Genomic DNA, 115,343 nt, shown 5'->3' on the forward strand with positions numbered 1-115,343 from the left:
AGAAGCGCCTCAACAACAAAGAATGCGTCTATCTTGTTGGTAAGGAGGATGGGCAGGTCGTGGGTTTTGTGTTTGCCTGGGTGTCGGAGGGTGGGGAGAATTTACACTGGATGGGTTTGGCGCCGGGATACAGGAAAAAGGGATACGGAGAAAAACTCCTGATGGAGACAATAAAGCGCTTCATGGAAAAAGGCTGCCATGAGGCAAAGCTGTTTACCTATCCTTCCGCAAAGGAGGCATATCACTTTTTCAAAAGTACGGGTTTAAAATTGAGAGGGTTACTTAAATTAGACCTATGGCCATTTTTCTGGTCAATTATGCTTTTGCTTCTGACTGTTTTCTCAACGAAAGGGAAATTCTTCTCCTCTTGAGATCCACATCCAGTACGGTAACATTCACTTTTTGATGAACCTTAACCACATCATTGGGATTTTTTATAAAGCGGTCAGAAAGTTGGCTTATATGTACCAGTCCGTCCTGATGAACCCCAATATCAACAAAGGCGCCGAATGCAGTGATGTTAGTTACGACCCCGGGGAGTTTCATACCGGGCATAACATCCTCGATCTTTTCGATCCCTTTTGTAAAACTAAACGGCTCAAACTTTTCCCGCGGGTCACGACCGGGTTTTGCTAATTCTTTCATGATATCCTGCAATGTCGGTAAACCTACTGAGTCTTTTACATATCTTGAAAGGTCTATTCTGTTCCGATGATTCTCGTCTCTCATCAAATCGACTACCGAGCAGTTTGTCTCTCTTGCCATGGCATCTACAATATGATAACTTTCAGGATGGACAGCGCTCCGGTCGAGAGGGTTTTCTCCATCACTGATGCGAAGAAAACCTGCTGCCTGCTCAAATGCCCTTGCCCCCAATTTATTTACCTTTTTCAGCTCCTCCCTGGACCGAAAGGGGCCATGTTCGTTTCGGTACTCAACGATGTTTTTGGCAAGTTGGGGTCCCAGGCCGGAGACATACATGAGCAGTTGTTTGCTGGCGGTATTGACCTCGACTCCAACAAGATTTACACAACTGATAACTATGTCATCCAGACTGCGCTTCAGTATTCCCTGATCCACGTCGTGCTGGTATTGTCCCACACCAATGGATTTAGGATCTATCTTTACCAGCTCTGCCAGGGGGTCCATAAGCCTTCTCCCGATAGATACTGCCCCCCGTACCGTTACATCCTGGTCAGGAAATTCTTCGCGGGCAACGTCTGAAGCGGAATAGACGGATGCTCCACTTTCATTCACCATCACAATCTGAATCTTTCCCGGGAGGTCGAGTTTTCTCATAAACGACTCGGTTTCCCTTCCTGCGGTACCGTTTCCTATTGCAATGATCTCTACCTCGAATCTTTTACAGAGATTTAGAATCTTTGCAGCAGCTTCAGATGCGCCTGCCTCAGACTGATGAGGATATACGGTGTCCGTATGGATCAGTTTTCCCTGTCTGTCCATACATACCACCTTACATCCCGTACGAAATCCGGGATCGATGGCAAGGACGTTTTTTTGTCCCAGTGGTGGAGCAAGCAAAAGCTGCCGAAGATTTTCAGCGAAGACTTTAATTGCCCCTTCATCCGCCCTTTTCTTTGTATCTAAACGTATCTCTGTTTCCATTGATATTGACAGGAGTCTTTTGTAGCAATCGTGCACTGCCATCTTGACTTGCAGGGAAGCAGCCCCGTTTCCTTTCACAAACAATGATTCAAGTATGGCGAGGGCATCTTCTTCAGGAGGAGTTACCCGCAGTCCCAAAAATCCCTCCTTTTCCCCGCGCCTCATCGCTAAAATTCTGTGGGATGGGGCCGTCGAAACGGGCTCTTCCCAATCGAAATAATCCTTGTACTTAATCCCGTCCTCTTCCTTACCGGTAATTACCTTCGTCCTGAAGACACCTTTTGTCAGAAAAAGTTCACGGATTTTTGCCCGGGCATTTTGATCTTCATTAACCCATTCGGCAATAATATCCCGCGCCCCTCCAAGTGCATCCTCACCGGAATTAACCCCCTTCTCCGCATCCACGTAGGCCTCTGCTACTGCAAACGGATCGGTATCATCCTGTGTGAAGATGCGCTGAGCCAGTGGTTCTAACCCCTTTTCTCTGGCAATAATTGCCCTGGTACGGCGTTTGGGACGATACGGCAGATATATATCCTCCAGTACCGTCATAGTCTCTGCTATAAGGATTTTTCCCTTGAGTTCGTCTGTGAGTTGCCCCCTCTCCTCTAAAGACTTAAGAATAGCTTCGCGCCGTTTATCCAGTTCCCTGAGCTGGTCGAGACGGTCACGAATTGTCATAATGGCGATTTCATCCAGAGAACCAGTGGCTTCCTTTCTGTAGCGTGCAATAAAAGGAACTGTAGCGCCTTCCTCAAGGAGTAGGGCGGTACCCTGTACTTGCTTTGTTGTCAGATTGAGTTCTTTGGTAATCTGAGAAATGTATTCATTATTCATAATAATCCTTTCCTTATGCTGCGCCAACGTACTTTCATTGAATCATTGAAGATGATAATACAGATTTTCCCTAAATCGCTTCAACGATCCTTTTGTTTCCCTGTCATTTCCTTTCATCTTGTATGAGAAAGTGTATCATGGCACACTTGTGTGACGTCACACTTCTGTAACATGACACAGTTTTACATAGCCATCTATACAATCACATTTTTATCTTTTTGTATTCATCCATCGTCACAATTGTAATAAAGAGCAGGTTTTATAACAAAACAATTCTTTGATATTTTCCCTCCATATTTTCTGGCATCTACCTTGCGCATCCGAAACGAACCAATCAAATTTCATAATATATTGACAAAATGAAAATGCATGAATGAAGTGAAAAAATTTGATCTGACGACACGGTTAAAAAATGTACCTCTGTTTAGTCCTTTTAGTGATAAACAGTTGGACATGCTTTCTAAAGTTGGGATAATCAAGAGTCTCAGGAAGGATTGTACAATTGTATATCAGAACGGACCCGGAGATTCATTTTACATTGTTTTATCCGGTCGTGTAAAAGTAACCATCTTAAATGAAAACGGTAAAGAAATCGTCCTTTCCATTTTACAAGCAGGCGATTTTTTCGGCGAGTTATCCCTCCTGGACAATGCACCTCGATCAGCAAGCGTAATTGCCGTAGAAGACACCTCGTTGTTTTTACTTACCCGGAACCGATTTTGTCAATTGATAACGGACCACACTGATATAGTAAAAATAATCCTCAGGGAAATTTGCATCCGTTTAAGGAACGCCAACGGAAAAATTGAAAGTTTTGCCTTTTTAGATGTTTATGGAAGAACGATCAGGGTGCTTCAACAACTGGCCCATAATCAGGGAATAAAGACAGGCAATAGCATAACGATTCTAAACGCCCCCAGTCATCAAGAGCTTTCCTCTATGGTTGGCACATCGCGAGAGACGATTACAAGAATTATCAAGATATTAAAGAAAAACAAAACCCTTATTTCTTATAAGGGAAGAAAAATTGTTCTGAGTGGAATTACGTAATGTAATTTGGCTAATCTGTCTTTTACGATTTTAAAAATATTTTTTAAAATTGTGATATACATCACATACAGCATTGAAAGAATTTCATATCATGTTGTCCAAATGAAACGGAGAAGTAATGTCTTTGTCAATTTTACCTTAAGAGAAAGGATGGACACATGAGCGCTTTTTTTGTTTTTATAATAATCAGTACCCTGATTTCTTTGGTAATGGTAATACTCCTGTAAGAGTTCAGGATTTTTACAAAAGGGAGAAATTCCCCATGTCCGACAGATGCGATGTGACAGAGAATATCCAGCTTGCTCTTGAATTGTTTGCCAGGAAAGGGCTGCTGGAGAAGATTGTCAGAGGCAGGCGAGGCAGGCGCTGAAATGTATCGGGACTAACCGCTGTTATCATGACATTGAACACAGAGTGATTTGCTGAAGAATAAAATCCGCACATATTTTTTATTATGCTGTGTCAAAAGAAAAAGCCACTCATCACCAAGTGGCTTTTGGATTGTGATACTCCTGAATGAGCTGAACGCTGACAGCCGAGGGCTCCAAGTCTTGCTTTACTTATATCTTCCCACCCTTCTTCCCTTGCATCCCATCTTTCCATGATTTGCCCGCTTACTGCGCCATGTCAGCCTTTGTCTTCTCTTGTCTCTCATTGTTAAATTACCCCTATTTTAAAAATTGAATTTGAATCGGTCTTCTGCAATCATTCACCCAAAATGTCGACGTAGGTACACGTTGCCCCGTGTCCTATAATGTAATTCCAGAATATACATTTTACACTAGTTATTTGCTTTCCTGCTTGGTGGCGTCCTTTTCAGACTCTATCTTCTTCGCAGGTTTACTACTCGATTCCTCTACATCTTCCTCGACTCCCTTTACTCCTTTCTTAAATTCAACGATGCCCCGCCCCAGGGATTTCATAACTTCCGGAAGTCTTTTACCAAAGATCAGAAGAGCCACAATCAGGATGATAAGCCATTCCCAACCACCTGGCATACTAAACATATTCATGCCTCCTTATAAAAAATTCTCTATAATACCAAAATTATATCATTGGACTGATGAAAATCAACGAATTTGTTTTTGGGAAAAACACCAGTTCATCAGGGTCAGGAATCGATGATTCGGTATTGCAGCCAGCATAGCATTTCATGAAAGTGTCTCTATCCGTATCATCATTGTGAGCAACAGCAAAACAATCTGAAGTCTTTTAGAAACAAGAGATTGCTTCTTTGCTCCACTCCTCGCAAAAACAATTTTTTACGTATATATTTTACTGAAACGCTATACTCGTTAGCGAGGTGGAGTAACCACGACAAGATTCTGAAACAAGTTCAGAATAACAAATAACAGTGCCGTGTCATTGCCGAAATTGGTTCAGTTGCTAATTATTGCTGTTTCTGTAAGGTCTTATTTCCCTCAGCGTTTTTACAAGACGTGAAATATCTTCAGGGAGGTCTACCTGGAATTCCATTTTCTTATTCTGAATAGGATGGAAAAACCCTATCCTGTGCGCATGGAGCGCCTGTCTCTCGATAATTGGCATTTCTCCGGATTCTCTTTCCTTCTCCAGCAGGTCGGAAAGATAGCATGATTCATGGTTACTATACATAAAATCAGCAACAACCGGATGCCCAATCGACCGCATGTGTACACGGATTTGATGTGTCCGTCCCGTCTTTGGCATTATTCTTACCAGGGTATAACCACGGAACCGTTCCATTACCTCATAGATAGACACAGCCTCTTTGCCGTTATCGCGTCTTACGGCCATTTTTTGCCGGTCTGTTTTATGCCTTCCAATAGGTAAATGAATCTCGTCGGAATCAAACATAATCTCGCCTTCGACCACGGCAATATATTCCTTTTTTACATAGCGTTTTTCAAACTGCATGGCAATATGGGAATGGACGGCATCGCTCTTGATTACCAGCATAATCCCGCTTGTATCTCTATCCAGCCTATGCACAATGCCCGCTTTTAATGGCCCGTTGGCTTGGGAAAGATTCTGACAGTAAAAGGCTAATGCGTTAACAAGGGTGCCGGAAGGATGGCCGCCCGCAGGATGCACAACCATATCGTACGGTTTGTTAATGAGCATCAAATAATCATCTTCATACACAATATTTAAGGGTATCTCCTCAGGGACGATCTTGCTTTCTTCAAGAACAGGCACATGGACGGAAATACAGTCTCCCTTCTGGATATCATAGCTGCTTTTGACCGTATGTCCATTGACCAGTACAGCCCCTTCTTTTATTAACTTCTGAATAAAAGTCCTGGAATAATCGGGAAGACGCGAGGCAAGGTATTGATCAATCCTTTTGTCTTCAAATACCTTTTTTATATCAAAGGTTACCTCTTTTACTTGCGAAATTTCCTGCTCCATAGTTATTACCGGATTACAGATAAACGATACTGCGCCATTGTAGCCCAATTGCTGTTTGGAGAGAGTTCAAGTGCTTTGGTATATGAGCGGATTGCATCGGTTGTCTGACCTAACTTTTCGTAACAACGACCAGCGTCCCAGCTTCCTTGTGCGACGAGAAAATTATTACCGGCAACTACAATGTCCTCAAATTGTTTTACCGCCTCCTGGAAAAGCCCTTTTTCCTCATAGGCATACCCCAGAGATTGCTTTACAATGGGTGCCAGGGAATGGCTGCTATACTTCTCCAGAAAATCATTGTACATGCGAATAGCATCATCATAGTTCTTCAGGCGATAATAAATATTTCCCAGCTCAAATACTACCCATGGAGCAGCGCTGGAAGAAGGTATCGTATCTTTCATATATTTGTAAGCATCAGCTGCAGTGCTCAAAGCCGCAGTTTTGTCCTTTTCATCCTTTCCCTGTTGTACCGTCATTGCCAGATCGTTATTGATTTTCCACAGATTTTGCCACGCAACCTCCGTCTTTCTGGCCTTTTCTGTGGTGAAAAAAGCAGTTCCTCCACCAGCAGCAATTGCAACACCAACACCTATTCCAATATAGACCTTATATTTATTCAGCGTTTTTAAAATATTTACAGTAGCTTCTTTCATTTTTCTTCTTTCTACAATTTAAACACCCAAAATACCGCTTAAATAAAATGAAATTTCCTTGCACAATCAAGTTATAAACCAACTAAAAATTCCGCCTCTTTAAAAATTTCCTGAATATCTTTTTCTTCCAAACCCGCCCCGCGTGCAATGCATTCGGCGCGGTTCCGGTCTAACAAATCGTCAGGCGTATGTGAATCGGAACCAAAAACAAGTTTTGCCCCAACCTTCTTTGCCATTTTAACTACGTGTCCATTTGCATAAGCATGCCCTTTCCTGCCGGAGATTTCCAATCTGACCCCCTTGCTTTTAGCGAGATTCGCATCGTCTTCTGTAATAAGACCGGGATGTACCAGGATATCAGCGCCGGCCTCTATTGCTGCCCGATTTGTCCCCGGCAGCACGGGTTCGGTAATAGTCTCGCCATGCACCAGCACAATGAATGCACCTAATGTTTTTGCCCGTTTTACCATGGATTTTATATGCTCCGGACGAAGATGGGTCAATTCAACCCCGCCATACACCTTGATTTTAGAAACAGATGCTATTTCCTTACATGCCTTCAGGACGTTCGGAATTACTATATCAATATTTGAATAGTCGACATGATCCGTTATTACCAGCCCTCGAAACCCCTTGGCCTCGCAACGACGGATTAACTCAGCTGGTAAAAGTACGCCATCAGAAAATAACGTATGTGTGTGCAAGTCAATCATCTGCGAAGGCCAATCGCCGATAAAAAATTTTAATGCGCCCGAGACGATTTGAACGTCTGACCTACGGTTTAGGAAACCGTCGCTCTATCCTGCTGAGCTACGGGCGCATTGGATTATTGCAAGTCATTCCTGTCCAGGAAAACAAGGACAACCGAGCGAAAATCAGATAGTTTAAAAGAATAAATTATAGCCTTAAGTAAAAAAAAATCAACATCATTCCATCTCGTCCGGTCATTTCCACCTCACACGAAGAATTCAATTGAAGTAGAGAATGCTTCATATTACAATGCAATGACATTATAGATACGTCTTGTTTATTCTGGCAAACGAAGGAAATAAGCCGGTGTGTTTTGTTGTAACGAACGAAATGACAAGGGAGAGAAACGGTATGCTTTTTCTTATTCGATACATCCCATTATTGCTTCTTCCCGGTATATTTATAGCCGCCGGTTGTGGTGTACAGGACCCTGATTACTACAACCGCCAGGGCGTTTCCTTGGATAGTCAGGGCAAGGTTGATGATGCCATCGCTGAATACAGGAAGGCATTGAGGATAGAGCCCTATAACAGAGAGGCGCATTACAACCTCGCAGTAGCCTACCACAAAAAAGGGTTGTACACAGAAGCTATTGAGGAATACAAAACCGTATTGGGACTCTATCCAAATGACCCTGAGACCCTCTATAATCTTGGTGCGATATATGCACGAAACAACATGCAGGATGCAGCTATTTTTGCCTGGGAAAAGGCGGTGGAATTAAAGCCAAATTTTACAGAAGCACATTACGTTTTAGGATTTACCTATGCTCAGAAAAAGCAATTTGACGAAGCCATTAAAGAGTATAAGAAGGTTATTGAAAAAAAACCAGATGATGCAGTTACCCATAACAACCTGGGAGTTGCTTACACCGAAAAAGGGTTACTGGATGAGGCTATTGATGAGTTAAGGAAATCTGTCAAAATTAATCCGGCAATGGCAATGACCCACAAAAATCTTGAATTTGCCTATAGAAAGAAGGGGATGGAAAAGGAAGCTCAAAACGAACTCAAACTTTATGAGGAATTAATGAAAAGGGGGAATCAGCCGCAATAAAAGAGTTTCATTGTCTGTTGGTAAAACTCTGAGCACTACTTCACCGGGTCATACCCGGAATCACCAAAGGGATGGCATCTCAGTACACGCCATATGCCCAGGCAAATTCCCCAAATAACACCTTTTTTTTCCACTGCATCGATCATGTATTGAGAACAGGTAGGTTCAAACCGGCAGGAAGGATGAAAAAGGGGTGAAATGATACCTTGATAAATCCGGAGGAGTTTAATGACGATAAATTTCATTGGCAAAGGTTTCGTTAATTTGGAGCAATAATTTCCTAAATCCATTATCAACGTCGGACAGTTTCAGATCAGACGAAAAGGGATGTCTTGGAATGGCAACAATATCGACATGCACAGCAAGTAAGTGTTTGTTCAACCTGTAAACCTCTCTCAGCAGTCGTTTGGCGCGGTTGCGCCGAACGGCATTTCCTACCTTTTTACTCACTACCAGTCCCAAACGGGAATGTTGAAGGCCGTTAGGCATGACATAGAGAACGGTCTTTCCATTTTTCAATACCTTACCCTCATGAAAGACCTTTTCAAATTCCTTCTTTCTGGTCAAACGTTCAGCTTTTGTAAATCGAAAATTCATGAACTGAAATCGTATGATAAGTATGATAAGAATGTAGGGGATTTTATAATGCCTTTAGGTTAGCAGAAACAGATGAGGTAGTCAATGATATCCCTGCAGGATCAAACAATGCCACGCAGTCCATTGAGTTCTTCTGACAGAAGGAATGGTTTAAAGCCCAAAGCGAAAGCTTTTGAGCTATCGAGTGAAACATCAGGAGGTCTCGGTGCTGGCATGACCACATCCTTCTGTCTGCTGGGTATTAACCGGGCTTCTCGTATGTTTAAGGTTTCCATGAGCAACTTGCCAAAATCGTAGCGTGAAATGCGTTCAATGCCTCCCAAATGGAGTAATCCTCGTGCCTTTTCAAGGGCAAGAAAAATTCCGGAGACTGCGGTTTTTCCACTTACCGGAGTCCTGAATTCATCCACAAATAATCGCAATTCTCTACCCTCTCTCATTGTTTCGGTCATTGGTTGAATAAAGCTTTTGGCGCCAGGTCCGGAAATACCAAACATCAATGCCATGCGGCAAATGGCAACCAGCGGATGGTATTTAAGCATACCCTTCTCAGCCAGTACTTTCTGCTCACCGTAAAAATTGACGGGACAAACGGGATCTTCCTCACGGTACGGGGCATTTAAACCATTAAAGACTAGGTCGGTTGAGGTAAAAACACACGGGATGTTATAGTCAGCACAAAGTGCGGCAATATGAACAGAGGCAGCTACATTGATTTTCTGTGATTCAGTCCGATGGATTTGACAAAAATTCGGGTCAGAGTTTGCGGCGGTATGGATTACTGCATCCGGATTGGTTTCCTGAAATAGTTTCTTCAATTCATAAAAATCAGCCAAATTAATTTTTACGATATTTACACCTGCAATTCCCACAGGATGAGAAAAGACTGTCCCGAATGTCTTCCATTTATTCTTCGCGGCCTGACAAATATTCCAGCCCAGGAAACCACTGGCACCCGTAACGAGCAATTTTTTCATAAATTACCTCGTAGCAGTATTACCCTGTAAAAGCTTCTTTTTGCTGTTGCATGCATCGTTCATAACCTGTAGGTATTTTTTGACTACATTAAGGATGCCTTGCGATTAGTAGTCTTGTAGTTTTCTAGAAACACAGATAATTTTTCACCAGGGATACACCATTCCTTTTCACCATTTTCTTGCAGAGACTCTTTTCAATGCATCAATACATTTCATCTACTATGAGTTGTGTATTAAAAAGCATTTTCTCATATCGTGTATAAACCCCGTGTCCAAAAAGTGTATCAAAACAATTAGGATAAATGGTACTATTATCCTTGTAGTCTACTAAAATTGTTTTCCCATAATGAGGAACCCTCATTCTTGCTTTTAAATTCTCAAACAATCCAATCATATCATTGCCTTTACCCAGTATCTCATCGAGTTTCTTGTCAGACATGCGCTCTGTATCTGTTTTTGCAATGGTATCCGATCCGGCAATAGCCGATTGTTGTACATAGTCGCCATGTTTTGTGCTAAAAACCATGGTATCTATAGCTCCAGCCAAAAATTCATTTCCACGATGATTAATAATATTCAATAGATTATACTTTCCGTCCCCCCATCCGTAGCGAGGAGGTGTTCCAAAGGTAACAATGTCTAAATGAACCTGCCGGATTTTTTGTAAATACTCATCAAATTTTGAAACATCTATCCCTGCTTTCCCGCCGATAGCAAGGAGTGCACTCACACCTGGTGATTGTGCCAGAAAATTTGTCATAAGTGCAAACAATTGTCCGGCATGGCTATGACCAAGTAATAAAACCCTTTCTCCCCATGATGGCATTTTCGTATCAATGTCATTCGCAAGTGCACTAACCAACTTTATGGACTCTCTCAAACGTGCAAAATGATGATTCTCAGATGACCAGATAAACCGTTCACAACAAATATCATTGCCAATAGCCTTTTTAAATAGCGCCACATATTCTTGTGTATAATTGCCACAATCCTCCATCATTTTATCAATCATATTTTGTTTGATAAATTCTTTAACTATGGGAGTAAAGTCGTGATTTATTTGCTCAATAAGATTCGCAATGCCAAAAGGATCGTCACCGGCATAGGTACCGTGTATAAAATATATGAGACCAACTTTTGCCTGTTTCAATCGATGTCCAAGGTCACGCATTTTACTTTGCCATTCCTGAGATTGGTCGTCTAATTTCAATGATTTTTTATTAAACGAAACTCTTTCTTTGAATTCAACGTGTGTGTAAGGAGTCGTGGGAGGGGTATTGACATATTCCTGCGGCTGAAGATCTGCATTGACAATACCCATAAAGCCGAATGATAGAAAAAAACAAAAAATACCTGAAATCGTATAAAAAAGCTTCTTCATATTTATTTTACCCATAGTAGAGGATTATCGAACTTTATCACATCGGAATTAATAACTATACCATCTGAATGTTTTATTGCACACCCAGAAATCATACAAAAGACTATTCCGCTTCCGGGAATATCTTCGTGCTTCAGAGCAAAAACATCGATGCCTCTATCTTCCGGGGGCCGTTCAGTTGAGGCGTCTGATCCTGAATATCGGCAAGTTTCATGGACCGACCACACATTTTCGTGAGATTCCCGTACGTTAATTTCTTGCCCTTATTCTTATAAATTTCATGGCATATGAAATAGGTAAATGCGCCATAATTTGCACCGCCTACGGGATACTCTTTGGCAGTTTGACTATCCTTGCATGCTGAAAGTGCAATCGGAATATACTCGTCTTTCTCTCTTTTCATCTCCCGTAATAACCGCCGTTTCTTGTCCGCAAATTCCTCGCGCAATTTAAACACAGGCAAAGGACTCCCTTCAAATTTAAACTCATACACCCTGTTCAAAATATCCATGGGCGGCAAAAATCCTCGCACTTTGATACTTTCACCCCTTGTGCCTGTTCCTGAATGGCAGCAATCGAAGATGACCGTAAGCTTGACCCCGGCAGGGAGGTTTCCAAACAATTCCCTGAAATCGTTGTCTATCAACCCTGGCGCATCAGAATCAAAGTCGTAGGGGACTATGCATTCATCAAGTCCGTCCACTTCATCACCTATCCGTTCTGGTATTTGAGTTCCGTGTCCCGAATAGTGTAAAAGAAGCGTATCTCCACTTTTTGCCCCATCAAGCAACCACTCTATCTTGTTCCTGATCTTATTCGTGGTTGCGCGGTGATTATGAACCATATGGATGTCTTTGGTTGGGAATTCATGCACCTCCTGAAGCATACGGTTTACCAGGAAAGAGTCGTTTATGCAGCCGTAGAGCGGTGGAATAGGGAACGGATATTCGTTAATGGCAATCAGTAATGCCTTTTTCTTTGGTTTTCTCGGCTCTAACGCCCTCTCTGCAACCCCTGGTGGGATTGTTACCCTCAAGGATGTCAGCAGGATCCCGGTCATTTCGTCATCCCCTAGATACCCCACCGCAAGGTGACCAGTCTTACTATGGATATTCATGTTTTTAAAGCGGTCATGATCATCGTAAATATTTAAGTAACCGCCAATAGGATCGCCATTAAACCATTCCCAGAATCCGTTTCCCTCATTATCGACATTCGTCCACCGCATCGTCTTCTCCGGATATTTTCGCCGTTCAATTCTGACAACGGGTATCCACAGAGGGCTGCCAATGGTAATCAGTGACGAAATCTTTGGACATTTGTCCCACCTGCTTAAGACATCGTACGTTACTACTGTTCCCCAGCTATGACAGATAATGTGGAGTTCAGTATCCTGTTGTGACAATTCGATAAGTTTGTCCCGAAGCTGTTTTTGGACTTTATCTGCTAAAGCTGCATCAAGTAAATAATATCCAAAATCGCCAAGGTAATCGCCAATGAATCCTCGCTCCATACTTCGATCGAGAGTTTTTCCTTTCCCTTTGCACCATCGTAAGAGTTCCCGGTGAATTGTCGTATTTATTTCATCCTTGAGTTTCGATGCCTTGTCTGTTAACGAGGGCGCTTTCAATGATCTTTTTCCGGGTTCTCCTCCCCCTGAATAATCATCCATAATGCCTTCCCACCATACACCATGATAGTCACGGTTAGGGTCAAATTTGTTTGTCCCGATTGCATTAGCAACTCTCTCACGCCATTCATGCCAGTAATCAGACTTTGAATCCCCAATTCCATGGACAAAAATTATTTTTCCCATACGGTTCCCCCTTTCCTGCAAATAAAAAAGCCTTACTACAGAGATATTCATTCCGGCAGTAAGGCTGTCTTTATTCCCGCAAAAACCGGTTTTTTAAAACCCCGTCCGTACAGGCTTAAAGATCCACTACTTTGCGCCCCCCGATCACTCAGGGTTTACCCTTATCAAAATGCTTGCTAAAGAGTCATTGGCAAAATAGAAACCATTTTACAACAGGCAAAAAAAATTTTAAAAATTATTTCATTGTGATTTGTATTTTAATCACTTACGAACGAAGAACAAAACATGAATGGCAATGGATATAATGCGCAAAAAATGCAACATGCCACACAAGTGTATCGTCACATGTATGTGTCATGACACACAACCGGTATAATTCACGCGGAAGACAGTCTTTCTTTCAGATTCGATGCGGCCCAGGCTTCTTCGTGCCTTTCAGTATTTGAGAAAAAAGTCTAAACTTTATTTTTACTTTTGGTGGGAAGATAATAAACATTTGACATTAATTATAGGCTGGGTTATACTTTTTGTCAAATACTTAAATCATTTATCTAAAATGAGTTATGTGTTGAATAAATCTCTTTGTTAAATGAAGGAGCAGATATGTCTTATCTTCTGAGTCTTATGGAAACCTTTGATAACTCTATCGGAAAACTTCTCATAGCAGCCGTTTTAGGCGGGATTATTGGGTGGGAAAGGGAACGGCGAGGACGACCGGCCGGATTGAGGACCCATATTCTGGTATGCGTGGGTGTAACCCTGATGATGGTGGTATCTGAGCATATCTTTCAAAGATATAAAACTTTTGCCGCTGATTCCATCATACGGGTCGATCCTGCAAGGATTGCCGCCCAGGTGGTAACCGGGATCGGTTTCCTGGGTGCGGGCACAATTATGAGATTTAAAACAACGGTGCGGGGGTTGACGACTGCGGCATCTTTATGGGTCGTGGCGGGCATCGGTTTGGCAATAGGAAGCAGCTGTTATACTCCTGCGATGCTTACAACACTCATAACGCTTTTTGCGCTATTGTTAGGACCTCTCTTTGAACGCGGAATTAAACGTGATACCTATAGAACACTCAAGGTGTGCGCCTCAGGTTCCGAACCCAATTTCACACCTATTGTGGAAATATTAAGAAGGAATTCAATGGAATTGCAACATTACGAATTTGAACGCGACCTTGTGAAAAATGAAGTTCAGTATAACATCAATGTGAGATTTAAAGACGAGACTGCGGTCTCAAAAGTTTGCGATGAGGTTGCCAGGTCGATTAAAGAGATTCGTAAACTTGGGTGGGAGTAAGTGTTTTTGATTATCTAACTATCTACCAAATAAACATTTGACAATATATAGCCCATTTGATATATTCCCCCATAAAAGTATGGCATAGCCTGCTCTGTCTCAAAGTAAGCACAAATAAGCAGGCTTGTCGTTCGGCTGACCCTTCGGCAAGCTCAGGAGAATGAGATTATTTCGCCCGTGCATGGTGAGAGCGTGTCGAACCATCACGACGAAGTCCATGCTGCCCGTTACTCGGCAAATTCCTGAAAGGTAAAATAAGTCCGTTATAGAAAATTCATGTATCGATAAAAGTTTTCATGGGAGACCTGATAATGATAATGAATCTAGTATCGCCATTCAAAACACTAACGTTAATGGCAGTATTAGTTTCTGGCAGTATATACGGATGTTCCAAGGCTGATATGCCTGATGAGGTTATCACTGCATATCAAAAGGCCATCCGCATAAATCCCGCTCTGGCGGCGGCACACTATGATCTGGGGATGGCATATAATAACCGGACGATGGTTGATGAAGCTATCGCAGAGCTAAAAAAGGCTACAGAGATTGATCCAAACTATAAGGACGCATTTTTCCAGCTTGGTTTACTTTCCATAGAAAAAGGCCTCTGGGAAGATGCTATAACTGCATTCAAATCTGTGATACAATTAGATCCCAACCATGAGTTGGCGCATAGTAAGCTGGCTGACATCTACAAATCCAGACAGATGTTTAACGATTCCGTACATGAATACAAAAAAGCATTGGAGATCAATCCAAAAGACGGCGTATCTCAGCATAATTTAGGAGTAGTTTACGCTGAGAAAAATGCGACAGATGAGGCAATTCAGGCATTCAGGAAGGCTATCGAGATCAATCCAAATTATACAGATGCCCATTTGGGTTTAGGCAAGATATATCTGGATAAGAACCTGTTGGATGAGGCGATAACTGAATTCAAAAAAGTTACTGATATCAACCCGCACCATGCACTGGCGCATTACCATCTCGGTTTAACCCACTACGCTAAAGGAGAGAATGTCAAGGCTGCGGATGCTTACAGGAGATCAATAGAAATTGATCCCAAAAATCCCAAAGTGCATTATAACCTCGGGATCGTTTATTCGGATGAAAGGTTATTCGAAGAGGCGATTGAAGAATTCAGCGCCGTTGTGAAGCTCGATCCGAATGATGCAGACGCACATTACAGACTTGGTAAGGCTTACGCTGACAAGCGGGTGCTTGCTACTGCCATTGCCACCGTTCGTAAGGCAGCAGCAGCTCATTATAACATACAGAATCCTTATTCGGACAAAAGAGCGCTTGACGAAGCAATTGCCTCATTACAAAAGGCTATTGAGATAAATCCTTACAATCCGTCTGTATACTTTGACCTTGGGAGCGCGTATTCAGAAAGCAGGATTTTGGACGAGGCGGCAGTTGCACTTGAAGAGACCGTACGAATTGATCCCAATTTCGCAAAGGCGCACTACGGTTTAAGTATTATTTATGACCGAAAGGGTATGAAAGAAGAGGCGCAACGGGAGTATCAGGCATACCTGAATTTAACGTGCGAACGCAAGAAATAAATTTTTACCGGAATAGTAGCCGGCGGCTTTCATTTCCTGCAGAATAGAACAAAATACGCCATTCCATGAAAGAGGGATTTCGCCCTCTTTTTTTATTTCAGGATTTTTAGGATTTCCCGATACTATGCGCGATAAGATCTATACCTATCTGAAGTCTCAGAAAACAGGCGCTGCCAGTGGGGAACTGGTGGAACAGGTATTGAAGATTAAAGGCGCCTCACCCAATATCAGTGAGACACTTATACGGACTGCTACAGCCGGGGATCATAGGTTTGTTGTAGACGAAAATCATCTCTGGAGGATTATTGAAAGAGGTGGGACACCCCTTTCTGAAGCAGGATTTGTTTTCCTGAGCCTTCTGACATCAGACACCGTTGAAAGATCCAAAACAATCGTCGAAATAAGTGCACAAAAACCAGGAAATGATAAAACAACAAACCGTCTTCATCTCTTCATAAAACCTGCCTCGCTAGCCGTATCTGCTCTTTGTTTGCCTGCAGATTTAGCGCAGGAAATGGAAGAAGGTGTTCCTGAAGAAAAGGCGATGCGCTCTCTCATTGATTTCTGCGGAGAGAGCGTTTTGGTTGGTTATGATATTCGGTCCTCCCTACCTCTGCTCAATAAGATTCTGAATACCTTGAATAACCCTCTTGAAAATGCATACATATGCTTAAAGTCCTTAACAAAGAGGCTTATTCCGGACCTTCATCCAAAATCATTGCATGATATAGCCTCCTTTTTTCAACTTCCCGTAATGGATATCCGGCGTACCGAAAAGGAGATTGGTGCAATTGCCGATATCTTTTCCCGGTACATGGAACTCTTAAAAGAACGGGGATTAAATACGGTAGAAGATGTCCTGGAATTTCAATATCCCGATATCGAATATGTTGATTTTAGTAAATATGCCTTTGGCAAGGGCTTTCTATGGGCCATTCCTCAGAAGCCGGGTGTCTATACGATGAAGGATAAACAGGGAGAGATAATTTACGTGGGCAAAGCAAAGAATCTGAGGTCGCGGGTAAGCTCCTATTTCTGGAATACGGCAGACCGGCTGCAAAAAATAACCGATGTATTGCGTAACGTCCACAGCATTGAATATGAGATAACGGGTTCCGAACTTTCAGCAATGCTCCTGGAATACCGATTGATAAAACAATATCAACCAATACTGAATCAACAGCTTGAAGTACATGAAAGGGCAGCCAGATATGGAAATCTAAAAAATTTCATACTGATATTACCTTCTTTGATGGAGGAAAGCCTGGAGTTGTTTTTCGTGAAAGATGGTTTGCCATTAGAACGGTACGAAGTTTTAAGAGACGCCGTAAACTTTTCGGAAGTTGGAAAAATCTTAGACGAAATGTATTATGAAACCGCAGGAACAAGCGCCTGTTCGACCTCACATGTAAAGGGTAACGGAAATCCCCCCACCCCTTCATCCCATCCCGCGAGGAGAGAAAAAACAAAGGGAATAACAATTTCCCCTTCCTTGGACGGGAGGGGTGATGGGGAGGGAGAAAAGGTATTTTCCGATGAAAATATTCAAAACGATAATACCCTTACTGAAATTGAAACGGGAGAAATAGACCTTGTGCTGAGTTGGTTAGAAACAAAGAAAGATCATGTAAATTATATCAACATGGATACCGTTTGTGACAAAGAGGCATGCCTGAAACTGATGAAGGATTATATTCGGGATGAAGAAACACTTCAGAAAAAAATGTTTCGATTGGTATAACAGGCTCCGGAAATAATTGTTTTAGATATCCAGAGTGTAATTTTTCCACTGAAGATTTGGGTTGGTCAAGTCCTTTGATTATGCATAAGTTGTACCTCACTAAATAGTCATGCTTTGATAAGTGAGTTGTACATATCTTTTGCCAAGCAGGTTTTTTGCTCTACAAACTATACTCCCCCCAAATTTCTCTTCTCTTGCCATAGACTTATCTTTCTCCTTAACCACACTTGGGTATTTACAGTCAGATCTTTAGTCTTGTTTTAATTTCAGGATGTTATGAGATAAACCCAATGAGTCACCAGGCACCGTTTATAAAGGTTTACCTGTGGCGTTAACGAAACTTTTATCCTTATTATGTTGTTATTGTTTATACTTATATCAAAAAATTCAAATGTTGATTCAAGAACTATATAAAAACTTTTTGCACGCAAAAATTTGTAAACGTGACTTAACCAACTTAATCGGGGAAAAGAACGTCGTCAATTCAATTTTAAACACTCTGCCTTTTTAGTTGCGACTTGTCATAGTATAGTGTAAAATTTGGAGAATTGTAAAAAATTGCTATACAGTTGAAAATTTTATGCAATAAAGGAGTTTTCATTCATGCTTAAAAAGAAATTTATAAAAGAGAAATGCGTGACCTGTAAACAATGCATGATAGAGTGTGCAGTGAGGCACTCGGCATCAGGAAACCTATACGAAGCCTTTACAGAAACACCCAAGTCCCAATACCGGTTACAGGTGTCTATCAGGAAAGACAAACCACATATGACGGTATGCCAGAATTGCGCAAAACCCAAGTGTATGGCGGCCTGTGAGTACGGGGCGATCACAAAATATGAAGACGGGAATGTGATTATTGATACAAAAAAATGTGTCGGGTGCTGGGCATGTGTAACGGAGTGTCCTTTTGGCGCCATTACCAAGGACACCGAACTTAATTTTGCCTTCAATTGCGATGACTGTAAGGGGTTTGATACTATGGCCTGTGTGGAGGCTTGCAAGACAGGCGCACTGATATATACCGAGAAACACGCCAGATACCAACCTGTCTAAATAAGGATTATACAGTCCAAAGGTTATACTTTTTAAATAATAAGTATAGGGGCGAACGGCCGTTCGCCCCTATATTTTTTATATATAAATCGCAGTTATTTTACCACGATATTTACCAATTTCTTGGGTACTACAATGGTATTAATAACCTTCTTACCATTCAAAAATCCGGCGACTCGTTCGTCGCTTAATACACGCCTTTTCAATTCATCCTCACTCACATCAATGGGAACCGATAGACGGCTTCTGACTTTGCTATTGATCTGAATTACGATTTCTGCCACTTCCTCCTGAATAGCATTTTTATCATACTCAGGCCATCTCTGGTGAAAGATGCTTGGTTTATTTCCCATTATTTCCCACAGTTCCTCGCAGATATGCGGGGTAAAGGGCGCCATCAACAAGAGAATCGTTTCCATGGTGTAACGGAAGACATGAAAATTAAGCTCTTCCGCAGCATTGTTGGGTATGACAACGTTAAAGGAATCCACAGTATTTAATAACTCCATGACAGAGGCAATGGCCGTATTGAAATGCCAGGAGGTTTCCATATCTTCAGTGACCTTCTTGATCGTCTGGTTCGTCTGACGGTAGAGGGTCTTTGCTTCAGGTGAAAGACTGTTTATATCAATATCCGCACGTTGCACTTTAGCATATACATCTTCATAGTCAGCAATCTTCTGCCACAGACGATTCAAGAATCGATGTGCGCCAATCACCCCGCGGTCGTTCCACTCGGCATCTTTCTGGGGCGGACCGATAAAAAGGATATAAAGGCGCTGGGTGTCTGCTCCATATTTATCAATGAGGATATCCGGGCTTACCACATTGCCCCGTGACTTGGACATCTTAGCCCCTTCTTTAATAATCATACCCTGGGTAAAGAGATGCCGGAAGGGTTCTTTAAAACCGAGAGAGCCAAGATCGTAAAGCACCTTGGTAATAAAACGTGAGTATAGGAGGTGCAGGATGGCATGTTCCACCCCTCCGATATACTGATCTACCGGCAGCCATTTGTTGACTTTCTTTGTAACAAAAGGGTGGTTGTCATCCTTCGGCGAGAGATATCTGAGAAAATACCAGCTCGAATCCACGAATGTATCCATCGTATCGATCTCCCGCCGCGCCCTTCCGGAACACTTCGGACAGATCGTATTGAGGAAGGAATCTACCTCCGCCAGTGGACTCATACCATGCGGTTTAAATTCAACCGCTTCGGGCAGTATTACGGGGAGTTGTGATTCAGGCACCGGCAGCGTGCCACATTTTTCGCAATAGATGATGGGGATAGGCGCACCCCAATAACGCTGACGGGAAATGAGCCAATCCCTCAACCGATAGGTTACAGTCTTGGTACCAAGGACTTTGGATTCGAGATATATGGCAATTTTTTTTATTGCCTCTGTGTTCGGCATTCCATCGAAATTTCCTGAATTGACTTGTATGCCATTATCGACGTATGCATCCATCATGGTGTCGGCGTGCAGTTCATTGTCTCCGGGCTGAATAACAATTTTGATGGGAAGCTTATATTTCTTTGCAAAGAGGAAGTCCCGCTGGTCATGGGCAGGAACACCCATAACGGCCCCCGTACCATATTCCATAAGGACGTAGTTTGCTACCCAGATGGGAACTTTATCATTATTGACAGGATTAACGACATACTTGCCGGTAAATATACCCTCCTTCTCTGTCCCCTCGGCAGTTCGTTCCACCATCCCCTGGTTGCGTGCCCTTTCCACAAAGTCCGTCACGGCTTTTTCCTGAGGGGTACCGGAAATCAATTTCCCAATGACAGGATGTTCTGGCGCTAAAGAAACAAAGGTCACACCGTAAAGTGTATCAGGGCGTGTAGTAAAGCAGGATAAAGCCTTGCCGGAATCTTCTAACATAAAATCGACCCTAACTCCCTCACTGCGACCGATCCAGTTTGCCTGCATGGTCTTAACTCGTTCAGGCCATCCTTCTAACAAAGAAATATCATCTAAGAGTTTTTGGGCATACTGACTGATCCGGAAGAACCACTGTTCAAGGTCTCGCTGCCGTACCGGGGTATCGCATCGTTCACAACAACCGTCCACAACCTGTTCATTTGCCAGCACCGTAGCGCAGGAAGGGCACCAATTAACGGCGGCCTTCTTTTTATAAGCAAGGTTATTTTCGTAGAGTTTCAGGAATATCCATTGCGTCCACTTATAATAATCGGGATTACAGGAAGTAATCTCCCTGTCCCAGTCATACCCAACCCCCCACCGGTGAAGCTGCCGTTTCATGGCCTTAATATTGTTTCTCGTCCAGACAGCTGGATGGACACCCCCCTTGATGGCTGCATTCTCAGCAGGTAGCCCAAAGGCATCCCAGCCTATAGTCGAAAGCACGTTGTAACCCTTCATAATCTTGTAACGCGCAACGACGTCGCCAATGATATAGTTTCTGCCGTGACCTACATGCAGGGTACCGGATGGATACGGGAACATGACCAGGCAGTAGAATTTTTCTTTACTACTGCCCTCATCGGTACGGAATAACCCGCAACCTTCCCAAAATCCCTGCCATTTCTTTTCGATATCAGTAAAATTGTATTCTCTTTTTGCCATTCAAATTCCTTTAATTACCTGGTTACCCTACAAATTCTTCCGAATGTCCTCAGAAGAATTTGAATTCTATCAAAATTCCATTTTGAATCAATCTAAATTCAAACCGAAAAGCCTTGACAATAATTATGGATCATGTTATTTTTAACACGTAGAAATCTCAAATGACCGCAGAAAAACAGAGAAAAAATTTTCTGTGTTCTCTGTGCCCTCTGTGGTTAAGAACATTCAGGTGGGGCTGTGGCGCAGTTGGGAGCGCGTTTGAATGGCATTCAAAAGGTCAGGGGTTCGAATCCCCTCAGCTCCACCAATAAATACAAGGGTTTCAGGCATTTGCCATAATTTGGTTTTCTTTGATTATGACCGAATTATGACATATTTCTAATGCTTGGATTCCCACCCTTAAACTTTCTGGACAATGATGAGCGTACCTTTGCGTCATTCGAATATCCTTGTGACCCAACAGCTTTGAGATCGTATAAATATCAACGCCATTTTGTGCCAACCGCGTAGCAAAGGTATGTCTTAAATCGTGGAAGTGGAAATCCTCAATACCAGCCTTTTTCAATGCCTTCTTGAATGCCCTTCTGAGATTATCGCCGTCAATCCTGGTACCAACAGTGCTTGTGAAAACTAGGTCATTTTTGATATTCCGTATCTTTGACCTTTCTGTTAGAATATCAGCAGCTTTTTGAGTGAGTGGAGTCGTTCTTGGTTTTCCGTTCTTAGACTCCTGGATGACGATTGTTTTTCTGAACAGATTTACCCTATTCCATTGAAGGGAAAGCAATTCACCCATTCGCAACCCCGTGTTCAGGTCAAAAACAATTATATCCTTAAGCCATGATGGGGAATTGTCCAGGAGTCTTTTTTCTTCATCCTCAGTTAGCCAACGGTCTCTCTCATTATCTTCCTTTTCTTTTGGTACCTTTGACATGGGGTTATTTTCTACCCATTCCCATTCTTTCATAGCCAGATTAAAGGCCTTTGACATCATGGCAAGTTCCCTGTTAATGGATGCTGGCTTCGCACCTTGATTTTTCCTCAACACCTTATACTCATAAAGCATTTTGGGAGTTATTGCCGATAGCTTTGAATCGCCAAAATATGGTAAAAGATGCTTCAAAGATGCTGAATAGCTAGTTTGTGTCTTGGTTGATACTGTTGGGGCATGTTCCAGCATAAACTTATCCATCATATCTTTGAGAGTTTTGCTTTCACCAAGAGACTCATCTGCCTGGTTAGGAGACTTCCCTCCCGTGCATTGTAACATGCACGGCATACACGTGATGCCATCAGCCGCCGCGAATCAGCGGTCTGGTGCAAACGAGTATTGGGCATTTCTATGGGTTGTTGTCAGGAACGAGGCGGTAGACCTTGGCCTCCCAGGCAAAAATGGCTTCGCTTTCAGGTCTACCGTTGCTAATGGGACGGTTTTACGTTACTTTGAACCAATGATGTTCAGCGGGAGCAGGCGGCCAGTTTGGCACGAAGTACTCTGTATTGGTCCCGGTGCAAAGGGTGTCGTGAACTCTGAGAAATTGGCCACCACAACAACAGGGTTTGAGTCGCTGCCGCGCTTCCAGACTACGACACGCTTGCCTTCACTGAAATCAAAATGAATGAAATCGGTGTCATTAACCTATATGGCTATCGCCACTACGAAAATCCAGACGGCAAATTTCCGTATATTATAGAACATATACCATAGTATGAAGAATCAACGCCATAGATTTATAACCTTGAGCAAGATTGTTAGTAACGTCTCTAATATATATTTGTTGCAAAGAGAGAATTTCGTGGCTATCTGAAAAGAGATCACTTGGTCCTCCTAAAATATCGCATATAAAAAAGTTAGCACAATTATCTGATTAATGAAGTTGTTTAATCATAATGCCTATTAATGTATATTCCAAAATAATTAAGATGAAGGAGGAATAAAACTTGCTTTTTCCTTTTGAAGATTACTTAATTTAAAAATGAAAAATGTTAAAGGGAAAATTTATGGGAATAGAATTTGAAAAACCTGTCGTTCTGGTTGTAGATGATGAACGAGATATTTGTGAAATGTTTATTAAGATACTTTATGAGGATGGTTATTTAACCGACATGGCAAAAAGTGGAAAAGAGGCAATAAAAAAAGTGCTGGATGAGAGATTGGACTTCGTATTACTGGATATTATGATGCCTGAAATGAGTGGTATTGAGACACTTCGGCGGATCAAAGCAATCCGACCCGAACTTCCTGTTGTAATGATCACAGCCTTTGCTACCTTGAAGACAGCACAAGAAGCTATGAAGCTTGAAGCTTATGACTACATAACCAAGCCGTTTAACCTCGAATGTGTCAAGGAGGTTATAAAACAGGGATTAGAGGAACAATACACCAACGCGTAAACAATGGGACGCCGACTTATCTATGTGCCGATTATTCATACCGAAGTTGATATGGGATCTTTAGCTGAGTCCTTTAAAAAAGAATATATGAAAAAGTACGGCACTCACAAATGGGAGCAGCACCTGAAAAAAATAAACGATCTCTGGATGGGCATTGAAGAACGTTTAAATCAAAAAAATCTTTGCTACAATCATGTCAGGGTCTATCAGGATGGTTTGCCCGTCTGTGGAAAGGAATTACAAATTGTACGGGATATAGCAAATAGCGGGGGAAGAAATCATCAATTGTTGCTCAAACTTATCCGGAAGGGGGCAACCTTGATGGGAACAGAAGATCCGGCATTGTTAATAAAAGAATATCAACTAATCAAAGATGCAACCCTGCAAACAAGTACAGGAAAAGATAACACTGGGCATAAGAACTACATTGCAGAACGAGATGCGTTTATTGCAAACAGAATTGATAAGACCTTGATGGATGGAGAAACAGGAATTCTTTTTCTGGGCATGCTTCACAAGGTAGATGAAAAACTACCTTCCAATATTGTTATAGATTACTTAATTTACCACTTGCCATTTAAAGAAGCACTGAGAGAGAAAAAAAAACCGTAAACTATGGCAACCGATTCCAACATAAGCGTCCTCATCATAGACGACGAAGTAGATATATGCGATATACTATCGCATGTTCTCAACAAGGAAGGTTATACAATCTACACGGCACACGATGGAAATACCGGGATTGAGATTTTCAATCAGGAATTACCCCATGTAGTCATTCTGGACCTTCGTATGCCAGGTATGATGGATGGAATGGAAGTGCTGAAGCAAATCAAACATTCCGGTTGTGAAACCCCTGTAATTATCATCACTGCCTATGGTGAAATACAGTCAGCTGTCGAAGCCATCAAGCACGGTGCATACAATTATTTTAACAAGCCCTTTGATAATGAAGAGGTTGTGCTCACAGTAAAGCGGGCACTTGAAGAAAGTGCAATGCGACAGGAAATTCGCATGCTCAAAACACAAATGAGTTTTGTCATGCCCCTGTTCGAACAGATGGGTAATAGTGCTGAAATTGCTAAGGTAAACGAGCTGGTAGAGTGTGTTGCCCCAACGAATTTTACCGTTGTCATTTACGGTGAGACAGGCTCAGGTAAAGAACTGATAGCGCAGAACATTCATAAACGAAGTCCCAGGTGTGGAAAGCCGTTTGTAGTGGTGGATTGCGGATCAATTCCGGAAACCTTGATTGAGAGTGAGCTTTTTGGTTTTGAAAAGGGTACTTTTACCGGTGCAGATCAAAGAAAGGTTGGACAATTTGAAATAGCGTCAGGCGGCACAATATTTCTGGACGAAATTGGGAATCTGCCCAGGTCTATGCAGGGCAAATTGCTGCGAGTGCTTCAAGAACGGCGAATTCGACGATTAGGAAGTAACAAAGAAATTGATGTGGATGTACGTGTTGTTGTGGCGGGAAACGAGCGTCTGGAATACCTTGTAGAATCCAGGAATTTTAGAATGGATCTGTATCAGCGCCTAAATGAATTTTGCATAGAAATACCTCCGTTACGGCAACGGAAGGACGATATCGTATTCCTTTGTAAGAGGTTCCTGGATATCACCAATAAAGAACTCAATAAAAATATTCGTGGGATTACTAAGGATGCACTGGAGATGTTACTTACATACAACTGGCCAGGCAATGTGAGAGAGTTAAAGAATGTTGTCCGGCGTGCAGTCCTATTGGCAAATGACGTAATAGAGCCTAAATACCTGATGATTAAGATTCAGGAACAAAAGCAAGAGCCGATGCCGGCAACAGAGCAAATAGTAGGTATGGAAAATCAGGATACAAGCCATACCTTTTCGCTGGATTTGAATATCAATGACGATAATAATCTTTCTCTCCGTGATATGGTTGCTAAGTGCGTAGAGGATGCTGAAAAAAAATTGATTACAGAGGTATTGAAACAGACTGGCGGAAACAAGAGCCGGGCAGCCAGAATACTCAAGATCGATTACAAGACTATGCATTATAAGGTCAAGAATTACGGAATTAAAATACAGACTACAACCGAAGTTACTGACAAGGTACTGACAGAAAATACAAAAAACGAAACTTTGAGTCAGGATGTTTTTTCAAGATACTAAATTGTTATTTTTTATGAAAGGGAGGACATTATGACGACCAGAAAGACAGGAAAGAAGGAAACAGAGGGCGAATTTGATATAGGTCTGGGGGGTATCTTCAGGGGATTAGGGGATTTCGTTGACAAACTATCCGATCTTGCAGAAAAGGAAAAAGAGATTCAGAAAACAGGGGAAATCAAAAGTCTGAACAAAATGATAAGCGGTGTGTATGGCTTTTCTGTAAAGATTGGAGGTCTTGGTGGAGATAAGGTAAAAGTAGAGCCTTTTGGCAATATACATAAGGATAAAAAGGGAAAAGCTGTTGTCGATGAAGTGAGAGAACCCATGGTAGACATCTTTGAAGAATCAGATCATACGTTGATTGTTGCAGAGATGCCCGGAGTGGATGCAAAAGACATCAGCGTAGATTTAAATGACGATATATTGCAGATTTCAGCAGAAACACATGGGAAAAAATATCGAAAAGAAATCCTCCTGAAAGAGAGTTTTACAAAAGACAGGATGGTACATACGTATAAAAATGGAGTCCTTGAAATAAAGTTAATGAAATAATACCTCAAGGCTGGTTCAATCTTGCAGATTGAACGGGAGCATTCCCGATTGAACCATATATTTGAACGGTACTCTAATGAGCTTAAACTCGTGCTATGAGACGGAATTAAACCAAATGTTTCGGTTCAATCGTGAATGATTGAACCAGCAAAGTCACCGAAGGCGTTAAATTTAATGTTTAGGAATTTTAATTTTGTAGGGGCAATTCATGAATTGCCCTTACAGGCAAGCCATTGTAGGGTGCGTCCTACGCACCATCCATACGCTGGATTATTTTGGTGCGTAGGACGCACCCTACACAAGCTGTTCGCGTTGGGACAGGCATCCTTGCCTGTCATCATTGCAAAGAGAACTCTTACGATGTCAAAATTCCTCATATTCATTCGGAATGACAAGAAAGTCGTTGGGTTTTTGTCTTTTTAAAACTCAATCTAATTTATTATCTTTGTGTTTTTGTGCCTTCGTGGCGAAAAATAGGTAGAGACAATGAATGAAATAATCTTAAAAGTTGCAGAAGCCGTAAAAAAGGATGTAGGACGAGGATTGGCAAGGATTGACCCTGCCGATATCGAAAATTTACATGCCACGATTGGAGATATTATTGAAATTGTAGGCAAGAAGCGTACTGTCGCAAAGGTAATGCCTGCCTTTAAAGAGGAACGGGGCAAAGGAATTATCCAGATCGATGGTCCGACCCGTGGCAACGCACATGTAGGTCTTGACGAAAAGGTTACCATAAAAAAAATAACGTGGAATTCCGCTGATAACGTCGTCCTTACTCCCATAACCGCAGTTAACCTTGAGCGGGACAGCAGGTATATTGGAAGCCTCCTTGACGGACTTCCAGTTATTGCAGGAGACCGGATACGCGCTACGCTCTTTGGCAGCCGGTTTACCGATTTTGTTGTTGAAGCTACCATCCCCAAAGGTGTCGTGGTTATCAATCCCACGACGCTGTTAAAAATCAATGAGAAAAAGTCGGGAACTGCCGAACGTGTGAAATTTTCTTATGAAGACATCGGAGGACTTGGTCATGAAATACAACGGATACGGGAGATGATAGAACTCCCCTTAAAGCATCCGGAGATATTTGAACGGCTGGGAATCGATGCCCCCAAGGGTGTGTTGTTATATGGTCCGCCCGGCTGTGGGAAAACTCTCATTGCAAGGGCGGTGGCAAACGAAACCGATGCACATTTCATTACCATCAACGGGCCGGAAATTATTCATAAATTCTACGGAGAAAGCGAGGCCCGGCTTCGAGAAATATTTGAAGATGCAAAAAAGCATGCCCCGAGTATTATATTTCTGGATGAAATTGATGCCATTGCGCCGAAACGAGAACATGTTGTGGGAGATGTGGAGAAAAGAGTTGTGGCTCAACTCCTGGCACTTATGGACGGGCTTGACAGCCGCGGACATGTTATTGTCATTGCTGCCACAAATATACCAGGGGCGCTGGACCCTGCATTACGGCGTCCCGGGCGTTTTGACAGAGAAATATCCATACCCATTCCTGATCAAAATGCCCGGCTTCCAATTCTTGAAATTCACAGCCGCGGCATGCCACTCTCCGAAGACGTGGACCTCCATAAACTGGCGGAAATTACTCATGGCTTTGTGGGAGCAGACCTTCAGGCGCTCTGTCGTGAGGCCGCCATGCTTTGTCTGAGAAAAGTTATACCGGAGATGGATTTCGGGACATCAAATATCCCTTACGAAACCATGATGAATTTAAAAGTAAGCATGGAACACTTTGTCGAGGCACTGAAAGAGATCGAACCTTCTGCCTTGCGTGAGGTATTTGTAGAAATTCCCAATGTACGCTGGGAGGATGTTGGAGGACTCGAAACCGTCAAACAACAGATTCGGGAGGCTGTGGAATGGCCATTGAAGTATTCTGACATGTTCAAACGGGCAAAGATCAACACACCAAAGGGGATTCTCCTTTATGGTCCTCCCGGAACGGGAAAGACCCTTATAGCCAAAGCCGTTGCCAGCGAGACAAAGATTAATTTTATTTCGGTCAAGGGACCTGCCCTGATTTCAAAATATGTTGGAGAATCGGAACGTGGTATCAGGGATATCTTCAAAAAGGCAAAACAGGCCGCACCCTGCATTATCTTTTTCGACGAACTGGATGTGATTGTTCCAAGACGCGGAGAAGGAGGTGATTCGCATGTAACAGAGCGCGTTATCGGCCAGTTTCTTACCGAAATGGATGGTATAGAAGAGTTGAAGGGAGTTCTGGTGCTCGCAGCTACAAACCGTATGGATCAGATAGACCCTGCACTCCTGCGCGCAGGGCGGTTTGACTATCTCATTGAAATCCCCATTCCCGACGAGGAAACACGTTTGAAAATATTCCAGATACATACAAAGGACAAACCCCTGGAAAAGGGACTGGATCTTAGAAAATTCACCAAGGAAACCGACGGGATGACGGGTGCCGATATAGAGTTGGTTTGTAAAAGGGCTGCACTGATGACCATCCGGAATGCCATCAATAAACAGGGCGCTGAGATCGGGGAATTCGTAATCACTGCAAATGATTTTACTCATTCCATAGAAGAGGTAAAGCAACGGTAAGCATTCAACCATCAGCAATGGGAGAATTGTTACGAAATTTTCGTACCAATAATATATAATGAGTAAAATAGCTGATAGAGATCAGACGAATACTATGTTACCGGACACTTCGCCCGGGATTTATGCCTATTGCCTTACCATGACACCAGTCGCATTTCCCCATACAATGACGGGCATTGATGGTATGCATAAGGTATACTCTGTGGAACAGGACGGTATTTTCGCCGTACTCAGCAACGTATCTTTACAGGAATATAATGAAGAGACACTCGAAAAAAATATGACTGATGTGACATGGCTTGCTGCAAGGGCAAAGAAACATGAAGAAATAATCGAGTTCGTTATGACTAACAACCTGTCGAATCAGAATGAAACATCACCCTCCTCACATTCACCCTCTCTCCATATCTCCTCATCTTTTACTAAGGGAAGTATGGGAGAAAAAGAATGGGGCGGAGAAAGTGAGGTTGCAGAGAAATATTACACTCCTGTGGTTCCCTTACGTTTTTGCACGATTTATAAAAACCTTGAAGGTTTCTTTAAGGCTGTTATGCCGCACAAGGAAAAGATTATTAGTTTCATGAATTATACCTCTGATAAACTCGAATGGTCGGTAAAGGTTTTTTGTGATAAAACAGTTGTTATGAATAATTATGACAGAAATAAGGAACAGTCCCCATTTGCTAATCAGACGTCATTATTACCCGGAGAGGCTTATTTATTGAAAAAGAAGGCCCGTAAGGTACAAGAAGAAAGATTCAGGATAGACCTTCAAGCATACTTGAAGGATATCGATTATACATTATCTCTGTATACTGATCGCTACCGTTTCCTGCAATGCACCAATAAAAGCATCCATAACAGGTCACTCGATATGATTATGAATGCCGCCTTTCTGGTAGAACAGCAGGCCTTGAATGCGTTCAAAAACACCTTAGATAAGCTGGCGGAAAAGTATAGGGATGAAGGTCTGGTGTTTGGGGTATCTGGCCCGTGGCCCCCTTATAATTTCTGCCCTGCGTTATGAAAAACACAAAATCGAAAATGGAGTATACCATGTATCGATATGTATATTGCATTACGAGGACACTGCACAAGCCATGCATAGATGTGGCTGGCATTGGAAATGCTATTGTCAGCACACTGCAATACAAAGAAATCATGGCCATTTTATCGGGAGTATCGATGGCCAAAATATCCGTATCAAATGAAAATGTATTACGCCATGCGGTGGTGGTTGAAACTGTCCCAAGAGAACAAACCGTCTTGCCTATGCGGTTTTCATCAGTTTTTAACGGTGATGATGCAGTGCTCGAATTTCTCAAGAATCGTTACGCGGTATTTATTTCAGACCTGGAAAGATTACAAGACAAATTGGAAATGGGCATCCGTATTATTGCAAGAAGGAATATCACGCAAGATAATGATTATGAAAATCACTCTGAATACCCCCAGGCATCTTTTATGAAAGGAGGATTGAGGGGAATTATCCAGCGAGGACTTTTTAGACTGTCTATTGGGAGAAATGGAGATGTTGAGAAATTATTGGATAAAAAATGTAGCGTAAATCCAGGCATCGCCTATTTGCAACAGCGACGCGCACATTATACCTCTCTGGATGAGAACGATGAGAGGGTTCGGGAGATTGTGAAGATCTGTCATGCACAATTTGAAGATATCTGCGTAGAGTACAAGAGAGATACCCACACGCCTTTTCCTCAGGGGGTATCTTTAAATTATCTGATCCACAAGGATTCTGTAAATGAGTTTAAGGGCAGATTTAACGATCTTAAGTGCAGTTTGAATGAACTCCATTTCCTGTGCTCAGGTCCCTGGCCACCCTATCATTTTGTTTCTTCGGGAGGCGGGGATGGAGAACATGGCTTAATTTAAATGGCAAGGAATTTCAAAAATAGTGGTCGTAGAGCGACGAGGCTCGTCGCTCTTCCTCATTGAGAAGGTAGTCGAAGGCCTAATTTCACCCTGAAATTCTGATGTTTCGGCGTGTCCTCACGCCGAAACCGACTGCCGATGACGCCCGATTCGTTTCGGTACCGAGGATTCCTTCTTGTTTCGGTGAGAGGACTCACCGAAACATCCGGCATTATCAAGTGATTCATAAGATTATTCATCTGATGACATGCCTCTGTGTCTATTGTGAAATTCCCGGGTATGAATAATATGAGAAATAATTTGAAAACTATAAATTTTGACAAAATAGGTTTATCAGAAAAAAAATATGAGCGCCTCTGCTCTATGGTCTTTTCGTGTATTCCCTCATCTATACTGATGTTTGATCGTAATCTTCGGGTAATTATTGCCAACAAGAACTTTCTGGAAAAATCACGTCGAACCGAATACGAAACCATTGGAAAGCATGTAGACGAAATATTTCCCAGCGTTATCCTGCAATACACCCAACTGTCCGAAAGAATCCGGACAGTTTTTAAGGGAGGTGTGGGAGACCGAGGCCGCGAGATGTATTATCGATCCCCCGGTCTGCCAACCAGAGTTTATTATTATAATTTGACCCCCCTCATAGACGACCAGGGAATTGTCGAAAACGTCATGCTCATCATGGATGATATTACACAGCAGGTAAGTCTGCGTGAGAAAGTCAGGCAGACGGAGCGCCATCTGGCCAGTGTGGTCGAGAGTGCCAATGATATTGTTACCTCGTTAGACCCAAAGGGAATGATCCTGACATGGAACAATGCAGCAGAACGTATTTCAGGGTATATAGAGAGGGAATTGGTGAGTAAGCCCTTGACAACGATCTTTGTGGATGCGCAGAAAGCAACCCTGGTTTCCATCATTGAAGGTCTTTCGAAAGGAAAAATGGTAAAGCACATCGAATTGGGTCTCATAACGAAGATGGGAAAGATAATCCCCATTTCATGGAGTTTTGCATTGATGCGAGATGATGCCCAGATGGTGGTTGGTATTGTAGGTGTAGGACAAGACCTTTCTGAGAGACGCGAATTAGAAGCGCAATTATTTCATTCCGCAAAACTCGCCTCTTTGGGAGTAATGGCTGGTGGTATAGCGCATGAGATTCGAAATCCATTAGGCATCAGCTCTGCTGCTGCCCAGCTTTTACTGGAATACCCGGAAAATGAATCCCTGCGTAAGGAATGTGCGCAAAAAATTTATTCAGGCATCAAACGTGCATCACAGATAATTGAAGAATTGCTCAAGTTTTCACACCCTTCCAAAGGGCAATTTGAGCCTACAAATATCAATGATGCGGTTGTGGAGACCCTGAACCTGATTGAAAAGCAGCTGGTACTAACGAGAATCGAGATTAAAAAAAATCTGGATTCTCATATTCCCGTCATTACGGCGGAGAGAAATCTCCTGAAGCAGGCATTCCTGAATATGCTTCTTAATGCTGCGAATGCCATGCCTGATGGCGGAATCTTGACGATAACAACCGAAACTGATGGTAAGAATAGCGTGATGGTTATTTTCAAGGATACAGGCCGTGGTATTTCCGCTGAAAATATTGATAAGATATTTGATCCATTTTTTACCACGATGCCCGTTGGAAAGGGAACGGGGCTTGGGTTGTCAATTACCTACAGTATTATCAAACATCACGAGGGTACTATACACGTGGAGAGTACCGCAGGAAAAGGTACTACCTTTACAATCAAATTGCCGATAAAGAAAAAGATAAATAGCGAGGAGGGATGCAATGTCTGAAAAACAGAGCATACTTATTGTAGATGATGAGATGGATATGTGCTGGGCATTGGAAAGCATACTGGTGTTGGAAGGTTACAAGATACATACTGCAACCAGTGGAAAAGAGGGACTGAAATTAATCCAGCAATTGCAATCAAATATCAGGTTACTTTTCCTGGATGCGAAACTACCCGATATTGATGGTCTCATGTTTGCCGAATTTATTAAACAACAATATCCACAGATAAAAATAATTATCATTACTGGTTATTATTACCGGGACAGCGATGCAGTCCGCAAGGGTCTTGCCAATAGCATCTTCGATGGTTTTATTGGAAAACCCTTTAACATTTCAGAAATACGCTCTGCCATAGAGACAATTGCCCTTTCACAATAGATGGTATGTAATCAAAATCATACCTATGGCAACCCTTCCATAGAATCATTTTCTTTCAAGTCGAATCGAAGTATCACAAAAATTTATTAACTCAAAAGTCAAAACCATTAACCTTCCTTCTGTAAAGAAGATATAACTTATTAAGAAATTGTTTTTTTGGTTGGCCGATAAGGCATGATTTTGGCTTATCCATTATAACAACGAAAAGCAATCTGTGAAGAATCTTTACGTAAAATTTAAAATCAAAGAAAGGGGGTGATAAACATGGCAAAGATACAGAAATCTACCGATTCGTCAAGCCTCGCAGAGGTCGTTGACAGAATACTCGACAAGGGTATTGTGGTCGATGCATGGGTAAAGGTGTCCCTGGTAGGTATCGAGTTGCTTTCAGTAGAGGCGAGGGTGGTGGTCGCATCAGTTGAGACGTATTTAAAGTACGCAGAGGCGATTGGCTTAACAGCAACTGCCGCTTCACCGGCTTAAGCGCCTAGTATAGGATGTTTCATTTTATTTATGCGGTTTTAGGGTACTAGAAGCATAAAAATCCCCCTTAGAAAAGGGGGACAAAGGGGGTTGTAAATAATTCTCATTCGAAGAAAAACACAACCCCCTGTTTCCCCCTTTGATAAGGGGGATTAACAACATTAAACGAATAAAAGGAGAATAATAACATGGCAAAAGTACAGAAATCCACCGATTCGTCCAGTCTTGCAGAGGTCGTAGATAGGATACTTGATAAGGGTATCGTGGTTGATGCATGGGTAAAGGTGTCCCTGGTAGGTATCGAATTGCTTTCAGTAGAAGCGAGGGTTGTGATTGCATCGGTTGAAACGTATCTGAAGTACGCAGAGGCGATTGGTTTGACAGCTACTGCCGCTTCACCGGCTTAGTGTTTATGGGGAATAAGATGACCGCCACCTGAAAAGTGGCGGTCATCTTTAACTCAGTTCATGTATAGGAAATTCAAAGTTGCGATTGTAGCGCAAACTTTAATTCGCCTGTATCCCTATGCGGACTAAAGTTCTCGTTACATGGAAAAGCTGCCGAATGCCTAATTTAATGTTAAAGAGATTCAAACCAACTGTAGTGGCAAGGCGCGCCTTGCCGCTACGCTGTTATAGAAGTTGCAGAAGGCCTAATTTTAAGCCGTTCACTATAGTTTGTCAATTTTCAGGAAGGTGAAATATCGTGCTCATACTGACAAGGAAGTTAGGAGAAAGCATCACTATTGGTGATGAAATAAAAATTACTGTTGTAGACTGTCAGGGGAAACAGGTCAAACTGGGTATCATTGCGCCGGAGCATATTAAGATTCACAGAGAAGAGGTTTTTGAAAAGATTCAGGAAGAGACGAAGAAGGCCACAACGGTATCCAAACACGCCATCGTTGAAATTGTCAAACAGTGGCGAAAGGATGTAAAAAAATCGTAACAATATTTTTGAATGACAACAATAATAAGGAGATGCGTGAATGAACACAGCGGTAATGAAAACCCACCGGCAGTCTTGTGAATTGGGAGTTTCTCTGGAACCAAGTAACGGATTTGCGACTACTCCATATATAGAGGAAATTGTTGAATCCGCGCTTGCATATCTTCAAGCAGGTTATCCTGTTCACTTTTCAGGCCCTGCTGGAACAGGGAAAACGACACTGGCCTTCCATGTAGCCTCAAGGATAGGAACGTCAGTAACACTTATTCATGGAGATGATGAGTTCAAAACGTCAGACCTTATTGGTAAGCATGATGGTTACCGGAAGAAAAAGCTCTATGATAATTTCATACATTCAGTGGTGAAGTCCGAAGAGGAGATGCAAACCATCTGGGCGGATAACCGCCTTACCAGCGCATGCAGGAATGGCCATGTGCTTATCTACGATGAATTTAATCGCTCAAGGCCCGAAGCAAACAACGTCTTGCTCAGTGTTCTTCAGGAAGGGATTTTAAGTGCGCCAAAGCGAAACAGGTACGGCAGTGGCCACCTAGAAGTACATCCTGATTTCCGCGCCATTTTCACCTCGAACCCTGAAGAATACGCAGGCACCCATAAGGCACAGGATGCGCTTATCGACCGTCTCGTGACGATTCAAATTCACCACTTCGATAGAGAAACCGAGATTAAGATCGTAGAGGCAAGGTCGGGTATCGCACGGGAAGACGCAGAAATAATTATAGATATCATCAGAAAACTGAGAAATATGGGAGTCAACAATCACCGTCCCAGCATTCGGGCTGGTATCATGATTGCGCGTATACTTGCCCATCGCGGTGGCCATGTTGCGTGGAGCGACCCGATTTTCCGTCGTGTCTGTCATGATGTACTCAACACCAATACGATTAAGATCACCCGTGATGGAAAGACGATCATGCAGGAAAAAATTTCTGAGATAATTCAAAAAATATGTAATACAAGAAATGAAAAAAGTATGGAAAAAATGTCATTTATTAAAAAAACATTTTGTGGCTCATCTGAAGGAGAGTAAAGGAGCAAAGAGCAATGAAAATGCCTATGAAACGAAAAAGCATGAATGATATTAAAACCCATGCAGGTACTGTGGGTCAGACTTTTTTACCACACAAGGCGTTTATGAGAATTTCCTGCCTTGAGATGGAAAAGGCCCACCGTATCAGGGAAATGGAAAACTCGCGCCGGCGCATCGAAGCTATTAAAAAACGCCTTAGTGAGATTGAAAGTGAGACGAATAATCTCTTAAATCGTATCAAGGAAAACACCAGCATCGGGACAAACACAAATAAGAACAAAGGACTGGTGCTCAGGTACTGACGGTGCTTCACAAATAGATTTTAAAAGGAGATTGAGTGATGAAGATAAATTGTATTCTCTGTGGTCATAATTTCGACTTAAATGATACCTATGATGATTACGAGGGAGAGGTTAAATGCTGGGTCTGTGGCGGTGTCCTGGATATCAAAGTACAGGAAGGCAAGTTGAAATCTTTGAAATACTCCCATACTCCTCGCCCTGTATCGGAAGGAACCAGAACTGCATAGGGTTTTCACCTTTAACATAAACTGGCGGTTGGTCCAGTTAAGAGTTGTAGGTAGTAAGATTTGAGTTGCGCGTTCCTCCTTACAACTTGATCCAATAACTTAAATCTAAAAGGATAACACAGGAGAATAGTTATGCCTGGCAACGGAAAATATATTTACGGTTTCACAAAAAGCGATGCAATACTTAATATTGCAACACATGGTATTGATGGCAAACCTGTTTTTACAATATTCGATAACGGTGTTGCCGCCGTAGTCAGTGATAAACCAAACGGCAAACTTCGTCCGGAGCGAAAAAACTTGAGTGCCCACAATGGTGTGATCAAAGAAGTCATGAAGACATCAACGATTTTACCTGTGTCTTTTGGCGTTGTGGCAGATAACGAAGCAAGCATTAAAAAAATATTAAAGTTAAACCACGATAGTTTTGTAAGCCAGTTGAAAAGATTAGAAAGTAAGGTTGAGATGGGTCTAAAAATCGCATGGGATGTCGAGAATATCTTTGAATTTATGGTCATGAAACATCGCACACTTGAGTTATTCAGAGATAACATATTTTTAAAACCCACAGGCGCCACACAGGAAGAAAAGCTGGAATTAGGAAGAATGTTTGAGACCATTCTGAATGAAGACCGGGAAAGGCACATAGCAACAATACAAAGTATCATAAAAAATTACTGCTGTGAGATACAAGTAAACAAACCAAAAGATGAAAAAACGGTAATGAAACTGGCTTGTCTTGTGGAAAAGACAAAACTGGAACAATTTGAAAAGGGGGTCTTTGAAGCGGCAAAGCTATTTGATGACAATTATGCCTTTGATTTTAACGGCCCCTGGGCCCCTCACAATTTTGTAGATATGAAATTGAAGACGGCATAAATATGCGTTCTGGTTCATCGCAAAGTTACAAAGGACGCGAAGAAGGTAGTTAAACTGTAAGGGATTTTCATTTTGTTTAAGCGGGTTACAGGGTGGATTGGACAAACTATGTTTGCACATGCTTTGCTTTTGCTTGTTTCCAAACTTTGTTTGGGAACGAATATTGTGCAATACTTACAAAGAAAGTAACTATTCAGCGAAACTGACGGTGAGAGAGAAAATTTTCTCAGAATAGTTAGGAGCCAATAGGGAAAACGGGCAGACGAGAAAATCCCGAAGGGATGACATGATTATAGAGAGAAAAACGCACCACAATATTCAACCCCGTAGGGGTGAAATATCGAGAAAAGAATGATACCATGCCACCCCTACGGGGTTAACCATAATTGCATAACGATATGCTATAATAATAACATCCCTTCGGGATTACATAATCAATATTTTGTTCGCTCATAGTGTTTGTGAGCGAAAGTACGCTGAATCGTTACCAAAGAAAGAGGTATTTATGTTATTAATCGATGACATCCTACTTTCCCCGGCAAAGGGTTTTTTTTATATTTTTAAACAGATTCATAAGGCTGCTGAGGAAGAATTTCTCAACGAGGAGAATGTCTCTGCGGAGCTATCCGAACTCTACATGATGCTTGAAACCGGGAAAATCACTGAAGAGGAGTTTAACAAAAGGGAATCGGAACTCCTGAACCGGCTTGAACAGATAGAGGCATATAAAAAGAAACACTTTGAAGTAATAGAAGAAAGCGAAGAAAATGAAGATAGCAGGGCCGAAGATACCGTGAAGAAGGTAGCCACCAGAGCAAAGAAAAAAAGAAGTAAAAATAGTTCTTATGAACACAGTGGCAATATGAAAAAATGAGGGTAAACATATTTTGAATGAAAAGAGAGAACAAACCGCACAAGGTACTTCATTCCTTACAAACCCAGCAATATCTTTGATTTGTTTTGGAGGTAAGGGAGGTGTAGGCAAAACAACCTCGGCAGCAGCAACGGCACTCCATCTTGCAAATAAAAACCCACAAAAACGCATTCTCCTGGCTTCTATTGACCCTGCCCATTCCCTCATGGATAGCCTAAATAACCCGGTAATAGTTCGCCCGCATTCTTGCCCTCCCCCAGCCTACCCCTTTCTCTCTCTCAGGGATGGGGACAGAAGGGGGAAATATGATGGTAATAAGTGTTTCCCGCCCCTGATGAAAGAAGTTAGGGGTGATGGTGAACTGTTACAAAATCTCATGGTATGGGAAATAGATGCGCGCGCCTCATTCCAGAAATTTATGGAAAGACATAGCAATACCATCAAGAAAATTATGGAAAGAGGTACCTTCCTTGACAACACGGATATATCGGCTCTTCTCTCAGCTTCCCTGCCAGGCATAGACGAATTGATGGGAATGGTAGAACTGGTCGATCTGTTAGAAAGCGATGCCTATGATATTGTCATACTCGATACAGCACCAACAGGGCATACCATCAAATTTCTGCAAATGCCTCATCTCATAAAGAAATGGTCTCGTTTGCTTGATTTGATGATGGAAAAGCATCGATATATGTCGAAGTTATATACAAGATATTATCGGGCAGATGATACCGATGCATTTATCAAGGCATTTTCAAATAGTATAGAAAGGGTCGAGCGGGTATTGCGGAATAAGTCTTGCGAATTTGTACCGGTAATGCTACCGGAAACCCTGTGTGTCAAAGAAACACGGCGGTTTTTAGCAACATTAAGAGAGTACAAGATTCCGGTAAAAAACATTATCGTTAATCGTATCTATCCTGTTAGTAATTGCTCTTTTTGTAAGGAACAATATTTACTTCAAAGAAAGTGTGTCGATGAAATGAAACGGTATTTCGACGGGTACAACTTCCTGATGATACCTTTGTACACAGATGAGATTCACGGAAAAGAGTCGTTACTGATGTTTGCGCAGGCAATGACGGATACTATCCCCCAAAATCATGGCATGGTAAGCAGCATACCGGTATCCTCTCCCTACCGCATGGGAAAATTGATGACAGGGGAAATCGGAGATTCAAAATCTCCTCCTTTCTCCGTTTTCCCCCTTCTCCCAGCTATTGATGAAACATTGCATGTGCAAAAAAGAGAATCAATAAATCATTTTCCTCTACCCAAATCAACAGTAAAATTCCTGCTGTTTGGTGGCAAAGGAGGCGTGGGGAAGACAACTATTGCCAGTGCAACTGCGGTGTTGTTCTCAGAACTGTACCCTGAGAAGCGCATTTTGCTTTTCTCAACCGACCCAGCGCATTCCCTTGCAGATTGTCTTGGTGTTACCATAGGAAGCGATGGTCTGTTTGTGAAAAATAATCTCTCTGTATGGGAATTGGATGCTGAAGAAGAATATGAAAAATTAAAGCGCCTCTATTCAGAAGAAATGAAAGACCTTACGATGGTATTTGGAAAACGAGATACTGCAATAAATGTGATATTCGAAAAGGAAATTATAGAATCTTTCATAGATTTGACCCCACCTGGTCTAGACGAGATCATGGCCATTGCCACAATTATTGATTACATCGATAAAGAAATATTTGACTTGTTCATTCTGGATACAGCGCCAACAGGCCATCTGATACGGTTCCTGGAAATGCCAGAGTTGGTGATCGACTGGCTGAAAATCTTTTTTAATCTCTTTTTAAAATATAAAAATATCTTCCGTTTGCCAAAACTTTCAGCCTTCCTGATCGATTTGTCAAAAAAAAATCAAAAAGCTCCTGAATTTACTGCGTAATGGTGAAAACTCACTCTTTGTTCCCATCGCCATCCCCACTGAGATGGCATATCATGAGACAAGTGACCTTGTACAATCCATAAGAAATCTTAAGATTCCAACGAGTCAGATGATTCTGAATATGATACAACCCCATTCCCAAACTTATGGAATATCCGCTGAATGTGCTTTGTGCACGAATAAAATTGCATACGAAAAAAAGATATTCGATAACTTTAGCCACTTGTTTCCCAGGGAATCCATGTACATTATCAATAAACAATATGAAGAGGTGTGTGGAATAAAAGACTTGGAACATTTTGGCAGGAAATTGTATGGATACTTTTAAAAAATTGTTACGTTTGCTGGATAAAGTATACCTAATGGTAAAAGAACGCTTCTTTCTCATTCCTCCTCCGGGATCTCAGTCTCTCCAGTCATCCTCCTTTATGGAAGGTGTAGGAGAGGCTGGGTTCCAACAGGAATATCGGTTCTCGGGAAAGCAGTCATTCCAACCTTCTCCAGTGTTTGCTTCTGCTGGTGGGGAAGCACTGTTTAGGGAAAGGGCGGGTGATTTTAATGCTTCCCCCCTGTTGGCGGATCAACATATTTCACTTTGCGAGACACTCGACCGCGTACTGAATACCGGTGTGGTAATCCAGGGTGATATCACGATATCGGTAGCAAACATTGACCTCATTTATATTGGGCTGAGGGCATTATTAACATCTGTCGAAACTGCAAGGCAGGCAGGTATATACCATGCGGCAGATTTTTAAATTAGTCCTTCGGCTACTTTTATAACAGTAGTGGCAAGGCGCGCCTTGCCACTACATAGTTGGTTTGAAATTCTTGAACATTTATTTATGCTGGCTTTGGGGTGGCAGACAAAAAAATCCTCCTTAAAAAAGAGGGACTCCGGGGGTTGTCAAATACTCAGACAGAAAGAACACAACCCCCTATATCCCCCTTTGCTAAGGGGGATTAACTTGATCACAGAAAGGTGGATATAATATGGAAAGGCAACGAACAGCTATAACACAGTCGACAAACTCTGCAACACTTGCCGATGTATTGGAACGAATCCTTGACAAAGGACTTGTCATTGCGGGGGATATTAAGATCAAATTGGTTGACATTGAACTCCTGACTATTCAAATACGTCTCATGATTGCATCTGTTGAAAAGGCAAGGGAGTTAGGGATGGACTGGTGGGCGACAAATAAAGATTTCAATTCAAAATTGAACGCGCCACAAAATGTGGAAGAATTAGAAGCCCTCAAGAGGCGTATAGAAATACTCGAATCCAAAAAACAAAAGTAATATTTACACCTACTGTCCCCCGCTGGCGGGGGTGAAGGGGGTGGCCCACAGTCGTAAAAACTTGTATTTAAAAGTTGCCTTCACGGGTTCAAGTTTGTAACTTGAACCCAATATTTATAACATTAATTCAAGTTTGACCTTATCAAAATTAAGGGTTCAGGTTGTAAACCTGAACCCGCTAAATAGGGAACTTGATGAAATTCCACCTAATAAATGGGCAGGGGTTGTTCCCCCTTAACAAAATCTATTAAGATTGTAAAGGCGTATTGCAATGCACCCCTGCGACTATTATCCTTCGACATTCATTATTTCTTGTTCGATATTCGATATTGGAATCTCATAAATCGTAGGGACACGGAGCACCGTGTCCCCTACTATCTATTACAAAACGGAGGTTTTATGCCAAATATTGAAACTGATGCCCCTGATATATTCAGCCATATCATGTCTGAGAAAAAAAGCGTATTGCCAGATCATATTAATATCGACCCGGCAGATGTGGGTAAGGGGCTGGCAAAATTAGTACTAACTATTATTGAATTACTGCGAGAACTCTTAGAACGTCAGGCTATCAGGCGCATTGATAGCGGGACATTAACCAGGGAGGAGATAAATAACCTGGGAAATACTTTCATGAAGCTGGCAGAAAAAATGGAGGAACTCAAATCCCAGTTTGGCTTAAAAACAGAAGACCTGAATATAGACTTGGGTCCTATCGGCAGACTGCTTTAAGTATCTTATGTGCGATTTATAGCATCTTCCGGAAATGATTTTGACATTTTTGGCAAAAATCCAACGAAAAATGGTAGGGGCGGGGTTACCACGCCCCTACTTTGCATTTTCCACTTTCCATTTTACACATCCGGCTCGTTCGAGTTGAGAAACTATTTTTTTACCCACTTCTTCATCCTCTCCCAGGCTTACAATCGGACAATTTTTGGGGAAATCAACCATCATTAGATGAATAATCCTATGGATTACTTAATAGTACTGGATGTTTCGGTGAGTCCTCTCACCGAAACAAGAATGAATCCTCAGCACCGAAATGAATTGGGAGTCATCGGCAGTGGGTTTCGGCGTGATGACACGCCGAAACATCAGACATTTACTCCTCTAACCCGAAAGAGTCGGAAAAAGACAAAATCTGGAGCACGAAGTTCGTGAGTCAACCCTGACAGGGTTAATTCACGGTAACTTTTTATTTTCCCTCCTGAGAAAAAGGTTTCATAAAAGTCGGTTGCAGTATTTAAGTAGAATGGTAAAATGATGCGATATTCCGATGTGGGAAGAAGCTGGATTTAAATTAGGTTGGGTTTTAAAAGACAAAAACCCAACGACTGTCCCACGAGAACAGCCATGGTAGGGTGCGTCCTACGCACCATCCATACGTTGGATTGTTTTGGTGCGTAGGACGCACCCTACCATGGCTGTCTGGCAACATATTTACTTTTCATAATATATACTGACACTTTCAATATTTTCATTAGGCAAAAAACAATGAACAGAGCAAATGCAAAAAAGGTTACATATGGAAATCATTGGGATTTTCTGTCAGCATGGCTTTCGATAATTATTGGAGTCGTCCTGGTGGCTGTTTCAATTATTCTCCGGCGGACGCTTGTTGTTCAGGAACATTCTCATATTAGACAGATCATTGAATTAAGGGCTAAGGATTTAAAGACCAATACTGAGAGACTTTTGGAATCTCAGGCACAGGCGCTGACCCGCATGGCAAGACGCTGGGAAAGGCGAGGCGAGACAACGAAAGAGGAGTGGGAATCGGATGTAAGACTTTATGTGAATCAGCATTCCTTTTATCAGGCTATCGAATGGGCGGATTCTTCATTCCATGTGCGCTGGATTGTGCCACTGGAGGGGAACGAGGAAGCTCAGAATCTCAATCTTGCATTCGAGGAGCGACGGAGAATCGCACTTGAAAAGGCCAGAGACAGTCGGGAGATCACGGTAACACATGCTATCGACTTAGTGCAAGGCGAAAAAGGTTTTCTCGTGAATCTGCCAATTTACCCGGGAAAGAATTTTGATGGATTCATTCTTGGAGTTTTTCGTATCAACAAATTATTTTCCTCGATCCTGACTGATAAAGATTTATCACGATTTTCATTTGCTGTTTTTGATGATGAGGAAGAAGTCTATAGTCAAGGCAATGATAACAGGGAAAATATGGCTAAATGGTCTATTGAGAAAGAAATCAAATTTTATAATATAGCCTTACGCATACTCGTATGGCCACGCGAGGAGCTATTTGTAGAATTGCAATCTATTGTCCCAGAAATCGCATTAATTACCGGTATTTTCATGTCTCTGTTCATTGCATTAGCGGTTTATTTTTTTCAAAAAGCCTCGTTTCGTACAAAAGAGATTGAAATTTTGAATCGGAACTTGTTTCATGAAGTCATTGAGCGCAGGCATGCCGAGGCTATGCTGCAAAAAGCTCACAATGAATTAGAAGTGCGGGTGAAAGAACGTACCGCAGAGTTGACGGAAGTCAATAAAGCATTAGAACGTGAAATTACCGAGCGCAAGCAAACGGCGGATGAAATTTATTTGCTGCGAGAAATGATCCTGGATATCAGTAATTCCAAAGATTTGCATGATGCACTGGTCATTACAATGCAAAAGGTGTGTGATATTACAGGCTGGGTTTACGGGGAGGCCTGGAAGCTTAGTTCAAACGGCACACACTTATTGCGCAATAGAGCAATGTATAGTACTATCAAGGGTCTGGAGAAATTCATTGCGTCAACCGAAGGAATGAGCTTTCCCATGGGTAAGGGTCTTCCTGGCAAAGCATGGAAAACGAAGCAGCCCGTGTGGGTATATGATGTTGCCGATGACCCGGAGTATTTGCGCAGACAGATTGCCGGAGAAACAGGGATAAAGACCGGGATAGCCTTCCCTGTTATTGCAAATGATGAGGTGGTTACTGCTATCGTGTTTTATCAGGTAAAGTTGGAAGAACGAAACGAAAGACTGGTTAGACTTGTTTCGGCGGTTGTGACTCAACTGGGTCCTGTCATTAAACGTAAGCAAGCAGAGGACGCATTGCGGGAGAGTGAAGAGCGGTTGCGGGCCATCCTTGATAATGCTACGTCTCTCATCTACATGAAGGATATTCAGGGTCGATACCTTTTCATCAACAGACAATTTCAAAAGTTGTTCCCTAGTTCAACTAATGAAATAAAATACAAGACTGACAAAGACCTCTACCCAGAGAAATTGGCCGATGCATTTCAGGCAAACGACAGAAAAGTACTCGAAGCGAAAATTGCTTTCGAATTTGATGAGTTAGTACCCCAGAAAGATGGACTACACAACTATCTTTCGATCAAGTTCCCGCTTTTTGATTCCACTGGGGCTGTCTACGCAATTTGCGGTATCTCAACGGATATAACCGAACGCAAACGGATGGAAGAAATATTGTTTAATATTGCAGAAGGGGTTGTTGCAAAAATCGGTAAGGCATTTTTCCAGTCATTGGTGTTGCAAATTGCGGAGATGTTGAACATTGATTATGTAATGGTTTCTAAACTGATTCATGAAGGGAACGAACTGGAAACTATTGCCCTGTATGCCCACGGTGCGATCCTGGATAATGTTGTGTATCCTTTTGTCGGGACACCGGATGAAAAAGTCCTGGAGAAAGGTCTCTTGACGTATTATGAGAACCCCCAGCAACAATTTCCGAAAGATCATTCACTGGGAGAAATGGGTGTGAAGAGTTACATGGGTATTCCCCTGACTGACAGCAACAAACACCCACTGGGATTGCTGGTGATCATGGGGAAAAAAGAACTGAAGGAAGTCGAAATTGCAGGATCTTTACTAAAGATCTTTGCAGGGCGTGCCTCAGCAGAGCTGGAGCGCGAGCGAGCGGAAAAAACATTGCAGGAGAGTGAAGCCCGTCTCTCCGAGGCACAACAAATCGCACGTATCGGCAGCTGGGAGTGGGATATCATAAAAAATAAGATGTGCTATTCTGATGCGGTTTATTGCATATTTGGCCTGTCATCACAAGAATTTGGTGATACCTACGATGCGTTTTTAGATCGTATCCATCCTGACGACAGTGCATTCGTGAGGGAATCTATTGATAAAGCTTTATCTGAGAGAAAACCTTACGATATAAAATACCGCATAACTTTAAAAGATAATACGATACGCTTTATTCACGAAAAGGTGGTGGTCTTGTTTGATAATATGGGAATAAGACCTGTTCGCATGGTGGGGACGATTCAGGACATTTCCGAAATAAAACAAGCAGAAGAAGAGCAGTCACGACTGAGAGAACAACTTGAACGTGTATCCAAACTGGAATCTATCGGTAAACTTGCCGGGGGTATTGCCCATGACTTCAACAACATCCTTACGGTAATATCGGGATATGGACAGTTGTTAAACAAGGAGTTGAAAGGAGACGATCCATTTAAGGCTTATGTTGAAAAAATCGTTACATCCGCGGATAGGGCGGCGCAGTTAACGCAAGGTCTCCTTGCATTTGGCAGAAAACAGATATCCGATCAGAAGCCGGTAGAAATAAATGAACTCATGAAAAGTTCAGAGTGTCTTATGAGGAGGCTTCTCGGTGAGGACATAGAACTTACGATCAGCCTTACGGACAAAAAGTGTATTGTGATGGCGGACAGCGGCCAGATAGAGCAGGTCATGATGAACCTTGCCACAAATGCAAGGGATGCCATGCCTCATGGAGGGGAGATAATCATACACACAAACATAATTGAATTAGACAATGAATACAGAAAGACACATGGTTATGGTGAGACAGGGAAGTACGTCCTTTTGTCTTTTTCAGATACTGGTGAAGGTATGGATGAGGAGACGAGAAAAAGGATATTTGAGCCGTACTTTACGACCAAGGATGTCGGAAAGGGTACCGGGCTTGGCCTCTCGATTGTGTACGGAATAGTGAAACAACATAATGGTTACATAAATGCCTATAGTGAGCCGGGCAAAGGTACATCATTCAAGATATATTTACCCCTGATTGAGTCAGCGGTTGAAAAGAAAAGACGAGAAACACATACACTTACCGCCGGTGGTACGGAGACAATATTGATGGCAGAAGATGAATTAGAAGTAAGGAATCTTGTAAAGACAGTACTTGAGGGAAATGGTTATAAGGTCATAGAAGCGACAGACGGAGAGGATGCAATCAAGAAGTTTACGGAACATAAAGACGAAATCAACCTTCTTATCTTTGACGTAGTGATGCCCAAAAAAAGCGGTAAAGACGCATACGATACTATAAGGAAGGTGAAACCAGAGGTAAAAACCCTTTTTATGAGCGGTTATAGTGAGGATATTATTCATAAAAGAGGTTTCGTCATTGAAAAGGGATTAACCTATGTATCAAAGCCCATTTTACCAACGGAACTATTGAAGATTGTAAGAGAATTACTGGACAAGCCTTTTGGAAGAGATCCCTAGCCCTGCATGGCCGCAATCAAAATGACCTCCCCTTGCTCCCATTCGCAAGGACTTACATCTGGACAATTTTTTGCTGAGGTAAGTGGTCGCTATTATTCTGATGTTTCGGCGTGTCCTCACGCCGAAACCCACTGCCGATGACTTCCGATTCTTCGGTACTGAGGATTTCTTGTTTCGGTGAGAGGACTCACCGAAACATCCAACATTATTAAGTAATTCATAGGATTATTCATCTGATAATGGTTGATTTCCCACGCCAAAAATTGTTCTCAATACCCCCACTGCTTGTTCCCAAACCATGTCCTCATGAAACCTGCCCTCACGGAAGTGGGGAATGAGGAAGGAGTTTTGGAGCGAGCAGTTGAACAACCTCCTGACCCCCTTTGATAAGGGGGAATTTGCCTATTCCGTAAAGCTTATATCATATTTCTCACACCCTCCTGAAGAACAAATTTGAAAGCGCAACGAATCAGGAATAGTATTTGCTCTTAATATAAAATTAGAGATCAATTAATTTTACATAAAGAATAAATATGGAGCTAATATGCCTGATATTTATGACTTATCTTATCCGGAGACGATTTTTGCTTGATAAATAAAAAGGCGAATGGCTCATGTAATATTGAGTATTTGTCTAAAAATTCAGCACAAAAAAGGAGGTATCCAAAAAACAAACAAATTTTTGGTTTTCTTGTTTTCGTGGCGGAATAACAACGGAGGGAAGGCAATGTCTCAGTCGTTCACATTTTAATTCAATGACATTGCCACCAGGGGATTGGGAACATTTATTGATAGGTTCGTGCAGCCAGAAGTTTCCGTATTACCTCCCCTTGATGGGGGGAGATCAAGAATGAGTGTGAACTATTATAACTTTTCAAAAATAAACATGAATATGAACAATACATCTGAACACAAAATAAACGTTCTCATTATAGACGATGAAGTAGATGTGGGTTATATGATTTCACATATCTTAAATCAGGCAGGATACACCACGTATACTGCAACTGACGGGAATAAAGGGATTACCATATTTAACGAGAAATGTCCTGATGCTGTCATTTTAGATCTCCGTATGCCATGCATGAACGGCATGGATGTTTTAAGGCAAATTAAACATGTCAATGATAGTGTTCCTGTCATAATAATTACAGCCTATGGAGAAATACAGTCGGCTGTCGAGGCAATTAAATTTGGCGCTTATGATTTTTTAAAAAAACCTTTCGCTAATGATGAGCTTGTTTTGGCGGTAAAGAGGGCAGTCGAAGAAAAGGCAATGCGTAATGAGATTCAGAAGCTTAAGACACAACTGGGTGTGACCATGCCGTTAATTGAACAGATGGGTTCCAGCGCTGAAATTGCAAGATTAAACGCACAGATAGAGTGTGTTGCCCCTACAAACTTTACGGTTGTTATTTATGGTGAGACAGGTTCAGGCAAAGAATTAGTGGCACGGGGTATCCATAATAGAAGTTCCAGGAAAGACAAATCCTTTGTGGTAGTAGATTGCGGTTCGATCCCGGAAACGTTGATTGAAAGTGAACTTTTCGGATATGAGAAAGGAACCTTTACTGGTGCGGATCAAAAAAAGATCGGACAATTTGAAATGGCTTCCGGCGGTACTCTATTTCTCGATGAGATTGGAAATTTACCGAGGTCTATGCAGGGTAAATTGCTGAGAGTGCTTCAGGAACGGCGAATCCGGCGTTTAGGAAGTAGTAAGGAAATCGAGGTTGATGTACGTGTTGTTGTGGCTGGAAATGAACGCCTGGAGACTTTGGTAAACGCCGGGCATTTTCGAATGGACTTGTATCAAAGGTTGAACGAATTTTGTATTGAGATACCACCATTGCGACAACGCAAGGAAGATATCATATATCTCTCTCAGAGATTCCTGGATATAACCAACGGAGAATTAAAAAAGAATATTCAGGAAATTGCAAAAGATGCATTGGAAAAGCTGCTGACATACGATTGGCCAGGTAATGTGAGAGAACTGAAAAATGTCATCAAACGTGCAGTCTTATTAGCCTCGGATATTATTGAAACGAAACATCTTCTGATAAATGAATTGGAGCATAAAAAAAAGCCTGGTTACATGATGGAACAGACAACGAGCATAGTGCATGGGGCAACAAGACATACAATTTCCCTGGATTTTGATATAAATAATGGTAAAGATATTTCACTTCATAATAGTGTGTCCAGGTGCATTGAGAGTGCTGAAATAATAATGATTACAGATGCCTTAAAACATACCAATGGAAACAAGAGCCGGGCAGCAAAGATACTCAAGATTGACAACAAGACTTTGCACTACAAGATCAAGAAATATGGTATTACGGTACAGCCGATGATAGAAGTTGCCCATCCGATACCATCGGTATCCTGCATAGATTAAATTAGGCATTCTGCAACTTTTATAACAGCGTAGTGGCAAGGCGCGCCTTGCCACTACTGTTGGTTTGAATTTCCTTTCATTGATCCTCTAGTAAAAAGCGCCACTATATTCCGGCGCAGCAGACCTGCAATCAAATAACAAATAAATTCTTAAACAACTCGCCTGTAAAAATTTCGTAAAAATTTAGTATTTTGAAGGATTTTTCCCCTTTAATCCCCCGTAAACGGGGGAGACTCGTTTCCCTCTCTGTTTACGGAGAGGGTTAGGGTGGGGGTGGGGGTGGGGGTGGGGGTGTGGGGGGTGGTACGGGAGCATTCCCGATTTTTGTACTAGTTAACCGCAGAGGGGTGCTGAGAACGCAGAGAATAAGGCATAAGGGGCATATGCGCGTTAACTCTGACAGGGTTTAAAACCCTGTCAGAGTTTTCATGCCCCCCCTTGCTCCTTATACCCTCCCTGCCTTCTTTGCAGTAATTCGCGCATTGTCTTTTTTACTCTTGCCGGGACATGTAGCACGACATTTATGCCGATGTCCTGCGAACTGAAGTTTGCGCTACACAGGCTGTAAAACTTAATTTTTTAGCTGCTCGCTCCCAAACTCCTTCCTCATTCCCCACTTCCGTGAGGACAGGTTTCATGAGGACATGGTTTGGAAACAAGCGGTGGCGGTTTATTTAAAGACAATTTTCAAACGGCTAAATTGTTACCAAAATTTCTTATCTGGCTAAGAACGTAGATCATTTAAAGTTCTGCTGTGTATGGAATCTGTATCAAAAACTATGGCAATTGTGCTATGGAATCTTTTCATACAAAGTATGTTTACTAAATCAAGAGTTTTGCATTCAAAAATATAAAGCCTTTTAATTCTTTGCCCCCCACAAGGTTAAAACTTGTTTGATAATATTTATGGATAATGCATAACAAGGCATGGTTTTCGTAATAATGCCGTAAGAGAATAATTATTAACTGAACAGGATTAGGGTTTAAATAATAAAAAAATGTTTTAAATTACAAATCGGGAGGGTATGTATGGTTACAAAAGTAGTGAAAAGTAATCCATTTAATGAGACCGTAAGTTATTTAAGGCCAGGTGATGGGTTTGTGGTTACTCCATATATAAAGGGAGGAAAAAAATAATGTGTATGGTAAACGAATTAAAAATTAACTATACAAGAAATAATCAGAAAAAACGAGATAAATTGATTATAAAACACCTTCCACTGGTCAAGTATGTAGTGTCTAAAATTATAAATTATTTACCCTCGTTTGTAGACCAGGAAGACCTTATAGAGTACGGTATTGTTGGTTTGATAAAAGCGGCAGAAAAATATGATACAAGGAGAAACACAAAATTTAAATCATATGCTATGTATCGTATTCGTGGCTCAATTTTAGATTACCTGAGATCGCAGGAATGGATGCCTCGTACATTGCGTGAAAAAGCAAAGATGGTAAAAGATACATGCATTTCATTGGAGCAAAAACTCAGCAGGCCACCACAAACTGACGAGATTGCAAAGGCATTAAACATTGACCCTGCTGCGTTAAATAAATTGTTAGCAAACATCCATTTTAGTACATTATTTTCTTTGGAAGGGTTTTGTCAAAAAACAGAAGATACTATGGAAGAGAATAGGAATCAAGAAATAAGAGATACTAAGTCCACTGATCCGTTAAGCGAGTTACAGACAAAGGAAGAAATTTCTTTATTGGCACAGGCCATTGATGAACTACCAAAAAAAGAAAGACTGGTAATTACCTTATATTATTATGAAGGTTTATTACTGAGGGAAATAAGTCGATCACTGGGCATCTCAGAATCAAGAGTATCGCAACTCCACCATCATGCTTTATTTTTACTTCGAATGAAAATGAGGAAGTCAGCATTGAACAATTGATAAATGATGTATCATTCAGCAAAAGTCGGGTTCTAGCATTCTGCGTATGGGTAAAGAATTTATCCGCATCAAACACACCCCTTAAATCCCCAGAGGTAGGTCAACCGTCCCCGGTTGACATCATAATGACAAGCGGGGACGCTTGTCCTACCGATAGAGTGGACTTTTGCTCTTCCCTCGGAAGAGAGTGCCGGAAGTGTGTTTTCATTCAGGAAATGCTGCAATGCAAAGAATTCAAAGGTTACAGAGAATAGTTAAGACCTTCGGTGCTAAAGGTATTTTACCAGTTATGGAGTCAAAATTTAATAGATCACTTTCAAAAAAGGCATTGATCGGAATTGTCTTCATTCTCCTTCCTGTCGTGATTACATTCTTTTTGAGCTTCCATAAAAACAGATGGCATATAAAAGAACTTATCTTTAACGATATAACAGCCATTGCAGAGGCTTACGAGGGCCATGTCTATCAATTCCTGGAGATATCGAAGCGACGTGTCCAGGATTTTGCCAGTGATGGCTTTATAAGACATCAGCTTTTAAAAATAAATCGTAGCCGTGACAAAAGAATTGCAACTATGTCCCTGAATAAATACCTCGCCAAGGACAAAATCATTCTTGACAAGAGCATAAAGACTATCCATGTCCTTTCTCCGGAAGGACGGGTTGTCGCTTCTACAAACATCCCTGAAATTGGAATGGATTTATCCAACGAAGCATTTTTTATAAAAGGGAGTGACGTCATTAAGGTTGTAGAATGCTACTTTGGGTATACGAAACAGCCTGGAATTGCAATTTCAGCTCCTATTTTTAGTAAAGTGATGAGAAGACCCATCGGTGTGATTGTTAACTATATTCAACTCTCAGAGATCAATAAAGTACTGGCCGGAGAATCTATCAGGGAACTGGGGGCAATCTCCTGGAACAGAGGGAGAGCAAAAAGCATGGAGGTCTATCTGGTCAATCAAGAGAAACGTATGATTACCGAGTCCAGATTCGTGAAAAATGCTGTTTTGAAGCAGGTAGTCAACACATTGCCGGTTGAGTTAAGCTTAACATCACAGAAAGAAATGGTTGGACTTTATAAGGATTACCGGGATAGAGAGGTTGCTGGCGCATCAATGTATATTCCGTCATTAAAATGGGTACTCCTGGTTGAGGTTGACAAAAACGATGTGATGGCTCCTCTAAAATATATGCTCGTAAACGCGATGATAACTGTTTATATAGTAATTGCACTAATCTTCACATTGTTCGTTATTTTTGTAAAAAGGGTGGTGCAACCTCTTCGCATTATATCTGATGCTGCTAAGGATATTGCCAGTGGAAATTATGATGTTGTCATCCCAGTTCAAACGCGTGACGAAATCGGGATGCTTTGTAACTCCTTTAATAATATGTCCCATGATATTAAAACCAGAACATTATTGCTTACAAGGAGTGATGCCCGCCTTGCCGAGGCTCAGCGAATTGCTCATATTGGAAGCTGGGAGTGGGATATTGTAAAAAATGAATTGTGCTGGTCCGATGAGATCTATCGTATCTTTGGACTTTCACCCCGGGAATTTAATGCAACCTATGAAGCGTTTTTAGATTGCGTTCATCCTGACGATAGGGACTTTGTAAAAAAATCCATTAATGAAGCTTTGTACAAGAATACGTATTACGATATTGATCATCGGATACTTCTTAAGGATGGAACAGTCCGAATTGTTTATGCAAAAGGAGAGATTTTCATTGATGATACAGGAAGGGCTATTCGAATGGTGGGAACGGTTCAGGATATTACCGAGCGCAAACGGATGGAGGATCAGATGAGAAAATTATCTTACGCCATTGAACAAAGTACAATCGCAATTGTTATTACCGATACAAACGGCAACATTCAATATGTAAATCCAAAATTCACACAATTAACAGGTTATACCTCAGAAGAGGTAATGGGGAAAAACCCGTGTATCTTAAAATCAGGGAAAACACCACCCGAGGTATACACGCGGTTATGGAACACGATTACCGCTGGTGGTGAATGGCAGGGAGAATTTTGCAATAAGAAGAAAAACGGTGAATTTTATTGGGAGCAGGAACGTGTTTCTTCGATAAAAAACCAGGAAGAGGTTATTACCAATTTTATTGCATTTAAGGAGGACATTACCTTGGTCAAGCAGGCAGAAGAGGAGCAGACAAAATTGAGAGAACGGCTTGAACGTGCTTCCAGATTAGAATCCATTGGCAAGCTTGCCGGGGGTATTGCCCATGATTTTAACAATATCCTCACCGTAATAATAGGATATGGAAACTTATTAAACAAGGAAACAAAAAAGGGCAACCCATCAATGGAATACGTTAAAAAGATACTTACCTCAGCAGAGAGGGCAGCCCAACTAACCCAGGGTCTTCTTGCTTTTAGTAGAAAACAGATAATCAACCAAAGGCCAGTAAACGTAAACGAGTTCGTAAAAAAGTCTGAGAGCCTTTTGTCGCGGCTTATTGGCGAAGATATAGAACTCAAGACGATACTGATGAACAGAGACGGTATTGTGATGGCAGATAGCGGTCAGATGGAGCAGGTATTGATGAATCTCACCACAAATGCAAGGGATGCCATGCCTGAGGGAGGAGATATCATCATACGTACAGAAATAGTGGAATTGGGCAATGAATATATAAAGGCACATGGTTATGGTCTGATAGGGAAGTACGTTCTTTTGTCTTTTTCAGATACGGGTGTAGGTATGGATGAAGAAACGAAAAAAAGGATATTCGAGCCGTTCTTCACGACCAAGAAGGTAGGAAAGGGTACCGGGCTTGGCCTTGCGATTGTATATGGGATAGTGAAACAACACAACGGATACATAAATGTCTATAGTGAAACTGACAAAGGCACAACATTGAAGATATATTTACCACTGGTTGAGTCAATGGCTGACAAGTTAAAACCAGACACGAGTGCACCCGTTACCCTTGACGGCACAGAGACAATACTGTTGGCAGAGGATGAAGAGGAGGTAAGAACTCTTGGGAAAAAAGTGCTTGAAAGATTTGGTTACAAAGCCATAGAAGCAGCAGATGGAGAAGAGGCGATACAGAAGTTTATGGAAAATAAAGACGATATCAATCTTCTTGTCTTTGATGTGCTCATGCCGAAAAAAAGCGGCAAAGAGGCATATGATGCAATAAGGAAGATAAGACCAGATATGAAAGTCCTTTTTATGAGCGGTTATAGTGAAGATATTATCCATAAAAAAGGCATTCCTTTTAAAGGAGGATTAAACTTTGTTTCAAAACCTATTTCCCCCAAGAGGTTTTTGGTGAGGGTGAGAATGGTGCTGGATAATGCTCTTTCTGCAACATACAAATTGCCTGAAAAATACTTAGAGAATAAAGAGAAGAGCCAGGTAAATGTTATCTCCTGATATGAAACAACTGGGGTTATTGTCATTAAATACTTTATATCTGATTTGTCTTCACAAATGAGTCAAGTTTTAGATGTACGATATACGATGCATGAGAATGGCTGAGTGGTTATATGGCTGGATAGTTTTTTAACCATTTAATGTCAAAGAAATTCAAAGTCGCCGATGACTTAATTAACGACGGAAGCCTAATACAATGAACAATAATGAGAAATATATTCTTGTTGTTGACGATGATTTAATTGTACTTGACTCTATTTCAATGTTACTTCGTGACAGTGGTTTTACGGTTTTTGCAAGTGGGCATGCGGCTGATGCCATGCTCAAATTACGGGAAAACAACATTGATGTTGTATTAACGGATATTACGATGCCAGAAGTTACCGGAATAGAATTTCTTGAAAAGATTCACAATTATAGTGAGGAAATACCGGTAATTCTGATGACTGCATATGCGGAATTAGACACGGCAATTGATGCGATAAAAAAAAGCGCCTTTGATTTTATAATCAAACCATTTAAAGCCCAGGATCTCCTCCAACGCATAGAAAGGGCGGTTGAATTTGGCAGACTCAGACAACTGGAAAAGGACTATAAATATGTGCTAGAAAATATGGTATACAAAAGAACACAGGAATTAGCTGAAGCACTGGCGTCGGTTAAGAAAACGAGCAATGAGATGATACAACGTTTAGCGACAGCAGCTGAATTCAAGGATCCTGAGACAGGCGCCCATATTTTAAGGATGAGCCTTTATCCACAATTGATTGCACAGATCTTGAATATGCCGATTGATTTTATTGAAACAATAAAATTTGCAAGTCCTATGCATGATATCGGCAAGATAGGGATACCTGATAGCATCCTTTTAAAGCCGGGATCTCTTACAATTCATGAATTTGAAATCATGAAAACACATACTATTATTGGTGAGAACTTGCTCTCTGGTTCGTTACATTACAATATACAAATGTCAGCATCTATTGCCTTAAATCATCACGAGCGATGGGATGGCACAGGATATCCACGCGGTTTGAAAGGAGAAGATATACCAGTTGAAGGCAGAATAGTAATGCTCTGTGACAGGTATGACGCCTTAAGAAGTGAAAGACCATACAAACCACCTTTAAGCCACAAAGAGGTCTTCGAAATAATAACAAAAGGTGACGAAAAAACAAAACCGGAACACTTTGATCCAAAAATATTAGGGATATTTATCGAAGTCGCTCCGAAATTTGAAGAAATATACAATGTACATGAAAATCTGTATTCAAATACCATAAAAAGTAGGATCATGGCTTTTGAGGACGCATTATGAGGTGCATGGTCATAAGCAAGGTCACTGAAGGCCTGATTTAATGGTAAGGAGATTCAATTACAGTTCTCCCACTGAGAGCCTTCCCTTGTGTCCCTTCTGGGGACACAGTGGAAGGAGTGTGTAAAAATGTCTCTAACACACCCTGAAAAAGAGATTGCCCAATGAGCAGATTATGCATATTTTTTGTATTAATTATAGCCATGACAGAGGTATGGATACGTACGAAAGCTGGGTTTGGGATGGATGATACCTCTTCAGATGGTCTGGCATGGTATTTTGATAACAGCGTTAAATCGATATTTACAACAAATGGACGCGCCGTAAATATTCCGGCTCAGTCAAATCGGTTGGATGAAGGCTGTCGCTCTAAACTTGTTTGTTCAAGCGGTTCAAACGGTTTAATTACACCGGTATCCGACGCTGCGTATACCGCCTATGGTAAATTGCCTCTCTATTTCATACAGAATGACGGGCAGATGGATGAACGGGTAAAGTTCTATGAAAAGGGAAGCGGACACACTATGTATTTTACCGAAGAGGGCGTGTATGTGATGCTAATAGCAGCAAACCCCAGCATCAGCCCGGATGAACGCAGTCCGGATGAGATCTGTCCCGATTTTATTGGACAGGCAGGACGTACCCAACTATCCGGTTTAAACAGCTTAAACAGATCAAACAACAAATCTGCTTTGTCACCGCAAACCCTTGAGATGCCAGACACGTCTTGTTCAGATTCCGTCCCAAAACACGGACAAACAGAATTCGTCCGGGCCACCCAATCCCCGGCACCGAACACCGCAATTATAAGCCTCAGTTTCATCGGCGCTAATAAACACCCCAAAATCGTTGCCGAAGGATTGCAAAAGGGAAAGATCAACTATTTTATCGGCAATAATCCGGAAGAATGGCGAACCAATATCCCCACTTATAGCGCAGTCGTTTACAAGGAAATCTATGACGGCATTGACATAAAATTCTACGGCAACAACCGCCATCTCGAATACGACATTATTGTAAGACCCGGAGCAGACCCCTCACAGGTCAGGTTTGCGTATAAAGGGGGAGAAGACATGCGGGTAAACGAGAATGGGGACATGGAGATAATCGTAAGGAACAGTTCAAATGGTTTAAATGGTTTGAACTGTTTAAATGCCTTAAATACCGAAGAAAAAATCATCCAGAAACGCCCATACGTGTATCAGGAGATAGATGGAGAGAGGGTTGAAATAGAGGGAAGGTTTAGGGTTTTGAGTTTAGATGGTAAATTCATCCACGGTTTTCACGTTACCTCCTACGATACAGCCCATACCCTCATTATTGACCCCATCCTCGAATATTCTACCTACATCGGGGGGAATGTTTCTGACTTGAGCTATGCAATTGCCGTGGATAGCTCCGGCTCCGCATATATCACCGGGTATACCCAATCCAGTAATTTTCCTGTCGTGGGGACAATAACTGGTTATGCTACAAATACAGATACCTTCGTCACCAAGATTGGCACAGAGACGCCCATAACGCTTGCCTACTCCACCTACATCGGGGGAAGCAATATTGATTACGGCATTGGGATCGCTGTGGATGGCTCCGCCTCTGCTTACATCACCGGGTATACCTACTCCAGCAACTTTCCTCGTGTGGGGACATCAACGGGATTTGCAGGAGGTAGTTATGATGCCTTTGTCACCAGGCTTGGTGTATCGGGTGATACCCTCGAATACTCCTCCTTCATCGGGGGAAATGGTGATGATCTTGGCCAAGGAATCGCCGTGGATAGCTCCGGTTCTGCATATGTCGTAGGATATACCACATCCGCTAACTTTCCCCGCGTGGGGACATCAACCGCCAAAAAATCTGGTGAAGACGTCTTTGTCACCAGGCTCGGCACAGGGACTCCCCTTGCGCTTATCTACTCCACCTACATCGGGGGAAGTGGTAATGAACATGGACGAGGAATCGCCATGGACGGCTCCGGCTCTGCATATATAACCGGGTATACTGCATCCTCCGACTTTCCCGTCGTAGGGACATCAACGTCAAAAAAATCTGGAGAAGATGCCTTTGTCACCAAACTCGGCACAGGGACTCCCCTTGCGCTTATTTATTCCACTTACATCGGGGGAAGTGATAATGATTATGGACGAGGAATTGCTGTGGACGGCTCCGGCTCTGCGTATATTACCGGATATACCCAATCTAACAACTTTCCCCGCGTGGGGACAACGACTGGTTATGCTACAAATACTGATGCCTTTGTCACCAAACTCAGTACAGAGACACCCCTTGCGCTTATCTACTCTACTTACATTGGTGGAAGTAGTAGTGATGCCAGCCTTGGAATTGCCGTGGATAGCTTCAACTCTGCCTATATCACCGGGTATACCCAATCCAGCGATTTTCCCATCGTGGGGACAACTACAAGCAACGCCGGAGGTAGTTATGATGCCTTTGTCACAAAGCTCGGCACAGAGACGCCCCTTGCACTTATCTACTCCACTTACATCGGGGGAAGTGGTAGTGATGTTGTACTTGGAATCGCCGTAAACGGTTCCGGTTCTGCCTATATCACCGGATATACCGACTCCAACGACTTTCCCCGTGTGGGGACAACAACGGGACATGCCGGAGGTAGTTATGATGCCTTTATCACTAAACTTGCCTTTACGCCTGGGGTAACGACGGGAGCGGCTTCCGGTGTAACGACCGGCGATACAACGCTCTCTGGTGTGTTTAACGGCTTTGGACTGTCTACCACGGCATTCTTCCAGTATGGCATAGCGAGCGGTGTCTACACCGGCACGTCATCAACTTCCAGCCTCACGGGCAGTGAGGGTGATGTAACCGAGAAAACCGCTATCAGCGGTTTATCCGCTGGCACAACCTACTACTACCGCGCTGTTGCAAATAACGTTGCAGGGACGTCTGCCGGCAGCGAGGAGTCGTTTACCACAACCTCTTTGTCCGGCGGCGGAGGCGGAGAGACTGAAAAGCTTACCATCACTTCCACAAACCCCTCCAATGGTGCGACCGGCGTATCAGTGACGACGTCGGTATCCGCCACCTTTAACATGTACGTAAATGGCTCTACCGTTACTACAGAGACCTTCAAACTGAGCAGTGAAAGCGGAGAAGTAGGCGGTTATGTGGCAACGAACGGCAAAACGATTACCTTCATCCCGTCTGAAATCCTTTCGTATAATACAGAATATACGGCACGGGTTACCAAAAAAATCCAGGCGGCAAATTTTGCGGGCACAACGATGGAGTCGGATTATACGTGGAGCTTTACCACGGAAAGTGAATATGCCGTTACACCAACGCCCGTACCCTCGCCGGTGGTTTCACCCATGCCGTCACCGGTAGCTTCACCCGCACCGTCACCCATAGCTTCGCCAATGTTTACACCACCGCAGACCGGCAGAATTGCGGGGCAGGTAACTGACGCTATTACCGATACCGGTATCAACGGCGCTACGGTATCCCTTGATACAGGCGAACAGGCCGTCACCGGGACACGGCAGGGTCAAAATGGCGCCTATGAGTTCACGAATGTGGCCGCAGGAGAACACACAGTGACTGCCTCGTCAACGGGATATATTCAGGGTGCAAAGGCCGTTCTGGTAACTGCCGGCGGCACAGCAGATGGAAGGATTGCATTGGCGCCACTACCACCGACACCTTCACCGGTGACTTCACCAACGCCAGCACCTGAATTATGCGAGGCGACAAAATTAGATGCTGAACCGGAAGTCCTGAAGCTCAGGCAAAACAGGAAAAAGCGGAGTGGCGTTGTAACGGTAACGGTGACAGGTGAAGAAGATTGCCCGTCTGCTAAGGTGGAAATAACGGCAGTGATCGCGAAGGGTAAGCAGCGTGTATCAGTCTCACCGTCAAAGGCTTTTACGGATGCCAACGGTCGAGCAAAGTTTACCATCAAAGCGAAAAAGGGAACCACTGGTAAAGCAAAGGTCAGATTTGAGGCGGGCGGCTTGAAGGATACGGTGACCGTGGTGGTAAGAAAGTAGAAAGGCCGTGCAGTGTGATAATGGTTACTATTGGGATATAGCATAGTGGCAAGTTTGAAATTAACCCTGTCAGGGTTGACTCACAAATTTCGTGCTATAGTAAAAATTTGTAATCTTTCGCTGGTTCAGTCGTCCCCGATCGAACCAAAACGTTTGGTATTGTTTATTGTTTGCGGTCTGTAACAGATTAACGCCAATCAATCGGTTCAAACTATCTGGTCCAATCTGCAAGATTGAACCGGCCTGTAGAGCGAAGCGATGCTTCGCTCTACATATATTGCATTGCTGTTGCGCACAGAAAGACTTTTTGAACAGCCCCCGCCCTGTGAAATTTACACCCTAACCCGTGGAAATGATACCATAGAATCATTTCCTTCCGGGATATATTAAACATCCGGTATTTTTACATAGCCGGAAGAAGATTGATTTCAACATCCTGTTTTTTCAAGAGATATAACTTATTCAAAAAAATCTTTTTATTAAATGTACGAGGCATAACTTTTGTTATCACATATGATTTAAATTAATCCTTCGTTGGTTCAATCGTTCCCGATTGGCGTGCCCAGCGAAAGGTAGCGCCTTCTAATGGGTAAGAGTACCGTCATGGACATAAGACAGAACTAGATCGTTGGCTATAAGTCATTATTACGTATGGTGGGTAACAAAGGAGAACTAATCAGTCCTATCACCTTTCTTGGCATTGCCGAGCACTGCAGTTTCATCAGGGAAATTGACCGTTGGATAGCACGCCGGGCTATCCACTTCGCTACAGAGCAACGACTTACCGAGAGAGGATTATTTCTCGAGGTCAATCTCTCCGACAGATCACTGACAGACCCGAAATTGTTGCCGCTGATCAAACGGACGTTTGCCGAAACTGCGATTAATCCACAAAGCCTGGTATTTGAAATCACAGAAACTGCCATTATCGAGAGCATATCAGTAGCACAACGTTTCATTGCCAATCTTAAAGCAATGGGCTGTTATTTTGCCCTCGATGATTTTGGTATCGGTTTTTCCTCATTCAGCATTTTGAAAAATTTAATTAATGTGATATCCCATGAATAAGAAAATTATATCTGTATTTTCGCAGAATCTTACAATGTATTTTAAAAATAAAATTACACACGACGGCGAAAGGATTATTCAACGTCTTTCGTTATTCATGATTGTGGTTGCTTCAGGTTTATGTGTTTCAATCCCCTTTTTTCCGTGTGTGAAAATTGAAAGGATTAATAGTTTTGCAAGACTTGAAAGTCCCGGATACATGCAGGACATTGAGCAACTCTGCCACACCGATGTAGATGAAAGACGGTGGGAATACATAGTCATCCATCATAGCGCTACTGAAAAGGGGAATGCGGCCCGGTTCGATTATTATCACCGGAAAGTGAAAAAATGGGAATATGGCCTCGCTTATCATTTTGTGATTGGGAATGGAACATTTTCGCGGGATGGTGAAATTGAGGTTGGTGAGCGATGGAAAAAGCAAATTCACGGTGCTCATACGGCAAACATGAACTGTAATCGTGTGGCAATAGGAATTTGTCTGGTCGGTGATTTTGAAAATGGCGGTCCCCCATCTGAAAATCAACTCGAATCACTTGTCAGACTTATTCAATATCTTTCAAGAAAATATCATATCTCTTCATCTAATGTATTACAACATAAGCAGGTACATCAGAGATGCACAGCTTGTCCTGGAAAATATTTCCCATTTGCAGAACTGAAAACAAGGTTGATGCAAATTGCGACAAAAGAACGGAATCACATCCAAGAATTATAAAATTTTCAATGTCAAGAGTAAAATTAAAACAGAAGGCAAAATGTTTTACACTTGATGTCAAACAAAATGCATAAAATTATTAAATCATTTTTCAGGCTAAAAAATTTGCGGAAAAAAATACATTTAAGAGACATAAGAAATTATGGTATATTGTCAAAAAGTGTGCCATAAGTAAGAATAAATGGTTCATTGCATGAATTTCATCAGAAAATATTTGTATATCGGTTATTACGAGAGGTGAAAATGTGCAGTCAACTCTTAGGAGAATAAGAAAAAAGTGTGACATGACACAGAAGTGTGACGCCACACAAGTGTGTCATGACACACTTGTGAATGACGATCGATTTAAAAAAAGAGAAAGATTACTTGGGTATAATAGATACAAGGCAAGTAACCAAAAGATTAGTAGATGATGAACGGTATCAGATACCACTCATCTTGGTATAATCCCTTCTGCGTAGGTAAATCAATCTGACGATGAAGTAGTTTTGGGGAATAACATCATCACGATGATGCCCTTTGGGGGGGGGTTCGCTTGTCCTTCGGCCTCATCTGCCTGGACAGGAGACTTTCACCCAAGCATTGCAACATGCACGGCACACACGATTAGCTCACTGTCGGGGATGAAGCGCCAGCGGAATCCCCGTTCAGTGCAGCATCTTGTTGGAAATTCATGTTTAGTTCTTGGCGAATCTGATCCCATTTTTTAGTGATCTCGGGATTGAGTTTGTTAAATACTTTTGAAGAAAGCAAACATCCTGCTGATGACTTAGCCGACTCGTATGCAACAAAGGCATCAAGTATTGTTGCAACGGCTCTTGGAGAGTTTTCGCTAATCTCGTGAAGAAAATGATAATGAAGTTGTTCGTAAGTATTCTCATGTCTGAAGCGCAGAACTTCAAGATTCATCCATTGAGCAATAATCGCTCCAGAAAACACTATTTGCGTAATCCAAGTTAAAATCTCCAAGTTATTATGCCGTAAAGCAAACGCTAGTACCCAAATAGCAACATACCCACTGGTAATAATGCGTTTTGAACATAACATACTTGCGACCACTTCTTTGCTAAAAAGAGCATTTTCTATTGTATTTGCACCAAGACGGTTAACAGATGGAAGATACTCATTGTTGTAATACAACGATGTCTTGTCATGGGAAAGATTGGTCCCGAAAGCATCTGAGATCATTTGCTTTCTTCGCATCCTTTCCGCTCTGGGAATAAGATAAAATCTGTTGATTTGAGAAGTTGCGAAGTGTGCTATTACAAAAACAATAAAGACAGATTGCAGAATATTTTGAAAATGCACCCCCAACTTTTCTGAGAAAGGCATATAAAGTGAAAGCAATGCAGTTACCCAAAAAAGCAGAAAAATAACAAATCCTATTTGAGCCGCAGGCTTGTAGTATTGTGAAACTTCATCGACTCTTGTTTTTCTTGTCATGTTCATAGTATTGGGACGATTTTTTTAATTTCATCTTCGGCGGAGAAAGGCATATTGTTGTCTTCGTACTGTTTCGCTTGGGCCGCATACCTCTTAGCCCTTTCAACTTTATCTTTGATGTATTGTGCAGTATCATATGAGCAGCTAAAGTCAGACCAGAAATTATAGAAATAGTCTTTGAGGACGGTACATGACCAGAAGTATTTACCTACAATATACTGCTCAATAGAAAAGGATGTAAATGGGTGCCCTTGTGTAGCATTCCAATATTTAATGAGTCGAACCAATGGTTTTATTTGGTAGCTTTCTGCTTTATTTTTATCCTGAATTGCTTGATTTGCAGCTTTCGGATCTGTAAATATCCATTCTGTCTAAGAAGATGCAGGTGATGGGATTTGGTATCCATAGTTGTTTAAGGCGGGTACAAGTTCGAACTTGGTGTGATTTAGAGAAAGAACAATTGTAGGATTTGATTGTGATATTTCAGAGGTTGAATATTTCGTTTCCGAGAATTTTTTAAGTCTATCAAGATAGGCTTGTGGCTTCTTCTGACCATCAGACGTATCAAAAACAACCATATAGTCAATATCAGAATTACTGTCCGCCTTGCGAGGCAAGATTGTGCCACGTGTATTTGATCCAAATTGAAAACGTTCTGTTATATTACTTCCAAAATATGCGTCAAGTCTTGATTCCAAAGTTGTGATGGATGCTGAGATACTCGATTTCTCAGAATCGGAAAGAACTAGGTTACTTGCCAAATCTGCAAGATGTGTGTTTACTGACATTTTTTACTCTTTCTGATTTTTCAACATTGATTAGATTGATCCGCGTAATATGCGGAATACAAGTTTTTTGTCCATACAATATGCCTTTGATATGGTAAATACTATCGTGATAATCACTTCAGACTGCCACTTGTGTCTCTTTGCACTTGTTACCATGTCGTTTATACATATCAATATAAAATCCTCTTGTTTCATTTGATCCAATGACGATAAGTCTGTTCCGTGCGGCTGCTGTAATGACGAGAGGATAGTAGGAAATTGCTTTTTCTTTAAAAGGGATGATAATAAAAAAATGAAGAAGAATGCAAGCTTTTTTCTGGGGAAAGAACGGGAACGAATCTTTCCAGGTTGTCTGAGAATAAGTGTTTTTAGCAAATTTTTGTGTCAGAATTTCTTTAATGTCAATAACTATTAGCCGTAACAATATTTGTCACACTTATACTGTAAGAGGGGTCTCTTTTATAATCCAACGAAATGGTTTGGCATTTTTGTCATAGAGTCCAATGTATTCAATGATTTTTGCAACCATATCCTCTTTTGATCTAAAGACAACTCTTTTGGTTATCTTACGTGCATAAATACTGAACCATAGCTCAATTTGATTGAGCAAAGATGCGTGAGTTGGTGTAAAGTGGAGAAAATAGTTAGGATGTTCAGACAGCCCATCTTTTACTTTTTGATGTTTATGGACACTGAGATTATCCACAATCAAATGAATCTCCTTGCCATGATGTCTAATAGGGGCTAGGGAAAGCAATCGCCTCCCCTCCCTCAGAACCGTACAGGCGGATCTCCCGCAAAGATCTCTCCAATCAATGGGTTCTACATCGGGATTAACCAATTATTATCTGAGTTGTGGTATATGTGAACAGCCCAATCTTAACAATGATGACAGCGTTTTCTCATCATTCATCTCCTACCGACTGTCAACAGTTACTCCACTCTAAGCCAGGTACAATCCTCTTTTCTGGACTTCTCTGATTTGCTTATGCATTTCTGCCACTCACATTGGTTTGACTTCATGCCTTATCCACTTCATACCTCCACCTTCCTACCTCCCTCTTACCTGTGTCCATTATTTATGGTCTCAGTATAATTCTATCTCCAACCACCCATGGTGTCTCTATCGTCGTTTTCTCACGCTACCCCTCGGCTCGATAGACCTTCCTGATTGCTTCTGGGGCTGGACTTCGCCATTTCCTAACAGGCTCATCAACACCACAAGCTGCATTGAGTTCGTTATCCTATGGACTATCAGTTCACATCACATTGCTTCCCATCTCACGGTGACGCAGTTATGGACGGTTACAAAACGGAAAGCGTTTTTCCTTGGAGAGGACAAGTTTTCGTGTGCTCTTGTTAGTAATTGTCTCTGTCGGTTGACATACTTCTGTCGCTATCTTGAGTCGTACTTCACCCGGTGTATGATTTGGCATTACAATTTCCTTTTAACCGCTTAAATCACATCCGATGTCTGCGAAAAGTAATGTCTTCACCTGATGCATACATGGCAACAAATCCTATAGCGACACTGTACTCTATTTGCTAATATTCAGTTACTACAAGTCAGATACGGGTTTCGATAGTTATGGAAAGGATTGGAGAGATATCTAAGATGGAGTAATTAAGTGAGGAAATATGTAAGGTGTTCTCTAGAATTTGCTGGACTTCGTAGGTCTATCGTACTGGGTATGAGCCGCTAGACTGAGCTGCGTCTCGATCTGACCGGCTGCTCGCATTACCTGATACACGTCGATATGATCTATCGTTGTGTTCGCATTCACGAAGTTAGCCAAGTAAGTCTGCGACTTTGACTTTACACCATTACGTTCACACACTATGTAGGCAACCGACTCGGCCTCGAGTTCCTGCTGCGAGTGATCAAGGGCACGCCGCTCGGGGACGCCGAGCTTTCTGTCTGATCCGAGATGCCCAAGAAACAGGTGTCCCAGTTCATGCACGAGCGTGGCGAACTTGACGGCTGGATCATGGTTGCGGTTGATGTGGATTCGGTACTGCGTGGTATCCTTATCGCTTGATGCACGCAGGACTACTCGAATTGAGCCAGCATTCCGGTCTCCAGCATCGACAAAACACCACTCGATGCTCTTCCTCTTTAGCAATGGCTCGAATGATCTCAGTTTGATCTCGTCGATTTCACCTCGGGCGAAGAAGCTTGCCACATCTTCAGGAAGCGGTTTACCCTTCGTATCCATTACGTCATATACCAGGGCAACTGGTCCAAACGGCCAGAGAATGAGCAGTGGCCGCGCGCCTTCCTTAGGCCAGCGGTCGAAGCGCTCGCGCCAGTCGCGAGCCGATGCGGCGTAGCTTAGTCCAGGTTTCTGCACTTGGAGCAGCATGGCGTTGAACGGCGCGAAGTTGCGTAGGAGGACAACGAAGTCGAGTAGGTCTTTATAGTCCCTGCTCTGCGTGTACAGCTTAGAGTCAGCTAGGAGCTGGTCCAGTAATGACCGAGCGTCTTCCGTCTCAAACGACTTCTGCTGCTTTGTCTGGTGGTCGGTTTTGTAGTCGCTCATGTACACCTTAGACTTTCGAGGTCAATCCATTTTGGCGTATAAGGTTTAATTCCAGCATTTTCATTTGAATGAGTTGGCTCCGGAAGTCCTTCTCCATGATATAGATTTGTGCCTTCTCGTCTTTGTCCTAAACGATTCCGAACATAATCCTTGACTCTCTAACGATATATCGTTGATCATGTGTGATGGACAAGGTATATTCTTTACACGCACCTGACACTGCGGTTCGGTTTTTTAGGTATATTAAGTTCTTCTTCGTTTGACCTTACTCCAGAAGCATCTCATGATTATGCCTTGGGGTTTCACTCGTCCTTCGACCCAATTTGCTTGGATTGGAGATTTTACTTAAATTATTGATCATTCTAATATGTATTGCACATCTACATCTGAAATTAGCAACGGCTATCATCCGCAAAGTACTTTGTTAAGGATTTTTTTTACTCAATTTCTAAAACTTCATGGTTCATTCGGTTAGGGTCCTCAAAAGGAGGCTCATAAAAGACCGGAACGCCTGTGTCTCTAATTGCCTCCTTTAATCTCTTCGCCAAAGCCAGGCCTTTCTCATGGAAATCATCCCAAGGGAAATTAAGGTCTTCATCATTTGACATGAACCACCCTGACCATTCCTCTAGTTCCTTTTCTATTTGTGCAATCACCTCTCGTTCAGGGAAGTTATAGGACAATCCGATGCAGACCCCTTCCTGGTCCCATGCGTATGCATCACAATAGTCCGCCATAATCTTGATCTTTGTCAGGTGGTCTTTTGGCATTTTTCGTTTGCTTGACGGAAAATAAAGCGCACACTTGCTGCAAATGGAAATATCAACTCGGCATTCCCACAATGTGAGCCGCATAAGCACAGTACTATGCCTCCTTGTTGCCAAAGAGCCTGCGAAGTTCCTCCTTGTGATTATTGCCGTAATCGAGAACACCCCAGATACGGTTCCATTGTGTTAATATCCGCTTCGGATTCTGTGCCGCTTCCGCGATCTTCTCTTCCCTTCGCCGCACTTCATGCTGCTTCCATATTCCTTCCGCGTTCCGCCTGTACCCATTACATTTGAAATAAACGTAACCACCATTAACGTGTTGAACGTATATGAAACTAATTTTGATATTCAAACGGAACCGCATTCAACGGAGACTCCTTTGTACAGTCTGCGGCAAAACAGTGGTACAAACCCAATATCTCCATTCCAAACATAGTAGCAAAATGCCTTGCTTTCTCAGATGCAGGCATAATATTGGCAAAACGGTCAAGGGATTCGTACCATCTGGCAGTCTTGCCTACCGGCAAAGCAGCCTTGATGGACTCAGGTTCGCGTGTGCCGATCAGGAATCCGTAACCCTCCAATGGATAAACAAGTGTACAGTGCTTGTAAATCTTTTTTAAAGCTCTTGATTCGAAGTCGACTGGTGTTGTCTTGAATGTGCACCTCTTGTTTTGTATGATAGTCTCGGAAATCTAATAATACTATTAAATATGACTTTAATTTTTTTGAACTATAATAAAATAAATTGTTTTTTGCAAATTTATTTAGTTAAAAATACTTCTATTACTAATATATATATTACTATCACATATCGTTTAATAAATGTATAGCCCCATTGTTTCAAACTGTAGTCAAATTGTAGTCAATTCTAGCGGAATCCAACGGAAACCAACGGAATTGGCAGAATTAAATTTGTGTTGTAACTTTTTCTATGATAAAATATTGCGGTCATAACAGACACAGGATCAGTCAGTTATGAAAATTGTTAAAAAAACCCTTTTTATGAATGGCATTCAAAAGGTCAGGGGTTCGAATCCCCTCAGCTCCACCAATAAAATCAAGGCAAAACCGGTATTATTCATTATTTGCGACCTTCGAATTGTATAGTTTTTGTATAGCTGGCTGTTGAGTTAAGATTTTATCGAGGGTGACTATTGCTTTCAGTTTATGACTTGGCGCAAGGTGAGAATATCTTAGGGTCATTTTCAAGTCTTTATGCCCTAGCAATTCTTTTACTGTAGTTATATCAATTCCAGCCATTACAAGATGACTTGCGAAAGTGTGCCTCAAATCATGAAACCTGAAATCCTTAATCCCTGCCCTTTTTAATGCTGTATTGAAGCTCCTCTTTACATTATCATACCGTTTACCAGTCAAAGGATTGTAGAGCACATGAGGAACATCTTCACGCTTTGGTAAAGTTTTTAATGTTTCCAAGAATGTTGGACTAATGTGTATTTCCTTCCGTTCTGAATTCTTGGTCTGGTCTTGGTTTAACAGGATAAATCCCGCTTTCAAATCAACATTATCCCACTTAAGCCCAAGTATTTCGTCTTTCCTCATTCCGGTGTTAAGTGCTGTAACAACAATCGGCTTTAAATGGCTATCACATGAATCAATAAGCCTTTGACACTCCTCTGTAGATAGATACCTCAATCGCCTATTATTTTCAGGTAACAGTTTAACTTTCCTTATACGTTTCAAGGTTTCTTCTTCCACCATATCCCACTCAACCGCCTTAGTAAACATGTGTGAAATAGTCGCAATTAACCTATTAACCGTAGCAGGTTTTTTCCCCATGCTTAACCTGTCCGTTTGAAATTGTTCCAGTATCATGGAATTGAAACGTCTTAAAGGTATATTCCCAAAGGTCTCTGCTAATCGCATAACAAGGCCCCTCTGTGTCAATAATAGTTGGACACTTTCCCATATATAGTTTAGTGTAGGGTGGGAAGGAGAAGATCTATGAAAAATAGTAGTCCAATAAGTCTAAAAACAGATAACCTGTCTGTGGAAACGGGAGGAGCCCGCAGGGCGACTGGAGTTTCCACAGACAGCGCAACCCAACGTGGTCATTTTTCTGATCCTGAGGTAACAGAGAAGGCTGTTCGCCGGAAATTCACCGCAAAATACAAACTCCGCATCCTTCAAGAGGCGGAGGCATGTACTACACAGGGTCAAATTGGGGCGCTTTTACGGCGTGAAGGACTCTACTCGTCCAATCTCACCACATGGCGTTGTCAACAGAAGAAAGGCGCCCTGGAAGCGCTTTCCCCAAAATATCGCGGCCCAAAGGCGAAAAATATCGACCCCTCCGAACGTCGTATTGCTGAACTGGAAAAGGAAAACCATCGGCTGAAAGAGAAACTCAAACGGGCAGAAATCATTATTGACGTCCAAAAAAAACTCTCGGAAATACTTCAGATACCACTGGGTACAACAGGAGAGAAGATATGATGCGCGCCGCCGAATCTCTTGCTCAACATGTGCGCATCAAAAAGGACTGCAAGGCACTGGGTATCCCAAGAGCGAGTTATTATTACTACCAAAAGTGCAAAAAAGACCTTTCTTGCAAAAGGGTATCTTCGACGCCTCCACTGGCATTGTCAGAGCAGGAACAGCAATCGGTTCTTGATATCTTCCATAGCGAACGCTTTCTTGATAAGGCCCCGCATGAGATGTATGCAACGTTACTTGATGAAGGGACCTACCTGTGTTCCACGAGAACCATGTACCGTATCCTGAAAAAACATGGTGAAGTACGTGAAAGAAGAAACCAGGCGCTCAGACCCAATTACCAGAAGCCGGAGCTTCTGGCAACGGCTTCTAATCAGGTATGGTCATGGGATATAACAAAACTCAGAGGACCTGCAAAGCGGACATATTTCTATCTCTATGTCATTCTCGACATCTTCAGCCGTTATGTGGTCGGATAGATGGTTGCGCACCACGAACAGGCCATATTGGCACAACGGCTTATCGCTGATAGCTGTAAAAAACAGGCTATCAAGCCTGAACAACTGGTGACCCACGCTGATCGCGGCTCAAGCATGACATCCAAGCCTGTGGCGTTTCTTCTGTCTGATCTGGGAATAACAAAAAGCCATTCTCGTCCTTACGTCAGTAACGACAACCCCCTACTCGGAGTCACATTTAAAACCCTCAATTACGGGCCGGATTTTCCGGATAATTTCGGCTCAATTGAGGATGCCAGGGTCTTTTGTAAGAACTTCTTTACCTGGTACCATAGAGGACATCATCATTCCGGCATCGGACTTTTGAAACCGGAAGACGTCCACTATGGACGTACGGACCAAATTATGAAAGAATGGAGTCTTGTCTTAAAAACCGCCTTTGAAAATCACCCTGAACGATTCAGAGGTATACCGCCATGTATGCCTATGGCTGCCTGGATTAATCAACCAAAACAAGATTAGACTCTGCCTTTAGAGTCTAAATTATTTAAAAAAGTGTCTAATTTTCATTGACATATTCCAGTTGTCCTTCTTTATTTACCTTCAAAGCCTTGGCGCCGGTGATTTTTACTTTTATCTCGTCTGGTTTTGCATTCGGCTTCACACAAAAGAGTTTTTCCACATTATTCCCATAAGTCTTCAACTTCAAATCTATCCCTTTATATACCTCTCCAAGAGCTACAACATCATAAGTTGATATATTGGACATCCATCTTGATGGGGCTTCTCCCTTGAAATAATTGACCTTTGTTACAGCTTTGGCTAAACCTTGTATATTGTTAATCTTTCCGTCTACAAATTCTTCTTTCAAAGCAATAGCTTTTATATGATGTTTATCGGCGTTGGTATTGGGATTTGCAATAAGACAATAGGTACAATTTTGATATGAGATACCTGATGCACGATGCAGGATGTTGAATCTGCATTGCGCATTTTGAATCATTTGCTCTGCGTTATAGAGATTATTTTGTAAGGAGCTTTCGCGGTTAATAAAGGTATTTTTCTTTCCGTCTGTTGAATTTGGCAAGGAATAGACAATCTCACCTTCCTCTGTTACAAATATTGTCCCCCCAAAGGTATTGGCATAAAATCTTACTTGATTGTTATTGATTTGTCCTTCATTGGCTATGAAGGGTAGCTGAAGCTTTTCTGTCTTTTGAATGAAATCTGCTTGTGATGGTTTATTTACATTTTTTGCTCTGCAAAAAGGGTTGTTCTAAAACATACTAGCGTCAAAAGAAGTGTTAAACACCAAAAGGGACAAAACGTATAGAAGCCGATTCCAGAAAATATTTTTTTCATAATATTAAAGCCTCCTTTTCTACCTCAATAAGTTTTCTATCTCCTCATCGGTAAACCCAAATTGCCGAAAAATACGAAGAACATAAGGTGGTGAAAGCTCTCCCGCTCCCATATCAATAGGTACAACCCTTTTCTTGCCTTCACAATGACGGATATACAACTGGTGATCCCCTTTACCTGTTCTGTAAAAAGCGCAACCTCCATGTTTTAGAATTCGTATTAACTCCTTCGGTTTAAGAGACGGAATATTTTTAGGCATGTACAGCCCTTAACTCGTATGGCTCCGAGGTAGGCTCTTTACCCTCGATTGTCAAAAACTCATGAAGTTCTTTTACTGACAACGGTGCCGTATAGACATCGCTTTCAGTTTTGTAAACAGCTTCGAAAGAATCGATAGCCTCTTTGAGTTTCTCAATTGCATCTTCTTTCGTAGTTCCTTGCCCAACTAATCCGTTTTCTAAACACAAAGCCACCCAACAGCCCTTACTTTCACGCAATACCACTGTATAAAAGTCCATTCTTAGCATCTCCCTATCTATAAACAAAAGATTGTTCAGCTATTTCTGTAGCTCAAATATTCCTTTAAGCTTATAATCTTTATCCCTTTGTATTCTCTCAGTATTAACATTTCTTTATCGCCCGTTACTATTGTATCGGCTTTACCAAATAAAGCACATTCAAGGATTCTGTTGTCGAGATCGTCTTTAAAGACACGAATTCTTTTAGTTGGATTTATCACCTGAGCAATATCCGAAAGGTAAACTGCTACATGACTGATTGCCTCTCTATCACGGTGGAATTTTGTGGATAGCACTTCTAAGACCTCTTTAATGATTTCCCTGGAAATTAAGAGCGTATCATCGCCTTCAATTATTCTTAAGATTGCCTTCTCTGCCTTACTACCAGGGATAACAAAGACAGAAATGAAGATATTTGAGTCAAATACGAGTTTCACTTTTTAAGATATTTCTCAAGGTCCTTCTCAGTGAGAATACCCTTTTCCTTTGCTTTGTGACTCCAATAACCCTGAATTTGATAGAATTCCTTTTTCAACCTTTCTTTCCTTGTAATCCTTAAGGCGTCTTGAATTACTGCGCTCAGGGTCTTCCCTTCTTCTTCGGCTATCATTTCCGCCTCTCTTGCCAGTTTCTCTGGAAGGGAAATAGTCTTTTTAATTGTTGTGGCTGTCATAAATACACCTCCTATTATGGTATGAAATAATCATACCATAAGTAATTTTGTAAAAGCAACTACTTCTTGTTATACATAAAACTATCAGTACTATACGCAAATTTTTTAGTTTATTAAGCCTTTTTAAAAATTTTTTGCGCTACCACGAAGAGACTTGATGGATTAAAACGACACGCACGCCTTGATAGGGGGTGGGGGTATAGTTTCCTATGCTCCAAATAATTCCTAACACCTTAAATGTAAGGGATAACATGTTGATTTAAAGTTAGTTAGATTGTTCCTAACAGTCGTAACACTTTTTCAAGGTATACCATGGCGTGGCGGGAATCGTCTTAATTGTGTGTGTTTATCTATTGCACTTCGACACTTCCTTATCTTTCGTGACAATCGTCTAGATAAAGATTCCGGCAACATCTAGTGATATTTTTCTCAGTGTTTAGAGTCATCTAGGACAAAGAACCTGACTTTTTTCTCATATTGGCGTGAAATTACATGACGTGGTTTTCCTTTAAGCCTGCTATTATATCAGCTATATCATAAGCCCCGAATCTTTTCTACAAAACTATGAATTCCTTCCTTTTTTTTCTGGTAATTTTTCATCCTTTTGTTAGAGTTTTTTAATTAAAAAACAGGTTTTCTTCATTGTATACTTTTTGTATATCTAATAAGAAAAAACAAGGGGTAACACCATATAAAATGCTACCCCTTAAAATTAATATTTTCCAACAATATCAATTATTAGAGACCAACGGACAAAAAAATGAATACCCCCTAAAAAGAATGGCATTCAAAAGGTCAGGGGTTCGAATCCCCTCAGCTCCACCAATAAAATCAATGATTTCAAGCATTTAGCACTTCACACTTTTTCTCAACTGTAGTCAGATTGTGGTCGGCACAGCAGCCCGTTTCGAAAATTCACCCCCTTGAAAATTAACGATTTCCTGGCAATGTATGCCTGAAAAATGACTTTTTTAAGCGCAAATTGCAAAAGCCGGGGGATGCTACTGGACCACAATTTCCAGATTTTTCCAAAAACTATGGAAATGGAAAGTGAAAATTTTGGTATAAAAAAGTCGATTTTGTTTCTGAATGGGTATGGAACTTGTTAAAAGTCAGACTGCTTGGCCCGGTCTGCATCAGTCTTCTCTGAAGGCCAGTAATAAGCATCCGGCGTATTACGGGCGCCAAAAATCGCTGTGCCGATGCGCACCATGTTTGCGCCTTCTTCAATTGCGATCTGATAATCACCCGACATACCCATAGAAAGATATTTCATGTGTACCCGGTCGATACCTTCTTTGACAACCACTCCATAGATTTCTTTTAACACCTTAAAACATTTACGGATTTTTACCTCGTCCTTGGTAAAGAGGCCGATGGTCATGAGTCCGTGTATTTTTAATGTATCGTATCTGGAGGCCTGTTTGATTAAGGAAATCGCCTCTTCCGGTGCAACGCCATATTTGCTCTCCTCATGTGAGGTGTTGACCTGAACCAAAATATCCAGGGAACGGCCTTCCTGCTGCAGTCGCTGGTCTAATTTTTCGGCGAGAGACAACCGGTCCACAGAATGGATCATGTCTGCAAATTTCAGGACGTCCTTAACCTTGTTGGTCTGCAGGTGCCCGATAAAATGCCATTCTGCATCTTCGTCTTTTAAGACCTCGTATTTTTTTAGCGCCTCCTGCACCTTATTTTCCCCGATAATGCGTCCACCGGACTTAATGGCTTCTCGTATTCGCTCCGGATCCACCGTCTTTGTGGCCATGACCAGAATAATTTCTTCGGGCTTTTTGCCAACTCTTGCGGCAGCGTTTGCAATGTTTTTTTTCACCTGTTCCAGGTTTTCTTTGATTGACATATGTTCTCCTCAAATATGGAATGTCTCTGACGACTGTCAGTCGCATAACCTAAAATTTATAAAAACACCTTTTCGATAAATGAAAATGAACATATCATATTCTACCTCTAAGAATCAAAAAAGAAAGTCTTAAAACTGGCATTTGATCAATGCAAACGGGTGAACATCCCAAACAAAAGAAAAAGGGACAATAAACAATTGGGGCATTTCTCCTTTGCATATGAAATCATATCCTTTTCGGATTTTTGCAAAATCCCTGTTGCATTTGGCGCTCAAACCATGTACCTTGTCAGTGATATACTACGTTAAGAATGGCAGATGGACAGCCAACCATTTTTAGGAAGAACCTTTATGGGAAAAATACAGCAGAGTGTTATTTCATCTACAAACCTGAAATTCACGACTCCTTCCCGTTGTTTCATGGGAGTTTTGTTTGCCGTGGCTTTCATTTTTTGCCAGCCCGCATACGGTTCGCAACCGCATCATACGGAAAAGTCATCATTCTTTTTACCCGGAAAATCTTTCCATGTTAAAGCCTGTGACCGTTTAGACGGAAAGGGAGAAGCAGGCGAAAAAACTCATATGGAACCGGAAGATAGTCAAAATCCGCCTGCGGTTGCCCAGGTTCAAGAGTCCGGAGCATGGGACAGAATGTACTGCCAAAATACGCCCCCCGGAGATTATGATCCACAAACTACTGCCTACGGTCTGCAATCCGTCGCTACCGCCCCGACTGTAGCAACCAGTCCCGCTTCGAATGTAACACATAATTCAGCATCATTGCATGGCACGGTAAATGCAAATGGATTGTCAACGACCGCATGGTTTCAGTACCGGATTGCCAACGGACCATCCAAAAGCACCTTTGCAACACAAACGGTAATTGGGACGATAGACGCGGAAATAGGTATCAGGATAATTATGCTGCTTCCGGGAACGACCTATTACTACAGACTTGTTGCAAAGAACGACGCCGGAACTACGTATGGAAGTGAGGTGTCATTTACTACGGCAGATATCAATACATCTGTCACCACTGAAATAACCCCACCCATTGGTGCGATAAGCATTAACAGCGGAGCTTACTGCACCAACTCTTTCACCGTTACCGCAAACCTTTCCGCTACTGATAATACCGGTGTTACGGGTTATTATCTCTCTACAAATGCCACGCCCCCTTCTCAATATACCACTGGCTGGATGTCTACAACACCGGCTACCACTTATAAAGAAGACGTCACCTATACTATAAGTAACGGTGATGGCAGAAATATGGTGTATGTTTGGTATAAGGATGCTTCCGGAAATATATCAGACGCAGCCGCTGCTTCTATTGTTGTGGATACAACCCCTCCAATAATAACTATTACCGACCCAACGTCCGATCAAACCTATACAACCAAAAGTAACGTGGTAAGCATCAGTGGCAGCGCTTCAGACGATATCAATGAGATAAGCAGCGTGGTGTGGATTCATGATAAGGATACGAGCGGGACAGAAAGAAAGACCATTGGCTGGACTGTGCCAAATATTGGCTTAGTAAAGGGAGAGAATGTAATAACCATAAAGGCTACAGATAGTGTTGGTAATACCGGAACGGCTACGATAACAATAACGTATGCCGAAGTCGATGCCACACCGAAGGTGATAACGGGACATGCAACAAGTATAACAACTGACCTGGCTACCTTAAGCGGGACTGTTAATGCAATGGGATTGCCGGCAACGGCCTGGTTTCAATACGGCACGAGCAGCGAACATTACAGCGGCACTTCATCAATACAAAGTATAGAAAATGGCTTGCATGAGGTACCCGTAAGCAACCGGATAAGCGGTTTGCAGGCAGGAACGGCATACTATTACCGTCTTGTTGCACAAAATAGCGCCGGCGCTACGTACGGGAATGAAATAACATTCAACACGTTGCCGCCAAAAGGTAACATTTACGGAAATGTCGTGTCCTTTCTGAAGGAAGGGCCTGTTGAATCTGCGAAATTACAGCTCAAAGGAACAAAGGCAAGGAAAAAATCTTTCAAGGTAACATTTTCTGATGCACATGGATTTTTCGAATTTAAAGATTTAGATGCAGATACGTATGATATCACAGTAACAAAAACTGATTTTAAGAGTATGAGTCAGACGGTTGAGATTGAAGAAGGCGAGAGAAAAAAGATTGGAATTATCTTGCAAAAAACAAAGGAGGAAGACAAAGGTCCACCAAAAGATGTCAAAAGTGATCAACAGAAGACAAACGAAACTTCACAAATGCACGATTAGAAAGTATACACCCTGTTAATCACCGTGTTTTCAACGGATGCGAAGCAGCTTCGCTTTTTTTGCCCTATTTCAGACACTTCTTTCTCCGCTCATTATATCCTTTTTTATTTGTTTGCGAATTATGGGTAATAGCAATGGTGGCTGAAAAAAAATTCGACTAAAGACATTATCTGATTTATAGGAAATTCTCGGAAAGAAAATAAATTTTTCTTGACAATATATATTTTATTTTGTTTACAATAACAGTTATACACGTCCACATCCAAAAATCGCAGCAATACGAAACGAAAAAACATTACGATAAAGGTAAACCCTGAGTGATCAGGGGACGCAAAGTAACAGGGTCTTGAAACTCACAAGGATGTAGTTTGCAAAGACTTGCTTGCAATAAAAAAGATAGCCTTACTGCCGAAGATGTTTAAAAAAATATCTTTGCAGTAAGGCTTTTTTTGTTCAAAAATCAAAAAATTGTCATTCCTGCGAAACATGCTCTCACAAGGGGGGGAAGTATGGGTTCATTCCTTTCATAAATTACACCACTTTTTTAAAAAGGAGCAGTAAAATGAAAAGGAGAAGCAAAATTTTTGCACTATCTGCCATGCTTTTATTAACAGTGTTGTTCGGAAATATTCTTTTGGCAGAAGATGAGGTTGTAAACAAACCATCACAGGAGGAAGTAAGGCAGAAAACCATGAAACTTCAGATGCCATTTATCGCCAACAAGGGGCAAACGGATGAAGGGGTGGCATATTATGCCAATACCTTTGGAGGGACGGTGTTTGTCACGAAAGAGGGCGAGATTGTCTATGTTCTGCCCATGAGAGATGGAAGCGCTCCAGGTTATGGAAACAAAGGGGAATTAGTGGAGGAAGGCGCTCAGGAACCAACGTCAGATGGGCAGCAAGAAGGAGAATCAGTCATACATGAGGATACCGTCAACGAACAATCGGGAGGAGTGGCGCTGAAAGAAGTGATTGTCGGGGGAATGGCAGGCAAGGTGAGGGGGGTGATGAGGTCAAGGACAAGGGTGAGTGATTTCCGGGGAAATGACCCATCGAAATGGAAGAAAAACCTTGCCACATACGAGATTGTAAATCTTGGGGAGGTATATCCAGGGATAGAGGTTAAGTTGAGGGCATACGGGAATAATGTGGAGAAGTTATTCTATCTCAGCCCTGGGGCTGATCCTGGTGTAATAAGGATAAAGCTCCACGGGGCACAGTCCTTGCGGGTAGATGAGGAAGGCCGGCTTGAGGCAGATACGGCGTTGGGTCCGGTGAAATTCACCCGACCTGTGGTCTATCAACTGGAAGACGCTTCATCTCGTCCGGGCAAAGGCAATTTTTCTCCATTCCTGTCGTCACGAGAAGGTGACGACATGGCGAAGGCGATAGAGGGAGAGTATGAAGTAAACGGGGACGAGTACAGCTTCAGACTGGGAGATTACGACAGATCAAAGGGGCTTATCATAGACCCACTCCTTGCATCTACATTTTTGGGAGGGCTTCCTAGCGATGATATTGGTAAGATTTTAGCTGTAGACTCGAGCGGGAATGTCTATGTAAGCGGAGAAACTAGTTCTTCAAACTTTCCCACTACTGTGGGCGCTTATGATACTTTGTATGGTTATACAGATGTCTTTATCTCCCGGTTCAGCAGTGGTTTAACGAGCCTTCTCGCCTCCACCTATTTGGGAGGGTCTGCTGCTGACTATGGCAGGTCTTTAGCCATAGACTCTGGCGGAAATGTCTATGTGACTGGGTATACGTACTCATCAAACTTTCCCACCACTGCGGGCGCTTATGATACTTCGTATAATAGTAATACAGATGTCTTTATCTCCCGGTTCAACAGCAGTTTGACAAGCCTCCTTGCCTCCACCTATTTGGGAGGGTCTGGTTATGACTATGGCAATTCTTTAGCCATAGACTCTGGCGGGAATGTCTATGTGGCGGGGTATACTCCCTATACTACCTATTCAAACTTTCCCACCACTGTGGGCGCTTATGATACTTTGCTTAGTGGTCCTAGAGATGCCTTTATCTCCCGGCTCAACAGCGGTTTGACGAGCCTTCTCGCCTCCACCTATTTGGGAGGGACTAATTCTGACTATGGCAATTCTTTAGCCATAGACTCTGGCGGAAATGTCTATGTAACCGGGGATACTTGGTCACCAGACTTTCCCACCACTGTGGGCGCTTATGATATTTTGCTTGGTGGTAATAGAGATGTCTTTGTCTCCCGACTCAACAGCGGTTTAACGAACCTCCTTGCCTCCACCTATTTGGGAGGGACTAATTATGACTATGGCAATTCTTTAGCCATAGACTCTGGCGGGAATGTCTATGTAACCGGGGATACTTGGTCTTCAAACTTTCCCACCACCAGGGGCACTTTTAGAGGTGCAGTAGATGTCTTTATCTCCCGGCTCAACAGCGGTTTGACGAGCCTCCTTGCCTCTACCTATTTGGGAGGGTCCGGTTCTGACTATGGCAATTCTTTAGCCATAGACTCTGGCGGGAATGTCTATGTAACCGGGTATACTAGATCGTCAGACTTTCCCACCACTGTAGGCGCTTATGATACTTTGCTTGGTGGTGGTGAAGATGTCTTTGTCTCCCGATTCAATAGCGATTTTAGTCTCTTCCTCGCCTCCACCTTTATCGGAGGAAATAGTACTGACTCTGGCTATTCTTTAGCTATAGACTCAGGCGGGAATGTCTATGTGACCGGAGATACTACCTCTTCAAACTTTCCCACTACTGGGTTTGCTTATGATACTTCACATAATGGTGGTAAAGATGTCTTTATCTCCCGGCTCAACAGTGGTTTGACGAGCCTTCTTGCCTCTACCTTTTTGGGAGGGTCTGGTTCTGACTATGGCAATTCTTTAGCCATAGACTCTGGCGGAAATGTCTATGTAACCGGGTATACTTCGTCACCAGGCTTTCCCACCACTTCAGGTGTGTATGATCGTTCGTATAATAGTAATACTGATATCTTTGTCTCCCGGCTCAACAGTGGTTTGACGAGCCTCCTTGCCTCCACCTATTTGGGAGGGTCTGCTGCTGACTATGGCAGGTCTTTAGCCATAGACTCTGGCGGGAATCTCTATGTAACTGGGGATACTAACTCATCAGACTTTCCTATCGCTGGGGGCATTGTTTATGATACTTCGCATAATGGTGGCAGAGATGTCTTTATCTCCCGGCTCAACAGTGGTTTGACGAGCCTTCTTGCTTCTAGCTATTTGGGGGGCGCTGGTACTGAATATGGCAATTCTTTAGCCATAGACTCAGGCGGGAATCTCTATGTGACCGGAGATACTACCTCTTCAAACTTTCCCACTACTGGGTTTGCTTATGATACTTCACATAATGGTGGTAAAGATGTCTTTATCTCCCGGCTCAACAGTGGTTTGACGAGCCTTCTTGCCTCCACCTATTTGGGAGGGTCCGGTACTGATTCTGGCAATTCTTTAGCCATAGGCTCAGGCGGGAATGTCTACGTGACCGGGTATACTTACTCAATGAACTTTCCCACGACTGTGGGCGCTTATGATACTTCGTATAATAGTGGTAAAACTGATGTCTTTATCTCCCGGCTCAACAGTGGTTTGACGAGCCTCCTTGCCTCCACCTTTTTGGGAGGGTCTGATATTGACTATGGCAGGTCTTTAGCCATAGAACCATTTAGCGGAGATGTCTATGTGACCGGGTATACTTACTCAACGAACTTTCCCACCACTGTGGGCGCTTATGATACTTCGTATAATAGTAATACTGATGTCTTTGTCTCCCGGCTCAACAGTGGTTTGACGAGTCTCCTTGCTTCTACCTATTTGGGAGGGTCTGGTTCTGACTCTGGCTATTCTTTAGCAATAGACTCAAGCTGGGTTGTCTATGTAACCGGGTATACTTCGTCAACAGACTTTCCCACCACCTCAAATGCATATGACCGTTTTTATAATGGTAAAACTGATGTCTTTGTCTCCGGGCTCTACGGTGATTTGACAAGCCTCATCGACTCCACCTATTTAGGTGGTTCTGGTGATGATCGTGGCAGTTCCTTAGCCATAAGATCCTACGGGGATGTCTATGTGACCGGATATACTACCTCTTCAAACTTTCCATCCACTACAGGGGTGTATGATACTACGTATAATGGTGATAGTGACGCCTTTGTGTCAAGAGTAATAGGTAGTGGTTTTTAATATGTTCTTTTAAGGTGTGGAAGGGATTCCAAAGTTGCCAGGCAGCGCTGAGGCACGAAATATTTTCTTCGTGCCTCAGTAACTTTAATGAATGATTTTACCCTCTTTCAAGACGTTTCTTCCCCACTTTAATGGTTAAAACAGTTTAAAACGAGAAAAAAGTGGGCAACATTCAAGGGTGCTTATCCATTTTAAAAATCAAAAGGTTCATTTGACCCACTCTGTTCGCTTCATCCACCCTACCTAAATAAGGCAGACAAAGATCAAGTACGGGATGGCAAAAATGGCCTACCGAAGACAAACGAAACTTCACAAATTGTTAATCACTTTGTTTCAACAGATGCGAATCGGTTCTGCTTTTTGTTCTATTTCAAATACTTCTTTCTCCACTCATCATATCGCTTCTTCATTTGATTGATATGTGCCGGTATATGTTCCTCATACACTTTCAACCAATCGTCCAGGGTAACGGTTTCGTTCTCCATTGAGCCAACTGAGTTTAACCAAACCGGCTCAGGCAATGTCTTAATAAGGTTGTACGACGACAGACGAAGTCTCCTGAATAATTCCAATGCATCTTCAGCGCTTTGATCCTGATAATGAAACGCCGCAGACCATTTGTCCTGATCATAGGCTGCAATGGATTTCCCGGGTTCAGCAATCAATTTTCTGCACTTGATATATGCATTCGCCTCGCTGTCGGCAATATGCATGATAACTTCATGGATACTCCAGCGGTCAGGCGAAGGTTTGAATGACCACATCTCCTTCGGAAACTGTTTTAAAGCCTCAGTAAGCTGGACGTACCCCTTGCCATACGATTCGATTTTTTGCATCCGTTCTTCTCTCGTCATTACCATCACCCTTAAGTTGTTTTATGATAAGAAATATAGTATTGATATTTTCTCCAAAAAGTCTATGATAACCATAAAAAAAGCCCCTCGTTTCCGAGAGGCTTAATTAGGTGCCCCGACGGGTGCGGGGACATGGTTTTTTGCAGAGCCAGAAACCTGGATGCATATCCCGCAATACTTTATTATGGAAAAGCAGTGCAGGCATTTGTGTGGTACACACTATGGGAGTATTATACCTATCCATTAGAATACATGTCAATAAAAATGGAGGTGTTTGTGGAAAATTTCATTCTCGGTCTTGATCTGGGCACTAACTCAATAGGCTGGGCGATAATCGGATGCGACGAAAATGCTAACCCTTCGCGTCTGATTGACGCAAACTCTCGCATCTTCCTCTCCATGATGGAGGCGGACGGCAAAGCCCCGAAGAACAAACAGCGCCGTGACAAGCGACTCACACGCAGGCAAATCAGACGACATAAAGAACGTAGGGACAAACTACTTGAGATACTCGTTGACCAACACCTTCTCCCTGGAGAATTTCACCAGCCATCAGACTGGCCGTGTCTTCTCAACCAAAAGGGCAAACTTCCCAATGGCGAACTGAAAGACTTCCTTGCCAGCAACCCCTTTCTCCTTCGCTCAGAGGCGTTAGAACGCAACTTAACAAGACACGAGTTTGGACGCGTATTGATGCACCTTGCCAAACGGCGCGGATACAAAAGCAACCGGGGTATCAAATATCACGCACTGTTCCGCTATATTGAAGAAAACAAAATTGGCATCCGCTATGCCGTCCAAGGAGATGAAGAACAGACAGAAACATCTGAATATGCCAATCAGCACGGCGACAAAAAAGAAGCCGAAGAAACCGGAAAGGTATGGGAAGGCATCCGTGTGCTTAAGAGGCAAATGAGGTCAGATGAAACTATCGGACAGTTTGCCGTCAGGGTTGCACATAATGAAAAATGGAAAATTCCCCGCCGCTTGCACACCATAAGTATGGATGAAACCAAAATTCCCACAAAAGGCAAAAGTAAGGGACAGGGGAAAACTACCGCCTATCATTTGCACGCCACTCGTGAGTTATACGAGGATGAATTTTCGCGCATCTGGGATCGTCAGGCTGAAAACTTTTGCCACTTGCTGAGCCAAACACCGGCGCAAATTAAAACACTCAGAGAAAAAATCGAGCATGCCATTTTCCACCAGCGTCCACCACAACTGCAAAAGGGTAAGGTCGGCATGTGCACTATCAGACTCAAGAAAAAACGTGCGGCAACTGCCCTGCTTGAATCGCAGGAATATTTGTTGTTGCAAGATATTAATAATCTCAAATATGGCGAAGTTCGTGGCAGAGGCAAACGTATTCAGATGGATACCCACCAACCTTTGTCCGCCGGACAACGGCAGCAATTATTAAATGCATTATCCGACCACAAGCAAGTTAATGAGCAAAATACGCTAACATGGGATAGGGTTAGAGAAATACTTGAACTGGATGCATCAATCAAATTCAACCTCGAAATCTCCAGCAATAAAGATAAAAGCGGTGAACAAATCAAGAGCGGTAAAAAGGGTATCACCGGTAACCGCACCGCTTTGGCGATTGCGCGTGTAATACCAGAAGAATGGAAAGTCTTTACCGCAGCGCAAAAGAAGTCGTTGGTAAATGACCTACTCAATATCCACGACAAAGTAGCTCTGTTTAACCGCTTGCGTAACCACTACCGGCTGCCACATCAACGCTGCCCCTGGCAATTCAGCGACCAACAGGCCTTCGAGTTAGCAACGCTGGAATTACCTGCCGGCTATATGAAACATTGCTTTGAGGTTATTACTGAGTTGTTAAGGCATTTTAGACAAGGCATGATTTACAGCGAAGCTAAAAAAGAACTTGAAAAAGACCCTAAATTCAAAAATCAATCAGAATCCGGTCAACCCAGGCACTTGGGGGAACCACCCGACATCGCCAACCCGATTGTACAAAAAGCATTGTATGAAATACGCCGTGTGGTAAACGCCATCATAGAGAAACAGGGATGCAAGCCCAAAATAATTCGTATTGAAATGGCGCGCGATATGAAGGCATCTAAGGTACACCGCGCAGAAATGGAAAGCCGTAATATTGAAAACCGCAAGCTCAACGAAAAAGCTAAGGAAGCTATCCGCGACTGGAATCAGCACAACCCGCATCAAACCATGGGGCTAGAGCCAGCTAATATTGAGAAAATCAAATTATGGATCGAACAACGGGCAAAGCCGGATAAAGAAAGCACCACAAAAATCAAACTTTGGCAGGAGCAAAATCATAGATGCCTCTACAGCGGCAGATATATTTCTTTCCCACAGATTGCCGATGGAGAGGTGGATATAGACCACATCTATCCTCGCAGCCTTTCCGGCATGAATAATTACCTGAACAAAGTGCTGGTGTTCAAGTCTGAAAATCTCGCCAAAGAACAAAAAACTCCCTGGCAAAAGTGGGGCAATAGCGAAAAATACAATCAAATTGTTAAACGCGCCCAGGAATGGTATGGTGGGAGTGACTCTCCTCTTAAAGCCAAACTATACAAAGTTAAAAACACATTAGACGAAACCTCATTCAAGGAAGAAATGCGTAAGTTCACCGAATCTCAGTTGAACGACACCCGCTACATTTGTGTTGCTGTTAAAAATTATTTGAAAACACTGGGCTACACCGACCAGGAAATCCAGGTTTCACGTGGGCGTGCAACTGCTGATATACGCCGTTTGTGGGAACTGGGCAACATATTGCCCAGGGCGAAAAGAGATCAAGAAAGCAAAAATGAGGATAAAGAGACTGATGATAACGAGATTGATGAAGCCGAGGGCGATAAGACAAAGAAGGGGAAGAAAAAAGACCGTGGCGACCATCGCCACCATGCGATTGACGCCATCATCACCGCCCTGACCGATAGAAGGACTTTTGCAGATTTACAGCGCCGTTATCGTTATTACGAACTCAACAGCAGTTGGCCTAATGCTCCACTTGAAAAACCAATGCGCGCAGACGGCAAACCTTGGGAGTCACTTCGTCATGATGTCGAGCAAATCGTGATGAACCGGGTAGTCAGCTTTAGCGCCACCCGCAAGGCAAGCGGCGGACTGCATGATGAGCAACCTTACGGGTTGGGTCACTATAAGGAAAAAATGCCAATCAAGAAACTGCTCAAGTCTCCGGACATTATCCGTACCTTGCCTGATAAAACACCTGGCAAGAAACTGGAGGATAGTAATACCTGGATTGCCGACGCCTTTTTCCGCCAAAAGCTCCTGGAATGGCTTGTCAATTGGGAACGCGCAAAGTGTGTGAAAAATTTTCCTCCACCTCTCCTGCCTGACGGCAAACCTCTTGATACTGTTGCCGTGGCCCATCGTTGCTATGTCAAACGCGCACCGGTTGTCGAAGCATTGAAACGGATTGAAAACAACCCCGGTAAGAAAACGTGGGTTGCCAATGACGAATTGCGAAATATTTTACGCAATTGGCTAAGGCAACCAGGCAATAGTGTTAAATCAGCCCAAGTTAATCCACCCACCATGCCTTCCAAAAACGGCAATGGCAACCCGATCCATACAGTTCGACTGGCATCAGTCTCTACCGCTATGGTTCAATTCAAAGGCAAACCGCAGATTTTTGCAAAGGCCAGTAATCATCACGTCGCCATTTTCAAACGTATCGGTACGGTTGTCGAACGCAAAGGTATTTTTGTGGATATGTTGGAAGCAGCGAAACGCATCAGAAAACCGCCCGTCGTGCGAAAGTCGCCACAGGAATTGCTGGCGCTTGATCCGGCTGTCAATCCAGCCGAATGGCAGTTTGAAATGTTCCTATGCAATAACGATATGGTATTGTGGGATGTTGATGATCCGGACTGGCAACAAAGAGATAAAATATATTTGGATGAGAAGAATCACCATTTGCCAATTTACCGCTTGCAGAAAATGACGAAAGGAACACTTACTTTTCGTCATTTTTCGGTTACGTCCACTGCTGATACGGACAATCGGGGAGTTCTTAGACGATCACCAACCAAGCTGCGCTGCAAGAAAATACGGATTAACGAATTAGGCAATTACAATATTTGCCATGATTAAACGAATTGTAGAAATCAGCAATCCTGCGCGGCTTTCCCTGAAAAACCAGCAAATGGTGGTTGACCGTGAAGGATTCGACTTAGCCGCAGTTCCTATAGAGGATATTGGCGTTCTTATTCTGGACCATCCTCAGATCACCCATACACAAGGGCTTCTTGCAGCTTGTTCTGAAAATAATGTCGCGTTGTTAGTCTGTAGTGAGAAACATTTGCCAAGCGCTATCCTCTTACCACTTGAAGGAAACAGCCTCCACAGCAAAATTATCGCGCAGCAGGCACAAGTTACCGAACCCACTTGTAAGCGTTTGTGGCAGGCAATCGTTCGGGCAAAGATTCGTGAACAGGCAAAGGCGCTTCTCCTTTCCACCGGAGATGACAGTCCCCTTCCTGCTTATGCTAAGAGGGTAAAAAGCGGCGATACAGAGAACATCGAGGGGCAGGCGGCTCGCATCTACTGGCAAAAACTCTTTGGACAAGACTTCCGCCGCGACCCCAATACCCCCGGTATTAACACCCTGCTTAATTACGGGTACGCCGTGATGCGCGCTGCAGTTGCCCGTGCAATCGTCAGCACGGGACTGCATCCCTCCCTGGGCCTGCACCACCATAACCAGTACAACAGCTTTTGCCTTGCCGATGACTTGGTTGAACCGCTCCGGCCTGTGGTAGACCTTAAGGTGTATGAACTTTGTAAAAAACTTCCGGAAGAACCGGCGCTGACAACCGAAAACAAACGGGTGTTATTGGAAACCTTGAGCGCAGATTGTGTCATGAATGGTCAACGGCTCCCTTTAATGACTTCGTTGCATCATTACGCCGCAAGTGTGCGAAAGGTAATCTGCGGCGAGCATAAGCGTATGGAGATCCCTGCATTATGAGCTTTGGAGGCTACCGGAGCATGTGGATAATCGTCATGTTTGACCTGCCCACTGATACGAAGCATGCACGCAAGGCTTATCATGAATTTCGGGAGGAATTATTAAATGACGGTTTTACCATGTTGCAATTTTCCGTTTACGCACGCCACACACCAAGCGAGGAAAATGCCGTGGTTCACGAAAACCGGGTAAAAACGTTTCTACCGGAAGACGGAGAAGTGAGGCTGTTAAAAATCACAGACAAACAATTTGAACGTATGAAGATTTTCAATGGAAAAACGCGTAAGGAAACAGAAAAAGCGCCCAAACAACTCAGTTTTTTCTGAATTGTTCGGGCGCATCACGAAGAAATACAATAGGTTACAGAAAGTCTATTGTACCACACAAATGCCTGCCCGCAAGCCACAACGGGTGAATTGTCCATTGCTGTCAATTGCGCTATTGTACCACACAAATGCCTGCCCGCAAGCCACAACGTATGGGGGTGTGTTTATGATGTTCTTGATATTGTACCACACAAATGCCTGCCCGCAAGCCACAACATACAACTCATTCTTGTTTGTCCTTGCCATATTGTACCACACAAATGCCTGCCCGCAAGCCACAACGGGTCGATTGGGGGATTGTTTACACGTGGGATTGTACCACACAAATGCCTGCCCGCAAGCCACAACGAAATGGTTATCCAATTCAATCAGCAGTTCATTGTACCACACAAATGCCTGCCCGCAAGCCACAACTTTTGGCCTTTGCTACGTATTATGCTATTGATTGTACCACACAAATGCCTGCCCGCAAGCCACAACGAAGGTAGTTAGAGGTGAGTTTGAGTCTGAATTGTACCACACAAATGCCTGCCCGCAAGCCACAACTCCTCCTCTTTGCGGGTAGTTTTTCTCTGCATTGTACCACACAAATGCCTGCCCGCAAGCCACAACATACAGAGGAAGAAGCCAAAAATGCGGCATATTGTACCACACAAATGCCTGCCCGCAAGCCACAACTCGATTTCTTCCCTAGTGTTTCTCCCTGTCATTGTACCACACAAATGCCTGCCCGCAAGCCACAACCTGACCAAGTAGGCAAATACATCGTTTTTGATTGTACCACACAAATGCCTGCCCGCAAGCCACAACGATTCCTTAATGATCGAGTCTATTTCCTCTATTGTACCACACAAATGCCTGCCCGCAAGCCACAACAACCTCCAATAAGTTCCGTTCGTGATTGATATTGTACCACACAAATGCCTGCCCGCAAGCCACAACTTACCGGGTTGGAGATTGAGTTTCCCCAGCATTGTACCACACAAATGCCTGCCCGCAAGCCACAACCGGTCTTGATGTGATATACATTTGTCTTTGATTGTACCACACAAATGCCTGCCCGCAAGCCACAACACCTTCTGCGCATCTTTACCGAAACGCCCAATCTCTGTTGCCCAGACAAGCCTTGCTGCATTAACGGCATCCTTGAATCCCCTCTGCATGCCAAAGAGCATGGCCTTTGCCTCGCCATCTACTACGCCGGGAGTGTTGCCGTAGTGTGTCTTAGCTGCCAGGTACCGTTCCGGGATGCTGGCAAAGGCGGTGTAGAGGTTAGAAAGGAAGTTGGTGGTATGGGTTTGTGGGTTCGAGAGCAACCCGTTGATCCACGCCTCCAGGAAGATGTCCTGGAGGCGCCGGGTTACGGGCTTTGCCATTTCCCTGGTTGTCTCATCAATTTGCTCTTGTGACTGCAAAGAATCCTTTAATAATTTTAATTGCTCCGGTGATATCTCTCCACTTTTTAAGATTTCTAAAGCACGTAAAAATTCTTCCGTTGCAGGCGCCGCTCCGATTTGTATCTTCCCAGATTCAGTCATCCTCGCCGCTTCCGTACTTGACGCTCCCATCTTACTACCAAACATTGCGGCTCTTACCATTAGTATTGGCGCAATTTCTTTGAGGCTTTTGTTTTTGGGATTTAAAGCGCTAGCATCGATCACACTTGATGCTTCAAGAAATAATTGGTTTCGCATCATTCGTGCAGCTACTTGCTTAGCTGCGCTCGGCAGAATGGTTCCATGCTCCAACCCCATAACTTCATTATAGATTGTTCTTAATTCTTTAGATGCATCCTGGAGTAATTGTTCATGAGATACTTCTGTTTTTTCCGTGCCAGTTATCTCCCTTACGGCTTCTATCGCCGATACCATAAGCGTCTTCACGTCAACACCGGCATCTATTTTCACAAGATTCAACCCTTGCTCATCTAATGCTTTTTGTATTAACTCTTCTGGTTTTAACTCGCCATATTCCTTTAGTTTTTGCTTTACAAGATTGTCGATGTCTTCTATTTTACTAGGTGCGCCGCCTTCGATCTTGAGATGCCTGGAGAGTCGTTCGATCTGTGCCTCTGTCTCGGCGATCTCCTGTTTGTACTTTTCTGCGTTTTGTTTATAGACGGCCTCTTTGATCTTGGCGGTGACAAGCATTTGTTCTATGGATGCCGTGTCTTTGTTCTGGATGCCTAGCTTTTCTACGGCGTTTTTGTAGAATTGCTTGACGGTATCCTCTGACCAATTATTTTGCGTTGCGATGTCGTTGATTTCTAAGGCGTCTGACAGTGAAAGCTTGTTGGTATCTGTGAGTGTCTTGAGGAATGGCGGTAGTTCTATGGCGGATTGTTGCAATTCACGCGCATACAGTTGTGCGTTCTTCCTCGCATCGTCAACGCTTATGCCTTCTCCGGCCCTGAATTGTACCTTCTGTGCAAGCGAATGGTTGTAGAGTGCAGCTCCTTCGGGGGTTGTGACATATTTCCACCCGATAGGTTTTCTGTCAACGCCTCGTATATCAGGCGCATTTTTGGCGCTGATAAGTTCTGAATTAGAGGCGGTTTCTAGTTGTGGTTGCTGTGGTGTGGTTACTTCCTGGGAGATTCCTGTTTTTGTTGTTGTCGCTCTTTGATCCTCCGAAGCCCTTCCTTCACCCCCCTGAGCATTCCCTCCTCCTGATAATCGTAGGGATCGTCCGGCATCGGTGGATAATTCTCCTCCTTGTTCAATGAGGACTGGAGGCTGCCCTCTTTCGACGTCTGTTGAGTATTTTTCATAACTTGCCCATCCTTTCTCTTGTTTAAGGATATCATAATTTTTACCTGGCGTCAAGCCAAGATTTAATACATAATTTGGGTCAACAAATCTTCCTGTCTTCTGGAATCTCTCTACAGCCCTCTGGGCTGCCTTTCCAGGCGGTAAATCTATATAGTGCAGATTTACCTGATAACCATCACTAACAAGCCAATCCCTCCATCTTCTTACACGTTCAATGTTTTTCCCAACAATCGGAAGTACCATATTCATATTTTGTTTGATTGCCTCTGGCGTTACGATACTATCGACAATATCGCCAGATTCTTTATGTGTAGCCCCTGAATGTCGAATATCTCCAAGATATGGTTTTGCCTCATCGGCATCGATAACAAGGGATTTCTTTTCTTTCGATAAGGTATGGACAAAAGAAGATTTTCCGGAAGCAGGAAGTCCGATAACAATATCGGCTGTTTTGTTGTTTTCTACAGGCCCTCCAAAAACATCCTTTCCTTCCTGGTCTTTTTCAATAAATGACCCCCGGTTTAACAAGGTGTCGGCCACCTGTTTCCTTAATGTTTGTCTTTCCGGTGTATTAATTAAGTGTGTCTCCGGAATAGTCTTTTGTTCTTCTCGGGCCTTAATGATTTCAGGTGTATCGAATGACCCTGGCGGTGATATCTCTCCCTTCGGTTGCTCCTGGGCTTGTTGGGTTTGCTCACCCTTGGGTTGGTGGGCAGTGCCTACCCTACTTTGCTCTGACGTTTGTTGTGTTTCCTGCGTTACCCCCCTGGTAAAGGGATGAATGATGGCGCCGGTTGCAGGGCCTGCTATGGCCGTCTGGATGATGGTTCGTTTCCTGGATTGAGAAAGGTCGTTATAAAATTGTTTGAAGGTTTTTTGGGGATATTGCCGGGCATAGGTAATGGCGCTCTGGACGATGGTGTTGATATCCTCACCAAATATGTCCTGGGCTGTGGATAGAAATATCCGCTTGGCGAAAGATATCCCTGGTTTTAACAGGGTGCTCATGGGCATGAGTTCGGTGCCTATTTCCGATATGGTATGCCCTGCTGCCGATAACCCCGCCTTTAGCGTTGATGCGCCTTCTGCTTTTGCCTCTCCGTATTCCTGACCACCCGATAGAGCCCCCATGATGCCAAGCCCAACAAAGGGATTGCCCGTAGCAGCCGACAGGAAAACGGCAGGGATGTTTTGCCCTACCGATACTCCTGCCCCAAGCAGGTTTTCTTTGAATGAGCCAGGGGGAATTCCTTCGTAGATTCTGGCGAGTTCTATGTTTGACCCCTGGAAGACGTCCTGACCATATTGTTTTATTGATTCCGATCCGGTGACGTCGCCAATGATCTGGGCGATACCACCTATTGAGCGCGTGGCAGCAAATGTGGTGGCTTCAGGGATTTTCTGAAAAACGGCAAAGAGGCTGTCGGTGGGATCGATTTCTGATTTTGGATTTTTTTCCCCTTGTTCCCCATCGCTGAGGGATTTCCTCCCCCCGCCCTCTCCAGAGGGGGACAAATCACTGTCCCCCTCTGGAGGGGGTTGGGGGGAGGAGGTTTCTTCCTGCCCTGCCACCTGATAATCCTTCCTGATCTTCTCCACGGCATCCAGGGGTTCCATCTTCTTGTCGATGATGTAGGAATGGAATACCCTGAGCCATTTTGCCTTTTCTTCCTCTTCCAATATCCCGGCGAATTGCTGTTTGAAATCGAGGTCGAAGAGTTCACGGGCGGCCTTGTAGTTGGGGCGATTGGTGATCTCCTGGTTTCTTTGCAGTTCATCCATGGCCTTGTTTTTATCCGCAAGGGAGATGCCTTCTGCGGAGATGATGTCTTCTTGTTTTAAACTGTATGGGTCGGAGTTGATACGATACATGAGTTTGTTGTAAATATCCGGGTCGCTGATTTCTGGCTGGTTGCGTGCCCGGACGAATTGTACCACACAAATGCCTGCCCGCAAGCCACAACGGAATGGGTAAACGAGAATTGTAAAAATTTAACAAAAAAACATCCATGAGTCAACGAACAGAATTCATCATTAAAGCGCCGTCCACTCCTTGTGAATAATGATACGTGTGAAATGGAGAGAAGCCGTACAGGTAATTTGGTTGCGACTATGCAGCGCCATGTTATAATAACTGAGCAAATAAGTTTTGGACAATCATCTTATTGACACGGACTTATGGGGAGGAAGAGGTACATGAAGGGAATTTTGTCATTTGTTGGGGTATCAATACTTTTTGGTGTTTTGGGCGGCGTAATACAGGCTCAAAAACTGGACAAAGGGGTAGGGCCGTACGGTGAATTCTGGAAACCAATACCCACACAGAGATACTGGGCGCCGGACTATTTTTATTCACCGCCGGAAGAACCAAAAGGGATTTATACCGCCGATGAGTGCACGCTCTGCCATAAGGCATTAAATCCAGGCCTGGTAAAAGCATGGGCAGAAAGTAGCCATGCCAATCTGGACAAACTTCAGGGTTATCAAAAAGAAAAATTAGCCGAGATAGAAAAAAATCTTGGAAGAAAGCTTACCAAAGTGGGTTGCATCGATTGTCATGGAAAGGTTGGGGCAGAAAAACTGGATCATGCGAAAGAATTAGTAATGACCAGTTCCACCCTTTGCGGTGAATGTCATAAACAAGAATATGAAGAGTTTGAATCTGAAAAACAGTATGGTATTCCGGACTGGAAACCGGGCAGGGAAAGCCACGCAAAGTCATACGATGCCAATCTGGACGTAGATGTATGGGCAGCAACAGATAAAAATGTCGTTCAAGGCTGCGACATGTGTCATAACATCCAGCACAAGTGTGACAGCTGCCATACCAGGCATGCCTTCAAGGCTTCTGAATCCAGGAGACCGGAGGCATGTCAAACCTGTCATAACGGACCAGACCACCCGGACATCGAATATTACAGGGATTCCAAACACGGTTCTATCTATTTTATTGAAGGGCATACCTGGGATTGGAGCAAACAACTCAAGGATGCAAATTACATCTCTCCCACCTGCCAATCCTGCCATATGTATTATAAAGGGCAGTATTCCCACAATATGGTCAGAAAGGCCATTATGGGTGAGGGCGATGTATTGTTTTATGACAACATCTTTAAAGGAATCAAACCAACGGATTATATTAAGAATAGCAAGGAATTAATGTCACGGCGAGAGGCATGGATTGAAGTCTGTGTAAAGTGCCATTCACCGAGATTCTCCCGGGATTATCTGGACTCCATGGATAAGGCCTCGGATTCGATTTTTCAATACGTGAGCGATGCCTATGCTACGATAAAATCCCTCTATGAAGAAGGGGCGCTTTATCCCATGCCCGAAAACAGGCCCAGGGCGCCTGCGCCGGTAACCGAAAAGTATCCTGATCTCCTGGGTGGTTTCTACGGTGAATTTTGGGCAAAGGACGGCAATCCAAGCAGGATTGAAAAGGACTTTTTGTATATGTGGGAAAACGACGCATTTCTTGTCCGAAAGGGTTTGGCTCACATGAATCCCAACGGCTTTACCTATATTTCATGGTCAAACTTGCTCAAGAAATACGTGGATATCAAGAGTGAGGCAAATACCCTGCGGCGGTTGGCTGCACTGGAAAAGAAGAGAGTGCGGGCTCGGATCAAAACGAAAAACAAATAGTATCTGTGTATATTTTGTTATAAATCACTGATATGGAAAATCTTACACAATGGCACCTCACTTTCGCCGGCATTGAAAATCTCTGGCTGCGTGTGCTTGTCTTATTTCTGGCGATTGCTGCGCTCTACTTTTCCTGGCTTGGCGTCAAAACGATCTCTCCCCTTGCCAGACGATTGTTCCTCTTCACTCTCCGTTTTGCTGCTACAACACTTATAGTCATCCTCCTCCTCCAGCCGCAAATAGAACAGAAAGAAGTTCTTAAACTAAAAAATAAAGTCGTATGCCTGCTGGATAATTCTGCAAGCATGACTCTGAAAGGAGGCGATACCGGCATCACCCGATTCCAGCTTGTGAATAAATTCTTCAAAGACAATGCGCCTTTTATCGAAGAGCTGCAGAATAACTTTGATGTCGATTACCTATCCTTTTCCGATATCATCAAAGAGATCTCTTATAACGATATCGAAAGGGGTCTTGGTCTCGACGGCAAGAATACCGATATCATCCAGACGCTCAAGCTCCTGAAAAAACGCTATGAGGGTAAATCCGTCAGGGGATACCTGGTCTTTTCTGACGGCGCCGACACGACCGAACTTCCTTCAGGCGTAAACAAACTCGATATCATTTCCAGTCTTACAAGGGATCTTTCAGCCCCATTCTTTACGTTTTCACCGGCCGGCAATATGGAGGCCAGAGATATCGCTATCAGCAATGTCTCTTACGACAGCTTCACCTTTGTGCGAAGTCCGTGGAAGGCAGATGTTGCCATAAAGATTTTTGGGTACAAAGACCTCAAATTCCCTGTTACGCTCAAACAAGGTAACGACATCATCTCGTCGAAGGTCTTAGATACGAGGAACGAAAGGGAACTGCACATAGATCTGTCATTTACACCTCACACTACAGGAACATTCCTCTATACAATATCACTTCCCATCCAGCCCCATGAAGCCATTACGGAAAACAATCAGGTCAGTTTTCTGGTAAAGGTGGTACGCGATAAAATCAGGATTATGCATGTCTGTGGCCGCCCGTCCTGGGATGAACGTTTTCTGAGACGGGTATTAAAAAGCGACCCCAATATTGATCTCATATCCTTCTTTATCCTGCGGACGCCAACCGACGTCTCCGAGGCAAGAAATGAGGAACTCAGCCTTATACCTTTTCCCGTAGACGAACTGTTTACCCAGGTACTCAGCAGTTTTGATCTGATCATTTTCCAGAACTTTGATTATCGGCCCTACGATACCTCGTTCTTCCGATTTTCCCATTACCTGGGTAACATCCAAAAATTTGTAACGGAAATGGGCGGAGGCTTTCTGATGATTGGCGGGGACATTTCGTTTTCACAAGGTGGATACGATGGCACTCCTATCGATGAAATCCTCCCCGTAAACCTCACCACGGGAAAAGATACCATTGATACAACCCGGTTAAAGGCAACCCTGACCAATGATGGGCTGAAACATCCGGTAACCGCCCTTGGCGCTGACACAGACAGAAATGTCGCTATTTGGAAAGACCTCCCCGAACTTGACGGATGCAATGTAACCGACGGGTTGAAGTCAGATGCCGTACCACTGGCAACCTTTCCGGTAAAAGGAAATCCACCCCTTATTTCTGTTCGTGATGCAGGACAGGGCAGATGCATGGCCATTGCCACTGATTCTTTATGGCGATGGAATTTCCTTTCCGTTGGGAAAGGCGGAAGCAACAGGCATTATATAAAATTTTGGCAGAATTCCATAAAATGGCTCATCAAGGACCCTACCTTAAACCCTATTCATATCATGGCAAACAAAGAAACGTTTTCCCCGGGTGAAGAAATACAAATTAAAATCGATGTTGTGGGTGGAAACTACCAGCCGCTGAGCGGCGTACAATTAGGAATAGACATCGCAAATGAATTTTCCGGGAAAAGCATATTCTCCGCAACCGGAGTCACCGGGAGTGATGGTCAATACAGATTCACCGTCAAACACGACGGAGAAGGCTACTATATTGTGAAAGTGCTGGCAAAGAAAGAAAATGATGAAATCGGACAGGATTATGCCGTCTTCTGCATAGCTTTAGAAAACAAGGAATTCAAAGACCCTTCCATCAGAAGAGATATCCTTGCAAAACTTGCCGAGGTTTCCGGTGGAAAGCACTTTGACCTTCCCGCAACAAATATCAGAGAAAAGTTTTCAATTGAAAATCCTCCTATTGTAAAACTCGTAGGCAAACGGCAAATCTCTCTGTGGGATAATGGTTACGTTTTTATGATGATACTAACAATCGTTTCTCTCGAATGGTGGATACGAAAACGCCGTGGGTTAAGTTGAGACAAAAAACACTTGCAATAAAATGCCTCATTTAGTATAGTTTATTTTTTGTTTTCCATACCTTAATCGGACGCTATTATAACGAGGGTATATGTATGATGGAAGAGGTTTTCACTTGATAATAGCGATTGATGGTCCCGCTGGTTCCGGGAAAAGCACCGTTGCCAGGATGCTGGCCAGACGGATGGGCTTTCGATATCTTGACACGGGCGCAATGTATCGGGCGCTTACGTGGAAGGCGATGCAGAAGGGTGTAAACCTCAATGACGAAAATGCCTTATGCCAGCTTATGGATAAAACTTCCATAGAATTCCACCAGAAGGACGGGAACTTACATGTATTCGTGGACAGCGTTAACGTCACGGAGGAAATCCGTTTACCCGCTGTCACAAATAATGTTCATTATATCTCAAATGCGCCCGGCATCCGGCATCGTATGGTAGAACTGCAGCGAAAACTTGCAGGAGAAGGAAACACCGTTGCTGAGGGAAGGGATATGGGGACAGTTGTTTTCCCGCATGCAGAAAGAAAATTTTTTCTGGATGCGGAGATTGAGGTGCGCGCCAGAAGGCGCTATGGTGAGTTTAAGCCATCGGACCACGGACTCTCCTATGCCAATGTTATACAGGATATGGAAATACGGGACAGGCGCGATACAACAAGAAACAACTCACCCTTAACAAAGAGCAACGATGCGATTTACATAGATACTACAGATTTGACTATTGAGGAAGTGCTGAATCTGATATTGAAAGAAATCAGGTTCATCGTGAAGACGTAGGGCTTTCGTACAGGGTCTAAGCGTATTTTATTTCATGAAACTTTTTTCGTTTATTTATTTTTTATTTCGGAGAAATCATCAAATTATGGATCGTGATATTTTAAAAGAGTACAATGTGAATTTAACCGACATTGAAAGAGAAGTTGAAGAAATTATGGGAGGCGAGGATACCAAAAAGAAGGTGGAATCTACGTATTATGATTCTATCCAGAATTTCGAAGTGGGCTCGGTTCTCAAAGGCCGTATCCTCAGCGCTCTGGGAGATAACATTGTCATAGACTGCGGATATAAATCCGAGGGTATGATACCCAAATCTGAATTTGATGATCCCTCCGAAATAAGGATTGGCGAGGATGTAGAAGTTTTATTAGAAGCAGTAGAGGATGATTCGGGACTGATTAAATTATCCAAACGCAAAGCAGACCGCATACGTGGATGGGAAAGGGTTATTGCAAAATATAAAGAAGGCGACATCATAACGGGACGTGTTACGAGAAAGATTAAGGGAGGTCTCCTCGTAGATATGGGCGTGCCGATATTTTTACCAGCCTCACAGATTGATGTAAAGCCGCCTGGCGACATTTCTCAATACATCGGACAAGAAGTCACCTGCCGAATCCTTAAAATCGATGAGGCCCGGCAAAACATCGTTGTTTCCAGAAGAAAGCTCATTGAGGAGGAACGAGATAAAAAGAAGCAAGGGCTATTGGCGGAAATTGCAGTCGGACAAATCAGAAAGGGCGTGGTAAAGAACATTGCCGACTTCGGCGCATTTATTGATCTTGGCGGACTTGATGGACTCCTCCATATTACCGATATGAGCTGGGGCAGGATAAGCCACCCGTCAGAGTTGCTTGCCATAGATGATGAAGTCGAGGTAAAAATACTTGACATCGATAAGGAAAAGGGGAAGGTCGCTCTGGGACTAAAACAAAAGTCTCAAAACCCATGGTTGCAGATAGAAGAAAAATACCCTGTAGGCTCGAGGGTGAAAGGCCAGGTTGTCAACATTATGTCTTATGGCGCATTCGTAAAGCTGGAAACGGGCATCGAAGGTCTTGTACATATCTCAGAAATGTCCTGGACGCGCCGCATTAATCATCCGTCAGAAATGGTGGCTATCGGGGACATGGTAGAAGTTGTCGTCCTGAAAATAGATAAAGAGAAAGAGGAGATTTCTCTCAGTATGAAACAGACAGAGGTCAACCCCTGGACGGTCATTGAAGAGAAATATCCAGCCGGAACGAAGATCAAGGGTCGCGTCCGCAACCTGACCAACTACGGCGCATTTATCGAGATTGAAGAGGGCGTGGATGGCTTGCTTCACATATCCGACATGTCCTGGGCAAAGAAAGTAGGGCATCCCTCCGAAATTGTTAAGAAGGGAGACAAAATTGAGGCCATCGTACTTTCAGTTGACCGTGAAAAAAAGAGGGTTGCCTTGGGTCTGAAACAACTCTCCGACGATCCATGGACAAAAGAAATCCCCGAAAAATTTAAGGTCGGCGATGTCATCACCGGCAAGGTTACCAAACTGACAAATTTTGGCGCATTTCTGGAACTCGGCAAAGGGATCGAAGGATTGCTGCATATCTCGGAATTATCCAGCGAAAAGGTCACCAATCCTGCCGATGTTGTCAATATCGGTGATGAACTGGAAGTCAGGATTATTCGTATCGAACCTGAAGCCAGAAAGATAGGGCTCAGCCTCAAAAAATTATCCGATGCAGAAGGGAGAGGCGCGGTAACATCACCTTCAAACGCGGGTTCTCAGCAGCAATCAGGCGGAGAAACTGCAGGCACATCAGAAAAGGATTCGGGCGTTACGAACGGTTAATGATCCCATCGTACAGCAAAAAGGAGAGATACATACGGAATCGGCTTTACAAATATATCTGAAAGAAATTAACCAAATTCCGTTATTATCTCCTGAAGAGGAAAAAGAAATAACAAAAAAAGTTGTGGAGGGAGATGAGAAGGCGCGGGAAAAACTGATACGTTCCAACCTGCGCCTGGTGGTTAGTATTGCAAAAGAGTATACCAACCGGGGGCTTTCCTTTTTGGATCTGATCGAAGAGGGAAATATCGGTCTGATTCGTGCTGTTCAGGGATTCGACCCATCGACCGGCTATAAATTCAGCACGTATGCCACGTGGTGGATCAAACAGGCAATCCGCCGGGCTTTAACGGATAAGACAAAAACAATCCGTATCCCCTCGTACATGATCCAGAAAATATCCAAACTGAAAACTGCATCGACCGGTCTCCTGGACAGGCTTGAAAGGCCTCCCAGCCGTGAAGAAATTGCAGAACAGATGGATATTACGGCAAAAAAAGTCGAATCCATAGAACACGCTATACGCTCAACGGGATCCCTCAGCAAAACGGACATTACTGGTTCCGACCTTATATGGGCTCTGGATAGTATTGTACCAGACAGCAGAACGCCTGCGCCTGAAGACGAAATGGAAGAAGCTTATGAAAGGGAAAGTCTGGAAAGACTCCTGGAGGTTATTGATAAAAGAGAGGCCACCATCATAAAGCTGCGATATGGATTGATCGATGGTAAACCAAAGACGTTGGAGGAGATTGGCGCGCGGTTACGTATAAGCCGTGAGCGCGTGAGACAAATAGAGAAAGAGGTCATCAAAAAATTACATTATATTTTGACAAAAGAAAAATAGATAAACCTATGAATGATTTAAAAAAACTGATACGGGATATACCAGACTTTCCGAAAAAAGGCATTATTTTTAAAGATATCACACCACTCTTGCAAAATCCAAAGGGACTGAGAGGCGCAGTTGAATCGATTTCTGATTATTACAAAGATAAGAAGGTCGATATCGTAGTTGGCGCTGAGGCGCGCGGTTTTATCCTGGCTCCAACCGTCGCCTTCAATTTAGGCGCAGGTTTTACCCCTATCAGAAAACCAGGAAAACTTCCCTATGAAAAGATTAGCATGAGCTACGCCCTTGAATATGGCACTGATATGCTCGAAATACACAAGGATGGCATTGCGAAAGGGCAGCAGGTGCTCTTGGTAGATGATTTGCTGGCAACCGGCGGAACCATGGCCGCCTGCTGTAAACTGGTCGAATCTCTTGGCGGGAACATTGTGGGATGTGCCTTTTTGATTGAGCTGACATTTCTTAATGGCAAGAAGGCCTTAGATAACTACGACATATTTTCAGTTATCAGATACTGAAAAACATTTCAAACCCAATCTTCTGATTCGTTTCCCAAGCCGCATGAAAAAAACTCTTTGGTCTCAGTTATTTTAAAGTTATTTCAATCGATTGGCCTTCCTTCCATATTTGATTGAATATCTTTGCATTCTTCAACGCATCCATTACCTGTTTTTCAATCCACATAACTACATCACTATAACCGCAGCTAAAACATCTTACCATCCATGGAACTTTCATCGTTTTTACCATTACTGAAACAGCTTCACCATCACAATTCGGACATTTGGTTGAAGAAATGACTGCCTTATATTTTTCCCCGATTTCTTTATTCGAAAAATGTTCTGACATTTTTATACTCCTAGAGAAGGATTTGCATATCAAATCGCTGTACTACACAACAAAACCTATCACTGAAAAGTTTCCGGCTGTCTATTTTTCTGAGCTTTTCATGTAAGTCTGAATCCTCAATGGTCTTTTCGGCAATAATCATGGTGGGCGCTACTGGATTCGAACCCCTGATCCCTTGCGCGCGAATTAATAAAAACCAGTTTAGCCGTTTTTAGGTTTAGTTTCAAGTAATTTGTTTTGTCTGACGGATAAGCAAAACCGGGAAAGGCTATTTTAAGCCAGTTTCCGGCTATTTTGTGATCTTGTGTTCACATCTTGTTCACACCCTTAAACGGATGTTCGCCTCAAGGCATTTCTCCATACATCTCGATTTTGTTCTTGACATACAACGATATTCGTGTTATGGTACGCCGGAAATTGGTGAAAAATATACGATAAAGGCAAACCCTGAGTGATCAGGGGACGCAAAGTAACAGGATCTCTGGTATACCCGGCGAACTAGCGAACAGACAGACAGCCTTACTGCCGAAGATGTTTGGAAAAAATCTTTGCAGTAAGGCTTTTTTGTTTGGTTTTCCACTCTATACTCATCTGCGCCCAAAATGGAAATTTACAACATATGAACACAACGAAACCTCTTCGTAAACCAGGCATTATTGTACAGGATATTGGACATGAGACCTTGCTGTACAATGTCCGGGGAAAGGCGGTGCATATCCTTAATCCCACCGCAAGACTTATCTGGGAACTGTGTGATGGTGTGCATACGGTAGCGGAGATAGAGCAGGCGATCAGATCGAAATTTTCTATGGTCAGTGAACATGCTGTGTCAGGAGATATTCAAAGAACATTGGAGGTCTTCGCAAGCAAAGGTGTGTTGGAGAATAAGGCATGAGGTTATCGTCCATGGTAAATACCGAAAACAATAAGGCCCGTGCCGCAACTCCTGAGGTGTACTTTTACATCTTAGAGTATAAGTGTGTCATGACACACTTATGTGTAGGCACACTTGTGTGACATGGCACGCTTTTTATCTATGTTGTTTGAATAATTCCATGGATGTTTGTTTTTGTCATTATGATCATAATTTATTTCAAAAAGAAGTCTTATAACTAAAAAGCTCATCAATACTCTTGCCTGTTTAAGTTTGGCCTTATTATTGCTAGTTAATTATTGAATACATCACGATAAAGGTAAACCTTGAGCGATCAGGGGGCGCAAAGTAAAGGGTCTTTACAAGCCGCTTAAACGGTTTAAACAGTTTAAACCGTTTACTGAAAGACAGCCTTACTGCCGAAGATGTTTGGAAAAAATCTTTGCAGTAAGGCTTTTTTGTTTGGTTTTAAGGGAAAATTTAGCATAGAACGAACCATACGTAAGCAGTCAATGGTCAGCTATCAGTGGTCAGTTTGCAACGAAAAGGCTGGCTGGTGGCTGAAGGCTCAGATTGATCGAGAGAATTTTTTATCATAGAAAGGAGTATACCATGGAAGACACAAAATTACCCGTGTACGAGGCGCCAGAAGTGATTACTTACACCGACGAGGAGATATTTGAGAAGCTGGGGCCTGCGCATACAGGCACACTTGGGGCAGATCGCGCGTTTTAGGAAGTTGGAGGAGCGTGGGTGTCTCTGGTGTGGTTTCGCCGCCATTGACACCCACCGCAAGGTTATGGCAATAGTTCTCCAGGTTGCAGAGAATGCGGAGAAAACAAATTAATGAAAAAAAGTATTGTCTTTTAATTGAGCGGAGGGGAATATGAGGCCAAAAAGTATGATTCTCGTGATTACCCTTGCAATTATTGGCGTATCGATGGCATTGAAGGGTAGTTTAATCGCTGGCTCCCTGACGTCGGTTGACATACAGAAAGGCACGGAGGCAATCGGGAAATTTCTCGATTGCGTAAACGATAAAATTAAAACAAAGGGAGCAATTGATATTTCCGATACCGTAGAGTGTCTGGAGGATTGCTGCACAGCAACACTCACGATGAGCGAAGATAGTGCACAAGCGGCTTGCTTTTTAGGGGGGGCCAACGGCACCGGCACCTGTCAACTTCCGCGGGTGATTCTGAAATGCCCCGGACCTCCCCAGATGGAGCTGTCATACCTGTTGTGTGGGACAGGCAGCGCGGGAGCTGATAACGTAATCGGCGGCAATCGGGTCGAAATCGGCGTTGTGGTGGGAGAAACCGGCAGCGGGACGGTGATGGTGATGGCTGATGTCCCGGTCCCTCCGGGCACAAGCAATAACATTGAAAATGTGATTAGCGTTGGCACCGCCACCTCCCGCGGCACGAAGGGATGCAACGCTTGTCATGGGGACGCGGGTATGAAAGCCAATGTGGGAGAACCGCAGCTTTCTGAACGCATTGAGGCTTTTGGCACAATCGATGATCCGCAGAACGCACGGAATCCATCGTTCATTATTGACACGGACGATTGCCAGGTGCAGGAGAAAATCAATGGCCTCCCTCTGGGGAACTTGAATGGCGTCGGCGTAAAGAAACAGACCCTTGCCGAGATTTGCGACTGCATTGACATGGCGGCAATAGGCGGCACTGTGACGGCGCAGGTGAAGAATCTGTGCCAGGAGCTCGAAAATTATCAAAAAAACCGAGGCATTTCTTCCGGGACTTGTACACCGTGTATATCACCGGCGCCAACGCCTTCGCCAACGGGCACCCCAACGGCCATTACCCTGGCTTACTTCAGCGCTAAGGCGGGCAAAAATGGCAGCGTTATTCTGACATGGGAAACAGTTACGGAGGTCGGCAATGCCGGCTTTAACCTTTACCGGGCAAAGACAGAGAATGGCGAATACAAGAAGATCAATGATACGTTCATCCCTGCCCAGGGCAATGCCGTATCCGGAGCCAGCTACAGCTATGCGGACATGCCGGGCAGAGGCGCTTTCTATTACAAGCTGGAGGATGTAGACGAGACCGGGGTAAACGCTATGCATGGCCCTGAAAAGGTGAGGGTGAAGTCGGGGACAGGAAATAATGTGTTGCACCGTTCAAAGAAAGCAAGGCGTTAGTAGATGCGCTTTAGATGATGCTTGATAAAAATCAGCATAGGTCGGTAAGGGAAAACTACTAAACATTGGAAAAAGGAGAGTAAATTTATGAAAGAAGGTAAATGGAGAGCAATAAGGATGGCAGGGCTATTGCCGCTGGTAATTGGACTTTTAATATTCTTGGCCAGCCCGGCAGTGTCCGTTAAGGCCGCTGCCTGGCAGGTGGGGGATGTGTTTGTTGGGGTTAGCGGCGGGTCGTACCAGGTCTATGATAACACGGGAGTTTTTAAAGAGACGATTAGCGATGGACTCGGTGGCTTTACTACCGGCTGCGCCTTCAATAATGCCCTTGACAAGCTTTATACAACGGATTTTTCCAGTAATGTAGTGGTTGTTTATGATATTGCTCATCCTCACAATATCTTGCAAACAATTAATACTACAGGGGCGGGTACGGCGAGTAATGAATCGATATTGTTTGATAATGCCGGGAACTTTTACGTAGGGCATGCCGACGGCAATGGAGACATCCAAAAGTATGATGCAGCAGGAAATTTATTGGATGCTTATGATGTTGCAACTGAAGATCGAGGGTCTGACTGGATAGATCTGTCCTCTGATCAACACACAATGTTTTATACATCGGAGGGAAGACTTGTTAAGCGTTATGATGTGGCTAGCAAGACGCAACTCGCTGATTTCGCTGACGTTGGGGTCAGACCGTGTTACGCCCTTCGACTCCTCCCGCCAGGCGATGGAAGTGGGGGGCTTCTTGTTGCGGCCACTGGAGACATTAGACGTCTGGATGGCGCAGGCAATATAATACAAACCTATGATGCGCCGGGCGAGGATTGTTGGTTTGCCTTAAATCTGGATCCCAATGGCACATCGTTCTGGAGCGGAGATTTCTGTAGCAGTAATTTTTATAGGTTTAATATTGCAACAGGCGCAATCGAGGTTGGTCCCATCAACACAGGAACAGGAGGAAGCACCCTCTTTGGCATCTGCGTTGCCGGTGAGATCACCGTTGCAAAAGGGGAAAGCATTCAATTAACTCCCCTCTCTGCCACCAATCCTTTAGGCACAGACCATACCGTCACTGCAAGGGTGCAGGATGGCGATGGCAACCCTCTTGCGGGCGTTGTCGTGACCTTTACTGTCGTCTCCGGCCCGCATGCTGGGGTGACTGGCAATGATACAACGGATGCGAGTGGACAGGCCACATTCACCTACACGGGTACAGGGAGTACAACCGGTACCGACGTTATCGAGGCAAGTTTTGTGAATGATGCAGGTGATACCATAACATCAAATCAGGTCACGAAGACATGGGAAGAAGCTAATGCCATCGAACTCAAGTCCTTCAAGGCAAGGACGGGTTCCAACGGCAAAGTTGTCCTGACGTGGGAGACGGCCACGGAGGTAGACAACGCTGGCTTCAACCTTTACCGTGCCGAAAGTACGGACGGATCTTACGCCAAGATCAATAATACGCTGATTCCTGCTAAGGGCAATGCGGTCTCCGGAGCCGGATACAAATTTGTGGACAAGCCTGGCGATGGCGTATTCTACTACAAGCTAGAGGACATAGACTACAACGGGCAGAGCGCCTTACATGGTCCTATTGATAACGGTAAGCAGAAAACGAAACGGTCAAGACAGAAAGGTGAAACTGGCGCTGTCACTCCTGCATCGCCAGGTAAGGCCGGACTAGGTGATTAAGTGCATTTTTAAAGAACATTTAAGGGAAGTCAGATGCAGGAATCAAAATAGCGGAATAAAAAAACCGTAAGCGATCAGTTAGAAGCTGACGGTTACACAAAGAGTTTTGTAACATATGAAGGTTTATAAGCATTGAGCATTTTTCTTAAAGAAAGGAGGCATACCATGGAAGACACGAAATTACCCGTGTACGAGGCGCCAGAAGTGATTACTTACACCGACGAGGAGATATTTGAGAAGCTGGGGCCTGCGCATACAGGCACACTTGGGGCAGATCGCGCGTTTTAGGAGGTTGGAGGAGCGTGGGTGTCTCTGGTGTGGTTTCGCCGCCATTGACACCCACCGCAAGGTTATGGCAATAGTTCTCCAGGTCTCAGAGAACGCGGAACAAATTAATGAAAAACGAGAAGCGAAGAGCTGAAGCTTACAATGGTTTGTATCATATGCGCTTAAGGTTATACAGAGAAACTCTGCAAACCTTGCGGGCCACTTTGCTGTATCATGCGCCGACACTTCTTTTCATACTGCCAAGGCGTAAGAGGGAAGGGCTTCGGCAGCTTTGAATGTTCTTTTATTATCTTTCGATAATGGAAGCGATAGAATGCATCGCGATAAAGGCAAACCCTGAGCGATCAGGGGGCGCAAAGGAAAGGATCTTGGGCGCACAGGGAAGTGCGTCAACAAAAAGTGAATTTGTAAGACAACAAGGAAGTAGTCTCGGTTAAAGATAGCCTTGCCGCCGAAGATGTTTGTAAAAATATCTTTGTAGTAAGGCTTTTTTGTTTGAACAATAGGAAGAAAGGAGAGTGACGTGGGCACAGAATCTTGTTTAACAGTCGTTAAGCATGGTTTGTTATGCGCTGCGGCGGCTTGGGTTTCATTAGCGCCTCTGATGGAGGTGGCAAATAGCGCCTCTGCGGATACGAACTGGCAGACGAATACGGTTAATATCCAGGAGCGCTATGGCAAACTTCCCCTGCATTTTACCCAGAATAATGGGCAAATGGATACGAGGGTGCGGTTTTATGAGAAGGGGAGCGGGCATGCTACGTTCTTTACGGAAAGAGGGATGTATTTGTCTTTGGTGAATGCTGAAGTTGTAAGGCTTATCCCTTTAGGGGCCAGGAACAATCCGGAAATTACCGCAGAAGAATTGCTGGAGGGAAAAGTAAATTACCTTATTGGCAACGACCCTGGGAAATGGAAGACCAAGATACGCACTCATAAGGCAATTGTCTATAAGGATATTTATAAAGGCATAGACATGAAATTTTATGGAAACAACCGCCAGTTTGAGTATGATATCATCGTCAATCCAGGCGCAAACCCATCCCGTATACAGCTTTCATACAAAGGAATAGAGGATGTAAAGATAACAGAAGAAGGAAACATGGAGATAGGTCTCAAGGAAGGAAAACTGATCCAGAAGAAACCGTATGTGTATCAGGAGATACAGGGGAAGAAGGTGGAGGTAGACGGAAGGTTTGTAATCCGTGGCCACCGGTCATTCTCCGGGAAAGTATCAGATAATATGGACGCAAGAAACGGGCAGGGACAATGCCACATCTACGGCTTCCAGGTAGCATCCTATGATAAACGATACCCTCTCATCATTGACCCTATCCTGATCTATTCTACTTATCTGGGAGGAAGTCGTCCCGATTATGCCTATGGAATCGCCGTGGATAGCGCGGGGAATGCGTATGTTACCGGAAGGACATGGTCTCCGGACTTTCCCGTTGTAAATGCGATCGATAAAAGCCGCAATAAAAGTGAAGATGTTTTTATAACGAAACTCAATGCGGAAGGAACGGGCATTGTCTACTCCACCTACCTTGGAGGAAATGATCGGGATTATGGCTATGGAATCGCCGTGGATAGCGCGGGGAATGCGTATGTTGCCGGAAGGACAATATCTTCGGACTTTCCCGTCGTACATGCGATCGATGACAGCGGCAACGGAGAATATGACGCCTTCGTAACGAAACTCAATGCGGAAGGAACAAGCATTGTCTACTCCACCTACCTGGGAGGAAGTGATCGGGATCATGTTTATGGAATCGCCGTGGATAGCGCGAGGAATGCGTATATTGCCGGATGGACAATATCTTCGGACTTTCCCGTCGTACATGCAATCGATGACAGCGGCAACGGAGAATGTGACGGCTTCATAACGAAACTCAATGCGGAAGGAACAAGCATTGTCTACTCCACCTACCTGGGAGGCAGTAGTTCCGATTATGCCAATGGAATCGCCGTGGATAGCGGGGGAAATGCGTATATTACCGGATGGACATGGTCTCCGGACTTTCCCGTCGCACATGCGATCGATGACAGCGGCAACGGAAAATATGACGCCTTCGTAACGAAACTCAATGCGGAAGGAACAAGCATTGTCTACTCCACCTACCTGGGAGGCAGTAGTTCCGATTATGCCAATGGAATCGCCGTGGATAGCGGCGGGAATGCGTATATTACCGGATGGACATGGTCTCTGGACTTTCCCGTCGAGCATGCGATCGATGACAGTGGCAACGGAGTCGCAGATACCTTTATAACGAAGTTATTCTCTGAATCAGTTTCGATTACTCCCACACCGACGCCGGCGCCATCGCCCGATCCAACGGTTACTCCAACGACAACAGGCACGCCAACGGCCATCACTCTGGCTTATTTCAATGCCAAAGCGGGCAAAGACGGCCGCGTTACCCTGATGTGGGAGACGGCCACAGAGGTTGGCAATGCCGGTTTTAATCTGTATCGGTCAAAGGATGAGGATGGCGATTATGTCAAAATAAACAAAGACGGGATCATTCCTGCCCGGGGTGACGCTGTGTCAGGCGCAAGCTACAGTCTTGTGGATACGCCAGGCAAAGGCACTTTCTATTACAAGCTGGAGGACGTAGACGAGATCGGGGTAAGCGCCATGTATGGCCCTGAAAAGGTGAGGGTAAGGTCAGATGACGCCACAATAAAGGGTTTAAAGAGACAAAAACGCAAATAAGTTGGAAGTTAACAGAGTAAAGAAATGTAAAATGTTTTGTCATTTTGAAAGAAAGATGGAACGATGGCGCAGTGCAGCAGTGCAGCAGTGACCTTAAAATGTATGAAAGGGAGGTGGTGACTGGCAAAGAAAAATGGTGTGGTATTGTTAATAGGGGAAAACACTAAACATTGAGTTTCTTTCAAGACCTGAAAATCCTTGCAAGAAACTCGCGTTGGAAAAAGAAGGAGGATAAATTTATGAAAGAAGGTAAAGGGAGAGCAACGAGGATGGCAGTGCTTTTGCCGCTGATAATTGGACTTGGAATGTTCCTGAGCGGTTTGCCTGCGCAGGTATTATCGGGAGATACAAACATAACCCCTAAGAATGCATGTTTGAATGGCGTTAAGCTGCCACTGGCGAAAATTGGAAAGAGCGATCATCTCTCGCCTGATTGTCCCGTGATCATCACCAATGGCGTTATTAAGATTGGCGTAAATTGTGAGGGTCACCTCAATGTTTATGGCGATAGTATTTCTAGTGGATGCTCTGGCACTGATGCTGTTGGTCTGCGCTATGTCCCAACAAACGGTGAAGCAACGGCTCCCGGCTGTCTATGCGAGGGATGGGGTGTTGCCGATGCGAGCACAGATTTCTCTGGCTGGGCCTCTATCGCCACAGGTGGTGTTGTCAATGTAAGTGGAGAGAGCTTTGTATCCACCGCAAGCGAGGCGACCTCCATAGTTACTGTAGGTGGAATATTTCGTGTGACGCATGCGTATAAACCTTCGCCTGCGACATCCAGACTGTACGAAGTAGAGGTAACGATAGAAAATATTTCCGGTTTACCAATTGGCGATCTCCGATACACACGGGGTATGGACTGGGATATATCGCCAAACACGTTCAGTGAGTATGTTACGATTCAGGGTGTGGCGACAACCCCTAGTGTTCTTTATGCATCGAATAACGGTTTTACCATTGTGGATCCGCTTGGAGGACGCAGCGATTTGGGCTTTACCGGAGACTTTGTTGATGCAGGCCCTGATGACCATGGCGCACATTTTGATTTTGGATTTGGCGCGCTTGATCCGGGGGCTAGTAAAACTTTCAAGATATTCTATGGCGGCGCTGGCAATGAGGCCGATGCGTTAGAAGCGCTTGGTGCGGTTGGCGCAGAGGTTTATTCCTTCGGTCAACCTGACTGGGATGGTAGTGGGGATCCTCTTACGTGCGGACCAAGTGGTGGAACGTTCGGCGCAACGACTGGCGAACCACATACATTCATCTTCGGATTCAAGGGTGTAGGCGGAGTAGTAATTGTCACACCACCACCCCCGACACCAACACCTGAGCCAACGCCAACAGGCACGCCAACGGCCATCACTCTGGCTTATTTCAATGCCAAGGCGTCTGATGACGGTAGGGTTGCGCTGGCATGGGAGACGGCCACGGAGGTCAATAATGCGGGCTTTAACCTCTATCGCTCCGGGAGCGAGGATGGCTCTTATAAGAAGATCAACAATACCCTCATCCCTGCCAAGGGCAATGCTGTATCAGGGGCTAGCTATAGTTTCGTAGATACGCCAGGCAAAGGCACTTTCTATTACAAGCTGGAGGACGTAGACGAGACCGGGGTAAGCGCCATGCATGGCCCTGAAAAGGTGAAGATGAAGTCGGGGAATAATGCGCTACACCGTTCAAAAAAGCAGAAACACAAATAAAGTGGAGGTTAGAAGTGGGAGAAACAGGAGTTGGAATTTATCCTAGTTTAATGTCAAGGAATTTCAAACTTTCTGCTACTGCCTTACACACCCCCAACCCCCTCTCGAGAGGGGATTAGAAAAGTCCCCTCCTGGGAGGGGATTCAGGGGTGGGTTTTATCTTATTTTGTACAAAGTCGCCGAAGGCCTAATTAAAGAAGGATAAGCGGTCAGGCAGAAGCTGAAGGCTGACGGCTTACACAAAGAGTTTTGTAACGTATGAGGGTTTAATAAGCATTGAGCATTTTTTCTTAAAGAAAGGAGTTATACAATGGAAGACGCGAAATTGCCCGTGTATGAGGCGCCAGAAGTGATTACTTACACAGATGAGGAGATATTTGAGAAGCTGGGGCCTGCGCATACAGGCACACTCGGCGCTGATCGTGCGTTTTAGGAGGTTGTAGGAGCGCGGGGTGTCTCTGGTGTGGTTTCGCCGCCATGGACACCCCCGCAAGGTTATGGCAATGGCTCGTTGCAGAGGACGGGATAAATGGTGAAAAAACAAATAAATACGGGGGATTTCCCCGCTTAATCGTATGGATTGACTGACGACATATTATCCATTGGCAAAGGTTTAATAAGGGGTGATATGCGACCCAGCGCCCGATCATTAAGCGGCAAGGATTGAACTCAGCAATTTGCGAGCATAACCTTTCAATTTTATGTTGAAAAGGGCATCATGTCTCTATAATATTATTCTATAGAAACTTTTTTTGGCATGATGCTTTGGTTCCGGTTATGCTATGCTATGATATGAAATTGTCATCAAAAAAATTGATTACACAACAACTAAATCTGCGCTTTTTCGACCTGGATACCATTATCAAGTCGGACTCCTGCGATTTTATCAGGCTTTTTGCGCGGCTGTACCGCCGATTCCAAAAAGACGGCCCATCGCCAACGGCGCAATTACCGGTCGAGTTCGTACTGCTAGCCAACCCTGATAACCCCTGGAGAAAGCCGGTTATGATTTTTGATGGAAAAGTTTGGCCAGTGAGCAACCCGGAATTTCTCGAAGGATACGCTTATGAAAGCATCCTTAGCGCATTGGTGACGAGAGTACGCAGCCACATGCTGGTTCATGCCGGCGCCGTTTCCCGGAGAGGTCAGGGTATAATTATTACCGCTGATACCGGACATGGCAAGACGACCCTGGTTTTAGAACTTATACGGCGGGGATTCAAGTTCCTTTCAGACGAAATGGCGGCGCTGGGACGGGCAGACCATCTTGTGCATCCGTTTCCCCGGAGCCTCTGGATCCGCAGAGGCGCCTTAGAAATGGCTGGTTTCCCGGGTCTAGCCAGCAGAGCTATCGAATGGATGGATAAGTTGCTTTTGGATATCGAGGAGATAAAACCTGGCAGCCTGGGAGAGGCAGCGCCTATTCGTCACATTATTATCTTGCAAGATCCTGCAGAGACGCAGGGAGAGATACAGGACAATGCAGGGCAGGAGTTATGCGTCATGATCGATCGTCTGGACGACACTCTCCTCGCCACCGTTGGTCAAATTGAAGGCGTAACCGGGGTCCGGGTGGAGGCTGATTGCGGGTTTCCGATGCTCAGGCTTCGTGCAGTCCGCGCCAGTTTCGCGCTTTCCCGGATAGAGGCATTGTGCAGGGAGCGCCGGATATTAGTGCTGGACGTCATCAAAGGCGCAAGGGCGCGTCCTACGTTTGAAAGACCCGCCACACTCAAACCGATTCCGAAAAGTCAGGCCGTCATGGAACTATTGAGCAGATTTCAGGGAGGATATATGTCAGAACTCCTGCATAATGAATTTGGTGGCAGCTCCACGCGCCTGTTCATGGAGTTGTCCGGCATAATGGGTCAGGCAGACTGTCATCAACTTTCCGTTGGACCCCTTCATGAGATGGCCGATTTGGTATGTAACCTGGCTAATGTATGCTCAAAAGGCTCATAGTTTGTGATGAAATTTCGACCAAAGGAGGAGGTTGTTCAATATGGCTGAGATTTTTAAGAAAGACCTGTTTTTCATTTTGTCGTTGATTTTGGGATGCTGTTCGCCGTCTCTCCTCATGGCCGGGCCGCCGTCAGGAAATCATCTGAAAGTACTGGGCTCTGACGGACAGGCTGTCGTGCTTGAATTGAAGGTCGGCGACTTTCAGACCGAAACGATAGAACACGAAGGACAGGTATACCACAGAATAATCATACCCGAAATGGCGCAAAGCGCCAGGGCGGGCGAACCACAGATTCCCCTCTGTGGCGCCATGATAGGCCTGCCTTCTCCAGAAGGGGTTTCCGTGCAGATCGTTGATGCTAGCTACGAAACGCTAAATGGATATCGTCTTTATCCTGCGCCGGAAATGATCGCGAGGGGAGATAATTTCGATGATAACCTTACCGGCGACATAAAGCAAACCTTCGCCCTCAATAAAAATATCTACTCTACAAATGCCTTCTATCCTGGCGCAGTTGTTGAGATAGGATACACTGGATATATGCGCGACCAGCCAGTGGCTCAGGTACAATTCTATCCGGTGCAATATAACCCGGCAACGAGCGAATTGCGCCTTTACCGACGCATCCTTGCCAAAATCACCTGGAGCGCTCCTCTTTCAGGGGTGGTTCCTAAAATGCGAGGGGTCAGCCCTGCATACGAGAACCTGCTGAGAAACAGGATTTTGAACTATGATGTGTTAGAGCGGCCTTCAGTTGGAAGGGAAGCGCCACCCCACAGCGATATCAGGACCAAAGATATCGCTACAACCAGCAGTACTACTAACCTCAAGATCGGAGTAACAGAAGACGGTATATATAAACTCACTTACAGTGATCTCGCTGATGCGGGATTAAATTTGAATACTATAGACCCCAGCACAATCAAAATCAGCAATCAAGGCGCCGAGATTCCCATTTATGTGCAGGGTGAGGATGACGGTGCATTCGATGCCACGGATTATATCCTCTTTTATGGCAAGGCCATAAACGATATTTATACCTCTAAAAATGTGTACTGGCTGCAGACAGACGGGGCCGATGGCAAACGTATGAATACGCTTGACGGCAGTCTCTCGGGCGGCGCTTCTGTGCCCGCGCATTTTACCGCCACACTGCATGCCGAGGAGGACACCTATTACTGGCAAACCATTCCTAATGGCAGTGGCCAGGACCATTGGTTTTGGGGAGACAGGCTCAGCGCCCCCGGGTCAGAAGACTATTCCCTGACTCTCAATAACATTTCGACTTCGGCTGGCACAGCGACTGTGCACGTTAGATTGCAGGGACGCACCGATGTCCAGGCAAACCCCGATCACCATACAAAGATCTATCTTAACAGTGTTGTGATAGATGATCAATTGTGGAACGGCATGAATATCTTCGATCATGAAGTGTCTGTGCCCCATTCCTACCTGAACGAAGGGGTCAATATCGTTCGCGTGGAGTCTGTTGGGGATACCGGGGCAAAGGTGGATCAGGTTTTTGTAAACTGGATAGAGATTGGTTATTTTGATACCTATGTGGCGGAGAATAACGAACTACTCTTCAGCGCGCCAACAGGCGGCGCTTTTCAATTTGAAGTCGCCGGCTTTAGCAGTGACGACATAGAGGTTTTCGACGTGACGGATCCTGCCAACGTAGGTCTCGTCATCAATACAAATATTTTAGCCAAAGGGGGCACCTACACGCTGCAATTTGAGGATACCGCTCAGGCGGGAACACGATACCTGGCGCAGACAATGGCACAGAGTAAATCACCGGCCAGCATTGAGGTCGATCAACCATCATCCTGGAAATCCACCACCAATGGGGCCGACTATATTATCATTACCCATGAGGATTTTTATAACGGCGCTCAAAAGCTGGCGCTGCATCGGAGTAATTCGGGTTTGAGGGCAGCCACAGTCAAGATTACAGACATTTACGATGAGTTCAATTATGGCATATTTCATCCGCAGGCAATCCGGGATTTTCTGTTATATGCTTACAACAATTGGACTGCTCCGGCGCCAACGTACGTTTTGCTGATTGGCGACGCTTGCCAGGACTACAAGGACAATCTCGACACCGACACCATGAATTACGTGCCCACCCAGCTTATTGAAACGGACATATTGGGAGAGACGCCGTCAGACAACTGGTTTGTCCTTGTAAGTGGCGATGACATCCTGCCCGATATGTTTATTGGCCGACTCAGCGCAGATACCAAATCGCAGGCAGATGACATTGTGGATAAGATCATCTACTATGAGCAAAACCCACCAAAAAACTCCTGGAACAAAAATGCCCTATTCGTGGCAGATGACGACGACTCTTCATTTGAAGAAATGTCGGAGCAGCTTGCCGGCCTTTTGCCGGATGACTACACTGCCAACAAGGTTTACGTAAGCGAATACACATCGGGAGATCCCACAAAAGACATCATAAATTATATCAATGATGGAAGCCTTCTGGTCAACTACACCGGGCATGGAGCCGTGGAAAGGTGGGGACTGTGGAATGGCAGTAATTCAATACTGGGTCTTTCCGATATTAAATCGTTAAACAATACCCGCAAGTTTCCTGTGGTGACCGTTGCAGATTGCCTGAATGGATTCTTTACCGGAACAAAACCGCAGATTTCCGTTGCCGAAGAGTTTCAGCGGCTTCGGGACAAAGGGGCTGTGGCAGTCTGGGCGCCAACTGCCTTGAGCTATACCTCCGGTCACCAGATACTGATGAGTGAATTCTACAAGGCTCTTTTTCAGGATAAACAATACGGCATGGGCGCCGCCACAACAGCTGCCAAGATCGCTACATACAGTCAAAACAGTTTCTGGGGTGAGTTGGTTGAAACCTTTGTGCTCTTTGGAGATCCCGTCACGGAATTAGGTGTCTCCGCCGATTCCGGATCTCCCTTGTCAGTGCTTGCTCCTAATGGAGGTGAAGTCATAGTCTCCGGGTCGACTTTTACCGTGCAGTGGACAGCGCCTGATTCTATGGTAAAATTCAAACTCAGGTACTCCCTAGACAAGGGGCGTTCATGGAAAAAGATAGCAAAGAATGTAACAGATACAAGTTATGACTGGGACGTACCGGACATAAAAAACACCAGGAAAAAGTGCCTCATAGAGGTGACAGGATTTGATGAATCCGGGAAAAAAAGAGGCAAGGACAGATCGGATTCTCCTTTTACCATAGAGAAGAAATAATGGCTGAACGGAAACCCATGCAAGGGGCCATCATCGAAGCGGCGCTCGGCATATGGGGCGAGATGGGGAAGCAGCGCCTTATCCCCATTACTGGCCGAAGCATGCTTCCCCTTATCCGGGATAGCGATCATGTATTGGTAATGCACGGCAGCGTCGGTATAAGACGGGGCGATGTGGTTGTTTTCCGGCGTAAGGGCAAACTTTTCGCTCATCGGGCGCTAAGTATTTACGAAAGCAATGATGGCATCACATTCATTACCAAAGGGGATAATGTCCTCCAATTCGATCCCCCCTTTGGCAGTAATGAGGTCATCGGACGTGTGATCGGCATCAAGAGAGGGGGCAGGCAAATATCTCTTGAGACCGCCACGTGGCGAATAGGGGGATGGCTCATTGCTGTTAGCACCCTGGCTTTGGCAAAATTGCGCAGTTGCGGTCGGATCTTCAATCATAAACCCTTGGAGCGCAGGCCGGGTCAATTTACCGTTTTTCTGCGACGAGGCATGCGGTTTTTTTCGCTGCTTATTCGCAGAGTTGTCTTTGCAGCTCTCTGCCGTTGGAAAGAATGATTTATTTTCGCCGAGGGAACAAATGAAAAGGATGAAACGATGAGACCGGAAGATAAACTTCTCTTTGCCTGCTCCCG

The 115,343-nt window shown here is 43.6% G+C and carries 96 protein-coding genes, 2 tRNA genes, 2 pseudogenes, 1 CRISPR repeat array and 5 riboswitches (2 of these 106 only partly in view); of the genes and pseudogenes, 67 read left to right on the top strand and 33 right to left on the bottom strand.

Going from position 1 to position 115,343, the window contains the following annotated elements; all coding sequences use genetic code 11:
* Window positions 1-371, top strand: partial view of a GNAT family N-acetyltransferase gene (locus BROSI_RS03135; RefSeq protein ID WP_261338884.1) — the 3' portion only. Its footprint begins 22 nt before the window's first position; 371 of the gene's 393 nt are visible here — the last part of the coding sequence; its start codon lies beyond the left edge, outside the window; its stop codon occupies window positions 369-371.
* On the opposite strand, the gene BROSI_RS03140 is transcribed toward BROSI_RS03135, so the two are convergent.
* Complete coding sequence (locus BROSI_RS03140; RefSeq protein ID WP_052562289.1) at window positions 316-2,463, bottom strand: Tex family protein; 2,148 nt, start codon at window positions 2,461-2,463, stop codon at window positions 316-318. The genes BROSI_RS03135 and BROSI_RS03140 overlap by 56 nt on opposite strands.
* Before the next feature lie 369 nt (window positions 2,464-2,832).
* Between BROSI_RS03140 and BROSI_RS03145 the strand changes: the two genes are divergently transcribed.
* Window positions 2,833-3,513 carry a Crp/Fnr family transcriptional regulator gene (locus tag BROSI_RS03145; RefSeq protein WP_052562290.1) on the top strand — a complete coding sequence of 227 codons (681 nt, stop codon included), beginning with the start codon at window positions 2,833-2,835 and terminating at the stop codon, window positions 3,511-3,513.
* 785 nt (window positions 3,514-4,298) lie between these two features.
* On the opposite strand, the gene BROSI_RS03150 is transcribed toward BROSI_RS03145, so the two are convergent.
* The 5 genes from BROSI_RS03150 to BROSI_RS03170 all read right to left on the bottom strand — a co-directional run bounded on the left by BROSI_RS03150 (window position 4,299) and on the right by BROSI_RS03170 (window position 7,380).
* Window positions 4,299-4,520, bottom strand: coding sequence for a Sec-independent protein translocase subunit TatA/TatB (locus tag BROSI_RS03150; RefSeq protein ID WP_052562291.1), 222 nt, complete (start codon window positions 4,518-4,520; stop codon window positions 4,299-4,301).
* 379 nt (window positions 4,521-4,899) lie between these two features.
* Window positions 4,900-5,904 (bottom strand): RluA family pseudouridine synthase, encoded by a 1,005-nt coding sequence (locus tag BROSI_RS03155; RefSeq protein WP_052562292.1) that lies wholly within the window; start codon window positions 5,902-5,904, stop codon window positions 4,900-4,902.
* A 5-nt stretch (window positions 5,905-5,909) separates the two neighbouring features.
* Window positions 5,910-6,560: a tetratricopeptide repeat protein gene (locus BROSI_RS03160; protein WP_052562293.1), complete on the bottom strand. Its 651-nt coding sequence runs from the start codon at window positions 6,558-6,560 to the stop codon at window positions 5,910-5,912.
* Between the two features lie 71 nt (window positions 6,561-6,631).
* Window positions 6,632-7,273: a histidinol phosphate phosphatase domain-containing protein gene (locus tag BROSI_RS03165; protein ID WP_052565617.1), complete on the bottom strand. Its 642-nt coding sequence runs from the start codon at window positions 7,271-7,273 to the stop codon at window positions 6,632-6,634.
* A gap of 33 nt (window positions 7,274-7,306) precedes the next feature.
* Window positions 7,307-7,380: transfer RNA gene (locus BROSI_RS03170), tRNA-Arg, on the bottom strand.
* 281 nt (window positions 7,381-7,661) lie between these two features.
* Here BROSI_RS03170 and BROSI_RS03175 point away from each other — a divergent pair.
* On the top strand, window positions 7,662-8,366 hold the full coding sequence (locus BROSI_RS03175) for a tetratricopeptide repeat protein (protein WP_157842347.1): 705 nt from the start codon (window positions 7,662-7,664) through the stop codon (window positions 8,364-8,366).
* Window positions 8,367-8,401: 35 nt separating this feature from the next.
* On the opposite strand, the gene yidD is transcribed toward BROSI_RS03175, so the two are convergent.
* From yidD to BROSI_RS03200, 5 genes are all read right to left on the bottom strand, one after another.
* Window positions 8,402-8,611 carry a membrane protein insertion efficiency factor YidD gene (yidD, locus tag BROSI_RS03180; RefSeq protein WP_052562295.1) on the bottom strand — a complete coding sequence of 70 codons (210 nt, stop codon included), beginning with the start codon at window positions 8,609-8,611 and terminating at the stop codon, window positions 8,402-8,404.
* Window positions 8,592-8,963: a ribonuclease P protein component gene (gene rnpA, locus BROSI_RS03185; RefSeq protein WP_052562296.1), complete on the bottom strand. Its 372-nt coding sequence runs from the start codon at window positions 8,961-8,963 to the stop codon at window positions 8,592-8,594. The genes yidD and rnpA overlap by 20 nt, the downstream gene beginning before the upstream one ends.
* Before the next feature lie 101 nt (window positions 8,964-9,064).
* Window positions 9,065-9,940 carry an SDR family oxidoreductase gene (locus BROSI_RS03190; RefSeq protein ID WP_052562297.1) on the bottom strand — a complete coding sequence of 292 codons (876 nt, stop codon included), beginning with the start codon at window positions 9,938-9,940 and terminating at the stop codon, window positions 9,065-9,067.
* Window positions 9,941-10,142: 202 nt separating this feature from the next.
* A complete protein-coding gene (locus BROSI_RS03195) occupies window positions 10,143-11,321 on the bottom strand; it encodes a hypothetical protein (protein WP_052562298.1) in 1,179 nt (392 codons plus the stop codon).
* Between the two features lie 133 nt (window positions 11,322-11,454).
* Window positions 11,455-13,137, bottom strand: coding sequence for a caspase family protein (locus BROSI_RS03200; RefSeq protein WP_052562299.1), 1,683 nt, complete (start codon window positions 13,135-13,137; stop codon window positions 11,455-11,457).
* 51 nt (window positions 13,138-13,188) lie between these two features.
* Window positions 13,189-13,307: riboswitch (cyclic di-GMP riboswitch) on the bottom strand.
* 433 nt (window positions 13,308-13,740) lie between these two features.
* Here BROSI_RS03200 and BROSI_RS03205 point away from each other — a divergent pair.
* The 4 genes from BROSI_RS03205 (at window position 13,741) to BROSI_RS03220 (ending at window position 18,807) form a co-directional block, all read left to right on the top strand.
* Window positions 13,741-14,442, top strand: a complete 702-nt coding sequence (locus BROSI_RS03205) for an MgtC/SapB family protein (protein ID WP_052562300.1) — start codon at window positions 13,741-13,743, stop codon at window positions 14,440-14,442.
* A gap of 311 nt (window positions 14,443-14,753) precedes the next feature.
* Window positions 14,754-16,010: a tetratricopeptide repeat protein gene (locus BROSI_RS03210; RefSeq protein WP_162183218.1), complete on the top strand. Its 1,257-nt coding sequence runs from the start codon at window positions 14,754-14,756 to the stop codon at window positions 16,008-16,010.
* Between the two features lie 124 nt (window positions 16,011-16,134).
* A complete protein-coding gene (locus BROSI_RS03215; RefSeq protein WP_052562302.1) occupies window positions 16,135-17,751 on the top strand; it encodes a GIY-YIG nuclease family protein in 1,617 nt (538 codons plus the stop codon).
* Between the two features lie 603 nt (window positions 17,752-18,354).
* Window positions 18,355-18,807, top strand: coding sequence for a 4Fe-4S dicluster domain-containing protein (locus BROSI_RS03220; protein WP_052562303.1), 453 nt, complete (start codon window positions 18,355-18,357; stop codon window positions 18,805-18,807).
* Between the two features lie 95 nt (window positions 18,808-18,902).
* On the opposite strand, the gene leuS is transcribed toward BROSI_RS03220, so the two are convergent.
* The gene (leuS, locus tag BROSI_RS03225) at window positions 18,903-21,404 is read right to left on the bottom strand and encodes a leucine--tRNA ligase (RefSeq protein WP_052562304.1); all 2,502 of its coding nucleotides are present in this window, start codon (window positions 21,402-21,404) and stop codon (window positions 18,903-18,905) included.
* A gap of 231 nt (window positions 21,405-21,635) precedes the next feature.
* Here leuS and BROSI_RS03230 point away from each other — a divergent pair.
* Window positions 21,636-21,711, top strand: a tRNA-Ala gene (locus BROSI_RS03230).
* Window positions 21,712-21,726: 15 nt separating this feature from the next.
* Here BROSI_RS03230 and BROSI_RS03235 read toward each other — a convergent pair.
* Window positions 21,727-22,674 (bottom strand): tyrosine-type recombinase/integrase, encoded by a 948-nt coding sequence (locus BROSI_RS03235; protein ID WP_052562305.1) that lies wholly within the window; start codon window positions 22,672-22,674, stop codon window positions 21,727-21,729.
* Between BROSI_RS03235 and BROSI_RS03240 the strand changes: the two genes are divergently transcribed.
* The 23 genes from BROSI_RS03240 to BROSI_RS03355 all read left to right on the top strand — a co-directional run bounded on the left by BROSI_RS03240 (window position 22,661) and on the right by BROSI_RS03355 (window position 41,872).
* The gene (locus BROSI_RS03240) at window positions 22,661-23,023 is read left to right on the top strand and encodes a hypothetical protein (protein ID WP_157842348.1); all 363 of its coding nucleotides are present in this window, start codon (window positions 22,661-22,663) and stop codon (window positions 23,021-23,023) included. The genes BROSI_RS03235 and BROSI_RS03240 overlap by 14 nt on opposite strands.
* 382 nt (window positions 23,024-23,405) lie before the next feature.
* Window positions 23,406-23,798, top strand: a complete 393-nt coding sequence (locus BROSI_RS03245) for a response regulator (protein ID WP_052562307.1) — start codon at window positions 23,406-23,408, stop codon at window positions 23,796-23,798.
* Between the two features lie 3 nt (window positions 23,799-23,801).
* Entirely contained in the window at window positions 23,802-24,410 is a 609-nt protein-coding gene (locus tag BROSI_RS03250; protein ID WP_052562308.1) for a hypothetical protein, read from the top strand.
* A 3-nt stretch (window positions 24,411-24,413) separates the two neighbouring features.
* The gene (locus BROSI_RS03255; RefSeq protein WP_082058999.1) at window positions 24,414-25,952 is read left to right on the top strand and encodes a sigma-54-dependent transcriptional regulator; all 1,539 of its coding nucleotides are present in this window, start codon (window positions 24,414-24,416) and stop codon (window positions 25,950-25,952) included.
* 30 nt (window positions 25,953-25,982) lie between these two features.
* Window positions 25,983-26,504 carry an Hsp20/alpha crystallin family protein gene (locus BROSI_RS03260; RefSeq protein ID WP_052562309.1) on the top strand — a complete coding sequence of 174 codons (522 nt, stop codon included), beginning with the start codon at window positions 25,983-25,985 and terminating at the stop codon, window positions 26,502-26,504.
* 486 nt (window positions 26,505-26,990) lie between these two features.
* Window positions 26,991-29,093 carry a CDC48 family AAA ATPase gene (locus tag BROSI_RS03270; RefSeq protein ID WP_052562311.1) on the top strand — a complete coding sequence of 701 codons (2,103 nt, stop codon included), beginning with the start codon at window positions 26,991-26,993 and terminating at the stop codon, window positions 29,091-29,093.
* A 58-nt stretch (window positions 29,094-29,151) separates the two neighbouring features.
* Complete coding sequence (locus BROSI_RS03275; protein ID WP_082059000.1) at window positions 29,152-30,120, top strand: GvpL/GvpF family gas vesicle protein; 969 nt, start codon at window positions 29,152-29,154, stop codon at window positions 30,118-30,120.
* A gap of 29 nt (window positions 30,121-30,149) precedes the next feature.
* Window positions 30,150-30,986: a GvpL/GvpF family gas vesicle protein gene (locus BROSI_RS03280; RefSeq protein WP_052562313.1), complete on the top strand. Its 837-nt coding sequence runs from the start codon at window positions 30,150-30,152 to the stop codon at window positions 30,984-30,986.
* Window positions 30,987-31,286: 300 nt separating this feature from the next.
* Window positions 31,287-32,798 (top strand): ATP-binding protein, encoded by a 1,512-nt coding sequence (locus BROSI_RS03285; protein ID WP_162183219.1) that lies wholly within the window; start codon window positions 31,287-31,289, stop codon window positions 32,796-32,798.
* Entirely contained in the window at window positions 32,791-33,177 is a 387-nt protein-coding gene (locus tag BROSI_RS03290) for a response regulator (RefSeq protein ID WP_052562315.1), read from the top strand. Before BROSI_RS03285 ends, BROSI_RS03290 begins: the two co-directional genes overlap by 8 nt.
* 264 nt (window positions 33,178-33,441) lie before the next feature.
* Window positions 33,442-33,660, top strand: a complete 219-nt coding sequence (gvpA, locus tag BROSI_RS03295; RefSeq protein WP_052562316.1) for a gas vesicle structural protein GvpA — start codon at window positions 33,442-33,444, stop codon at window positions 33,658-33,660.
* Window positions 33,661-33,848: 188 nt separating this feature from the next.
* The gene (gene gvpA, locus BROSI_RS03300) at window positions 33,849-34,067 is read left to right on the top strand and encodes a gas vesicle structural protein GvpA (protein WP_052562317.1); all 219 of its coding nucleotides are present in this window, start codon (window positions 33,849-33,851) and stop codon (window positions 34,065-34,067) included.
* Window positions 34,068-34,365: 298 nt separating this feature from the next.
* Entirely contained in the window at window positions 34,366-34,608 is a 243-nt protein-coding gene (gene csrA / locus BROSI_RS03305; RefSeq protein WP_052562318.1) for a carbon storage regulator CsrA, read from the top strand.
* 40 nt (window positions 34,609-34,648) lie between these two features.
* Window positions 34,649-35,659: a gas vesicle protein GvpN gene (gene gvpN / locus BROSI_RS03310; protein ID WP_052562319.1), complete on the top strand. Its 1,011-nt coding sequence runs from the start codon at window positions 34,649-34,651 to the stop codon at window positions 35,657-35,659.
* A 26-nt stretch (window positions 35,660-35,685) separates the two neighbouring features.
* Window positions 35,686-35,961, top strand: a complete 276-nt coding sequence (locus BROSI_RS03315; protein ID WP_157842349.1) for a hypothetical protein — start codon at window positions 35,686-35,688, stop codon at window positions 35,959-35,961.
* Between the two features lie 38 nt (window positions 35,962-35,999).
* Window positions 36,000-36,188, top strand: coding sequence for a hypothetical protein (locus BROSI_RS03320; RefSeq protein WP_052562321.1), 189 nt, complete (start codon window positions 36,000-36,002; stop codon window positions 36,186-36,188).
* Window positions 36,189-36,320: 132 nt separating this feature from the next.
* Window positions 36,321-37,067 (top strand): GvpL/GvpF family gas vesicle protein, encoded by a 747-nt coding sequence (locus tag BROSI_RS03325; RefSeq protein WP_052562322.1) that lies wholly within the window; start codon window positions 36,321-36,323, stop codon window positions 37,065-37,067.
* Between the two features lie 505 nt (window positions 37,068-37,572).
* On the top strand, window positions 37,573-37,941 hold the full coding sequence (locus BROSI_RS03330) for a gas vesicle protein GvpG (protein WP_082059002.1): 369 nt from the start codon (window positions 37,573-37,575) through the stop codon (window positions 37,939-37,941).
* A gap of 13 nt (window positions 37,942-37,954) precedes the next feature.
* Window positions 37,955-39,838 (top strand): ArsA family ATPase, encoded by a 1,884-nt coding sequence (locus BROSI_RS20950; RefSeq protein ID WP_052562323.1) that lies wholly within the window; start codon window positions 37,955-37,957, stop codon window positions 39,836-39,838.
* Window positions 39,839-39,863: 25 nt separating this feature from the next.
* Window positions 39,864-40,166 (top strand): ArsA-related P-loop ATPase, encoded by a 303-nt coding sequence (locus BROSI_RS21225; protein ID WP_420886067.1) that lies wholly within the window; start codon window positions 39,864-39,866, stop codon window positions 40,164-40,166.
* A gap of 241 nt (window positions 40,167-40,407) precedes the next feature.
* Complete coding sequence (locus BROSI_RS21230) at window positions 40,408-40,596, top strand: gas vesicle protein (RefSeq protein ID WP_052565619.1); 189 nt, start codon at window positions 40,408-40,410, stop codon at window positions 40,594-40,596.
* A gap of 235 nt (window positions 40,597-40,831) precedes the next feature.
* Entirely contained in the window at window positions 40,832-41,140 is a 309-nt protein-coding gene (locus BROSI_RS03350) for a gas vesicle protein (RefSeq protein ID WP_052562325.1), read from the top strand.
* 444 nt (window positions 41,141-41,584) lie between these two features.
* On the top strand, window positions 41,585-41,872 hold the full coding sequence (locus tag BROSI_RS03355; protein ID WP_052565621.1) for a gas vesicle protein K: 288 nt from the start codon (window positions 41,585-41,587) through the stop codon (window positions 41,870-41,872).
* A gap of 96 nt (window positions 41,873-41,968) precedes the next feature.
* Here BROSI_RS03355 and BROSI_RS20955 read toward each other — a convergent pair whose 3' ends face one another.
* Window positions 41,969-42,097, bottom strand: a complete 129-nt coding sequence (locus BROSI_RS20955) for a hypothetical protein (RefSeq protein WP_261338843.1) — start codon at window positions 42,095-42,097, stop codon at window positions 41,969-41,971.
* A 540-nt stretch (window positions 42,098-42,637) separates the two neighbouring features.
* Here BROSI_RS20955 and BROSI_RS03360 point away from each other — a divergent pair.
* From BROSI_RS03360 to BROSI_RS03395, 8 genes are all read left to right on the top strand, one after another.
* Window positions 42,638-46,609: an ATP-binding protein gene (locus BROSI_RS03360; RefSeq protein ID WP_052562326.1), complete on the top strand. Its 3,972-nt coding sequence runs from the start codon at window positions 42,638-42,640 to the stop codon at window positions 46,607-46,609.
* Between the two features lie 850 nt (window positions 46,610-47,459).
* Window positions 47,460-49,010: a sigma-54-dependent transcriptional regulator gene (locus BROSI_RS03365; RefSeq protein WP_230400632.1), complete on the top strand. Its 1,551-nt coding sequence runs from the start codon at window positions 47,460-47,462 to the stop codon at window positions 49,008-49,010.
* Between the two features lie 1,142 nt (window positions 49,011-50,152).
* Window positions 50,153-50,908: a sigma-70 family RNA polymerase sigma factor gene (locus BROSI_RS03370; protein WP_157842350.1), complete on the top strand. Its 756-nt coding sequence runs from the start codon at window positions 50,153-50,155 to the stop codon at window positions 50,906-50,908.
* 223 nt (window positions 50,909-51,131) lie between these two features.
* Complete coding sequence (locus BROSI_RS03375; RefSeq protein ID WP_052562328.1) at window positions 51,132-54,320, top strand: PAS domain S-box protein; 3,189 nt, start codon at window positions 51,132-51,134, stop codon at window positions 54,318-54,320.
* Between the two features lie 196 nt (window positions 54,321-54,516).
* Window positions 54,517-55,638, top strand: coding sequence for an HD domain-containing phosphohydrolase (locus BROSI_RS03380; protein ID WP_052562329.1), 1,122 nt, complete (start codon window positions 54,517-54,519; stop codon window positions 55,636-55,638).
* Window positions 55,639-55,799: 161 nt separating this feature from the next.
* On the top strand, window positions 55,800-59,663 hold the full coding sequence (locus BROSI_RS03385; RefSeq protein WP_052562330.1) for a DUF7948 domain-containing protein: 3,864 nt from the start codon (window positions 55,800-55,802) through the stop codon (window positions 59,661-59,663).
* Between the two features lie 624 nt (window positions 59,664-60,287).
* The gene (locus BROSI_RS03390) at window positions 60,288-60,731 is read left to right on the top strand and encodes an EAL domain-containing protein (RefSeq protein ID WP_261338886.1); all 444 of its coding nucleotides are present in this window, start codon (window positions 60,288-60,290) and stop codon (window positions 60,729-60,731) included.
* Complete coding sequence (locus tag BROSI_RS03395) at window positions 60,724-61,449, top strand: peptidoglycan recognition protein family protein (RefSeq protein ID WP_052562332.1); 726 nt, start codon at window positions 60,724-60,726, stop codon at window positions 61,447-61,449. The genes BROSI_RS03390 and BROSI_RS03395 overlap by 8 nt, the downstream gene beginning before the upstream one ends.
* 606 nt (window positions 61,450-62,055) lie before the next feature.
* Here the strand turns inward: BROSI_RS03395 and BROSI_RS03400 are convergent.
* The 9 genes from BROSI_RS03400 to BROSI_RS03440 all read right to left on the bottom strand — a co-directional run bounded on the left by BROSI_RS03400 (window position 62,056) and on the right by BROSI_RS03440 (window position 68,880).
* Complete coding sequence (locus BROSI_RS03400) at window positions 62,056-62,892, bottom strand: hypothetical protein (RefSeq protein ID WP_157842351.1); 837 nt, start codon at window positions 62,890-62,892, stop codon at window positions 62,056-62,058.
* A 371-nt stretch (window positions 62,893-63,263) separates the two neighbouring features.
* Window positions 63,264-63,680, bottom strand: a complete 417-nt coding sequence (locus tag BROSI_RS20340; RefSeq protein ID WP_200891675.1) for an SMODS domain-containing nucleotidyltransferase — start codon at window positions 63,678-63,680, stop codon at window positions 63,264-63,266.
* Between the two features lie 436 nt (window positions 63,681-64,116).
* Window positions 64,117-64,521, bottom strand: coding sequence for a transposase (locus BROSI_RS03415; protein ID WP_082059004.1), 405 nt, complete (start codon window positions 64,519-64,521; stop codon window positions 64,117-64,119).
* Window positions 64,522-64,975: 454 nt separating this feature from the next.
* Complete coding sequence (locus BROSI_RS19645) at window positions 64,976-65,116, bottom strand: hypothetical protein (protein ID WP_157842352.1); 141 nt, start codon at window positions 65,114-65,116, stop codon at window positions 64,976-64,978.
* Window positions 65,117-65,332: 216 nt separating this feature from the next.
* Complete coding sequence (locus BROSI_RS03420; protein ID WP_052562336.1) at window positions 65,333-66,220, bottom strand: ImmA/IrrE family metallo-endopeptidase; 888 nt, start codon at window positions 66,218-66,220, stop codon at window positions 65,333-65,335.
* Window positions 66,221-66,657: 437 nt separating this feature from the next.
* Window positions 66,658-66,990 (bottom strand): hypothetical protein, encoded by a 333-nt coding sequence (locus BROSI_RS03425; RefSeq protein WP_157842353.1) that lies wholly within the window; start codon window positions 66,988-66,990, stop codon window positions 66,658-66,660.
* 94 nt (window positions 66,991-67,084) lie between these two features.
* Complete coding sequence (locus BROSI_RS20165; RefSeq protein ID WP_052562338.1) at window positions 67,085-67,354, bottom strand: hypothetical protein; 270 nt, start codon at window positions 67,352-67,354, stop codon at window positions 67,085-67,087.
* Window positions 67,326-67,574 carry a hypothetical protein gene (locus BROSI_RS03435; RefSeq protein ID WP_052562339.1) on the bottom strand — a complete coding sequence of 83 codons (249 nt, stop codon included), beginning with the start codon at window positions 67,572-67,574 and terminating at the stop codon, window positions 67,326-67,328. Before BROSI_RS03435 ends, BROSI_RS20165 begins: the two co-directional genes overlap by 29 nt.
* Window positions 67,575-68,067: 493 nt before the next feature.
* Window positions 68,068-68,880: a tyrosine-type recombinase/integrase gene (locus BROSI_RS03440; protein WP_052562340.1), complete on the bottom strand. Its 813-nt coding sequence runs from the start codon at window positions 68,878-68,880 to the stop codon at window positions 68,068-68,070.
* A 195-nt stretch (window positions 68,881-69,075) separates the two neighbouring features.
* On the opposite strand from BROSI_RS03440, the pseudogene BROSI_RS03450 reads away from it, so the two are divergent.
* Window positions 69,076-70,430 (top strand): annotated as a pseudogene (locus tag BROSI_RS03450) (IS3 family transposase); the annotation flags it as partial.
* A 37-nt stretch (window positions 70,431-70,467) separates the two neighbouring features.
* Here BROSI_RS03450 and BROSI_RS03455 read toward each other — a convergent pair.
* The 6 genes from BROSI_RS03455 to BROSI_RS03480 form a co-directional block, all read right to left on the bottom strand.
* Window positions 70,468-71,130 (bottom strand): DUF7948 domain-containing protein, encoded by a 663-nt coding sequence (locus tag BROSI_RS03455; protein ID WP_478210112.1) that lies wholly within the window; start codon window positions 71,128-71,130, stop codon window positions 70,468-70,470.
* 159 nt (window positions 71,131-71,289) lie between these two features.
* On the bottom strand, window positions 71,290-71,529 hold the full coding sequence (locus BROSI_RS03460; RefSeq protein WP_052562342.1) for a type II toxin-antitoxin system HicA family toxin: 240 nt from the start codon (window positions 71,527-71,529) through the stop codon (window positions 71,290-71,292).
* On the bottom strand, window positions 71,522-71,788 hold the full coding sequence (locus tag BROSI_RS03465) for a type II toxin-antitoxin system HicB family antitoxin (RefSeq protein ID WP_052562343.1): 267 nt from the start codon (window positions 71,786-71,788) through the stop codon (window positions 71,522-71,524). Before BROSI_RS03465 ends, BROSI_RS03460 begins: the two co-directional genes overlap by 8 nt.
* Window positions 71,789-71,823: 35 nt before the next feature.
* Window positions 71,824-72,225 (bottom strand): putative toxin-antitoxin system toxin component, PIN family, encoded by a 402-nt coding sequence (locus BROSI_RS03470; protein WP_052562344.1) that lies wholly within the window; start codon window positions 72,223-72,225, stop codon window positions 71,824-71,826.
* The gene (locus tag BROSI_RS03475) at window positions 72,222-72,461 is read right to left on the bottom strand and encodes a hypothetical protein (protein ID WP_052562345.1); all 240 of its coding nucleotides are present in this window, start codon (window positions 72,459-72,461) and stop codon (window positions 72,222-72,224) included. The genes BROSI_RS03470 and BROSI_RS03475 overlap by 4 nt, the downstream gene beginning before the upstream one ends.
* A gap of 1,105 nt (window positions 72,462-73,566) precedes the next feature.
* Complete coding sequence (locus tag BROSI_RS03480; protein WP_052562346.1) at window positions 73,567-74,322, bottom strand: YggS family pyridoxal phosphate-dependent enzyme; 756 nt, start codon at window positions 74,320-74,322, stop codon at window positions 73,567-73,569.
* A 351-nt stretch (window positions 74,323-74,673) separates the two neighbouring features.
* Here BROSI_RS03480 and BROSI_RS03485 point away from each other — a divergent pair, with 351 nt between their 5' ends.
* Both BROSI_RS03485 and BROSI_RS03490 read left to right on the top strand, forming a co-directional pair.
* Window positions 74,674-76,599, top strand: coding sequence for a fibronectin type III domain-containing protein (locus tag BROSI_RS03485; protein WP_052562347.1), 1,926 nt, complete (start codon window positions 74,674-74,676; stop codon window positions 76,597-76,599).
* A 295-nt stretch (window positions 76,600-76,894) separates the two neighbouring features.
* Window positions 76,895-77,012, top strand: a riboswitch (cyclic di-GMP riboswitch).
* A 149-nt stretch (window positions 77,013-77,161) separates the two neighbouring features.
* The gene (locus BROSI_RS03490; RefSeq protein WP_052562348.1) at window positions 77,162-80,812 is read left to right on the top strand and encodes an SBBP repeat-containing protein; all 3,651 of its coding nucleotides are present in this window, start codon (window positions 77,162-77,164) and stop codon (window positions 80,810-80,812) included.
* A 365-nt stretch (window positions 80,813-81,177) separates the two neighbouring features.
* On the opposite strand, the gene BROSI_RS03495 is transcribed toward BROSI_RS03490, so the two are convergent.
* Window positions 81,178-81,666 carry a DinB family protein gene (locus BROSI_RS03495; protein WP_052562349.1) on the bottom strand — a complete coding sequence of 163 codons (489 nt, stop codon included), beginning with the start codon at window positions 81,664-81,666 and terminating at the stop codon, window positions 81,178-81,180.
* A 276-nt stretch (window positions 81,667-81,942) separates the two neighbouring features.
* Here BROSI_RS03495 and cas9 point away from each other — a divergent pair, with 276 nt between their 5' ends.
* From cas9 to BROSI_RS19655, 4 genes are all read left to right on the top strand, one after another.
* Window positions 81,943-85,788 carry a type II CRISPR RNA-guided endonuclease Cas9 gene (gene cas9 / locus BROSI_RS03500; RefSeq protein WP_157842355.1) on the top strand — a complete coding sequence of 1,282 codons (3,846 nt, stop codon included), beginning with the start codon at window positions 81,943-81,945 and terminating at the stop codon, window positions 85,786-85,788.
* Entirely contained in the window at window positions 85,781-86,665 is an 885-nt protein-coding gene (gene cas1, locus BROSI_RS03505; protein ID WP_052562351.1) for a type II CRISPR-associated endonuclease Cas1, read from the top strand. Before cas9 ends, cas1 begins: the two co-directional genes overlap by 8 nt.
* Window positions 86,662-86,991 (top strand): CRISPR-associated endonuclease Cas2, encoded by a 330-nt coding sequence (gene cas2 / locus BROSI_RS03510; protein WP_052562352.1) that lies wholly within the window; start codon window positions 86,662-86,664, stop codon window positions 86,989-86,991. The genes cas1 and cas2 overlap by 4 nt, the downstream gene beginning before the upstream one ends.
* Before the next feature lie 47 nt (window positions 86,992-87,038).
* Window positions 87,039-88,065: direct repeats of the CRISPR family, unit length 36 nt; unit sequence ATTGTACCACACAAATGCCTGCCCGCAAGCCACAAC.
* Between the two features lie 143 nt (window positions 88,066-88,208).
* Window positions 88,209-88,400, top strand: coding sequence for a hypothetical protein (locus BROSI_RS19655; protein ID WP_157842356.1), 192 nt, complete (start codon window positions 88,209-88,211; stop codon window positions 88,398-88,400).
* A 1,172-nt stretch (window positions 88,401-89,572) separates the two neighbouring features.
* On the opposite strand, the gene BROSI_RS03515 is transcribed toward BROSI_RS19655, so the two are convergent.
* A complete protein-coding gene (locus BROSI_RS03515; protein ID WP_157842357.1) occupies window positions 89,573-89,761 on the bottom strand; it encodes a hypothetical protein in 189 nt (62 codons plus the stop codon).
* Window positions 89,762-89,831: 70 nt separating this feature from the next.
* Window positions 89,832-90,302 (bottom strand): annotated as a pseudogene (locus BROSI_RS21235) (zeta toxin family protein); the annotation flags it as partial.
* Between the two features lie 237 nt (window positions 90,303-90,539).
* Between BROSI_RS21235 and BROSI_RS20700 the strand changes: the two are divergent.
* The 9 genes from BROSI_RS20700 (at window position 90,540) to BROSI_RS03560 (ending at window position 99,723) form a co-directional block, all read left to right on the top strand.
* Complete coding sequence (locus BROSI_RS20700; protein ID WP_052562354.1) at window positions 90,540-90,722, top strand: hypothetical protein; 183 nt, start codon at window positions 90,540-90,542, stop codon at window positions 90,720-90,722.
* Window positions 90,723-90,732: 10 nt separating this feature from the next.
* The gene (locus BROSI_RS20705; protein ID WP_230400633.1) at window positions 90,733-90,873 is read left to right on the top strand and encodes a hypothetical protein; all 141 of its coding nucleotides are present in this window, start codon (window positions 90,733-90,735) and stop codon (window positions 90,871-90,873) included.
* Window positions 90,874-91,223: 350 nt separating this feature from the next.
* Window positions 91,224-91,604, top strand: a complete 381-nt coding sequence (locus tag BROSI_RS20710) for a hypothetical protein (protein WP_230400634.1) — start codon at window positions 91,224-91,226, stop codon at window positions 91,602-91,604.
* A 354-nt stretch (window positions 91,605-91,958) separates the two neighbouring features.
* Entirely contained in the window at window positions 91,959-93,410 is a 1,452-nt protein-coding gene (locus BROSI_RS03535) for a multiheme c-type cytochrome (protein WP_052562357.1), read from the top strand.
* Between the two features lie 32 nt (window positions 93,411-93,442).
* Window positions 93,443-95,734, top strand: a complete 2,292-nt coding sequence (locus BROSI_RS03540) for a glutamine amidotransferase (RefSeq protein WP_052562358.1) — start codon at window positions 93,443-93,445, stop codon at window positions 95,732-95,734.
* A 115-nt stretch (window positions 95,735-95,849) separates the two neighbouring features.
* Window positions 95,850-96,515, top strand: a complete 666-nt coding sequence (cmk, locus tag BROSI_RS03545) for a (d)CMP kinase (RefSeq protein ID WP_157842358.1) — start codon at window positions 95,850-95,852, stop codon at window positions 96,513-96,515.
* Between the two features lie 85 nt (window positions 96,516-96,600).
* Entirely contained in the window at window positions 96,601-98,352 is a 1,752-nt protein-coding gene (locus BROSI_RS03550) for a 30S ribosomal protein S1 (protein ID WP_082059336.1), read from the top strand.
* Window positions 98,353-98,404: 52 nt separating this feature from the next.
* Window positions 98,405-99,199 carry a sigma-70 family RNA polymerase sigma factor gene (locus BROSI_RS03555; RefSeq protein WP_261338887.1) on the top strand — a complete coding sequence of 265 codons (795 nt, stop codon included), beginning with the start codon at window positions 98,405-98,407 and terminating at the stop codon, window positions 99,197-99,199.
* Window positions 99,200-99,207: 8 nt separating this feature from the next.
* Window positions 99,208-99,723 (top strand): adenine phosphoribosyltransferase, encoded by a 516-nt coding sequence (locus tag BROSI_RS03560; RefSeq protein WP_052562361.1) that lies wholly within the window; start codon window positions 99,208-99,210, stop codon window positions 99,721-99,723.
* A gap of 67 nt (window positions 99,724-99,790) precedes the next feature.
* Here the strand turns inward: BROSI_RS03560 and BROSI_RS03565 are convergent, their stop codons facing one another.
* Window positions 99,791-100,054: a hypothetical protein gene (locus BROSI_RS03565; RefSeq protein WP_052562362.1), complete on the bottom strand. Its 264-nt coding sequence runs from the start codon at window positions 100,052-100,054 to the stop codon at window positions 99,791-99,793.
* 429 nt (window positions 100,055-100,483) lie between these two features.
* Window positions 100,484-100,584: riboswitch (cyclic di-GMP riboswitch) on the top strand.
* An 89-nt stretch (window positions 100,585-100,673) separates the two neighbouring features.
* Between BROSI_RS03565 and BROSI_RS03570 the strand changes: the two genes are divergently transcribed.
* From BROSI_RS03570 to BROSI_RS03610, 12 genes are all read left to right on the top strand, one after another.
* On the top strand, window positions 100,674-100,949 hold the full coding sequence (locus tag BROSI_RS03570) for a PqqD family protein (protein ID WP_052562363.1): 276 nt from the start codon (window positions 100,674-100,676) through the stop codon (window positions 100,947-100,949).
* A 287-nt stretch (window positions 100,950-101,236) separates the two neighbouring features.
* Window positions 101,237-101,352, top strand: a riboswitch (cyclic di-GMP riboswitch).
* A gap of 188 nt (window positions 101,353-101,540) precedes the next feature.
* Entirely contained in the window at window positions 101,541-101,663 is a 123-nt protein-coding gene (locus BROSI_RS20960; protein ID WP_261338845.1) for a hypothetical protein, read from the top strand.
* A 151-nt stretch (window positions 101,664-101,814) separates the two neighbouring features.
* Window positions 101,815-103,095, top strand: coding sequence for a hypothetical protein (locus BROSI_RS03575; RefSeq protein ID WP_052562364.1), 1,281 nt, complete (start codon window positions 101,815-101,817; stop codon window positions 103,093-103,095).
* 87 nt (window positions 103,096-103,182) lie between these two features.
* Window positions 103,183-104,796, top strand: coding sequence for an Ig-like domain-containing protein (locus BROSI_RS03580; protein WP_052562365.1), 1,614 nt, complete (start codon window positions 103,183-103,185; stop codon window positions 104,794-104,796).
* Window positions 104,797-104,961: 165 nt separating this feature from the next.
* Window positions 104,962-105,084, top strand: coding sequence for a hypothetical protein (locus BROSI_RS20965; protein WP_261338845.1), 123 nt, complete (start codon window positions 104,962-104,964; stop codon window positions 105,082-105,084).
* A gap of 318 nt (window positions 105,085-105,402) precedes the next feature.
* A riboswitch (cyclic di-GMP riboswitch) is annotated at window positions 105,403-105,540 on the top strand.
* 67 nt (window positions 105,541-105,607) lie between these two features.
* Window positions 105,608-107,800, top strand: coding sequence for a DUF7948 domain-containing protein (locus BROSI_RS03585; RefSeq protein WP_052562366.1), 2,193 nt, complete (start codon window positions 105,608-105,610; stop codon window positions 107,798-107,800).
* 239 nt (window positions 107,801-108,039) lie between these two features.
* Window positions 108,040-109,503 carry a hypothetical protein gene (locus tag BROSI_RS03590; RefSeq protein WP_052562367.1) on the top strand — a complete coding sequence of 488 codons (1,464 nt, stop codon included), beginning with the start codon at window positions 108,040-108,042 and terminating at the stop codon, window positions 109,501-109,503.
* Between the two features lie 310 nt (window positions 109,504-109,813).
* Window positions 109,814-109,936 carry a hypothetical protein gene (locus BROSI_RS20970; RefSeq protein WP_261338846.1) on the top strand — a complete coding sequence of 41 codons (123 nt, stop codon included), beginning with the start codon at window positions 109,814-109,816 and terminating at the stop codon, window positions 109,934-109,936.
* A 365-nt stretch (window positions 109,937-110,301) separates the two neighbouring features.
* Window positions 110,302-111,465, top strand: coding sequence for a phosphoenolpyruvate carboxykinase (ATP) (locus BROSI_RS03595; RefSeq protein ID WP_157842359.1), 1,164 nt, complete (start codon window positions 110,302-110,304; stop codon window positions 111,463-111,465).
* Window positions 111,466-111,505: 40 nt separating this feature from the next.
* A complete protein-coding gene (locus BROSI_RS03600; protein WP_052562369.1) occupies window positions 111,506-114,697 on the top strand; it encodes a C25 family cysteine peptidase in 3,192 nt (1,063 codons plus the stop codon).
* On the top strand, window positions 114,697-115,266 hold the full coding sequence (locus BROSI_RS03605) for a S24/S26 family peptidase (protein WP_052562370.1): 570 nt from the start codon (window positions 114,697-114,699) through the stop codon (window positions 115,264-115,266). The genes BROSI_RS03600 and BROSI_RS03605 overlap by 1 nt, the downstream gene beginning before the upstream one ends.
* A gap of 39 nt (window positions 115,267-115,305) precedes the next feature.
* On the top strand, window positions 115,306-115,343 hold the 5' end (the start) of the coding sequence (locus BROSI_RS03610; RefSeq protein WP_052562371.1) for a nucleotidyltransferase family protein. It continues 1,009 nt past the right edge of the window; only the first 38 of its 1,047 coding nucleotides appear in the window; the start codon lies at window positions 115,306-115,308; its stop codon lies off the right edge, out of view.

The sequence above is a fragment of the Candidatus Brocadia sinica JPN1 genome, assembly GCF_000949635.1.
Classification (GTDB): domain Bacteria; phylum Planctomycetota; class Brocadiia; order Brocadiales; family Brocadiaceae; genus Brocadia; species Brocadia sinica.

Excerpts from the sequence above, each read along its gene's own strand:
- BROSI_RS03165 (WP_052565617.1), bottom strand. The coding sequence starts at position 7,273 with ATGATTGACTTGCACACACATACGTTATTTTCTGATGGCGTACTTTTA.
- BROSI_RS03420 (WP_052562336.1), bottom strand. The coding sequence starts at position 66,220 with ATGAGCGACTACAAAACCGACCACCAGACAAAGCAGCAGAAGTCGTTT.
- BROSI_RS03160 (WP_052562293.1), bottom strand. The coding sequence starts at position 6,560 with ATGAAAGAAGCTACTGTAAATATTTTAAAAACGCTGAATAAATATAAG.
- BROSI_RS03360 (WP_052562326.1), top strand. The coding sequence starts at position 42,638 with ATGAACAGAGCAAATGCAAAAAAGGTTACATATGGAAATCATTGGGAT.
- BROSI_RS03580 (WP_052562365.1), top strand. The coding sequence starts at position 103,183 with ATGAAAGAAGGTAAATGGAGAGCAATAAGGATGGCAGGGCTATTGCCG.
- yidD (WP_052562295.1), bottom strand. The coding sequence starts at position 8,611 with ATGAAATTTATCGTCATTAAACTCCTCCGGATTTATCAAGGTATCATT.
- gvpA (WP_052562317.1), top strand. The coding sequence starts at position 33,849 with ATGGCAAAAGTACAGAAATCCACCGATTCGTCCAGTCTTGCAGAGGTC.
- BROSI_RS03575 (WP_052562364.1), top strand. The coding sequence starts at position 101,815 with ATGAGGCCAAAAAGTATGATTCTCGTGATTACCCTTGCAATTATTGGC.
- BROSI_RS03460 (WP_052562342.1), bottom strand. The coding sequence starts at position 71,529 with ATGCCTAAAAATATTCCGTCTCTTAAACCGAAGGAGTTAATACGAATT.
- BROSI_RS03190 (WP_052562297.1), bottom strand. The coding sequence starts at position 9,940 with ATGAAAAAATTGCTCGTTACGGGTGCCAGTGGTTTCCTGGGCTGGAAT.
- BROSI_RS03145 (WP_052562290.1), top strand. The coding sequence starts at position 2,833 with ATGAATGAAGTGAAAAAATTTGATCTGACGACACGGTTAAAAAATGTA.
- BROSI_RS03380 (WP_052562329.1), top strand. The coding sequence starts at position 54,517 with ATGAACAATAATGAGAAATATATTCTTGTTGTTGACGATGATTTAATT.
- BROSI_RS03425 (WP_157842353.1), bottom strand. The coding sequence starts at position 66,990 with ATGCCAAAAGACCACCTGACAAAGATCAAGATTATGGCGGACTATTGT.
- BROSI_RS03440 (WP_052562340.1), bottom strand. The coding sequence starts at position 68,880 with ATGCGATTAGCAGAGACCTTTGGGAATATACCTTTAAGACGTTTCAAT.
- BROSI_RS03590 (WP_052562367.1), top strand. The coding sequence starts at position 108,040 with ATGAAAGAAGGTAAAGGGAGAGCAACGAGGATGGCAGTGCTTTTGCCG.
- BROSI_RS20960 (WP_261338845.1), top strand. The coding sequence starts at position 101,541 with ATGGAAGACACAAAATTACCCGTGTACGAGGCGCCAGAAGTGATTACT.
- BROSI_RS03275 (WP_082059000.1), top strand. The coding sequence starts at position 29,152 with ATGAGTAAAATAGCTGATAGAGATCAGACGAATACTATGTTACCGGAC.
- BROSI_RS03200 (WP_052562299.1), bottom strand. The coding sequence starts at position 13,137 with ATGGGAAAAATAATTTTTGTCCATGGAATTGGGGATTCAAAGTCTGAT.
- BROSI_RS03290 (WP_052562315.1), top strand. The coding sequence starts at position 32,791 with ATGTCTGAAAAACAGAGCATACTTATTGTAGATGATGAGATGGATATG.
- BROSI_RS03495 (WP_052562349.1), bottom strand. The coding sequence starts at position 81,666 with ATGACGAGAGAAGAACGGATGCAAAAAATCGAATCGTATGGCAAGGGG.
- cas1 (WP_052562351.1), top strand. The coding sequence starts at position 85,781 with ATGATTAAACGAATTGTAGAAATCAGCAATCCTGCGCGGCTTTCCCTG.
- BROSI_RS03175 (WP_157842347.1), top strand. The coding sequence starts at position 7,662 with ATGCTTTTTCTTATTCGATACATCCCATTATTGCTTCTTCCCGGTATA.
- BROSI_RS03400 (WP_157842351.1), bottom strand. The coding sequence starts at position 62,892 with ATGACAAGAAAAACAAGAGTCGATGAAGTTTCACAATACTACAAGCCT.
- BROSI_RS03385 (WP_052562330.1), top strand. The coding sequence starts at position 55,800 with ATGAGCAGATTATGCATATTTTTTGTATTAATTATAGCCATGACAGAG.
- BROSI_RS03565 (WP_052562362.1), bottom strand. The coding sequence starts at position 100,054 with ATGTCAGAACATTTTTCGAATAAAGAAATCGGGGAAAAATATAAGGCA.
- BROSI_RS03330 (WP_082059002.1), top strand. The coding sequence starts at position 37,573 with ATGTTATTAATCGATGACATCCTACTTTCCCCGGCAAAGGGTTTTTTT.
- BROSI_RS03315 (WP_157842349.1), top strand. The coding sequence starts at position 35,686 with ATGAAACGAAAAAGCATGAATGATATTAAAACCCATGCAGGTACTGTG.
- BROSI_RS03485 (WP_052562347.1), top strand. The coding sequence starts at position 74,674 with ATGGGAAAAATACAGCAGAGTGTTATTTCATCTACAAACCTGAAATTC.
- BROSI_RS03245 (WP_052562307.1), top strand. The coding sequence starts at position 23,406 with ATGGGAATAGAATTTGAAAAACCTGTCGTTCTGGTTGTAGATGATGAA.
- BROSI_RS03260 (WP_052562309.1), top strand. The coding sequence starts at position 25,983 with ATGACGACCAGAAAGACAGGAAAGAAGGAAACAGAGGGCGAATTTGAT.
- BROSI_RS03550 (WP_082059336.1), top strand. The coding sequence starts at position 96,601 with ATGGATCGTGATATTTTAAAAGAGTACAATGTGAATTTAACCGACATT.
- BROSI_RS03570 (WP_052562363.1), top strand. The coding sequence starts at position 100,674 with ATGAACACAACGAAACCTCTTCGTAAACCAGGCATTATTGTACAGGAT.
- BROSI_RS20955 (WP_261338843.1), bottom strand. The coding sequence starts at position 42,097 with ATGATGGTTGATTTCCCCAAAAATTGTCCGATTGTAAGCCTGGGAGAG.
- BROSI_RS03605 (WP_052562370.1), top strand. The coding sequence starts at position 114,697 with ATGGCTGAACGGAAACCCATGCAAGGGGCCATCATCGAAGCGGCGCTC.
- BROSI_RS03210 (WP_162183218.1), top strand. The coding sequence starts at position 14,754 with ATGATAATGAATCTAGTATCGCCATTCAAAACACTAACGTTAATGGCA.
- BROSI_RS03220 (WP_052562303.1), top strand. The coding sequence starts at position 18,355 with ATGCTTAAAAAGAAATTTATAAAAGAGAAATGCGTGACCTGTAAACAA.
- BROSI_RS03540 (WP_052562358.1), top strand. The coding sequence starts at position 93,443 with ATGGAAAATCTTACACAATGGCACCTCACTTTCGCCGGCATTGAAAAT.
- BROSI_RS03355 (WP_052565621.1), top strand. The coding sequence starts at position 41,585 with ATGTCTGAGAAAAAAAGCGTATTGCCAGATCATATTAATATCGACCCG.
- leuS (WP_052562304.1), bottom strand. The coding sequence starts at position 21,404 with ATGGCAAAAAGAGAATACAATTTTACTGATATCGAAAAGAAATGGCAG.
- gvpA (WP_052562316.1), top strand. The coding sequence starts at position 33,442 with ATGGCAAAGATACAGAAATCTACCGATTCGTCAAGCCTCGCAGAGGTC.
- BROSI_RS20965 (WP_261338845.1), top strand. The coding sequence starts at position 104,962 with ATGGAAGACACGAAATTACCCGTGTACGAGGCGCCAGAAGTGATTACT.
- BROSI_RS03140 (WP_052562289.1), bottom strand. The coding sequence starts at position 2,463 with ATGAATAATGAATACATTTCTCAGATTACCAAAGAACTCAATCTGACA.
- BROSI_RS03270 (WP_052562311.1), top strand. The coding sequence starts at position 26,991 with ATGAATGAAATAATCTTAAAAGTTGCAGAAGCCGTAAAAAAGGATGTA.
- BROSI_RS20165 (WP_052562338.1), bottom strand. The coding sequence starts at position 67,354 with ATGCGGTTCCGTTTGAATATCAAAATTAGTTTCATATACGTTCAACAC.
- BROSI_RS03480 (WP_052562346.1), bottom strand. The coding sequence starts at position 74,322 with ATGTCAATCAAAGAAAACCTGGAACAGGTGAAAAAAAACATTGCAAAC.
- BROSI_RS03350 (WP_052562325.1), top strand. The coding sequence starts at position 40,832 with ATGGAAAGGCAACGAACAGCTATAACACAGTCGACAAACTCTGCAACA.
- BROSI_RS03150 (WP_052562291.1), bottom strand. The coding sequence starts at position 4,520 with ATGTTTAGTATGCCAGGTGGTTGGGAATGGCTTATCATCCTGATTGTG.
- BROSI_RS03535 (WP_052562357.1), top strand. The coding sequence starts at position 91,959 with ATGAAGGGAATTTTGTCATTTGTTGGGGTATCAATACTTTTTGGTGTT.
- BROSI_RS20970 (WP_261338846.1), top strand. The coding sequence starts at position 109,814 with ATGGAAGACGCGAAATTGCCCGTGTATGAGGCGCCAGAAGTGATTACT.
- BROSI_RS03395 (WP_052562332.1), top strand. The coding sequence starts at position 60,724 with ATGAATAAGAAAATTATATCTGTATTTTCGCAGAATCTTACAATGTAT.
- BROSI_RS03325 (WP_052562322.1), top strand. The coding sequence starts at position 36,321 with ATGCCTGGCAACGGAAAATATATTTACGGTTTCACAAAAAGCGATGCA.
- BROSI_RS03235 (WP_052562305.1), bottom strand. The coding sequence starts at position 22,674 with ATGTTACAATGCACGGGAGGGAAGTCTCCTAACCAGGCAGATGAGTCT.
- BROSI_RS03205 (WP_052562300.1), top strand. The coding sequence starts at position 13,741 with ATGTCTTATCTTCTGAGTCTTATGGAAACCTTTGATAACTCTATCGGA.
- BROSI_RS20340 (WP_200891675.1), bottom strand. The coding sequence starts at position 63,680 with ATGTCAGTAAACACACATCTTGCAGATTTGGCAAGTAACCTAGTTCTT.
- BROSI_RS03215 (WP_052562302.1), top strand. The coding sequence starts at position 16,135 with ATGCGCGATAAGATCTATACCTATCTGAAGTCTCAGAAAACAGGCGCT.
- BROSI_RS03195 (WP_052562298.1), bottom strand. The coding sequence starts at position 11,321 with ATGAAGAAGCTTTTTTATACGATTTCAGGTATTTTTTGTTTTTTTCTA.
- BROSI_RS03490 (WP_052562348.1), top strand. The coding sequence starts at position 77,162 with ATGAAAAGGAGAAGCAAAATTTTTGCACTATCTGCCATGCTTTTATTA.
- cas2 (WP_052562352.1), top strand. The coding sequence starts at position 86,662 with ATGAGCTTTGGAGGCTACCGGAGCATGTGGATAATCGTCATGTTTGAC.
- BROSI_RS03365 (WP_230400632.1), top strand. The coding sequence starts at position 47,460 with ATGAGTGTGAACTATTATAACTTTTCAAAAATAAACATGAATATGAAC.
- BROSI_RS20700 (WP_052562354.1), top strand. The coding sequence starts at position 90,540 with ATGAATGATGGCGCCGGTTGCAGGGCCTGCTATGGCCGTCTGGATGAT.
- BROSI_RS03255 (WP_082058999.1), top strand. The coding sequence starts at position 24,414 with ATGGCAACCGATTCCAACATAAGCGTCCTCATCATAGACGACGAAGTA.
- BROSI_RS03280 (WP_052562313.1), top strand. The coding sequence starts at position 30,150 with ATGTATCGATATGTATATTGCATTACGAGGACACTGCACAAGCCATGC.
- BROSI_RS03475 (WP_052562345.1), bottom strand. The coding sequence starts at position 72,461 with ATGACAGCCACAACAATTAAAAAGACTATTTCCCTTCCAGAGAAACTG.
- BROSI_RS03560 (WP_052562361.1), top strand. The coding sequence starts at position 99,208 with ATGAATGATTTAAAAAAACTGATACGGGATATACCAGACTTTCCGAAA.
- BROSI_RS03320 (WP_052562321.1), top strand. The coding sequence starts at position 36,000 with ATGAAGATAAATTGTATTCTCTGTGGTCATAATTTCGACTTAAATGAT.
- BROSI_RS03600 (WP_052562369.1), top strand. The coding sequence starts at position 111,506 with ATGGCTGAGATTTTTAAGAAAGACCTGTTTTTCATTTTGTCGTTGATT.
- BROSI_RS03250 (WP_052562308.1), top strand. The coding sequence starts at position 23,802 with ATGGGACGCCGACTTATCTATGTGCCGATTATTCATACCGAAGTTGAT.
- BROSI_RS03155 (WP_052562292.1), bottom strand. The coding sequence starts at position 5,904 with ATGGAGCAGGAAATTTCGCAAGTAAAAGAGGTAACCTTTGATATAAAA.
- BROSI_RS03465 (WP_052562343.1), bottom strand. The coding sequence starts at position 71,788 with ATGGACTTTTATACAGTGGTATTGCGTGAAAGTAAGGGCTGTTGGGTG.
- gvpN (WP_052562319.1), top strand. The coding sequence starts at position 34,649 with ATGAACACAGCGGTAATGAAAACCCACCGGCAGTCTTGTGAATTGGGA.
- BROSI_RS03515 (WP_157842357.1), bottom strand. The coding sequence starts at position 89,761 with ATGAAAAATACTCAACAGACGTCGAAAGAGGGCAGCCTCCAGTCCTCA.
- BROSI_RS03375 (WP_052562328.1), top strand. The coding sequence starts at position 51,132 with ATGCAAAGAATTCAAAGGTTACAGAGAATAGTTAAGACCTTCGGTGCT.
- BROSI_RS03370 (WP_157842350.1), top strand. The coding sequence starts at position 50,153 with ATGGTAAACGAATTAAAAATTAACTATACAAGAAATAATCAGAAAAAA.
- BROSI_RS19645 (WP_157842352.1), bottom strand. The coding sequence starts at position 65,116 with ATGCCAAATCATACACCGGGTGAAGTACGACTCAAGATAGCGACAGAA.
- rnpA (WP_052562296.1), bottom strand. The coding sequence starts at position 8,963 with ATGAATTTTCGATTTACAAAAGCTGAACGTTTGACCAGAAAGAAGGAA.